At 72.9% G+C, this 112,501-nt stretch carries 112 protein-coding genes (1 of these 112 cut by a window edge); 45 read left to right on the top strand and 67 right to left on the bottom strand.

The features are described 5' to 3' along the window. The 35 genes from AMK27_RS31240 to AMK27_RS31065 all read right to left on the bottom strand — a co-directional run. Window positions 1–2,947, bottom strand: partial view of a phage tail tape measure protein gene (locus AMK27_RS31240; protein ID WP_073915817.1) — the 5' portion only. Its footprint begins 74 nt before the window's first position; the window shows 2,947 of its 3,021 coding nt (coding positions 1–2,947); its start codon is at window positions 2,945–2,947; the stop codon falls past the left edge of the window. A 155-nt stretch (window positions 2,948–3,102) separates the two neighbouring features. Next, window positions 3,103–3,513 (bottom strand): hypothetical protein, encoded by a 411-nt coding sequence (locus AMK27_RS31235; protein ID WP_073915813.1) that lies wholly within the window; start codon window positions 3,511–3,513, stop codon window positions 3,103–3,105. 13 nt (window positions 3,514–3,526) lie between these two features. After that, entirely contained in the window at window positions 3,527–4,039 is a 513-nt protein-coding gene (locus AMK27_RS31230) for a hypothetical protein (RefSeq protein ID WP_073915810.1), read from the bottom strand. Next, window positions 4,039–4,449: a hypothetical protein gene (locus AMK27_RS31225; RefSeq protein ID WP_073915807.1), complete on the bottom strand. Its 411-nt coding sequence runs from the start codon at window positions 4,447–4,449 to the stop codon at window positions 4,039–4,041. Before AMK27_RS31225 ends, AMK27_RS31230 begins: the two co-directional genes overlap by 1 nt. A gap of 6 nt (window positions 4,450–4,455) precedes the next feature. Further along, on the bottom strand, window positions 4,456–5,187 hold the full coding sequence (locus AMK27_RS31220; protein ID WP_073915804.1) for a hypothetical protein: 732 nt from the start codon (window positions 5,185–5,187) through the stop codon (window positions 4,456–4,458). Next, entirely contained in the window at window positions 5,184–5,636 is a 453-nt protein-coding gene (locus AMK27_RS31215; protein ID WP_073915802.1) for a hypothetical protein, read from the bottom strand. Before AMK27_RS31215 ends, AMK27_RS31220 begins: the two co-directional genes overlap by 4 nt. Before the next feature lie 9 nt (window positions 5,637–5,645). Beyond that, window positions 5,646–6,242, bottom strand: a complete 597-nt coding sequence (locus tag AMK27_RS31210) for a phage gp6-like head-tail connector protein (RefSeq protein ID WP_107425717.1) — start codon at window positions 6,240–6,242, stop codon at window positions 5,646–5,648. A gap of 3 nt (window positions 6,243–6,245) precedes the next feature. Beyond that, the gene (locus AMK27_RS31205; RefSeq protein ID WP_143204890.1) at window positions 6,246–6,530 is read right to left on the bottom strand and encodes a hypothetical protein; all 285 of its coding nucleotides are present in this window, start codon (window positions 6,528–6,530) and stop codon (window positions 6,246–6,248) included. Between the two features lie 64 nt (window positions 6,531–6,594). Continuing rightward, entirely contained in the window at window positions 6,595–7,836 is a 1,242-nt protein-coding gene (locus tag AMK27_RS31200) for a phage major capsid protein (protein ID WP_073915796.1), read from the bottom strand. Between the two features lie 92 nt (window positions 7,837–7,928). Then, the gene (locus AMK27_RS31195; protein WP_073915793.1) at window positions 7,929–8,609 is read right to left on the bottom strand and encodes an HK97 family phage prohead protease; all 681 of its coding nucleotides are present in this window, start codon (window positions 8,607–8,609) and stop codon (window positions 7,929–7,931) included. A gap of 2 nt (window positions 8,610–8,611) precedes the next feature. Then, window positions 8,612–9,784 (bottom strand): phage portal protein, encoded by a 1,173-nt coding sequence (locus tag AMK27_RS31190; protein ID WP_073915790.1) that lies wholly within the window; start codon window positions 9,782–9,784, stop codon window positions 8,612–8,614. Window positions 9,785–9,798: 14 nt separating this feature from the next. Then, window positions 9,799–11,403 (bottom strand): terminase large subunit domain-containing protein, encoded by a 1,605-nt coding sequence (locus AMK27_RS31185; RefSeq protein ID WP_241847654.1) that lies wholly within the window; start codon window positions 11,401–11,403, stop codon window positions 9,799–9,801. Further along, complete coding sequence (locus AMK27_RS42045) at window positions 11,360–11,962, bottom strand: helix-turn-helix domain-containing protein (protein WP_107425716.1); 603 nt, start codon at window positions 11,960–11,962, stop codon at window positions 11,360–11,362. The genes AMK27_RS31185 and AMK27_RS42045 overlap by 44 nt, the downstream gene beginning before the upstream one ends. Window positions 11,963–12,082: 120 nt before the next feature. Then, on the bottom strand, window positions 12,083–12,439 hold the full coding sequence (locus tag AMK27_RS31170; RefSeq protein ID WP_073915788.1) for a hypothetical protein: 357 nt from the start codon (window positions 12,437–12,439) through the stop codon (window positions 12,083–12,085). Between the two features lie 9 nt (window positions 12,440–12,448). Continuing rightward, window positions 12,449–12,739, bottom strand: a complete 291-nt coding sequence (locus AMK27_RS31165; RefSeq protein WP_073915785.1) for an HNH endonuclease — start codon at window positions 12,737–12,739, stop codon at window positions 12,449–12,451. A 3-nt stretch (window positions 12,740–12,742) separates the two neighbouring features. Beyond that, complete coding sequence (locus tag AMK27_RS31160) at window positions 12,743–12,934, bottom strand: hypothetical protein (RefSeq protein WP_073915782.1); 192 nt, start codon at window positions 12,932–12,934, stop codon at window positions 12,743–12,745. A 153-nt stretch (window positions 12,935–13,087) separates the two neighbouring features. Then, a complete protein-coding gene (locus AMK27_RS31155; RefSeq protein ID WP_073915779.1) occupies window positions 13,088–13,336 on the bottom strand; it encodes a MerR family transcriptional regulator in 249 nt (82 codons plus the stop codon). 100 nt (window positions 13,337–13,436) lie between these two features. Further along, window positions 13,437–13,799 carry a DUF6221 family protein gene (locus AMK27_RS31150; RefSeq protein WP_073915776.1) on the bottom strand — a complete coding sequence of 121 codons (363 nt, stop codon included), beginning with the start codon at window positions 13,797–13,799 and terminating at the stop codon, window positions 13,437–13,439. Further along, on the bottom strand, window positions 13,796–14,329 hold the full coding sequence (locus AMK27_RS31145) for an HTH domain-containing protein (protein WP_073915773.1): 534 nt from the start codon (window positions 14,327–14,329) through the stop codon (window positions 13,796–13,798). Before AMK27_RS31145 ends, AMK27_RS31150 begins: the two co-directional genes overlap by 4 nt. Then, window positions 14,326–15,018 carry a hypothetical protein gene (locus AMK27_RS31140; RefSeq protein ID WP_073915770.1) on the bottom strand — a complete coding sequence of 231 codons (693 nt, stop codon included), beginning with the start codon at window positions 15,016–15,018 and terminating at the stop codon, window positions 14,326–14,328. Before AMK27_RS31140 ends, AMK27_RS31145 begins: the two co-directional genes overlap by 4 nt. Continuing rightward, window positions 15,015–16,007, bottom strand: coding sequence for a hypothetical protein (locus tag AMK27_RS31135; protein WP_073915767.1), 993 nt, complete (start codon window positions 16,005–16,007; stop codon window positions 15,015–15,017). Before AMK27_RS31135 ends, AMK27_RS31140 begins: the two co-directional genes overlap by 4 nt. A 41-nt stretch (window positions 16,008–16,048) precedes the next feature. Beyond that, on the bottom strand, window positions 16,049–16,759 hold the full coding sequence (locus AMK27_RS31130; RefSeq protein ID WP_073915764.1) for a hypothetical protein: 711 nt from the start codon (window positions 16,757–16,759) through the stop codon (window positions 16,049–16,051). Continuing rightward, complete coding sequence (locus AMK27_RS31125; protein ID WP_274535754.1) at window positions 16,759–17,070, bottom strand: WhiB family transcriptional regulator; 312 nt, start codon at window positions 17,068–17,070, stop codon at window positions 16,759–16,761. The genes AMK27_RS31130 and AMK27_RS31125 overlap by 1 nt, the downstream gene beginning before the upstream one ends. A 10-nt stretch (window positions 17,071–17,080) precedes the next feature. Next, on the bottom strand, window positions 17,081–17,746 hold the full coding sequence (locus tag AMK27_RS31120; protein ID WP_073915761.1) for a LuxR C-terminal-related transcriptional regulator: 666 nt from the start codon (window positions 17,744–17,746) through the stop codon (window positions 17,081–17,083). Further along, window positions 17,743–18,054, bottom strand: coding sequence for a hypothetical protein (locus AMK27_RS31115; RefSeq protein WP_073915758.1), 312 nt, complete (start codon window positions 18,052–18,054; stop codon window positions 17,743–17,745). The genes AMK27_RS31120 and AMK27_RS31115 overlap by 4 nt, the downstream gene beginning before the upstream one ends. Before the next feature lie 40 nt (window positions 18,055–18,094). Beyond that, window positions 18,095–19,207, bottom strand: a complete 1,113-nt coding sequence (locus AMK27_RS31110) for a hypothetical protein (RefSeq protein WP_073915755.1) — start codon at window positions 19,205–19,207, stop codon at window positions 18,095–18,097. A gap of 68 nt (window positions 19,208–19,275) precedes the next feature. Continuing rightward, a complete protein-coding gene (locus AMK27_RS31105; protein ID WP_073915752.1) occupies window positions 19,276–19,683 on the bottom strand; it encodes a hypothetical protein in 408 nt (135 codons plus the stop codon). A gap of 3 nt (window positions 19,684–19,686) precedes the next feature. Further along, window positions 19,687–19,893, bottom strand: a complete 207-nt coding sequence (locus AMK27_RS31100; protein ID WP_073915749.1) for a hypothetical protein — start codon at window positions 19,891–19,893, stop codon at window positions 19,687–19,689. Further along, window positions 19,890–20,174, bottom strand: coding sequence for a hypothetical protein (locus AMK27_RS31095; RefSeq protein WP_073915746.1), 285 nt, complete (start codon window positions 20,172–20,174; stop codon window positions 19,890–19,892). Before AMK27_RS31095 ends, AMK27_RS31100 begins: the two co-directional genes overlap by 4 nt. Continuing rightward, window positions 20,167–20,787, bottom strand: a complete 621-nt coding sequence (locus AMK27_RS31090) for a zinc finger domain-containing protein (protein WP_073915743.1) — start codon at window positions 20,785–20,787, stop codon at window positions 20,167–20,169. Before AMK27_RS31090 ends, AMK27_RS31095 begins: the two co-directional genes overlap by 8 nt. Continuing rightward, complete coding sequence (locus tag AMK27_RS31085; protein ID WP_073915739.1) at window positions 20,787–21,224, bottom strand: hypothetical protein; 438 nt, start codon at window positions 21,222–21,224, stop codon at window positions 20,787–20,789. The genes AMK27_RS31090 and AMK27_RS31085 overlap by 1 nt, the downstream gene beginning before the upstream one ends. Continuing rightward, on the bottom strand, window positions 21,221–21,736 hold the full coding sequence (locus AMK27_RS31080) for a hypothetical protein (protein WP_073915735.1): 516 nt from the start codon (window positions 21,734–21,736) through the stop codon (window positions 21,221–21,223). Before AMK27_RS31080 ends, AMK27_RS31085 begins: the two co-directional genes overlap by 4 nt. A gap of 103 nt (window positions 21,737–21,839) precedes the next feature. Further along, window positions 21,840–22,070 (bottom strand): hypothetical protein, encoded by a 231-nt coding sequence (locus tag AMK27_RS31075; protein ID WP_073915732.1) that lies wholly within the window; start codon window positions 22,068–22,070, stop codon window positions 21,840–21,842. A 76-nt stretch (window positions 22,071–22,146) separates the two neighbouring features. After that, a complete protein-coding gene (locus tag AMK27_RS31070) occupies window positions 22,147–22,389 on the bottom strand; it encodes a hypothetical protein (protein ID WP_073915728.1) in 243 nt (80 codons plus the stop codon). Further along, complete coding sequence (locus AMK27_RS31065) at window positions 22,386–22,607, bottom strand: helix-turn-helix transcriptional regulator (RefSeq protein WP_073915724.1); 222 nt, start codon at window positions 22,605–22,607, stop codon at window positions 22,386–22,388. The genes AMK27_RS31070 and AMK27_RS31065 overlap by 4 nt, the downstream gene beginning before the upstream one ends. 194 nt (window positions 22,608–22,801) lie before the next feature. On the opposite strand from AMK27_RS31065, the gene AMK27_RS31060 reads away from it, so the two are divergent. Both AMK27_RS31060 and AMK27_RS31055 read left to right on the top strand, forming a co-directional pair. After that, window positions 22,802–23,212, top strand: a complete 411-nt coding sequence (locus AMK27_RS31060; protein ID WP_073915720.1) for a hypothetical protein — start codon at window positions 22,802–22,804, stop codon at window positions 23,210–23,212. A 401-nt stretch (window positions 23,213–23,613) separates the two neighbouring features. After that, window positions 23,614–24,516 (top strand): Bax inhibitor-1/YccA family protein, encoded by a 903-nt coding sequence (locus AMK27_RS31055; protein ID WP_073915716.1) that lies wholly within the window; start codon window positions 23,614–23,616, stop codon window positions 24,514–24,516. Between the two features lie 121 nt (window positions 24,517–24,637). Here the strand turns inward: AMK27_RS31055 and AMK27_RS31050 are convergent, their stop codons facing one another. Continuing rightward, complete coding sequence (locus AMK27_RS31050; RefSeq protein ID WP_030315254.1) at window positions 24,638–24,868, bottom strand: DUF4287 domain-containing protein; 231 nt, start codon at window positions 24,866–24,868, stop codon at window positions 24,638–24,640. A gap of 118 nt (window positions 24,869–24,986) precedes the next feature. Between AMK27_RS31050 and AMK27_RS31045 the strand changes: the two genes are divergently transcribed. Then, window positions 24,987–25,316, top strand: coding sequence for a hypothetical protein (locus AMK27_RS31045; protein ID WP_073915712.1), 330 nt, complete (start codon window positions 24,987–24,989; stop codon window positions 25,314–25,316). A gap of 105 nt (window positions 25,317–25,421) precedes the next feature. Here AMK27_RS31045 and AMK27_RS31040 read toward each other — a convergent pair whose 3' ends face one another. From AMK27_RS31040 to AMK27_RS31030, 3 genes are all read right to left on the bottom strand, one after another. Continuing rightward, window positions 25,422–26,264 (bottom strand): hypothetical protein, encoded by an 843-nt coding sequence (locus AMK27_RS31040; RefSeq protein ID WP_445194885.1) that lies wholly within the window; start codon window positions 26,262–26,264, stop codon window positions 25,422–25,424. A 299-nt stretch (window positions 26,265–26,563) separates the two neighbouring features. Next, window positions 26,564–27,784 carry an acetyl-CoA C-acetyltransferase gene (locus tag AMK27_RS31035; protein ID WP_073915705.1) on the bottom strand — a complete coding sequence of 407 codons (1,221 nt, stop codon included), beginning with the start codon at window positions 27,782–27,784 and terminating at the stop codon, window positions 26,564–26,566. A gap of 112 nt (window positions 27,785–27,896) precedes the next feature. Next, window positions 27,897–28,907, bottom strand: a complete 1,011-nt coding sequence (locus AMK27_RS31030; protein WP_073915701.1) for an SGNH/GDSL hydrolase family protein — start codon at window positions 28,905–28,907, stop codon at window positions 27,897–27,899. Window positions 28,908–29,025: 118 nt separating this feature from the next. Between AMK27_RS31030 and AMK27_RS31025 the strand changes: the two genes are divergently transcribed. Together AMK27_RS31025 and AMK27_RS31020 are read left to right on the top strand one after the other, a co-directional pair. Continuing rightward, window positions 29,026–30,417, top strand: coding sequence for a cystathionine beta-synthase (locus tag AMK27_RS31025; protein WP_073915697.1), 1,392 nt, complete (start codon window positions 29,026–29,028; stop codon window positions 30,415–30,417). 359 nt (window positions 30,418–30,776) lie between these two features. Beyond that, a complete protein-coding gene (locus AMK27_RS31020; RefSeq protein ID WP_073915693.1) occupies window positions 30,777–31,622 on the top strand; it encodes a MurR/RpiR family transcriptional regulator in 846 nt (281 codons plus the stop codon). Window positions 31,623–31,644: 22 nt separating this feature from the next. Here the strand turns inward: AMK27_RS31020 and AMK27_RS31015 are convergent, their stop codons facing one another. From AMK27_RS31015 to AMK27_RS30990, 6 genes are all read right to left on the bottom strand, one after another. Continuing rightward, complete coding sequence (locus AMK27_RS31015) at window positions 31,645–32,016, bottom strand: hypothetical protein (protein WP_073915689.1); 372 nt, start codon at window positions 32,014–32,016, stop codon at window positions 31,645–31,647. Window positions 32,017–32,127: 111 nt separating this feature from the next. Further along, window positions 32,128–32,520 (bottom strand): roadblock/LC7 domain-containing protein, encoded by a 393-nt coding sequence (locus AMK27_RS31010; protein WP_030315243.1) that lies wholly within the window; start codon window positions 32,518–32,520, stop codon window positions 32,128–32,130. A 41-nt stretch (window positions 32,521–32,561) separates the two neighbouring features. Then, window positions 32,562–33,356, bottom strand: a complete 795-nt coding sequence (locus tag AMK27_RS31005; RefSeq protein ID WP_073915682.1) for a hypothetical protein — start codon at window positions 33,354–33,356, stop codon at window positions 32,562–32,564. Next, on the bottom strand, window positions 33,353–33,745 hold the full coding sequence (locus tag AMK27_RS31000; protein ID WP_073915680.1) for a hypothetical protein: 393 nt from the start codon (window positions 33,743–33,745) through the stop codon (window positions 33,353–33,355). The genes AMK27_RS31005 and AMK27_RS31000 overlap by 4 nt, the downstream gene beginning before the upstream one ends. Before the next feature lie 151 nt (window positions 33,746–33,896). After that, entirely contained in the window at window positions 33,897–34,382 is a 486-nt protein-coding gene (locus AMK27_RS30995) for an SRPBCC family protein (protein WP_073915676.1), read from the bottom strand. A 32-nt stretch (window positions 34,383–34,414) separates the two neighbouring features. Further along, on the bottom strand, window positions 34,415–35,809 hold the full coding sequence (locus AMK27_RS30990; protein ID WP_073915673.1) for a diaminopimelate decarboxylase: 1,395 nt from the start codon (window positions 35,807–35,809) through the stop codon (window positions 34,415–34,417). A gap of 103 nt (window positions 35,810–35,912) precedes the next feature. Here AMK27_RS30990 and hutU point away from each other — a divergent pair, with 103 nt between their 5' ends. From hutU to AMK27_RS43805, 5 genes are all read left to right on the top strand, one after another. After that, window positions 35,913–37,595, top strand: a complete 1,683-nt coding sequence (gene hutU, locus AMK27_RS30985; RefSeq protein ID WP_073915670.1) for a urocanate hydratase — start codon at window positions 35,913–35,915, stop codon at window positions 37,593–37,595. Window positions 37,596–37,612: 17 nt separating this feature from the next. Next, window positions 37,613–38,809 (top strand): allantoate amidohydrolase, encoded by a 1,197-nt coding sequence (locus tag AMK27_RS30980; protein WP_107425722.1) that lies wholly within the window; start codon window positions 37,613–37,615, stop codon window positions 38,807–38,809. After that, window positions 38,800–40,140, top strand: coding sequence for a formimidoylglutamate deiminase (locus AMK27_RS30975; RefSeq protein ID WP_073915664.1), 1,341 nt, complete (start codon window positions 38,800–38,802; stop codon window positions 40,138–40,140). Before AMK27_RS30980 ends, AMK27_RS30975 begins: the two co-directional genes overlap by 10 nt. Before the next feature lie 59 nt (window positions 40,141–40,199). Next, window positions 40,200–41,414, top strand: a complete 1,215-nt coding sequence (gene hutI / locus AMK27_RS30970; protein ID WP_073916535.1) for an imidazolonepropionase — start codon at window positions 40,200–40,202, stop codon at window positions 41,412–41,414. Window positions 41,415–41,483: 69 nt separating this feature from the next. Next, on the top strand, window positions 41,484–42,239 hold the full coding sequence (locus tag AMK27_RS43805; RefSeq protein ID WP_241847653.1) for a hypothetical protein: 756 nt from the start codon (window positions 41,484–41,486) through the stop codon (window positions 42,237–42,239). A 49-nt stretch (window positions 42,240–42,288) separates the two neighbouring features. Here the strand turns inward: AMK27_RS43805 and AMK27_RS30960 are convergent, their stop codons facing one another. The 3 genes from AMK27_RS30960 to AMK27_RS30950 all read right to left on the bottom strand — a co-directional run bounded on the left by AMK27_RS30960 (window position 42,289) and on the right by AMK27_RS30950 (window position 43,978). Continuing rightward, on the bottom strand, window positions 42,289–42,642 hold the full coding sequence (locus AMK27_RS30960; protein ID WP_073915661.1) for a VOC family protein: 354 nt from the start codon (window positions 42,640–42,642) through the stop codon (window positions 42,289–42,291). A 95-nt stretch (window positions 42,643–42,737) separates the two neighbouring features. Continuing rightward, window positions 42,738–43,094, bottom strand: coding sequence for a hypothetical protein (locus AMK27_RS30955; RefSeq protein WP_073915658.1), 357 nt, complete (start codon window positions 43,092–43,094; stop codon window positions 42,738–42,740). A gap of 188 nt (window positions 43,095–43,282) precedes the next feature. Beyond that, window positions 43,283–43,978: a phosphotransferase gene (locus tag AMK27_RS30950; RefSeq protein WP_079188645.1), complete on the bottom strand. Its 696-nt coding sequence runs from the start codon at window positions 43,976–43,978 to the stop codon at window positions 43,283–43,285. A gap of 124 nt (window positions 43,979–44,102) precedes the next feature. Here AMK27_RS30950 and AMK27_RS30945 point away from each other — a divergent pair, with 124 nt between their 5' ends. The 6 genes from AMK27_RS30945 to AMK27_RS30920 all read left to right on the top strand — a co-directional run bounded on the left by AMK27_RS30945 (window position 44,103) and on the right by AMK27_RS30920 (window position 51,364). Beyond that, the gene (locus AMK27_RS30945; RefSeq protein ID WP_073915655.1) at window positions 44,103–45,185 is read left to right on the top strand and encodes a GNAT family N-acetyltransferase; all 1,083 of its coding nucleotides are present in this window, start codon (window positions 44,103–44,105) and stop codon (window positions 45,183–45,185) included. 187 nt (window positions 45,186–45,372) lie between these two features. Beyond that, window positions 45,373–46,749 (top strand): glycosyltransferase, encoded by a 1,377-nt coding sequence (locus AMK27_RS30940; protein ID WP_073915652.1) that lies wholly within the window; start codon window positions 45,373–45,375, stop codon window positions 46,747–46,749. Beyond that, complete coding sequence (locus AMK27_RS30935; protein ID WP_198955967.1) at window positions 46,746–47,555, top strand: polysaccharide deacetylase family protein; 810 nt, start codon at window positions 46,746–46,748, stop codon at window positions 47,553–47,555. The genes AMK27_RS30940 and AMK27_RS30935 overlap by 4 nt, the downstream gene beginning before the upstream one ends. Window positions 47,556–47,675: 120 nt before the next feature. Then, on the top strand, window positions 47,676–49,649 hold the full coding sequence (locus AMK27_RS30930; protein ID WP_338014357.1) for a hypothetical protein: 1,974 nt from the start codon (window positions 47,676–47,678) through the stop codon (window positions 49,647–49,649). Between the two features lie 192 nt (window positions 49,650–49,841). Continuing rightward, the gene (locus AMK27_RS30925; protein ID WP_073915646.1) at window positions 49,842–50,306 is read left to right on the top strand and encodes a hypothetical protein; all 465 of its coding nucleotides are present in this window, start codon (window positions 49,842–49,844) and stop codon (window positions 50,304–50,306) included. Further along, window positions 50,303–51,364, top strand: a complete 1,062-nt coding sequence (locus AMK27_RS30920; protein WP_073915643.1) for a glycosyl hydrolase — start codon at window positions 50,303–50,305, stop codon at window positions 51,362–51,364. The genes AMK27_RS30925 and AMK27_RS30920 overlap by 4 nt, the downstream gene beginning before the upstream one ends. 41 nt (window positions 51,365–51,405) lie before the next feature. Here the strand turns inward: AMK27_RS30920 and AMK27_RS30915 are convergent, their stop codons facing one another. The 3 genes from AMK27_RS30915 to AMK27_RS30905 all read right to left on the bottom strand — a co-directional run bounded on the left by AMK27_RS30915 (window position 51,406) and on the right by AMK27_RS30905 (window position 56,062). Then, on the bottom strand, window positions 51,406–53,628 hold the full coding sequence (locus AMK27_RS30915; protein ID WP_241847652.1) for a lipopolysaccharide biosynthesis protein: 2,223 nt from the start codon (window positions 53,626–53,628) through the stop codon (window positions 51,406–51,408). A gap of 65 nt (window positions 53,629–53,693) precedes the next feature. After that, window positions 53,694–54,920, bottom strand: coding sequence for a DegT/DnrJ/EryC1/StrS family aminotransferase (locus AMK27_RS30910; protein WP_073915640.1), 1,227 nt, complete (start codon window positions 54,918–54,920; stop codon window positions 53,694–53,696). Between the two features lie 203 nt (window positions 54,921–55,123). Next, window positions 55,124–56,062: an RNA polymerase sigma factor SigF gene (locus AMK27_RS30905; protein WP_073915637.1), complete on the bottom strand. Its 939-nt coding sequence runs from the start codon at window positions 56,060–56,062 to the stop codon at window positions 55,124–55,126. Between the two features lie 219 nt (window positions 56,063–56,281). Between AMK27_RS30905 and AMK27_RS30900 the strand changes: the two genes are divergently transcribed. The 6 genes from AMK27_RS30900 to AMK27_RS30875 all read left to right on the top strand — a co-directional run bounded on the left by AMK27_RS30900 (window position 56,282) and on the right by AMK27_RS30875 (window position 61,380). Next, complete coding sequence (locus AMK27_RS30900; RefSeq protein ID WP_073915634.1) at window positions 56,282–56,650, top strand: STAS domain-containing protein; 369 nt, start codon at window positions 56,282–56,284, stop codon at window positions 56,648–56,650. 88 nt (window positions 56,651–56,738) lie between these two features. Further along, entirely contained in the window at window positions 56,739–57,158 is a 420-nt protein-coding gene (locus AMK27_RS30895; protein WP_073915631.1) for an ATP-binding protein, read from the top strand. A gap of 100 nt (window positions 57,159–57,258) precedes the next feature. Further along, a complete protein-coding gene (locus AMK27_RS30890) occupies window positions 57,259–57,969 on the top strand; it encodes a peptidase (protein WP_073916516.1) in 711 nt (236 codons plus the stop codon). After that, window positions 57,969–58,844, top strand: a complete 876-nt coding sequence (locus AMK27_RS30885) for a hypothetical protein (protein WP_073915628.1) — start codon at window positions 57,969–57,971, stop codon at window positions 58,842–58,844. Before AMK27_RS30890 ends, AMK27_RS30885 begins: the two co-directional genes overlap by 1 nt. After that, window positions 58,841–59,911, top strand: coding sequence for a hypothetical protein (locus AMK27_RS30880; protein ID WP_073915625.1), 1,071 nt, complete (start codon window positions 58,841–58,843; stop codon window positions 59,909–59,911). Before AMK27_RS30885 ends, AMK27_RS30880 begins: the two co-directional genes overlap by 4 nt. A gap of 14 nt (window positions 59,912–59,925) precedes the next feature. Beyond that, entirely contained in the window at window positions 59,926–61,380 is a 1,455-nt protein-coding gene (locus tag AMK27_RS30875; RefSeq protein WP_073915622.1) for a hypothetical protein, read from the top strand. 72 nt (window positions 61,381–61,452) lie between these two features. On the opposite strand, the gene AMK27_RS30870 is transcribed toward AMK27_RS30875, so the two are convergent. Continuing rightward, the gene (locus tag AMK27_RS30870; protein WP_073915619.1) at window positions 61,453–62,973 is read right to left on the bottom strand and encodes a peptide MFS transporter; all 1,521 of its coding nucleotides are present in this window, start codon (window positions 62,971–62,973) and stop codon (window positions 61,453–61,455) included. 429 nt (window positions 62,974–63,402) lie between these two features. On the opposite strand from AMK27_RS30870, the gene AMK27_RS30865 reads away from it, so the two are divergent. Both AMK27_RS30865 and AMK27_RS30860 read left to right on the top strand, forming a co-directional pair. Then, window positions 63,403–64,080 carry a response regulator transcription factor gene (locus AMK27_RS30865; protein WP_030315177.1) on the top strand — a complete coding sequence of 226 codons (678 nt, stop codon included), beginning with the start codon at window positions 63,403–63,405 and terminating at the stop codon, window positions 64,078–64,080. 51 nt (window positions 64,081–64,131) lie between these two features. Beyond that, the gene (locus AMK27_RS30860; protein WP_073915616.1) at window positions 64,132–65,403 is read left to right on the top strand and encodes an ATP-binding protein; all 1,272 of its coding nucleotides are present in this window, start codon (window positions 64,132–64,134) and stop codon (window positions 65,401–65,403) included. An 84-nt stretch (window positions 65,404–65,487) separates the two neighbouring features. Here AMK27_RS30860 and AMK27_RS30855 read toward each other — a convergent pair whose 3' ends face one another. After that, entirely contained in the window at window positions 65,488–66,003 is a 516-nt protein-coding gene (locus tag AMK27_RS30855) for a GtrA family protein (protein WP_073915613.1), read from the bottom strand. A gap of 188 nt (window positions 66,004–66,191) precedes the next feature. On the opposite strand from AMK27_RS30855, the gene AMK27_RS30850 reads away from it, so the two are divergent. The 4 genes from AMK27_RS30850 to AMK27_RS30835 all read left to right on the top strand — a co-directional run bounded on the left by AMK27_RS30850 (window position 66,192) and on the right by AMK27_RS30835 (window position 70,193). Further along, window positions 66,192–67,331, top strand: a complete 1,140-nt coding sequence (locus AMK27_RS30850; RefSeq protein ID WP_073915610.1) for a 5-(carboxyamino)imidazole ribonucleotide synthase — start codon at window positions 66,192–66,194, stop codon at window positions 67,329–67,331. 59 nt (window positions 67,332–67,390) lie between these two features. Then, window positions 67,391–67,888 (top strand): 5-(carboxyamino)imidazole ribonucleotide mutase, encoded by a 498-nt coding sequence (gene purE, locus AMK27_RS30845; RefSeq protein WP_073916512.1) that lies wholly within the window; start codon window positions 67,391–67,393, stop codon window positions 67,886–67,888. Next, window positions 67,885–69,111 carry a dipeptidase gene (locus tag AMK27_RS30840; RefSeq protein WP_241847650.1) on the top strand — a complete coding sequence of 409 codons (1,227 nt, stop codon included), beginning with the start codon at window positions 67,885–67,887 and terminating at the stop codon, window positions 69,109–69,111. Before purE ends, AMK27_RS30840 begins: the two co-directional genes overlap by 4 nt. A 149-nt stretch (window positions 69,112–69,260) precedes the next feature. Next, window positions 69,261–70,193 carry a membrane dipeptidase gene (locus AMK27_RS30835; RefSeq protein WP_073915604.1) on the top strand — a complete coding sequence of 311 codons (933 nt, stop codon included), beginning with the start codon at window positions 69,261–69,263 and terminating at the stop codon, window positions 70,191–70,193. A 61-nt stretch (window positions 70,194–70,254) separates the two neighbouring features. Here AMK27_RS30835 and AMK27_RS30830 read toward each other — a convergent pair whose 3' ends face one another. Then, the gene (locus AMK27_RS30830; RefSeq protein WP_073915601.1) at window positions 70,255–71,580 is read right to left on the bottom strand and encodes a UDP-glucose dehydrogenase family protein; all 1,326 of its coding nucleotides are present in this window, start codon (window positions 71,578–71,580) and stop codon (window positions 70,255–70,257) included. A 124-nt stretch (window positions 71,581–71,704) separates the two neighbouring features. On the opposite strand from AMK27_RS30830, the gene AMK27_RS30825 reads away from it, so the two are divergent. Further along, complete coding sequence (locus AMK27_RS30825; RefSeq protein ID WP_073915598.1) at window positions 71,705–72,877, top strand: acyl-CoA dehydrogenase family protein; 1,173 nt, start codon at window positions 71,705–71,707, stop codon at window positions 72,875–72,877. Between the two features lie 61 nt (window positions 72,878–72,938). On the opposite strand, the gene AMK27_RS30820 is transcribed toward AMK27_RS30825, so the two are convergent. After that, a complete protein-coding gene (locus AMK27_RS30820; RefSeq protein WP_198955965.1) occupies window positions 72,939–74,246 on the bottom strand; it encodes an LCP family protein in 1,308 nt (435 codons plus the stop codon). Window positions 74,247–74,376: 130 nt separating this feature from the next. On the opposite strand from AMK27_RS30820, the gene AMK27_RS30815 reads away from it, so the two are divergent. Then, window positions 74,377–74,910 (top strand): acyl-CoA thioesterase, encoded by a 534-nt coding sequence (locus AMK27_RS30815; RefSeq protein ID WP_231074345.1) that lies wholly within the window; start codon window positions 74,377–74,379, stop codon window positions 74,908–74,910. Here AMK27_RS30815 and AMK27_RS30810 read toward each other — a convergent pair. The 6 genes from AMK27_RS30810 to AMK27_RS30785 all read right to left on the bottom strand — a co-directional run bounded on the left by AMK27_RS30810 (window position 74,898) and on the right by AMK27_RS30785 (window position 84,258). Next, window positions 74,898–76,394, bottom strand: coding sequence for an MFS transporter (locus AMK27_RS30810; RefSeq protein ID WP_073915589.1), 1,497 nt, complete (start codon window positions 76,392–76,394; stop codon window positions 74,898–74,900). The genes AMK27_RS30815 and AMK27_RS30810 overlap by 13 nt on opposite strands. Further along, entirely contained in the window at window positions 76,391–77,917 is a 1,527-nt protein-coding gene (locus tag AMK27_RS30805) for an LCP family protein (protein WP_445194884.1), read from the bottom strand. The genes AMK27_RS30810 and AMK27_RS30805 overlap by 4 nt, the downstream gene beginning before the upstream one ends. 218 nt (window positions 77,918–78,135) lie before the next feature. Then, window positions 78,136–79,929, bottom strand: coding sequence for an LCP family protein (locus tag AMK27_RS30800; RefSeq protein ID WP_079188644.1), 1,794 nt, complete (start codon window positions 79,927–79,929; stop codon window positions 78,136–78,138). 50 nt (window positions 79,930–79,979) lie between these two features. Further along, window positions 79,980–81,722, bottom strand: coding sequence for an LCP family protein (locus AMK27_RS30795; protein ID WP_073915583.1), 1,743 nt, complete (start codon window positions 81,720–81,722; stop codon window positions 79,980–79,982). 268 nt (window positions 81,723–81,990) lie between these two features. Continuing rightward, the gene (locus tag AMK27_RS30790; protein ID WP_073915580.1) at window positions 81,991–83,217 is read right to left on the bottom strand and encodes an LCP family protein; all 1,227 of its coding nucleotides are present in this window, start codon (window positions 83,215–83,217) and stop codon (window positions 81,991–81,993) included. Window positions 83,218–83,505: 288 nt separating this feature from the next. Continuing rightward, window positions 83,506–84,258: a TIGR03089 family protein gene (locus AMK27_RS30785; protein WP_073915577.1), complete on the bottom strand. Its 753-nt coding sequence runs from the start codon at window positions 84,256–84,258 to the stop codon at window positions 83,506–83,508. A 137-nt stretch (window positions 84,259–84,395) separates the two neighbouring features. Here AMK27_RS30785 and AMK27_RS30780 point away from each other — a divergent pair, with 137 nt between their 5' ends. The 3 genes from AMK27_RS30780 to AMK27_RS30770 all read left to right on the top strand — a co-directional run bounded on the left by AMK27_RS30780 (window position 84,396) and on the right by AMK27_RS30770 (window position 89,002). Further along, on the top strand, window positions 84,396–85,973 hold the full coding sequence (locus AMK27_RS30780) for a peptidoglycan recognition protein family protein (protein WP_073915574.1): 1,578 nt from the start codon (window positions 84,396–84,398) through the stop codon (window positions 85,971–85,973). A 104-nt stretch (window positions 85,974–86,077) separates the two neighbouring features. Then, on the top strand, window positions 86,078–87,160 hold the full coding sequence (locus tag AMK27_RS30775) for a nucleotidyltransferase family protein (RefSeq protein ID WP_073915571.1): 1,083 nt from the start codon (window positions 86,078–86,080) through the stop codon (window positions 87,158–87,160). An 810-nt stretch (window positions 87,161–87,970) separates the two neighbouring features. Beyond that, entirely contained in the window at window positions 87,971–89,002 is a 1,032-nt protein-coding gene (locus AMK27_RS30770; protein ID WP_073915568.1) for a DNA-3-methyladenine glycosylase family protein, read from the top strand. Between the two features lie 29 nt (window positions 89,003–89,031). Here AMK27_RS30770 and AMK27_RS30765 read toward each other — a convergent pair whose 3' ends face one another. From AMK27_RS30765 to AMK27_RS30750, 4 genes are all read right to left on the bottom strand, one after another. After that, the gene (locus AMK27_RS30765; protein ID WP_073915563.1) at window positions 89,032–89,526 is read right to left on the bottom strand and encodes a hypothetical protein; all 495 of its coding nucleotides are present in this window, start codon (window positions 89,524–89,526) and stop codon (window positions 89,032–89,034) included. A 92-nt stretch (window positions 89,527–89,618) separates the two neighbouring features. Next, a complete protein-coding gene (locus AMK27_RS30760; RefSeq protein WP_073915559.1) occupies window positions 89,619–91,043 on the bottom strand; it encodes a coenzyme F420-0:L-glutamate ligase in 1,425 nt (474 codons plus the stop codon). 41 nt (window positions 91,044–91,084) lie between these two features. Further along, window positions 91,085–92,038 (bottom strand): 2-phospho-L-lactate transferase, encoded by a 954-nt coding sequence (gene cofD / locus AMK27_RS30755; RefSeq protein WP_073915555.1) that lies wholly within the window; start codon window positions 92,036–92,038, stop codon window positions 91,085–91,087. A 62-nt stretch (window positions 92,039–92,100) separates the two neighbouring features. Next, window positions 92,101–92,610 (bottom strand): cysteine dioxygenase, encoded by a 510-nt coding sequence (locus AMK27_RS30750; protein ID WP_073915552.1) that lies wholly within the window; start codon window positions 92,608–92,610, stop codon window positions 92,101–92,103. A gap of 701 nt (window positions 92,611–93,311) precedes the next feature. Between AMK27_RS30750 and AMK27_RS30745 the strand changes: the two genes are divergently transcribed. From AMK27_RS30745 to AMK27_RS30735, 3 genes are all read left to right on the top strand, one after another. Next, window positions 93,312–93,575 (top strand): WhiB family transcriptional regulator, encoded by a 264-nt coding sequence (locus AMK27_RS30745; protein ID WP_015033978.1) that lies wholly within the window; start codon window positions 93,312–93,314, stop codon window positions 93,573–93,575. A gap of 520 nt (window positions 93,576–94,095) precedes the next feature. After that, window positions 94,096–97,836 (top strand): glycosyltransferase family 2 protein, encoded by a 3,741-nt coding sequence (locus tag AMK27_RS30740; protein WP_073915549.1) that lies wholly within the window; start codon window positions 94,096–94,098, stop codon window positions 97,834–97,836. Then, window positions 97,833–99,374, top strand: a complete 1,542-nt coding sequence (locus AMK27_RS30735) for a DUF5719 family protein (protein WP_073915546.1) — start codon at window positions 97,833–97,835, stop codon at window positions 99,372–99,374. The genes AMK27_RS30740 and AMK27_RS30735 overlap by 4 nt, the downstream gene beginning before the upstream one ends. 123 nt (window positions 99,375–99,497) lie before the next feature. Here the strand turns inward: AMK27_RS30735 and AMK27_RS30730 are convergent, their stop codons facing one another. Further along, complete coding sequence (locus tag AMK27_RS30730) at window positions 99,498–99,953, bottom strand: metallopeptidase family protein (protein ID WP_073915543.1); 456 nt, start codon at window positions 99,951–99,953, stop codon at window positions 99,498–99,500. 298 nt (window positions 99,954–100,251) lie between these two features. Here AMK27_RS30730 and AMK27_RS30725 point away from each other — a divergent pair, with 298 nt between their 5' ends. The 8 genes from AMK27_RS30725 to AMK27_RS30690 all read left to right on the top strand — a co-directional run bounded on the left by AMK27_RS30725 (window position 100,252) and on the right by AMK27_RS30690 (window position 109,772). Beyond that, window positions 100,252–100,686: a DUF3499 domain-containing protein gene (locus tag AMK27_RS30725; protein WP_073916504.1), complete on the top strand. Its 435-nt coding sequence runs from the start codon at window positions 100,252–100,254 to the stop codon at window positions 100,684–100,686. A gap of 103 nt (window positions 100,687–100,789) precedes the next feature. Beyond that, the gene (locus AMK27_RS30720; protein ID WP_073915540.1) at window positions 100,790–102,154 is read left to right on the top strand and encodes a phosphomannomutase/phosphoglucomutase; all 1,365 of its coding nucleotides are present in this window, start codon (window positions 100,790–100,792) and stop codon (window positions 102,152–102,154) included. Between the two features lie 101 nt (window positions 102,155–102,255). Continuing rightward, window positions 102,256–102,435: a Trm112 family protein gene (locus AMK27_RS30715; protein WP_073915537.1), complete on the top strand. Its 180-nt coding sequence runs from the start codon at window positions 102,256–102,258 to the stop codon at window positions 102,433–102,435. A gap of 1,072 nt (window positions 102,436–103,507) precedes the next feature. Next, window positions 103,508–104,656 carry an SIS domain-containing protein gene (locus AMK27_RS30710; RefSeq protein ID WP_073915534.1) on the top strand — a complete coding sequence of 383 codons (1,149 nt, stop codon included), beginning with the start codon at window positions 103,508–103,510 and terminating at the stop codon, window positions 104,654–104,656. A gap of 216 nt (window positions 104,657–104,872) precedes the next feature. Further along, window positions 104,873–106,024 carry a mannose-6-phosphate isomerase, class I gene (gene manA, locus AMK27_RS30705; RefSeq protein ID WP_073915531.1) on the top strand — a complete coding sequence of 384 codons (1,152 nt, stop codon included), beginning with the start codon at window positions 104,873–104,875 and terminating at the stop codon, window positions 106,022–106,024. Window positions 106,025–106,090: 66 nt separating this feature from the next. Beyond that, a complete protein-coding gene (locus AMK27_RS30700; RefSeq protein WP_073915528.1) occupies window positions 106,091–107,056 on the top strand; it encodes a cation diffusion facilitator family transporter in 966 nt (321 codons plus the stop codon). A 439-nt stretch (window positions 107,057–107,495) separates the two neighbouring features. Continuing rightward, on the top strand, window positions 107,496–108,950 hold the full coding sequence (ahcY, locus tag AMK27_RS30695; protein ID WP_073915525.1) for an adenosylhomocysteinase: 1,455 nt from the start codon (window positions 107,496–107,498) through the stop codon (window positions 108,948–108,950). A gap of 207 nt (window positions 108,951–109,157) precedes the next feature. Continuing rightward, complete coding sequence (locus AMK27_RS30690; RefSeq protein ID WP_073915522.1) at window positions 109,158–109,772, top strand: hypothetical protein; 615 nt, start codon at window positions 109,158–109,160, stop codon at window positions 109,770–109,772. A 3-nt stretch (window positions 109,773–109,775) separates the two neighbouring features. On the opposite strand, the gene AMK27_RS30685 is transcribed toward AMK27_RS30690, so the two are convergent. Beyond that, a complete protein-coding gene (locus AMK27_RS30685; protein ID WP_198955964.1) occupies window positions 109,776–110,753 on the bottom strand; it encodes an RDD family protein in 978 nt (325 codons plus the stop codon). Window positions 110,754–110,872: 119 nt separating this feature from the next. Between AMK27_RS30685 and AMK27_RS30680 the strand changes: the two genes are divergently transcribed. Beyond that, window positions 110,873–111,880: a stage II sporulation protein M gene (locus AMK27_RS30680; RefSeq protein ID WP_073915519.1), complete on the top strand. Its 1,008-nt coding sequence runs from the start codon at window positions 110,873–110,875 to the stop codon at window positions 111,878–111,880. The last annotated feature ends 621 nt before the right edge of the window (window positions 111,881–112,501 follow it).

Genomic DNA, 112,501 nt, shown 5'->3' with positions numbered 1-112,501 from the left:
CGGAGTCGCCGCCGGTGGTCTCCAGCCGCACGACGACGACCCCGCCGGCGCCCCCGCCCTGGCGCAGGAGCGGGGCGGCCGGGGCCATCTGCTGCCCGGTGAGCAGCCCCGCCGAGGACGGCGGGACCTGCGCGAGGGTGGCCATGGAGCGGGCGACCGCGGGGCGGCCGTCGTCGATGCCCTTGACGAGGCCGGCGGGGATCCACTGGCCGAGCATCGCCATGACCCGCGAGGGCGACCGGATGCCCAGCGCCCGCTTGATCGCTTTCTGCATGCTCGTCGCGATCTTGAGCATCTGCCGTTCGATCGCCGCCTGTTGCTTCTCCAGGCCCTTGACCAGTCCCTCCGCCGCCCTGATGCCCGTGCCGTACATGGCGTCTCCGGCGACGGTGCCGGCCCTGTTCGCCGCGGCGACGAGCTGCGCCTGGGTGGAGTTGATCTGGCTGATCTGCCCCGCGGACGCGGTGGCGAGGGCGGACGCCGCGGCGCCGCCCTGCTCGGCGCCGGCCTGCGCGATCTGCGCGATCAGGTCGGCGCGCACGCCCTTCTTGCGCAGGGTGGCGAGGTCCGCCGCGAACTTCTTGGCCTTGGCGAGCTGCTGGTTGAGGTTGGCCCAGATGCTCGTTGCGGTGGTCCCGCCGGCGTCGGCGTTCTGGGTGATGTTCGCGGCGTCGAGGATCCCGGACCGGACGTCGGCGATCAGGTCCCCACGGGCCTTGACGAGGTCTTTCAGGCGCCCGTTCGCGGTCTTGAGCTTGGCGGCGACGGATGCCTCGGCGCTGGCGAGCTTGAGCAGCTGGTTGGTGCCCGAGGTGAGGATCGCCGTGGCGGCGGATCGCTGTCGGTTCGCGGCGGCCAGCATCTGCCGGTTGCGGTCCTCGATCGCCTTGTTCTGGCGCCGCGTGCCGCCCTTGACCTTCGGGGTCAGCTTCACTGTGGTGGCGTCGGCGATGATGTCGGCCATCTTGGTTGCCGTCGACCTGATCTGGCTCATCTGGCCTGTCATGCCGACGATGAGGCCGCGGGCGATCCAGCGGCCCTGCGCGGTGGTCACGCGGGACGGGGACTGAATGCCGAGGGCGTCGGCGATCGGCCCGGGGATGGCGCTGCGGGCCCAGCCCATGATCTGGGACCGGAGCCAGCCGCCCATCGAGGAGATACCCCGCCACAGGCCCTGAACGACCGCTACGCCCTTGCTGTACAGCAGGGAGCCGAGGCTGCCGAGGGCGCTGGTGATGCGGCCTGGCAGGCCCTTGATCCAGGCGACGAGCCCGACGGCCTTGGTGACCACACCGGACTTGATGCGGTCCCAGTGGGCCAGGAAGTAGCTGACCAGCTTCCAGCCGAGGACGTAGTTGAGGATGTAGCCGCCGATCGCCTTGATCTTGGTCCAGAGCCAGTCCCAGACGAGTCCGGTGTAGCGCTTGATCCTGTCCCAGTTGGCGATGATCAGGACGACGAGGCCGATGACGGCGGCGATGGCCCAGCCGATCGGGCCCATCGCGATGAGCCACTGTGCGGCCATGACGGCCGCCCAGGCGACGGCGCGGGCGGCCATCATGACGAACTGGGCGCTGGCGGTGATCGCGGTGCGGACGACGGCGGCGATCCACGTGCCCATCGCGGTGAGCGCGGAGCCGACCCACGCGGCCGCCGTGGTCGCGGCGGAGGCGACGGCACCGGCCGCGATCTTGATGTAGACGCCGAGGCCGATGGCGTTCATGCGGAGCCAGTTGCCGATGACGGTCCAGCACGACGCGGAGATGATCGTGTGTGCGCCGGTGACGACGGCGGCGATCGCGGAGTAGGCCATCATGGCGCCCTTGACGGCGAGGACGGTGAGCGCGAGCCCGGTGAACGCCCAGCCGAGCGGGACGACGATGGCCTGGTTGTCCATGGCGAACTGGGCGATCTTCCCGCCTACTTCGCCGAGCTGTGCCATGGCGCCGCGCTTGAACTTCTCCAGGGCCCGGGTGGAGTTGTTCTCCAGGGTCTCGGCGAGGCGGTCGGTGGCTCCGGCGGCCTTGTCCATGCCGCCGGCGGCCGCCGCGGACGCCGGGTCCAGGGCGTACAACGCGTCACCCATAATGTTGGCGGGGTCGCCGAACAGGGCGGCCGCAGCGTTGAGCCTGACCGTCCGGTCCTCGGTGCCGCGCAGGGCGTCCATGGTCATCTGGAAGGCCTGTTGCGCGCTCGTCCCGCCCTCGCGCATCAGCCGGCCGACGGTCTTGCTCGACAGGCCGATGGACTTGTAGGCGTCGTCGACGGCCTTGCCGCCCTTGAGGGCGCTCTCGCCGAAGATGCCGATGGCGTCGGCGACTTGGTCGGCGTCGCGGGCGCCCGCTGCGAGGGCCTGGGTGAGGAGACCGGTGGCGGTCTTCCCGTCGAGGCCGATGCGCTGCCACTGGATGGAGTACTCGTTGAGGGTCTCCAGGTAGTCACCCGACTTGTCGGCGGCGCCCTGCATGCCGACGGTGATGATGTCGAGGGCCTCGTCGACGTCCTTCGCCAGGCCGGTACGGACGAGCTGTCCGGCCGCGGCGGTGGCCATGGCGAGGTCCTCGTCGAAAGCCTCGGCGATCGCGAGGACCTTGGTGGTGACGCCTTCCAGGCCGTTCTCCGCCTCGGAGGTGTCGCCGATGTTCTTGTAGACGCCGCGGATCGCCTCGTTCACGGTGGCCGTGGAGTCGCCCCAGGCCTCCTGGTAGACCTTGGCAGAGACCTGCGCGAGGGCGGCGGCCTCGGCCGGGCCCGCGCCGAGCTGGGCGGCGAGCTTGTCGCCGGCGGCCTCCATGTCCATCGCGGTGACGACGCTCGCGCCGAGCGCGGCCGCGAAACCTGCGCCGATTCCGGCCGCGGCCGCGTTGAACCGCTCGCCCATCGCCGAGACCTCGCCCGACGCGCGGTCCCGGGCGACGAGGTTGAACACGAGGGAGGTGTCCGACACGACGGATCACCCCCTTCGCATCTTCTCCTCGGCCTCGTCCATGGAGGCCTTGTACGTGTCCAGCCAGTCGAGGGCGGCGTCGGCCTGCTCGACGGTCATGAGGTCCCACTGCCAGGGGCGGATGCCCAGGAGGTGGGCGGCGTTGCCGAGCTGCCTCAGTCGGCGATCGGCAGACTCGCTTTTCCCTCTGCCTCGGTGTCGTCGAACGCGTCCTCGATGTCCGCGTCGATCTGCTCCAGGGCGGCCGCCCGCTCGGCGCCGTGGGTGCCCTCGGCGACCTTCTCCCGCATGTCGCGGAGCTCCTGCTTGGAGTACTCCAGCGTCAGCTCGTCCCACGCGAAGTCGACGTCGTCGAACTTGGTGCGCGGGTGGTCGCGGCGCAGGAAGGTGTAGAGCAGCGCGCGCCGGCACAGCGAGTTGCCCTGGAGGACGGCGGTGGTGAACTCGCTGAAGTTCTTGCCCGTACGGCGCTCCAGGTCCTCGCGCTCGACGGACATCAGCTTGCGCGGGTTGTAGCGCCAGCGAGTCGGCTCGGCCTGGCCCTCGGGCTTGTAGACGAGAAACATGCGGGTGGTGCTCCTATCCGATGCGGGATGCGAGGCGGCGGGCCATGTCGGACATGGCTTTCTCGACGGCCTCTTTGGCTTGGGGACCGACGCCCTGCATGGCGTGGTCGAACCAATCGACCTTGCCGTGCTGGGTGACCCAGGAGTCGGCGCGGCCGTAGACGAGGTGGCGCCAGCCGCTCGCCCGGTTGGTGCGCTTGGGGGCGTTGGGGAAGTGGCGAATGTTCTTGGTCTTGAACGCCTTGACGCGGGCGCCGGACCAGCGGCCGCCGAGCTTGACCTCGGGCCGGATCTTGCGGGCGACCGAGGAGCGCAGCCCGGGGGCGGTGCCGGGGCCGGCCGAGGCCATCGACATGATGCCGCTCTTGGCCTCGGCGGCCGCGGGCTTGAGGGCCTCGCGCATGTTCTTCGCGAGCTCCTTGCGGAGCTCCTTGCCGTCGGCCTCGGCCCGGATGGCCCGGGTGAGCGCGGCGAGGCCCTCCTGGGTGTCGATGTGGAGCTCGAACGGCAGGCCGTTCGCGGCCATCAGGCGGTGGCGCGCAGCACCGGGCCGGACGTCGGGAAGGACGCCGAGGAGGTGGCCTCGTCGCCCACGCTGCCCTCGATCGGCTTCCACTCCTTGATCAGGACGCTGCCGGTGTACTTGGGGTTCGACGTGCCGACCGCAGCGTTGGTGGGGCGGACCTCGAACGGGACGACGCTGCCGAGGAGTGGCCACATGATGCTGTCGATGCGGGTGTTGGCGAAGTCCTGGAGGAACTCGCAGCCCAGCTCACCGGACTTGAGGCCGCCGATGAGGACCTTCCATCCGGCGCTGGCATAGGTCGTGACGTCCTTCTCCTCGACCTCGACGCCGAGCTCCGCCTTGCGGGCGTACTCGGAGAGGTCGACGCCGTTGAGGCTGACGTACTCGGCCGTGAGGACCATGAACGGCATGGGTGATCACCTGATTCCCAGAGAGACAGCGAACATGAACGAGGGGGTCGTGCCGGAGACGCTCCAGGCGACCCGGTAGTGCGTGTCAGTGATGGCCGAGGCGTCGGTCCGCAGGGCCTGCCCGCCGGCGGCCGTGGCCGCGTCAAAACTCAGGCGGGTGGTGGGGGTGGCCATGCCGACGGCGTCGTCCGACTCGACGGAGACCGTGAGCGAGGGCGTCGTCCCGGCCACCGACAGGACGTGCAGCGCGGCGTAGAGCCGCTTCCCCGCGGGGATGGCGCCGAGGTTGAGGACGGTGCCGGAGCCGGTCGCGGTGCGGGCGGTACCGGGCGGGTGCCCGATCTGCCCGCGGACCAGCGGCCAGCACGACTTAGCGCTGCCGGTCCACGGGGCGACGTCGCCGACGGCGCCACCCAGCTGGTAGTTCGAGCGCAGCGCGCGGGTGAGGTAGGCGAGGGATCCGACCGCAGCGGTGTCCGGGCAGATCGTCCAGGGGCCGACGCCGCCGAGCTGGGCCCATGACGCGTCGTCGACGAGGCCGGGGTCACCGGCCTCCCAGAACCCTTCCCCGGCGATCTCGGCGGCGCCGAGGCCGCCGATGACGCCCTTCCAGCCGCTCGTTCCGTAGGTCGTGACGTCCTTCTCCTCGACCTCGCCGGAGAGCTCCACCTTGCTGCTGGAGCCGGTGAGGTCGGCGCCGATCGCGAAGGCGCGGACGTTGGTCAGGACGAGGCTCATGACGGGGCCCCCTTTCCGATGACGCGGATCATGAGTTCGGCGCCCACGTACTGGATTCCGGCGTGCTCGTACCAGCGGTAGCCCTGGATGCGGGTCACGCGGAGGTCGTCGGCCAGGCCGCCGAGGGCGTACTCGCCGGGGGCGCCGCGGGCGGCCTCGATGGCCTGTTTGAGGGAGGCGGGGCCGGAGCCGTCGAGGAGGTCGTCGAGGAGCTCCTGGCCCGCACGGTCGTCGGCCCGGCCGACGAGGACCCGGCACGTGAACTCCGCCTCGTCGAGGGCGCGGCCCATGGCCTTGTCGTACTCGACGGAGTACTCGCCGACGAAGAAGTGCGGGGCGCTGACGGAGTCCGGGACATACCCGGAGGACGTGAGGGCGGCGGTGCCGGCGGGCATGACGACCTGGCGGGCGGCGTCCGCGATCGCGGCGCGGACGGCGGACATGCGCATCGGGGCCTCCTATCCGAAGCCGGGGACGATGAAGTGCTCGATCAGGGCCCACACGTCGGGGTCCCGGCGGGAGAGCCGGACAACGCCCCACTCGGCCGACCCGGTGACGCCCTCGGGTGAGTCCTTGCGGCGGTAGAGGCGGGCGGCCTGGATGAGGGAGGCCTGCTCGATCTCTTCGGGGACGTCCGGCCATCCCCACTGGGCGGTGACCCGGACGCGTGTGGCGCCGGATCCCCAGCTCGCCGTGGTGAGCAGCGCGGTGACGGGGCGCCCGCGGGCTAGTGCGTTGTCGGGGCCGGTCTCGTAGCCGGTGACCGGCGTCCAGGCGCCGGCGGTGCCGGTCTCGACGACGAGGCCGGTGGCGCTGCCGATGTCGTCGACGACCAGGCGCTCGCCGTCGCTGCCGCACACGGTCCGTCCGGCCGGGCGGTAGAGGCGTGCGGTGGGGGTCTCGTCGAGGTAGAACCGGCGGCCGGTCGCCCGGTCGATCCCCCGGCACGCCGCCGTGAGCGCGGTGGTGAGGAGGTTGTCCCGGCTCGTGTCGTCGTCGGCGAGGTTCAGCATCGCGCGCAGATCGGCCAGGGCGGCGTACAGGGGGGCGACCACGGGTCAGGCCTTGCGGCGTGAGCGGGGCCGCGTCTCGGCCGTGTCCGGGGCGGTCGCGGTCTCCTCGTCCGGCTCCTGCGGCGCGGGCTCGGGGTCGGTCTCCTCCGCCTCCTGCTCGCCCTCGTCCTCGTCGGTGGTGTCCGGCTCGGGCTCGGTGACGGCCTCGGCGGCGTTGTAGCGGAGCAGCTGCTCGGCCTCGTCGTCGGGGAGGTCGATTTCGTCGCCGCGGTCGGGCCATTCCTGGCCGTCCCGGGTGCCACTGATCTTGATCTTCATGCGCACGCGCACGGTGGTGCTCCTCTCGGTGAAGGGGTCCAGGGGCGGGCCGGTTCGGGCCCGCCCCGAGGGGTGATCAGGCGGCGTTGCCGATGAAGTGCTTGATCGCGCCGGTGGTGTCGACCTGGTCGCCGTCGCCGCGCAGGATCGCGCGGTAGGTGATCAGGTCGGTGTTGAACGCGAAGTCGTCCGACCGCTCGAAGCGGAGCGACTCGACCTGGCGGACGAAGTAGGTGGAGAAGTCGCCGAAGAGGATCGACTTGGCGCCCAGCGCGACGGCCGGCATGTTCGGGTCGGTCCGGACCGGCTTGCCGAGGATGGTGTCCGGGCTGCCGGCCTGGAGGCCGGGCTGCCAGAGGTACTGGCCGGTGGTGTCCTTGAGCTTGCGGACCGCGGCGACGGTGGCGTCCCGCATGAGCCAGCCGCAGGAGCCGGACTGCCGGTAGGGGGCGATGACGCTGTAGAACATGTCGATCAGGTCGTCGCCGCCCGGGGCGCCGGCCACGGACGCGGCGCCGGTCTTGCCGAGCGTCGAGGCGGTCAGGACACCGTTGGGCTTGGACGAGCCGTCGCCGGTGACGAGGTGGACGCCGAAGCCGTTGCCGAGCGCGCGGCCGGCCTGCATGGCGAGGTAGCCCAGGAGGTCGACGGCGGTGTCGTTCGCCAGCTCGTGGGAGACCTGGAGCAGGAAGCCGTACTTGTACCCGTCGAGGCTGACCTGTCCGAACGTCGGCTCGTTCGCGGACAGGGTCCCCGCCTCGGCGACGATGGACGCGGACGAGGAGTGCGCGGTCGTCTTCGGGATCTGCATCTGCTCGCCGGTCGCGGTGCGCAGAACGGTGGGCCCGGCGGCCAGGACACCGGATGTCTCGATCATGTGGGCGACGAGCCGGTTGTAGAAGCTGATCGGGACCGTGTTCGCGCCGGCGGCCGCGGTGAGCTTGGACAGCGTGCGCTGGTCCAGCGGCAGTGTCTTGTCGGGAGCGATGTCCAGGGAGCGGCTGCCGGACGCGCCGGTGAGCCAGTCGCGGACCCGCTGGACCTCCTGGTCGGCGGCGCCGCCCCGGGCCTCGGGCGCGGGCTCCTTCTCCAGGAGCTGGCGGAACGTCTCGTCGGCGTCCTTGGTGCGCTGCTCGGCGGCGGCCAGGTCCTTCGCGCGGACGTCGATGGCGTCGATCTCGCCGTTGAGCCGCTGGTAGGTCTGGTCTTCCTCGGCCGTGAGGTCGCGCTTCTCGTCCTCGGCCTTGTCAAGCAGGGCCTTGACCTGCTCCCAGAGTCCGGCGCGCTGCTCCTGGAGTCGCTTGATGTACGCGGGCATGTGCCCTCCTTGGGCATGACGACGACGCCCGTGCGGCCGGTGGCCGGGGCGTCAGGTGTGGACGGGGTTGTCGAGGTGGGTGTCGCCCTGCCTCAGGGGGTGCGGCGCAGTTCGAGCTCGGCGCGCCGCCGCCGGATCGCGATGAGCGGGTGGGTGTCGCCCTGCCCGCTCGGCGCGAGGTCGAGGGTGGTCGGGGGCTTGGCCCCCAGGAAGCGGCCGAGTTCGCCGGTCTCGGCCGCCTTGCGGACCTCGGCGAGGTCGGCGCCAGCCTTCTCGGCGAGGGAGCGCAGACCGGTCGAGGTGTCCATGTACGCGGGGGTGTTGACGGGGGCGACGTCGACGAGCGCGCCGGAGAGCAGGGTTCGCAGGGGGAACCCGTCCTCGGTCTGCGACCAGTCGTCGGCGAACGTGCGGAACGCGAACGAGCTGCGGCGGACGTCGCCGCGCTGGACCAGTTCGTAGACGTCCTCGCGGGAGGCGGGGACGTCGACGCTGTAGTCGAGGCCGGTGCCGTCGACGAGGAGCCGGAGCGTCTCGGCCTCGGTGGTGCCCAGGAGCCGGTTGTCGTCGTGGTTGTAGCGGGCCATCACCTCGGGCCAGCCGTCGCCCTCGCTCTTGGCGAAGAACCCGGGGTCGAGGCGCTCGACGAACCCGCCCAGGTTCTGGCTGAGCTTGTTGAACTTCGCGGCGTAGCCGCCAATCTGGCGGGAGGTCCCGCCGGTGGCGCGGACCTCGACGAGGCCGCGGGTGAAGCGGCGCTCTGCGTCGCCCATGGTCATACCTCCTGGGTCGGGGTCCCTGCAGGAAGGGCGGGGAGCGGGCCGTAGATCTGGCCGGCCGGGCCGGGGATGGGGGCCTTGTTCTCGGTGGCGCGGACCTCGTCGCGGTTCTGCCAGCCGTCACGGATGGCCATTCCGTGCGCGTTGTAGCGGTCGAGGAGCGAGGTGCGGATCATCGCGTCGACGTTGAACCGCACGTACTCGCGGCCGGGCATGAGGCGGGAGAACACGTTCTCCAGGCGGACCATCCACGGCCGCAGGGTCATCGCGGCCAGGTCGTTGGCGTCGGCCTCGGTGCTGGAGTACGTCATCGACCCGCCGGCCTCGCCACCGACCTTCGTGGGCGGGACGCCGTAGATCGCGGCGATCTGCGTGGCGTTGAGCCGGAGCGACTCGATGAACTGCGACTCCTCCGGGCTCACCGACAGGGCGGTGAAGTCCCAGTCGGAGCCGATGACGAGCGGCTTACGGGCCCGGATCCGCGCGGACAGGCGGTCGGAGATCTCCTCGGAGTCAGCCGGGGAGATGATCCGCTGGGAGTTCTTCAGCACGGCCGGCGGGGTGCCGCCGTTGGCGAACCAGCTGCGCCCGTACTCGGTGATGGTCAGCCCGAACCCGATGGTCTGGGCGAACGCGGCGACCGGGGACAGGCCGACGACGTGTCCGGGCAGGACGATCCACGGGATATGGACGATGTCGCTGGTCTCGACGTGCCGGCCGCGCCAGTAGTAGACGGGCCGGACGGGGTTGAGCTCGTCCACCCACACGTCGTCGGGGTTCAGCCACTCGATCATCGTGGGGAATCCGAGGGTGTCCCGCTGGGTGATCAGGCCGTAGGCGTTGCCGCGGAGCAGCATGCTCGTGAGGCACTTCGTCAGCCACGTCACAAGGTCGCCCTGGGAGTCGGGGGCCCAGAAGAGCTGGGGGACGAAGTTCAGCGGCTCGCGGGTGGAGCCGTCCCGGCGGAACAGCTGCAGGGGCAGGGTGGCCACGGACTGGGAGATGATCCGCACGCACGCGAACACGGGGATCAGGCTGAGGGCCCGTTCGGCGGACATGGCCGTCGGCGACGGGCCTCCGGCGCCCCAGGGCAGCGAAGTGATCGCCCGCTTCGTGATCTGGCCGAGCCGCCGGAACGGCGCGGCGAGCGCCCTGGTCCAGCGCGGCATACCGCCACCTCCTGTCATCCGATGCTGCTGAGTACGTCGTAGTCGTCCAGGACCGCCGGCCCCTTGGTCAGCAGCGCCCAGCGGGCCTCGGTCACCGCGACGAGCGGGGCGACGTCGACGAGGGACGCGGTGCGGTCGATGACCCAGGCGTCACCGATGCGCCGGGTGCGGCCGCCGTTGACGGCGCCGGTGAGCGGGGCCTGGTCGATGTGCCGGACGGTGTCCTGCCGGATCGCGTCGGCGAGCTGGCCGCACGCCTCGGTCATGTCGCCGCCCCGCACGACGACGAGGTGTCCGCGGTGCGGCACCGGGTCACCCTTCTTGTTCTTCTTCGGGGCGGTGATTCCAGCGGTGACGAGGTCGTCGACGAGGGAGCCGGCCGGAGTGCCGGAGCCGGACACCGCGACGACGAGCGGCTGCCACAGAGCGGCGAGCCGGACGACGGCGGGCACCACCCAGGCGGTACCGGCGCGGCGGTCGATGAGCTCCAGGTGCACACGTCCGTCGGGCCGCTTGATCGCGGCGCCGATGCTGGCGTGCTTGCGGTCCTGCGAGACGTCGACCGCGAGCGCGAGCTCGACGGCCGCCGGCATCGAGGAGGCCTCGGCCAGCCCGGGCCACTCACCCTTGGGGATGTTCGGATCGTCGGGCGGCGTCGACTTCCTCGTCCGGTTGAGGTACGCCCGGTCGAACTCGGCGGCCTTCATCTTGTCCAGCTCGGCCCGGATGGTGTCCTCGGTGACGGTGTGGCCGAGGGCGGGCAGCGTGGCGTACCACGTGGCCGGGTCGTCCCGGGCCATCGTGTCCGGGGCGAACCATTCGAAGTACGCCGAGCGCGGTCGAAGCGCCGCCGGGTCCTCCTCGAGCGCGGCCCAGAGAGCCTCGATCAACTCGCGGCCCTTGGCCCGCTTGCCGTTGAGCCAGACCGACTTTTCCGTCCCGCCCGCGCTCGCCCACCACAGCTGCGCCATGGGGCGCGTGAGCATCGCGGGGGAGAACGCTTGCTCCAGGCGGTCGTCCTCGTGGGCGAAGGCCTCGTCGATGAACCCGAGGTCGAGCGGCGGCCCGTGCCCGGCCTTCTCCGTGTTGGCGGTGATGCCCATGCGGCTGCGGGTCTTGGGCCACAGAATCGCCTCGTTGCCGTTGGACTTGCGGATGCGGGCACGCGGGGCGATCGGGGAGGCGGCGATCTTCTCCCAGAACTCATCCTCCCAGCGCTCGCGCGCCATGCCCCGGGTCTGGGCGGCGTAGACGATCCGCTGGCGCTTCCACGCGAGCGCGCGGTGGACCTGGGCAGCGAGGGTGAGCTCGGTCTTGCCCTGCTGCCGGGAGACCGACAGGCCGACCTCGCGGTGCACGAACAGGCCGGTGGCCGGGTTGATCTCCAGGGCGACGTCGCTGACGTACTTCTGCCACGGCATCGGCGGGGCGCCGAGGCGCTCCATGACCTTCCACAGCTTGGGGCCGAGGCTGGGGAAAGCCGGGTTGCGGGGGGTGCCCCAGAGTGGCGGGCACGTGAGCCCGTACCGGTCGAGGAGGTCGGCGGCGAACGAGGCCGGCGGCGCCCAGGTCTTCTCAGATGTCGCCGAGGTCGCCGAGGTCGTCATCGTCGTCGTCATCCACGGTCCGCCCCTCCAGCAGCGCGGCTACGGTCGCCCGCAGCTCGCGCGTCAGCTGGGGGAGAGTCCGGGCGTCGGCCAGTCCGCGTACGAGGTGCCCGCACTCGTCGCACGGGACGGGCTGCCCGCCGTCGACGAGCTCGGCGAGCCGTACGGCGGTGGCGGCGAGGGTGGGCTCCATACCTGTGAGGTCGCCGAGCTCGTCGAGGTCCTCGGCGAGCGCGGTGCTCACCGCGCCGAGCTCGTCGACGACGACGAGACCGGCGGACACGCCCCGCATGCCGCCCGGGCCGGACGGTGCCGCATCGGTGACGACTGGGGGCAGGAGGGCGACGGGCGCGACGCCGAGCGCGACGGCCAGGGCGAGGAGCTCGTCGACGTCCACGCGGCGGGTGCCGGCCTCAACGCGGGACAGGATCGGCTGGGAGATGGCCAGGCCCTCGGTGGCGAGGCGGGCGACGAGCGCGGCCTGATCCCAGGAGCGGGCCTCGCGGAGCCTGGCCACGGCCTGGGCGACGTGCTGCCCGGCCGGGCCGATCGAGGTGGCGCGTGCCGCCATGCTCCGCCTCCCCTCAAGTCAGGCCCAGGAGTCGCATACGGGCTGGTCAGGGCCGGGGGGAGAAAAATGAAAGCTGGGCGCGGGGCTGGGAAGAGGCCCCGGCCAAAAACTCCGGCGCGCTCAGCCGGAGTCGAGCCCGGGCGCAGGGTCAGGTGTCGTACCAGTGACCCGGTCGTTGAGCCATAGGCGGGGCGCGCTGCTGTCCTGCGTGCGCTGGGAGTCGGGGTGCCCGACGGGCGGGTCCCAGCCGAGGGCGATGAGCGCGGCCTCCGTCTCCTCCGGGATGTAGACCTTGGCGACCTCGGCATGGGTGGCGACGTCGAACACGAGGAGCTCCAGCTCGATCCTCGGGAGCTCGTCGACCTCCGCGCGGAGGGTCAGCCCGCGGACGGAACGGCTGATGTCCACGTGGTTGACCTTGACGGTGCCGCGTCCGGCTCCGTCGAGGGCGATCTGTACCGAACGGGGTTCGGGCATGGGGCGCTCCTAGGGTCCGGCGTACCAGTCGCGTGAGGTGTTGAGGGGAGCAGCGGCGGTGAGGGGCTTGTCGCTCTTCTCGCCGTTGCAGTTCCGTCCGCAGGTGGGGCAGCGGTTGACGCCGTGCGCGGGGGCCCAGTTGTCGGGGTCGCGGGGGTCGCCGCCCTTGCTGACGGGGGTGATGTGGTCGACCACGTCGGCGCCAGCGTGGCCGCAGAGGTGGCACACGTCCTGCTCGGCGAGGAAGTGGGCGCGGGCCTTGCGGTAGCCGTACGCGGTGAGGTCGCTGCGGTCCGCCATGCCCTACCCCGCCATCGTCAGGCGGTGTGCCCGCGCTGCCTCGGTGGCCTCGGCGATGGCCACCCAGCCGGTGTCGAACCCGCAGCCGCACCATGCGTGTGAGGAGCCGTCGTGCTCGTACTGGATCCATCCGGGGACGCTCGGCTCAGCCACCTGCCGTACGCCGTACTCGATCTCTACGAGGTGCTGGGCCATCGGGTACCTCCTGGGGAAGCTGAGCGGCGCCCAGTGACCTAGGACTGGGCGCCGTCACGGTCCTTGCGGATACCGCATCCAGGCGGTGGCCAGGGGTGCACTCGTGTCGAGGAGAGCCTGACTCCGTCCCTGGACCTCTGTTGGCCGTACGGGCTACGGCCGGGTCTGTGGGATGCCGACGAGACGTAGGGCGCGGCTGCGGGTGGCGGCCTCGGCGCGGGCGACGTCCACGTGCGCGTAGAGGGGGTGGCCACGGCCGTTGAGGCCGACTGCCTTGAGGTGGCCGCGCCGGGCCCAGGAACGGATGGTGATCGGGGTGACGGCGGCGGCGCCGGCAGAGAGGAGGCGGCGCCACTGGGTGGCGTGCTCGGCGGCCTCGGCGGCGGTGTAGAGGGTGGCCACGACTCACCTCCGGGAACGGCGACGGCCCCCTCGTCGAGGGGGCCGTGGTGGTGTGCGGGCGCACGTGTGGCGCTGGCATCAGTGTTGCGCTAAGTGGCGATCATGTCCAGCCGGTTACGTGCGGTCGCCACTCAGGCCGGTAGTCGGGGTGGTCGGCGTACGGGAGGGCGAGGAGGCGCAGCGTGGTGCAGGGAGCAATCCCGGCTGCGCCGCCGCGCTGGCATTCCTGGCAGAACCCGATCGTCGGGTCATCGTCGTACGGCTCGATCGGGTGGGCGCTGAGGATGCGCCGCTTGGCTTCGGTCTCGGCGTGGAACCGCCAGGCGGACATGAGGACGGTGGTGCCTCCCATGGTGCCGACCACGTGCCGAGGAAGCGCGGAGCTGACGGTCTGAGCGTCACCGATGCTGCGCTCGTCGTCGGTGATGCGGGCGTCGAGGAAGGCGAGGAGCTCGGTTGTCATAGCGTCTGTCTCTTCGGCGTGTCCGGGAGCACGGTCTCAGGGGTGGTCGGCTGGTAGGCGTTGACCCGGGGGTGGCTGAGGACCGGGTCGACGGTGACGGGGTAGAGGCCGATGCCCCACGCGAGCCGGTAGCCCTTGGCGACGTGCGCGAGGGCGTGGCGGATGGCCTCCTCGGGCGAGGTGCCGTTGGCGGTGAGGGTGGCGAGGTCGGCCAGGAGCGCCGCGTCGAGGGGCAGGGCGAGGCAGGGCGCGGCCGGTGTCGCGGTGTCGCGCGACGCCGTCGCGGTGGCCTCGGGGGGCGTCGCGGCGGGGAGCGCGACGTCGAGGATCTCCGTCGCGCCTGGTGCGCGAGTGTCCTGGTCGGGGGGCGTCGCGGCGGCGCGCGTCAGGGCCTGGACGTCGCGATAGATGGTGTCTTTGCTGACGCCGAGGTTGTCGGCGATCGCGCGTTGGGTCCATCTGTCGCGGAGCAGTTGCGCGACTTTCTCGCGCCGCGTCGCGACGGCGGCCTCGTCTGTCGCGGTGGTCATGAGGCCTCCTGGGCGAGGTGGTCGTGGGCGGCGATGAGGATGCCGATGCGGGCGAGCGGGGGCATGACGAGGGCGCGGTGGGCGTCGTACTCCTCGCGGGTGAGCAGCTGGCCGCAGGCGGCGCAGTCGATGTAGGTCTCCCAGTCGACGCGGCCGAGCGCGAATGCCTGGCAGGCCGGGCAAGGGGCCTGGAGGGTGTCGCGACGGGGCTCGGTGGTGGTGACGGCCCGGATGCGGCGGATGAGGTCGTCGAGCTCGGCGTGCATGAGCGCGATCCAGCGGGCGCGGACGGCGTGGCCGAGGTGGCGGGCGAGGTAGTCGGCGTACGGGGCGCTGGGGTTGATGGGCGGGAGCATGTGGCCGAGGTCGTCGGCGAGTTGGTCGGCCCAGGCGTGCAGGACGGCGTGGACGGGCTGGCGGTCGCTCTGGTCGCCGGCGGTGTCGCGGACGGGCCCGGGCGCGGCCGGGCCGAGGAGGTTGAGGACGTCGGCGCGTACGGGGAGCGGGGAGTGCGCGCGGCCGGCGCCGCCGAACCCTTGGGCGGGGCGGGTGCCGAGTTCGAGGGAGGCGGTGAGCAGCACGAGTTGGCGGGGGATCTCTGCGAGCCAGCCGCGGATGCGGTGCTCGCACCGGGCGCATGCCGTACGGGGGGGCTCGGCGGTGTGGGTGCAGATCAGGCAGAGGCTCACGGGCTCTCCTGCGGGTCGATGATGAGGCGGAGGGCGACGGCGTGGGGGTGCTCGGCGTGCGGGTCGCCGTGCTGCAGGCGGGCCGAGGCGTCGAGGTCGTCGCACCACGCGAGCACGCGGGCGGTGGCGCTCGACTCGGGCCACTCGACGCGGGCGTCCGGGTAGCCGCGGACGAGGTCGTCGATGGACAGGGCGGCGGTGATCAGGCCGCCGGCGCCGTCCTCGACGACGAGGCAGCGGCCGGAGGGAAACAGGGCGCCGTCGAGGGCCCTGCCCTGGCGGAGATGGAGCCGGAAGCCGACCACGAACGGATCGTTGCTCGGCGGCCTGCGCAGGGCGGTCATGGCGGCGTAGGCGTCCCCGGTGTAGCAGATGCGGTCGTGGGGGTGCGCCAGGACCCATGGGCGGTCGGGGTTGTTCCACTCGTAGATCGCTGCGGCCACGGAGTTGAGCCGGAGCTGCTCCTGCGCGGTGAGGTTCTCGGTGAGGCTGGCGATGGTGGTGTGGGCGGTCTCGGCGTCGCTGGGGTGGGCGGTGTCGTCCTGGCCGAGGGCGGCGGCGTAAGTGGCGCTGGCCTGCTGCTCGGCGGGGCTGCCGGGGGCAAGGATCGCGCGCAGCTTCACGGTGGCCACCGCAACGGCCTCGGCCTCCGAGGTGCCGGCCGTGCGCTGGTCGATGTCGTTGACCCAGGCGGCGCAGACGGCGGCGACCTGGACGAGCTCCGCGCGCAGCCGGGCCGGGTCGGACTCGGCGAGGGCCTCGTAGACCTCCTCGAGGAGGATCAGCGACCAGCGGGGGCCGCCCTCGACGATCGCGGCGTCGAACTGGCAAGCGTCCCGGGCCGTGTTGGCCTTCTCGACGTATCCGGCGCGGCCGGTGCCGTCGGGATGGCGCTGCTCCCCGAACCGGGCGAGCTGCAGCTGGCGTTCGGCGTCGAGGTCGTAGGCGAACCGGCGGAGGCCGGGGGTGTGGATGAGAGTCGGGAACATGGTGCGGTCTCCTGGGGTGGGCGTGGGCGCGCCGTCGCGGGTCACTGGCTGTTCTGCGGAGCGAGGGCCTTGCGGAGGGCCGCCTCGGCCCGCGCGGTACGGCCGGCGGGCGTGGCGAGGTCCGCCCGCAGCGCCCTGGCGCGGTCGGGGGTGAGCTCCAGGGCGTACGGCTCGCGGTCGGGCCCGGAGAGGCAGACGGTGACGGTGTCGTCGTCGCCGTGGAGGACGTCGCCGAGGCCCCAGCGCAGCGGGGTCGGGTCGTCGGCGGTGGTCGGGTCCTGCTCGGTAGCCGATGCGTGGTCGGCGCAGAGGACTCCGGTGAAGACCCCTTCCAGGCAGACCTCGCGGTCGCACTCCTGGTCGCCGAGGATCTGGGCGATGCTGCGCAAGACGGCGGCCGCGGCGGGCCGGGGCAGGTTGCTGCGCGTCTGACCGCCTCCGTCGTTGTCGACGACGAGGATCAGCCGGTGGGTGCGCAGGGACGCGACGGTGATGGCGCTGGGGACGTGGTCCATGGGTGACTCCTGGGGGTGCTGAGCGGTACGGGCGAGGCGGCGGCGGCGCATCCGGGCGGTGCCGAACGGCACGCCCCAGACGGAGCAGCTGGGCGAGCGCAGGAGGCCGGCGCGGTGCGCCCAGTAGCGCCAGCGCTGTCGGGGGATGAGCGAGCGGTGGGCGATGTGGCCGAGGGGGACAGCGGCGGCCAGGACGACGAGGGCGGTGAACGCGGCGGCGAGCACCAGGGCGGCCATCACGCCGTACGGGCGCGGCGCAGGGCGCGGCGTTCCCGCTCGTCCAGGCCGCCCCAGACGCCGTACTCCTCGCCGTTGTCGAGGGCCCAGTTCATGCAGGCCTGCCGGACCGGGCAGCCCGCGCAGGTGGCCTTGGCGTCGTGGGTGGACACCGAGTTGACGCGCTCGGGGAAGAACAGTTCCGGGTCCAACTCGGCGCAGTGGCCGAGGCCGTTAAAGCCGGGGCCGGGGGCGTCGACCTGCTCGTAGCCGTGGGCCAGGGCAGCCAGGGCCATGGTCACGATGAGGGGCAGGACCGGGGAGGTGTGCATGCGGGCGCTCCTAGGCGGCGGGCGTGGCGGGGCGGGCGGGGAAGGGGAGGAGCCCGTGCTGGTAGGCGAGGGCGACGGCGAGGCAGCGGGAGGAGTGGTTGCGCTGACCCGGGCGGGTGGCGTCCAGGGCGGCGTACACGCGGCGCATGTGGCCGATGGCGGTGTTGAGCGGCATGCCGAGGACGTCGGCGATGGCCGTGTTGTCGAGGCCGTCGGCGATGAGGGCGAGGATCTGCAGCTGCTGCTGTGTAAGCGTGATGGGCCCGCGGGGCTCGGGGGCCAGGGCGGCCATCCATCCGGACTGGTATGCGATGGCAAGCAGTTCGGCGGAGTTCGCGGCGCCAGTGCGCCCCAGGAGGCGGGCGATGCGCTGGCGGACGGTGGGCTCGGGGGTGTCCATCTCGGTGGCGATCTCCCGGGCGGTGCGGCCGCGGGCGAGGCCGGCCAGGACGGGCAGATCGTGTTCCCACAGGGCCGGGGACACCTGCGAGAGGCGGCGTACGCCGGCGGGCGTGGGGGCGATGGTCCAGCCGTCGGCGGCCAGGGCCTCGACGGTGGCGCGCCCCAGGATGCTGGCCTCCTCGGTGGTGATGCGGTGGCCGAGGCGGGTGAGGGCCTGGGTGGCGACGACGGCGGCCACGGCGGCCGGGACGCGGGGAGGTTGCTGGGCGGTCACCGTGCCCACCTCTGCCACGGGGCGGGGCGTACGCCGTTGCGCTGCCGGGGGATGCTGCGGCGGGGCTTGGGGCGGGGGCAGGTGGCGTGATGGGGCATGGCGCGCCACTCGGCTCCCTCGAGGGAGGGGCGCTCGGCGGTGAGGACGCGGACGCGGAGGCGGCCGGTGCCGTCGGTGTAGGCGCCGAGGTTGCCCTTGGGGTCGGTGGCGGGGTTGATGGCCTGGCGGGCGCCGGTGGCGGCGGTGGTGGCCCATCGGATGGGCTGGCTGCAGCTGGGGCACGGCGTCGAGCCGTGAGGCGTGGACATCGAGGTCTCCAGGGTCGTGAGTCGGGCGGGGAGCAGCGGGTCAGCCGGTGCCGGCGGTGTGCTCGCGGTCGGCGGCGTCGAGGCAGTCGGGGCAGCCACCGCCGGGGGTGGTGGCGCGGTAGGCGCGGCCGCACTCGCAGGTCCGCAGCGGCGCGAACGGGTCGACCTGGGGCCAGGAGCCCTGAGCGGCCCGTGGGGCGCTGCGGGGGGCCGGAGGGGTCCCGGAGGGCAGCGAGATCATGAACGCGCCTTGCACGGGCACGGAGGGCTGCTCGCGGGCCTGTTGTGCGCGGCGCTCGCATCCGGTGCACACCATCCGGTCGGACCGGATGACGGGCTGGCCGCAGCCGCCCGCGCAGCGGCGGTGCTTCTCGGGCTGCTGCGGGATCTTCGTCTCGCTCGCGGGCCCGCGCACGTCCTGTAGCTGAGGTACAACCCCAGCCATCTCATGGGGTAGTACATGGGTACTTCCTGGGTGGTGGGGGGACTGTGCCCCTACCTCCTCGGGGGACTGTCCCCCTACCTGGGTAGGGGCACTGTCCCCCCACCCCTCCTCGCCGGACCTAGGGGGACAGTCCCCCGAGGTAGGCGCCTGAGAGGTAGGGGGACAGTCCCCCGAGGTAGGCGCCTGAGAGGTAGGGGGACAGTCCCCCGAGGTGTCGGTGTCGGGGGTAGGGGCACTGTCCCCCGACCCTCCGTCCGCCCGGGCGGCCTTGCGGGCGGCGGCGGCCGCACGCTTCTCCTTCTTCTCCTGCTGCGCGATCCACACGAGGCCGGCGGCGCGCTCCCAGTCCGGCGTGGGGCACAGCAGCAGCGCGTACATCACGGCGCGCCCCCGGGTGCGGCCCTGGCCGTGGCCGTCCTCGACGATGGCCAGGACGCCGGCGGCGACGGCCGCGGCGAGGTAGGTGCGGGTGTCCTTGAGATCGCAGCGGGACGCGGCGGAGATCTGGGCGAGGGTGATGGCGGCGCCGTCCCGCTCGTAGCGCAGGCGGCCGTCGGCGGAGGCGAGTTGGCGCACCGCGTACAGGGTGGTGAGGAACCCTCCGGTGAGGGGGCGGGGCAGCTGTGCGGCCCACTGTCGGGCGAGCGCGTTGCCGAAGGCGTGCGCGACGCTGTTGCCGCTCGGCCTGCGCTGCTGCTCGTCGTCCACGGGGTGCCTCTCAGGTTGGTGCGGGTGTGGCAGGGCTGGGCCGGGGCGCGGAGCCCCGGCCGGAGCCCTCAGGAGGCGGTGCGGGAGGCCTTCTTGAGGCGGCGCATGATCGGGCCGGGGATGGCGAGCTGTACGGACGCGACGCTCCAGCGGCGGCGCCGGTCGTCCCGGACGATCCAGCCGCGCGCCTCAAGGAAGGCCAGGGAGCTGCACACCTGCCAGGAGGGCAGCGCGGTGCAGTCGACGAGGCGGCCCAGGCGCGGCTGTGCCTCCTCGGGGATCCGGCCGGTGGCCCACTCGGCATGCGTGGCCAGCGCCAGGGCGACGAGCGTGGTCTGGCTCAGCAGCTCGGAGCCGGTGATCCCGCGCTCCCACAGAGCCCGGTACGGCTCGTCGACGGTCGGGTTGTGGAGGCCGGGCGCGATGAGTGGGTGCTGCGCACGGCGCATGACGTCGGCAGGGGTCGGGATGCTCACGGGCTACTCCTGGGGGTGCGGCTGTGGTTCGTCGGTGCGGGCGTTGAGGTAGTTGCCGGGTGGCCAGCCGGGCCCGGGTGGGGACTCGGGGCGTCCGGCGAGGGCGGCGGGGGTGTGGCGGTCGCAGCGCCAGCCGGTGACGTACAGGCGGGGCCGGCCGAGGCCGTGCGGGCCGGGGAGCTCACACGGCCGGAACGGGCGGCGGGTCATGGCCGGGGGCGGATCGCGCTGCAGTGGTTGCACTGCACCTGGCCGGGACCGGCCGGGTAGTGCGGCGTCTGCAGGTGCCCGCAGCGCGGGGTGTCGCAGGCCACCCACACGTACCGGCGGGGGGTCGGGACTACGCGGTGCAGCCGTACCCGGGGGCGAGGGAAGAAGAGCCGGTGCAGGGCCCGGGCACTGGCCACCGTGAGGCATCCGACGCCGACGGCGGCGGTTGCCGCGCCCAGGAGCAGCAGCACGAGGACGGCCAGGGGGAGCGCGTCACGCATCGCGGCCTCCGATCGCCCGGATCTCGGCCAGCGCCAGCCCGTACGCCTGGCAGGCGCCGGGGCAGTACCAGCGGCCGGGCTCACGGGAGTCGGGCCAGGAGACGCGGACCATGCGGGCCCTCGGCCGCGGGGCGGTGGCGAGCTCGCCGCACCCCGAGACCGGGCAGTCCCGACCGGTCGGCACCGGGGCCGGAGCCGTCGGCGTACCGACGTGGCCGCGGTTCCACGTCTGCTGCGCCGCCGAGGCCCCCGCGCGTTCGGCCCGGCGGGCGCGGTTCTGCGCGTTGAGCGCGTCACGGCACGGCTGGCAGAACGGAACCTTGCGGGTGCGGTGCTGGTTGTAGCCGCGGGGCGTGCCGTGCTCGATCGTGTCGACGGGCGGCGCCTCGACGGGCGTCTCGACGACGATCGGCGCGGCCGCTCCGGCCACGTGGGCGGCGCGGGCTTTCGCCCTCGACGTCTGCAGCGCGGCCCAGGCGGCGCGGCGCTCACGGTGGACGTCGTTACGGCGGTAGCGGCTCCCTTCGTGGCTGGTGCACAGCCGTCCGGCGGCCGACCCGCAGGCCGGACAGGCGACGGAGACCTGCGGGAGGGTGAGGGCGGGGGCTTGCATCACGCGTCGGCCTCCGGGTCGTAGGAGGCCTCGGCGACGACGGCCGTGACGGTGTAGCCGGTGGACGTCCGCTGGTCGCCGATCCGCACGTCCAGCTCGCACACCTCGGGCTCGTCCTCGTCGACCGCCCACTCGAAGAACAGGGCGACGGCCGCCGGGTGCTCGTCGCTGACGAGGTCCTCACAGTGCGCCCGGGCGGCCTCGGGGGTGACGTACAGGCCGACCGGGAACGGCGAGTGCTCGTACGCGGCCCGGTAGACCGTGACGGCACCGGCGGGCACGGCGGACACCGACTCGACGGCGACGAGGGCGAGCGTGGCGTGGACCTGCGCCTCGGCGAGGATGGCCTCGCGCACCCCACCGCCGGTTCCTCCAGCCATGCGGGTCAGGTCCTGCAGGAGGCGCTCGGCCTCGTGGTAGTGCTCGGGGCCGGTCATCCGTGCAGCTCCATCTCAGTGCGGCGGGTGGTGGTCGGGCGCTCGCGGCGCCACTGGACGGTCATGTAGCGCGAGCCGTCGCGAGACGCCCGCGTCTGGACCTGAACGTTGATGTCGGCCGGCATCACCAGGCCCGGCACGTGCGCGAACTCCATGCGCTCGGTTCCGCGCAGGTGCTCGCCGCTCCAGGTGTCGGGGAGCCAGCCGCCGAGCTGGCGGTAGACGTGCCCGTAGTAGTCCGGCTCCAGGTCCTCCACGACCGGACCGATCAGCGGAACCAGTCCGTACGCGGTGAACCGGACCTCGGCCCGGGTGGCGCGGTGCGGTGCGGCTGCGTGGGTGGACCCGCGGGCGTTACCCGTGTCCTTCCCTCGGGTCGCCGCGTCGGCGAGCAGCTGCTCGCGCTCGGCCAGGAGGTCCCGGATGTCCCGGTCCAACTGGCCGATGGTGCGGTACGTGTTCTGGCCCGCGAGGATCTCGGCGAGTCGCTCGGGCGTGATGAGGTTCGTCACCGGTGCTTCCCCTTCGGCTTCGCTGAGCGGCGGACATCGGCGGTGAGGGCGGCCCGGACGGCGAGGACGCCGAGGACCCAGACGAGGGCTGCGGCGGCGGCGATCACGCGGCGGCCTCCTCGTCCACGGCCGTGAGCGGGCCGCCGGTGGCCTCGACGAGCCCGGTCTCCTCCGCACGCACCCACATCGGGCACGTGTCGACGTCGACGGCCTCCGGGACGTAGAGCTGCTCACCGGCGGCGTTCCGGCCGGCGGTGAGCCAGCGCGAGCCGTCGGCGGCCTGGACGAGGCGGGAGGGTTCGGTCTCGGGCGGGAGTTGGGTACGGTGTGCCACGGTTCCTCGATTCGTGGTTGAGGTGCCGAAGACGGGGCGCCGAGGCCATGGCCCGGCCTCGGACGACCCCGGTGGATCAGGAAGCGCGCGCGCCCTTGGGGCGGATCTGCGCGAGGGACCGGGGCGCTGCGTCGGCGGCGGCGGCGCGAGGCCGACGCCGGTGCAGTTCCTTGATCTCGGTCAGGTCCGCATCGTCGAAGACGACGGCGGCGCCGATCTTCTGGTGGGGCAGCCGAGCCAGGTTGTCTGTGAGGTACCGCTCCGCGCAGCCGAGGAGCTCGGCCGCCTCGGGGACCCTGTAGTTCCGGGGGAAGCTCATCGGCCGGTCCTCTTCTTCATCGAGAGGTCCCTGTCCGTCGCTCGCAGCTCGCTCTTGAGGGCGGCGTACAGCCGGGCCGAGGGCTGGTTCCGCCCGCGTTCCACGTTGTAGATCGCCCACTTCGTGCAGCCCGCGGCCTCCGCGATAGCGACAACGGACTTGCCACGCTTCTCGCGGAGGCGGCGGACCTTTCGGCCGTCAACCTGGAGGCTCAACATGACTCCAACATACTCCAACGTTGGAGTTGGTCAAGCTCATATCGTTGCGACCTTGTCCAAGGTTGGCGAATCTGGGGTCCAACGTGGCACCAGGTTGCGGAATCGCGTCAACCAGTCGCGGTGGTGTCGTGAAATCCGGCCACGTGGCCGGGACGCCATTGGAGGACTTTGGAGTCTGGCTGTAGCTTGGCCGCATGACGGAGGCTGGGTACGGAGCCAAGGAGCTCGCAACACTCGGCGGCACGGTGGAGCGCTTCATTGCCGAGCATGCGCTGCAGTTCACCGAGGTCGCGGAGCGCGGTGGCTTTTCCATTGAGACCCTGGCCAAGATCCGCAGGGGGGTGCGCGTCAGTTCCGTCACGTATCGGAAGCTGGAGCGCGCTCTCGGCTGGGCCGCGGGAAGTGTGGCGGCAGCGGCCGCCGGCGGTGAGCCGACCGTTGAGACTGCCCCGCCGTCACCGGCGTCGGTGCCGGCCGAGGAGCCGCTCGACCCTCAGGCAGCCGCGATTCTCACGATCCTGGACGGCCTGCCCGTGCGCGTTCAGGCCGAAGTCCTCCGCCGGTTGGGCGATCGCATCCCGCCCGAAGCTCGACGCACAGCCTGACCGTCCCTATCTGGCCCTTGCGGCCGCTTGTGGTGCCCGACCTGCGGTGTTCTCCTCCGTGTTCCCGCGGGAACACGGAGGAGAGTCCAGACGGGCCCGGACGGGTGCGAACGGGCGAGGACGGGTTAGAACGTAGAGGTCAGCGCATCGCCGCAGGTCAGATAGGTTCTCGGAACAGGTTCGAGTCCGGTTCCGGGCACCACCCGGGCCCCAGGTGTCACGCCTGTGGCCCGGCGGAGCCCCTCACTCACCGAGTGGCCCCCCTCGCACCCCGCGACGACCCGCTCGAAGATCGAAAACGTACGGGAAAAGATCCTCCCCGAGCACTAGAGAGTTTCTTTTGCCTACGCATTACTCTTGACGCGAGGCCGCGCGCATGCGGCACGCCATGGAGGAGTGAGATGAGGAGCAGCAACCCGGTCTTCTCGCGACGGGGGTTCAGCCGCGACAACGGCACCGCGGGCTTCAACGGCCAGCAGCCGCAGGCCGGGGGCCCCGCCGTCGGGACCAACCCGTACGCCGCCGGCAACCCGTACGCCGAGGGCGCGACGAACCCGTACGCCACCAACCCGTACGCCCCGCAGGACACGCAGCTCGGCGCCCCGCAGCAGGCCCGCGGCAACGTGATGACGATCGACGACGTCGTGAGCCGCACGGCCATGACGCTCGGTACGGTCGTGCTCACCGCCGTCCTGTCCTGGCTGCTCCTGCCGGTCGACTCCGCCAACCTGGGCAAGTCCTACGGCATCGCCATCGGCGCCGCCCTGGTCGCCCTGGTGCTGTCGCTCGTGCAGTCCTTCAAGCGCAAGCCGTCGCCGGCGCTCATCCTGGGCTACGCGGCCTTCGAGGGCGTCTTCCTCGGTGTCATCTCGGCCGCCGTCTCGACGTACATCGCCGACGGCGTGGTCATCCAGGCGGTCCTCGGCACGATGGCGGTCTTCGCCGGCGTGCTGGTCGCCTACAAGATGGGCTGGATCCGGGTCAACCGGCGCTTCTACGGCTTCGTGATGGCCGCCGCGATGGGCTTCATGCTCCTCATGGTGACCAACCTGCTGTTCGCCGTGTTCGCCGGCGGTGACGGCCTCGGCTTCCGCAGCGGTGGCCTCGGCATCCTCTTCGGTGTCATCGGCATCATCCTGGGTGCCTGCTTCCTCGCCCTCGACTTCAAGCAGGTCGAGGACGGCATCACCTACGGTGCCCCGCGCGAGGAGGCCTGGCTGGCCGCCTTCGGCCTCACCATGACCCTGGTGTGGATCTACCTGGAGATGCTGCGTCTGCTGTCGATCCTGCAGGGCGACGACTGACGCGTCCCGACTCGGGGGGAAGGGCCCGTCCGGCTTCGTGCCGGGCGGGCCCTTCCGCGTTCCCGGTCGGGACGGGGGCGGTGCGCGGACCCTCCCCGTCGGACGAGGTGGTGCTCGGACCTCAGAGCAGTCTCCGGGCGGCCCGCCGCAGGTCGTACTCGTGCAGGATCGCCTTCGCGTGGCCGTACGCCAGCTCGTGCGCTCCGCGGAGCCAGCTGACCCGCTCCTCGAATCGGAGGAGGGAGGGCCCCTCCTCGACGGTGCGCATCCAGTCGGCGATCTCACGACCGGTACGGCCCGGGATGCGGGCCAGCATGTTGCGGTGGGTCTCTTCGGAGAATGTGTGGGACATCGGCGCCTCCGGACGCGTCGTACCGTGTGCTCCTCGTACTCCTGGCACTTCTTCACGTCACCGTGCCCAAGTGTTCGCCCGTTGGCAAGAGGCCCGGGGCGGCGCGTAGGGTCGCGGGGTGCGCGATACGAGTGAACTGACCGCCGCCGTCGAACGCCTCGCCGACCGGCTGCGGGCGGCCCCGCAGAGCCGCCTCCAGCGCGGTGCGGCGGCCGAGGGACTTGCCCTCGCCCGCGAGCTCGCGGTGCGCGCCCAGCGCGCCGAGGATCCGGAGGCGGAGCCGAGGCAGATGCCGGACGCGGGGGTCTTCACCGTGGCCGACCAGCTGGTCGTCGCCGGGAACGATCTGGCCGAGATCCTGCGAACGGCCCCGGCCGACTCCCGCGAGGGGGAACTGGCAGAGGCCGTGGAAATGGTCCGTGGGGCGGCGGAGCGCTCGGGGCTGTAGCGCCGGCGGAGCGCTCGGGCCGGGGCGCGCCCGGTACGGGGGCGCGGTGCCGGTCGGGCGGTGGAACCCGCCCCGTGCGTTCAGAGCGCCGCGAGGGGCGCGAAATCAAAGGGACGCGATGACGCGGTCCGCCAGGATGTAGACGTTCTCGTCGTCCGCCTCGCCGTACGAGAAGGTGAGGGCGAAGGCGCCGGAGACGCCCGAGCCGCCGAGCAGCACCGGCGTGCGGCCGGAGCGCAGGGCCTCCGCGAGGCGCTCCGCGGTCTCCCGGTGCCCCGGGGTCATACAGAGCGTCGTGCCGTCCGCGAAGACGTACACGTCGAGCGTGCCCAGCGGGCCCGGACGCACGTCGGTCAGGGCGGTGGCGGTGTCGGCCAGCTCCTCGAGGCGGGCCACCGTCCGCTCGTGGTCGGTGACCACGGGGGTCTGCACCGGCACGAAGTCCGGGTGCGAGGGGTGCCGGCGGCGGGCCGCGGCCAGCTCGGCCGAGTCCTCCGGGTACTCCTCGAAGGCGTCGATCGCGTCGAGCGCGTCCAGGGCGTCGGGGCCGTCGAGCGCGGCGGCCTCCGCCTCCATGGCCTCCAGGGCCATCGCCTCCAGGCCCACGAAGTCGGCCTGGCGCGGGACGAAGAACGTGCCGTCGTCGACCGGGCCGCCGAGGCCGCCCAGCAGGGACGGGGCGTCGGCCGCGTCCCGGGCCTCCTGCGCGGCCCAGAAGGCCCGCGCCTCGGCGAGCTCGCGCTCGCGCTCCTCGGCCAGCGCCTCCGCGACCGCGGCCCGTATCTCGGCGGCGGGCGTGGCACGGGCCGCGGGAACGGTGACGCCGTGCCCGGCGGCCAGTTCGCTCCGCAGGGCCGTGACCTGCTTGCGGAGACCGTGGACGGCGTGCAGGGCGGCAGCGCCCACGGCCGTGGCAGCGGCCGTGGTCAGCAGCAGGGCAAGAGGCATGGCGCTCACTGACGTACTCCCGATTCCGAGTCGATCCCCCGACTTCCTACATCAGCTTGTCCTGGGGTGGGGCTCGCTGTCAGTGCATTACGTCACGAATTGGACAGGTATTTCTGCCAGGTGTTTAGTCCCGAAACCGCTCTGACCTGGGAAAACGAACTCCCCCGGGACGTAGGTCACATCCTGGGGGAGATTCGGTCACGGCTCGGACGCGGAGCGGTTGGAGTCCTCGGTAAGGGGAGACGCGCCCCGGCGCACTCCCCATCCCGCGGCAGGCGCCCGGCCCCGGGGGTCCGGTCCTACGACAGGCGCTCGATCACCATGGCCATGCCCTGGCCGCCGCCGACGCACATGGTCTCCAGGCCGAACTGCTTGTCGTGGAACTGGAGGCTGTTGATCAGCGTGCCGGTGATCCGGGCGCCGGTCATGCCGAAGGGGTGGCCGACGGCGATGGCGCCACCGTTGACGTTCACCTTGTCCAGGTCCAGGCCCAGGTCCTGGTAGGACGGGATGACCTGGGCCGCGAAGGCCTCGTTGATCTCGGCCAGGTCGATGTCGCCGATGGTCAGACCGGCACGCTTGAGGGCCTGCTTCGACGCCTCGACCGGGCCGAGGCCCATGATCTCGGGGGAGAGGCCGGAGACGCCGGTGGAGACGATGCGGGCGAGCGGGGTCAGGCCGAGCTCGCGGGCCTTCGTGTCCGACATGATGACGAGCGCGGCGGCGCCGTCGTTCAGCGGGCAGCAGTTGGCGGCGGTGACCAGGCCGTCGGGGCGGAAGACCGGCTTGAGGCCCTGGACGCCCTCCAGGGTGACGCCGGCGCGCGGGCCGTCGTCCGCGGAGACCACGGTGCCGTCCGGGAGCGTCACCGGGGTGATCTCGCGCTCCCAGAAGCCGTTCTTGATGGCCTGCTCGGCGAGGTTCTGCGAGCGGACGCCGAACTCGTCCATCTCCTGGCGGCTGATGCCCTTGAGGCGGGCCAGGTTCTCCGCGGTCTGGCCCATGGCGATGTACGCGTCCGGGATGACGCCGTCCTCGCGCGGGTCGTGCCACGTGGAGCCCTCGGAGGCGGCGACCTCTGCGGTACGGGCCTCGGCCTCGGCGAAGAAGGGGTTGTGCGTGTCGGGCAGGGAGTCCGAGTTGCCCTTCACGAAGCGGGACACCATCTCGACACCGGCCGAGATGAAGACGTCGCCCTCGCCGGCCTTGATCGCGTGCAGCGCCATGCGGGAGGTCTGCAGCGAGGAGGAGCAGTAGCGGGTGATCGTGCAGCCCGGCAGGTGGTCCATGCCCATCTGCACGGCCACGATGCGGCCCAGGTTGTTGCCCTGCTCGCCGCCGGGCAGGCCGCAGCCCAGCATCAGGTCGTCGATGTCGCGCGGGTCGAGTTCCGGCACCTTGGCCAGGGCGGCCTTGACGATGGTCGCGGTGAGGTCGTCCGGCCGCAGGTCCTTGAGGGAGCCCTTGAAGGCCCGGCCGATGGGCGAGCGGGCGGTCGAGACGATCACGGCTTCGGGCATCACGGCTCCATGAGGGTGCGGAGTGGGCGGACTGAAAGGGAAGTTACCCGTACGTACCGCATGGGGTCACCGGGCTGGGCATGTGATGCGGACCTCTTTTCTAAGCGAGCGCTCAGTTGGTGGGGGCGGGTGTCTCCGCGGCCCCCTCCCCGCGCGCCTCGGGCGACGCCTCCGCCGCGACCGGCAGGCGCCGCCTGCGGCGGTGCTTCAGCAGGGCCCAGGGCGCGCGGGCTCCCGTGACCTCCGTGCCCGCCTCCTTCGCCGCCTCCGCCGCCGCCTTCGCGACCGGCAGCATGTTCTCCCGCCGCGCCGGTTCGAGGCGGTCCGTCTCCGGCCACACCCCCAGGACCGCGCACATCGTCGGCAGCACGGCCATCGCCGCCGTCGCGTACCCCTCCGCGGAGGGGTGGAAGTTGTCCACGCCGAACATCTCGCGCGGGTTCGCCGCGAACTCGGGCCCGAGCAGGTCGCCCAGCGACACCGTCCGGCCGCCCTGCTCGACCACCACGATCGTCTGCGCCGCCGCCAGCTGCCGGGAGGCGCGTCGGGCCAGCCAGCGCAGCGGCTGGTAGACCGGCTCGATCGTCCCGAGGTCCGGGCAGGTCCCGACGACCACCTCCGCGCCGGCCGTCCGCAGCCGCCGGACCGCCGACGCCAGGAGCCGTACCGACTCCGTCGGCGACATCCGGTGCGTCACGTCGTTGGCGCCGATCATGATCACGCAGACGTCCGGCGGCCCGAGCGGCTGGGCCAGCAGCAGCGACACCTGGCGCTCCAGGTCGTCCGAGCGGGCGCCGGAGAGCGCCACGTTCCGCAGCACCACCGGCCGCTCCGCCACCGCCGCGAGCCCCGAGGCGAGCAGCGCGCCCGGCGTCTGGCCGGAGCGGCGCACCCCCTGCCCCGCCGCCGTGGAATCACCCAGAAGGGCCAGTCGCAGGGGGTCGTCCGTGCCGAACGCGCGGCCGTAGAGGCCGTCCGCCCCCGGTGGCAGGGGGGCCGCTCCGCCGCCCACCGTCCGCTTCGCGATCTGCATCTCGGCCAGCAGGACGCCCACCGCCGCCACACCCAGCAGTCCGATGCTCCCGCCGCCGTACGCCGCACCCGCCGCGATCCGCCGCGCCACCCTCGCCCTCGACATGGGGCCGTCACCTCCTTCAAGCCGTTCAGGGTCTAACTGCCCCGTAACCCGCTCCGACTACGCATACGCTGGCCACACCATTACGGAGACCCCGGAGATTACGGTGCAATTCCACGACTCGATGATCAGCCTCGTCGGCAACACCCCGCTGGTGAAGCTCAACAGCGTCACAGCGGGCATTCAGGCGACCGTTCTGGCCAAGGTCGAGTACTTCAACCCCGGAGGCTCGGTCAAGGACCGGATCGCCCTGCGGATGATCGAGGCCGCCGAGCAGAGCGGCGAGCTCAAGCCCGGCGGAACCATCGTCGAGCCCACGTCCGGCAACACCGGCGTCGGCCTGGCGATCGTGGCGCAGACGAAGGGCTACAAGTGCATCTTCGTCTGCCCCGACAAGGTGTCCCTCGACAAGATCAACGTACTGCGGGCGTACGGCGCCGAGGTCGTCGTCTGCCCCACCGCGGTCGACCCGGAGCACCCCGACTCGTACTACAACGTCTCGGACCGCCTGGTCCGTGAGACGCCCGGTGCCTGGAAGCCCGACCAGTACTCCAACCCGAACAACCCGCGCTCCCACTACGAGACCACCGGTCCCGAGCTCTGGGAGCAGACGGAGGGGAAGATCACCCACTTCGTCGCGGGCGTCGGCACCGGCGGCACGATCTCCGGCACCGGCAACTACCTCAAGGAGGCCAGCGGCGGCTCCGTGCAGGTCATCGGCGCCGACCCGGAGGGCTCGGTCTACTCGGGCGGCTCGGGCCGCCCCTACCTGGTCGAGGGCGTCGGCGAGGACTTCTGGCCGACCGCGTACGACCGGAACGTCACGGACCGGATCGTCGCCGTGTCCGACAAGGACTCGTTCCAGATGACCCGCCGCCTCGCCAAGGAGGAGGGCCTCCTCGTCGGCGGTTCCTGCGGCATGGCCGTCGTGGCCGCGCTCGAGGTCGCCAAGGAGCTCGGCCCGGACGACGTCGTCGTCGTCCTGCTGCCGGACTCCGGCCGCGGCTACATGTCGAAGATCTTCAGCGACGAGTGGATGGCCGACTACGGCTTCCTGGAGGACACCTCCACGGCCACCGTCGCCGACGTCCTGCGCCACAAGGAGGGCGGCACCATGCCCTCCCTCGTCCACATGCACCCGGACGAGACCGTCGGCCAGGCCATCGAGGTGCTCCGCGAGTACGGCGTCTCCCAGATGCCCATCGTGAAGCCCGGCGCCGGCCACCCCGACGTGATGGCCGCCGAGGTCGTCGGCTCGGTCGTCGAGCGCGAGCTGCTCGACGCGCTGTTCAAGCAGAGCGCCTCCCTGGAGGACCCGCTGGAGCGCCACATGAGCGCGCCGCTGCCGCAGGTCGGCTCCGGCGAGCCGGTCGCCGACCTGATGTCCGTCCTCGGCGAGGCCGCCGACGCGGCGATCGTCCTGGTCGAGGGCAAGCCGACCGGCGTCGTCAGCCGCCAGGACCTGCTGGCCTTCCTGGCCAACGGCGGCGCGAAGTAGTTCCCGGGGCCGGGGCCCGCGGGTGCTGCGGGCGCGTTCGCGCAATCGGTACGAGCGCGACACGTACGCGCAGCACCCGCTTAACACGCGTCCGGCACATTGGTGGTTGTCGGCGTCACGGACTTCCGGAGCGGCTCCCGGACTCCTGACGACGCCGCGGACGCGGAGGCCGGCCCTGACCCGGGCCCGTGTCCTCGCGGGGACCGCCGTCGTCCCGCCCCCCGTTTCGGGGGTGCGGCGGTCCCCGCGCCGACTTCTCCCAGCGGCTTCTCCTTCGCGCTTCTCTCCTGAGCACCCCTCTGCATATCCTTATGCAGAGCCCTTGGCGGGTGAATGGGCGAGAGAGAGGGGGCGGCGGCATGAGCGACAGCCCGGCCGGTCGGCTGCAGGCGCTCTTCGAGGGGCACCGGCTGACGCCGACGCAGCGGCGGATCGCGCACTGCATGGTGCGGCGCGCCGGTGACGTGCCCTTCCTGTCCAGCGTCGAGCTCGCCGAGCTCGCCGGGGTCAGCCAGCCCTCCGTCACCCGCTTCGCCGTCGCCCTCGGATTCGACGGGTACCCGGCGCTCCGCCGCCATCTGCGCGAGGTCGCACCCCCCGAGCCCGACGCGGCCGAGAAGGAGGGCGAGGCGCTCAACGAGTACCAGCAGGCCGTCCTCGCCGAGATCGAGAACCTCAGGCACCTCGCAGGACTCCTCGCCGACCCGGCGCCCGTCGAGCGGGCCGGCCGGCTGCTCGCCCGCTCCCGCCCGCTGCCGGTGCTCGGTCTGCGGGCCGCCTCCTCGCAGGCGCGCGGCTTCGCCTACTTCGCCGCCAAGGTGCACCCGGACGTCCGGCTCCTGGACGAGGCCGGCTCCATGCTCACGGACCGCGTCGACGCCGCCGTACGCGCCGGTGCCACGGCCCTGCTGTGCTTCGCGCTGCCCCGGCACCCGCGGGAGGTCGTCGAGGCCCTGGAGTACGCGCGGGCGGCCGGGCTCGCGGTCGTGACCGTCGCCGAGTCGGCGTTCGCGCCCGTCGCCGCCCACAGCGACCTGCTCATCCCGGCCGCCGTCGGCACCGGGCTCGCCTTCGACACCGCCTGTGCGCCGATGATGCTCGGCCGGGTCCTCCTGGAGGCCATGGCCGACGAGCTCCCGGACGCGCAGGCGCGCCTGGAGGAGTTCGACACGAAGGCGGCCGCGCGGGGCCTGTTCGTCGAATAGGCCCCGCGCCCGCGAAGCCGGGTCAGACGTCCAGCTCGGCCTCGATCTTCTTCAGCTGGTGGCGGGCCATCGCCAGGTTCGCCCGCTCCTTGTCGAGCGCGAGGTACAGGAACAGGCCGCTCTTGCCCTGCCCCTTGAGCAGCCGGATCATGTGGTACTGCCGGCCGAGGGTGATCAGGATGTCCTCGATCTCCTCGCCGAGGCCGAGCATCTCCATCGTCCGGACCTTGGCCCGGACGACGTCGGTGTTGCCGGCCGCCGCCATGTTGAGGTCGAGCTCCTTGCCGCCGCCGATCGTGCCGAGTGCCATGCCGCTCGTGTAGTCGACGAGGGCCGCGCCGATGGCGCCTTCGATGGAGGCCGCTTCCTTGAGTGAGGTCTCGGTGTTCGCCATGGGTGTCGCACTTCCTTCTCGTGTACGTGCTTCTCGTGTACGTGTCTTCTCAGCGGTGTTCGTGGTCCGTGGTGCGCGTTGCGTGGTGCCTGTCGTGCGTGGTGCGGTGCGTCAGTTCAGGTCTCTGCGCTCCAGCGCGCCGTCGACGAGTTCGCCGATGCGGACGCTGGATCTGCGGGCCTCCAGGTGGAGCCGTCCGACGTTGATCCGGGGCTCGGCGAGCAGCGTCAGGACGGCCGAGCCGCCCGCCGCGTACGTCGCCACGTAGCCGTTCTCGCCGCGCACCAGCAGCTCCCGGAACCGGCCCTGGCCGGTGCTGTCGGTCAGCCGCTGGCCGACGCCGAGCGCCGCCGCGGTCAGCGCGGCCACGCTCTCCGCCTCGCCGTCCACGGTGTCGTGGGCCAGGACGAGCCCGTCGGCACTGGCCGCGAGCGCTCCGGTCAGCTGGGGCAGCCGGGCCCGCAGCCGTCTGAGCTCGCCGAGTACCTCGGCTTCTGCCGTCATGAGCTGTTTCCTTTCGGCGCGCAGGCGCAGGGCACGCCTCATCACAGGTGTGCCTCCAGGGCGTCACGGAGCCGGCGCAGCAGGGCGATGTCGGGATCGGCCACCGGCAGGGCCGGTAAGAGGACGGGCAAGGGCGGTGGCGGTGGTGCGGGGGCGGGGTCGAGCGGCGTCTCGACGAGGCCGGCGGCCGCGAGCCGCCGGATGTCGAGGAGGGTGTGGAAGGCGGGGCGGCCGAGCGCCAGGGCCAGTTCGGCCGGGGTCAGCCGCCCGTCGGCGGCGGCGAGCAGGGCCCGCTGGCGCGCCCCCACGGTCTGGCCGGGGGCGGCGCGGCGCGGCACGACCGGGGAGGTGTCCACGGCGGCGTACGGCCAGACGGCGTCGAGCAGTTCGCGGCGGCGCACCGTCTCGCGCTCCACGGCCTCGGCGGACACCGGCCGCACCGTTCCGAACCAGTGCCCGACCCCGTACCGGAAGCGGGTCGGGCCGCTGGTGGGGGAGAGGGCGAAGAAGGCCGCGTCGAAGACGGCGCCGAGGTGGCAGATCTCCAGCTCGCCGTCGTGGAGCCGGCCGCTGTCGACGAGGAAGCGGCCCACGGCGCGGTGGGCGCCGGCCCGGTCGACGGCCTCGTCCCAACCCTCGCGGGGCAGCCGTCCGCCGGTGGTGAGGAGGACGTCGACGCCGGGGGCGGCGGGGCTCTCGGCGTGCACGACGCGGCCGTCGACGAGGTAGAGCGTGCCGTGGTCGCGGAGCAGGGCGCCGGTGGCCTTCTCCGCGGCCAGCCGGACCAGCATCGGGGAGACGGGGGTGGCGACGGCGGTCGCTCCGGGCGCGCTCATCCCAGGACCAGCCGCTCGGCGAGGTCGCGGAGGCGTATTCGCGCGAGGGCGAGGTTGCCGGCGTCGCGGTCGAGCCAGAGGTGGAGGAAGACGCTGCTGTCGAAGGTCGTCTCGACGAAGCGCAGGACGTGGAAGCCGGCGCGGGTGGTGACGATCAGGTCCTCGACGGGCGGTTCGTCGCCGGGGTCCTCGCCCGCGGCTGCGAACGAGTCGAACTCGGCGGCGGCGCGGGCGAGTTCGGCGGTCTCGGCGGCGGTCGTCTCATGGTCGCCGACCGGTGACTCGCCCGCCGTCCCGAGGGCGAGCCCGCTGGTCCAGTCGACCAGGGAGGCTCCGCGAGCGCCCGGCAGGGCCATGGCCTCCAGAAGGCACTCGTCGATTCCGGGCACGCGGATTCCCCTCCCGATGCAGCGTGCGGACGTGCGGCAGTGACGGTGACGTTACTGAACGCAGCGGCCTCAGGGAGGTGTTCTGGCATTTTCCATCGGAACATGCCAGGACTCGGCGACAATGGGGTCCGGATGTGTGTCAGGTCGACCGTCAGGTCTTCGATTCCACCGCGTTCGCGATCTCGGACAGGTCCTTCGTGAGCGCCTTGGCGACCGCCTTCGCGCCGAAGCGGGCCATCAGCCGCCCCAGGAAGCCCTGTCGGCGGCCGCGGGAGGGGCGGGCGGAGAAGGTCATCCGCAGGGTGGTCGCCCCGGTCCCGTCGGGCGTGAGGGTGATCTCGGAGACGTAGTGCATGCCGTGCGAGTCGGCGACCGTGACGTACCGGTCGGGCGGCTCGCACTCCGTCACCAGCATCTCCTCGGTGGCCTCCTTGCCGAGCATCCGCCGGGTCTCGCGCCAGCGGGTGCCCACGGCGAAGCCGCCCTCGGTGAGCACCTCGACCCGTTCGACGCCCGAGAGGACGCGGGGCATGTCCGGGAGGTCGGTGATCGACTCCCAGACCCGCCCGGGGGAGGCGTCGACCCGCCGCTCGACGACGACGGTCGTGGTGTTCGCGCCGGTTCCCGTTCCAGTCATGGCTTCATCGAAACCGCGACGCACGGCCCGCGCTACCCGACGAGGGCGTCGGCGAGCGCCCCGCCCGACTCGGCGACGATCTCCGCGAGCGTCTGGGGCTTCCGCACGGTCGTGAAGGCGACCACCCCGGCGCCGCCCGCGTCGTCGCTCCCGCTCCCGGCGCCGCCCGCGTCGCCGCCCGCGCCGCCGTTCCCGCTCCCGGCGCCGCCCCCGGTCACCGTGAAGCCGTGGATGCCCGGCCGGGGCAGGCTGTTGTACGCGTAGTGGTGGGCGAAGTAGTACGCGCCGGTGTCCGGCACGGCGACCACGTCGCCCTGGTGCAGCAGCGGCAGCGCCCGGCCGGTGGCGAGCAGGTCCCCGGCGAAGCAGGCGGGGCCCGCCACGTCCTGGACGGTGACCTCCCCGGTGCGGGGCCGGCCCTCGGAGTCGTAGGCGAGGACGCGCAGCGGCCAGGCGTCGGGGGCGTAGACCGTCCGGGTGGCCAGCTGCACGCCCGCGTGGGTGACGGCGATGGGGCGGCCGCCGGAGGTCTTCGTGTACTCCACCCGGGCGAGGACCGTGCCGTGCTTGGCGAGCAGTGAGCGGCCGAACTCGGTCACCAGGCCGTAGCGGCCGTCGAAGAGCCCGGGGACGGTGTCGGCGAGCAGCCGGGCGTACTCCGCGTACGTCGGCGTCTCCTCGTCGGAGTGGAAGTCGACCGGCAGGCCGCCCCCGATGTCGAGGGTGTCGATCTGCTGACGGCCGGCCGCGTGGTTGATGTCCTCGGCCAGCGCGTACGCCTCGCCGACGCCTTCGGCCATCAGGGCGAGCGGGACGCCCTGGGAGCCGGTGTGGGTGTGCAGCCGGGTCAGCCAGGGGCGCTCCAGGCAGGCCTGGACGACGGCCTTGCGGGCGCCCTCGTCGCGGAGCGCCACGCCGAACTTGGAGGTGGCGGTCGCGGTCGAGAGGGCACCGATGGAACCGGCTCCGACCTGCGGGTTCACCCGGATGCCGAGCGGTGAGGCGGTGGGTGCGGAGGCGACGAGCGCGTCGAGCCTGGCCAGCTCCTGGAGGTTGTCGGCGTTGACGGCGATGCCGAGCGCGAGGGCCTGGCGCAGCTCGGCGGGGGTCTTGGCGGGGGAGTCGAGCACCGTGTCGGCGGGCGGGACCCCGGCGGCGCGCGCGAGGGCCAGCTCGCCGGGGCTCGCGACCTCGACACCGAGTCCGGCCTCGCGCAGGAGGCGCAGCACCGGGACGAGCGGGCAGGCCTTGACGGCGAAGGCGTGCAGGACGGGCGCGTCGGTGACGGCGGCGAACGCGCTGGTCAGGGCGGCGGCGGAGGCGCGGATGCCGGCGGTGTCGAGGAGGGCGACGACCGGTTCGGCGGCGGAGAGGAGTCCTTGGTCGACGGCGGCGCGGACGGCGAGATCGCGGCGGGAGGAGGCCATGGATCCATCCCATCACCGGGACGTGCCGCCCCGCAGCTGTTGACTACAACTATTCAAGACGCCAGGATGTGAATATCTGAACGACATTCGAGGAGGCACCGCCATGTCAGGACCCCGCCCCGTACGGGCCCCGCGCGGTACGGAACTGAGCGCCCTGGGATGGCAGCAGGAAGCCGCCCTCCGGATGCTCCAGAACAACCTCGACCCCGAGGTCGCCGAGCACCCCGACAAGCTCGTCGTCTACGGCGGCACCGGCAAGGCCGCCCGCGACTGGCGCTCCTTCGACGCCATGGTCCGCACGCTCCGGACGCTGAAGCAGGACGAGACGATGCTCGTCCAGTCCGGCCGCCCCGTCGGCGTCATGCAGACCCACGAGTGGGCCCCGCGCGTCCTCATCGCCAACTCCAACCTGGTCGGCGACTGGGCCAACTGGGAGGAGTTCCGGCGCCTGGAGCAGCTCGGCCTCACCATGTACGGCCAGATGACCGCCGGGTCCTGGATCTACATCGGCACCCAGGGCATCCTCCAGGGCACGTACGAGACCTTCGCCGCCGTCGCCGCGAAGAAGTTCGGCGGCACCCTGGCCGGCACGATCACCCTCACCGCCGGCCTCGGCGGCATGGGCGGCGCCCAGCCCCTCGCCGTGACGATGAACGACGGCGTCGCGATCTGTATCGACGTCGACCCGCGCGCCATCGAGCGCCGCATCGAGCACCGCTACCTGGACGTGAAGGCCGACAACCTCGCCCACGCGCTCCAGCTGGCCACGGAGGCCCGCGACGCCCGCCGCCCGCTCTCCATCGGCCTCCTCGGCAACGCCGCCGAGCTGCTCCCGCAGATGCTCGCCGAGGGCGCCCCGATCGACATCGTGACGGACCAGACCTCCGCCCACGACCCGCTGTCCTACCTCCCGGTCGGCGTGGCCTTCGACGACATGGCCGACGCCGCCGCCAAGGACCCGGCCGGGTTCACGGTGCGCGCCCGCGAGTCGATGGCCCGCCACGTCGAGGCCATGGTCGGCTTCATGGACGCCGGCGCCGAGGTCTTCGACTACGGCAACTCGATCCGCGGCGAGGCCCAGCTGGCCGGCTACGACCGCGCGTTCGCCTTCCCCGGCTTCGTCCCGGCCTACATCCGCCCGCTGTTCTGCGAGGGCAAGGGCCCGTTCCGCTGGGCCGCCCTGTCCGGCGAGGCCTCCGACATCCACAAGACGGACAAGGCGATCCTCGACCTCTTCCCGGAGAACGAGTCCCTGCACCGCTGGATCAAGATGGCCGGCGAGCGCGTCCACTTCCAGGGCCTGCCCGCCCGCATCTGCTGGCTCGGCCAGGGCGAGCGCGACAAGGCCGGCGACATGTTCAACGACATGGTCGGCAACGGCACCCTCGCCGCGCCCCTCGCGATCGGCCGCGACCACCTCGACTGCGGCTCGGTGGCCTCCCCGTACCGCGAGACCGAGGCCATGCTCGACGGCTCCGACGCCATCGCCGACTGGCCGCTCCTCAACGCCATGGTGAACGTCGCCTCCGGCGCCTCCTGGGTCTCGATCCACCACGGCGGCGGCGTCGGCATGGGCCGCTCCATCCACGCCGGCCAGGTCTCGGTGGCCGACGGCACGAAGCTCGCGGGCGAGAAGATCCGCCGCGTCCTGACGAACGACCCCGGCATGGGCGTCATCCGCCACGTCGACGCGGGCTACGACATCGCGGAGCGGGTCGCCGACGAGAAGGGCGTCCGCGTCCCGATGCGCGAGGGCGACCAGGACGCCGAGGGTGACTCCGCGTGAGCGCGAGCTTCGACGCCATGTGGCGGTCGCTGCGGCCCATCGGCCGCAGCGCCGCCTCCGGTGGCTACCGGCGCTACGCCTGGACCGAGGCCGACGCCGACTGCCGGCTCTGGTTCCGCATGCAGGCCGAGGCCCGCCGCATGGACGTCGAGACCGACCGCAACGGCAACCAGTGGGCCTGGCTCGGCGACCCCACCGCGGGGAACGCCGTCGTCACCGGCTCCCACCTGGACTCCGTCCCGGACGGCGGCGCGTTCGACGGCCCCCTGGGCGTCGTGTCCGCCTTCGCCGCCCTCGACGAACTCCGCTCCCGCGGCGTCTCGTTCAAGCGCCCGCTCGCCATCACCAACTTCGGCGACGAGGAGGGCGCCCGCTTCGGCCTGGCCTGCGTCGGCTCCCGCCTCACCGCCGGTCGGCTGACGAAGGAGCAGGCGTACGAGCTCCGCGACGCCTCCGGGACCAGCCTCCCGCAGGCCATGGAGGCGGCCGGGTACGACCCCTCCACCATCGGCCCCGACCCCGAACGGCTCGCCCGCGTCGGCGCGTTCGTCGAACTCCACGTCGAGCAGGGCCGCGCCCTCGACCTGTCCGGGGACTCCGTCGGCATCGCCTCCTCCATCTGGCCGCACGGCCGCTGGCGGTACGACTTCGCCGGCGAGGCCAACCACGCGGGCACCACCCGGCTGGTCGACCGCAGGGACCCGATGCTCACCTACGCGGAGACGGTTCTCGCCGCCCGCCGCGAGGCGGAGCTCGCGGGCGCCGTCGCCACCTTCGGCAAGATCGCCGTCGAGCCCAACGGCGTCAACGCCATCCCGTCCCTGGTCCGCGGCTGGCTCGACGCCCGCGCCGCCGACCAGGACGCGCTCGACACGGTCGTGGCGGGCGTCGAGACGGCGGCCCGCGACTACGCCGGGAAGCACGGCATCGACCTCACCGTCGTCCGGGAGTCCTTCACCCCGGTCGTGGACTTCTCGCACGCCCTGCGCGACGAGCTGTCCCGGATCCTCGGCGGGTCGGGCAAGGTCCCGGTCCTCGGCACCGGCGCCGGACACGACGCCGGAATCCTCTCCGAATCGATTCCGACCGCCATGCTGTTCGTACGGAACCCCACCGGCGTCTCGCACTCCCCGGCCGAGTTCGCGGCCGAGGACGACTGCGTGGCCGGGGTCCTCGCACTCGCCGACGTACTGGAGGAGCTGGCGTGCCGCTGACGACGTACTGGCTGGAACACGCCTGGCTCGACACCAACGTCGAGCCGGGCGTGGCCCTGGACGTGGACGCCGACGGCCGGATCACGGCCGTCCGCACGGGGGTGGACGCCCCGCCCCCGGGCGCCGTCGCCCTCCGCGGCCTCACGCTCCCCGGCCTCGCCAACGCCCACTCGCACGCCTTCCACCGCGCCCTGCGCGGCACGGTCCAGGTCGGCTCCGGCACGTTCTGGACCTGGCGCGAGGTCATGTACAACGTCGCCCAGCGCCTCACCCCCGACAGCTACTTCGCCCTCGCCCGCGCCGTGTACGCGGAGATGGCGCTGGCGGGCATCACGGCCGTCGGAGAGTTCCACTACCTCCACCACGCGCCCGGCGGCACCCCGTACGCCGACCCCAACGCCATGGGCGAGGCCCTGATCGCCGCCGCGGGCGAGGCGGGCATCCGCATCACCCTCCTCGACACGGCCTACCTCTCCGCCGGCTTCGGCGCCGCCCCCGACCGGCACCAGCTCCGCTTCTCCGACGGCACAGCGGACGCCTGGGCCGAGCGGGTCGGCGGCCTCAAGGAACGCGACGGCGTACGGATCGGGGCCGCGATCCACTCCGTGCGCGCGGTCCCCGCGGACCAGCTGTCCACGGTGGCCCGCTGGGCCCAGGACCGGCAGGCCCCGCTCCACGTCCACCTCTCGGAGCAGACCGCCGAGAACGACGCCTGCCTCGCCGCCCACGGCCGCACGCCCACCCAGCTCCTGGCCGACCACGGCGTGCTCGGCGCCCGGACCACCGGCGTCCACAACACCCACATGACCGACGCCGACATCGCCCTGATCGGCTCGACGTCCACCGGCACCTGCATGTGCCCCACGACGGAACGGGACCTCGCCGACGGCATCGGCCCGGCCGTCGCCCTCCAGCGGGCCGGCTCCCCGCTGTCCCTGGGCAGCGACAGCCACGCGGTGATCGACCTCCTGGAGGAGGCGCGCGCGATGGAGCTGAACGAACGCCTCCGCACCCGCACCCGCGGCCACTGGACGGCGGCCGCCCTCCTGCGCGCGGCCACGGCGGACGGCCACGCGGCCCTCGGCTGGAAGGACGCCGGAACCCTGGAGGCCGGCGGGCTCGCCGACTTCACGACGCTCGCGCTCGACTCGGTCAGGACAGCGGGACCGGTGCCGCGTCTGGCAGCCGAGACGGCGGTATTCGCAGCGTCGGCAGCGGACGTCCGGCACACGGTCGTGGGCGGACGCCACGTCGTACGGGACGGTGTCCACCAGACCGTGCAGGACGTCCCCCGTGCCCTCGCGGACTCGATCGCCGCACTGCGCGGCTGAAGCGCCTGAAGGAGACACCCCCCACCATGAACACGGGCCCCGCGGCGACGAACAACCCGATGGCGAGCTCCGCCCCCACGAGCGCGAACAGCGCCGTGGCGGCGACCGCCACCGCCGTCGTCAACATCGCCAGCCTCGTCACGAACGATCCCTCCCTCGGTGATGGCAGTGCCCTGGGGCTGATCCAGGACGCGGCCGTCGTCATCGACGGCGACCGCGTCGTCTGGGTCGGTGAATCCAGCAAAGCACCGGCCACTGACAACCGGGTCGACGCCGGCGGCCGCGCGGTCGTCCCCGGCTTCGTGGACTCCCACTCGCACCTGGTCTTCGCGGGCGACCGCACCGCCGAGTTCAACGCCCGCATGTCCGGCCAGCCCTACAAGGCCGGCGGCATCCGCACCACCGTCGCGGCGACCCGCGCGGCCACCGACGCCGAGCTCTCGGCGAACGTCGCCCGCTACCTCCGCGAGGCCCTCCGCCAGGGCACGACGACCTTCGAGACCAAGTCGGGCTACGGCCTCACGGTCGAGGACGAGGCCCGTGCTCTGCGCATCGCGGCCGAGCACACCGACGAGGTCACGTACCTCGGCGCGCACATCGTCTCCCCCGACTACGCCGACGACCCGGCCGCGTACGTGGACCTCGTGACGGGCGAGATGCTCGACGCGTGCGCCCCGTACGCCCGCTGGGTGGACGTCTTCTGCGAGAAGGGCGCCTTCGACGGCGACCAGGCGCGGGCGATCCTGACCGCGGGCAAGGCGAAGGGCCTGCACCCCCGGGTGCACGCCAACCAGCTCACGTACGGCCCCGGCGTCCAGCTCGCGGTGGAGCTGGACGCGGCGAGCGCGGACCACTGCACCCACCTCACGGACGCCGACGTGGACGCGCTGGCGAGCGGCTCGACGGTCGCGACCCTCCTCCCGGGCGCGGAGTTCTCCACCCGCGCGCAGTGGCCGAACGCGCGCCGCCTCCTGGACGCGGGCGTGACGGTCGCCCTGTCCACGGACTGCAACCCGGGCTCGTCCTTCACGTCCTCGGTCCCCTTCTGCGTCGCGCTCGCCGTACGGGACATGGGCATGACCCCGGACGAGGCGGTCTGGTCGGCCACGGCGGGCGGCGCGGCGGCCCTGCGCCGCACGGACGTCGGCCGGCTGGCGCCCGGAGCGCGCGCGGACCTCGTGTTCCTCGACGCCCCCTCCCACGTGCACCTGGCGTACCGCCCGGGCGTCCCGCTGGTGACGGAGGTCTGGCGGGCGGGCGTACGCGTGGTCTGAGCACGCGGGCGCGGCGGTTGAGTAGCCCTACTCAGGTGCGGCCCGGCCCGCCGCGCACAGACTGCCGGCATGACTTCGACGAACTCGACCACCCGGCGGAACAAGCGAGTCGGCGGCGCGCTCGCGGCTGCGCTGTGCGCCCTCGCGCTCACGGCCTGCGGCACGGAGGGAGCGGGGGGCCAGGTGACGGCGGGAGCGGCCATGGCCGCGCGGCCGACCGCCACGCCCACCCCCACGGAGGCGAGACCCGACCCCATGGACGACCCCGCCCTCACCCTCGAGGACCAGCAGGCCGCGGTCGCGTTCATGGCTCTCGTGACCGAGGTCGCCGCGCCGTGCGAGGAGGACGCCGAGGACCTCCCCACCGTGCCGTCGAGCCTCCCGCCGCAGCGGCCGGTGCCGGGGCCGGACGAGCCCGGCGCCCCGCGGCCCCGGCCCGCCGTCTCTGAGGTCCCCGTTCCCGTCGAGGACCTGCCCGGGCCCGCCGACACCGCCTGGAACTTCGACCGCGTGCGCCAGGAGGTCGAGTTGGGCGAGGTCGAGAAGTGCGCCGCCCTCCGCCATGGCAGCCGGATCGCGAAGGCCCTGGACGGATCGGGCGACCCGACCGCGGCCCATGTCGAGAAGGCCCTCGGCGAGATCGGCTACAACCTCCCCTACCGACTCCACGGCCCCGTGGAAGCCGACGGAAAGGTCGAGTTCACCCTGGACCTCCGAGGCGGCGAGCTGTGCCTCGACGGCACCTACGACGGGACCCGCACGACCTTCGACCCGTACGGCGTCCACCCGGCGGTGTACTGCACGGACGTGAAGCGGCGCGGCTGAGGCCGGCCAGGCCAGGACCTGGGACCGGTGACTCAGGACGACCGGTGACTCAGGAGGACCGGTGACTCAGGACGTTGACCACCCGGCCGTCCGGGTCGCGGGTGAAGAACCGGCGCACGCCCCAGGGCTCGTCGGTCAGGGGGTGGACGATCTCGGCGCCGGACGCGCGGACCGCCGCGTACGCCGCGTCCACGTCGTCGACCTCCACGCTCAGGTCCGGGGTGACCGGGGCGGTCAGGTCGTGGGTCATCAGACTGATCTGGGCCGTGGGGGCCGACGGGGAGGCGAGGGTGGCGATCCAGCCGTGGTCCATCACCGCCTCGAACCCGAGCAGCGTGTAGAAGTCGCGGTTCTCCCCGGGGGCGGCGGTCCTGAGGTTGGGGACCGCGCGGCGGACCGTCATCGACGGCCCCCTTCCGGCGGGCGCGGCGCGCAGGACTCGTTCCCGGGTTCGACGGTCGTCAGTGCTCCCATGGACGCACCCTAGCGAGCCGACGCTCAGCGGAAGGTGTGAACCAGCTCGATGCGGCCCACGATGTGCGCGTTGAACGCGTCGAGCTCCTCGGCCGGCACCCACAGCTCCAGAATCGTCCGGCCGCCCGCCTGCCGGACCGGGTACCTGCGCAGGAACTCCGTGTCGACCTCGAAGCGCGTGACGAAACCGGCGCCGGAGTGCTTGACGTTCCAGTCGCGCGCGATCATCACCGCGTACTCCTCGTCGAGGACCGGGTAGAAGATCGGCTGCTCCGGCAGCCGCGGCGGCCAGGCCCGCCACTCCAGCTCCCGCACGAGGTCCAGCTCGGTCGGGCCGGTGGGGCGCCACAGAGTCGTCGTCGGGCGGTGGGCGGCGGTCACGGAACTCACTTCTCTCTCGCGGGGCGCACGGGCGCACGGGCGCACGGGCGCACGGGCGCGCGGACGCGCATGAGGCACAGGCGCGCAGGGCACAGCCGCGGGGCGCGGTCTGCGGTGCCCCGACGCTACCGACGGGGCCGGGCGTCGGGCCACCGGGTTTCGGCGGCCCGGGAGGAGGACCGTGCCGCTCACGCCTCCCGGGGCGCCGCCAGCTCCGTCACCAGGTCCGCCGCCGCGCCCACCGCGGCCGCCTCCTCGCCCGTGAGGCACGGGTTCACCGCGCGGCGGGCCCGTGCCTCGCCGACGTGCGGCAGGACCGGGGCCTTCGCGGCCGACAGGAGCGCGGCCAGGCCGGCCCGGGCCCCCGGGGCGTACGGGGCCGGTGAGACCGCCACCTCCGCGAGGAGCAGCGCCGACATCGCGTGGTCGAGGCCCGGCGGGTGCCCCTCCTCGGCCGTCTCCCAGTCGATGACGACGGGCCCCCGGCCCGCCGTCAGGAGGACGTTCCCGGGGTGCAGGTCCAGGTGCGACACAGACGACCCCGGCAGCGCGTGCAGCCCCGCCAGGAGTTCCGCGATCAGCAGGCCCGCCGGTTCCGGTTCGTACGCGCCGGCCAGCAGGGCGTCCAGCAGCGACGGCCCCGCGAGGCGCTCCATCACCAGATCGGGCCCCTCGGCGCGCAGCACCGCGGGGACCGGGTAGCCCTGGCGCGCCAGCCGCGCCATGACCTCGGCCTCCCGGGCGGTGCCGCCGCCGTCCCGGTTGCGCCGCAGCACCCACGGGTCGTCCCCCGGCAGCGCGTACACGTCCGCGGTCCTGCCCCACCCGATGATCTCCAACTCGTCCACCCCGAGCGCCTCTTGATCACCACGGATCCCCGGCATGTCCCCTCCTTCACGGGTTGGTCACGGAAAGGCCCAGTATCCCTGCCACGGGTGACCGCGGACGGGTACCGTCCTGTCCTGGTTGTGCTCAGGGGGTAGACCGGGGGGTCGGCAGGTGAGTGCTGTGAACGTGCGCGTCGTGCGGCCGGGGGAGCTGAGCGAGCGCGAGACCGAGGCGTGGCGGGAGCTGCGCGCCAAGGCCGGCGGGCCCGCGAACCCCTTCATGGAGCCGGAGTTCACCCGCGCGGTCGCCGAGGTCCGCCCGCGCGCGCGGGTCGCCGTCTGGTGGGAGGACGGCGAGCCGGTCGGCTTCTTCCCGTACGAGAAGGGCCTCCTCGGCGGGGGCCGGGCCATCGGCTTCGGGGTCTCCGACAGCCAGGGGGCCGTCCTGCGCTCCGGACTGCGGCCGGGCGCACGGGTGTTGCTGCGCGCCTGCGGTCTCGCCGTCTGGCGGTTCGACAACCTGGAGGACGGCCAGCCGGTCTTCGAGGGCGCCGCCACCGAGTCCTTCGCCTCGCCCGTGATCGACGTCGGCGAGGGGTACGCGGCCTACGAGGCCCTGCTCCGCGTCCAGTCGCCCAAGTTCCTCAGGACCACCCTCGCCAAGGAGCGCAAGCTCGGCCGGCAGGCGGACGGAGAGCTGCGCTTCGTCTTCGACGAGCGCGATCCGGCGGCCCTGCGCACGCTCATGGCGTGGAAGTCCGCCCAGTACCGCAGGACGGGCCGCGGCGACCGGTTCGCCCAGGAGTGGATCAGCGCGCTCGTCCGCCGCCTCCACACGCTCCGTACGCCCGGCTGCTCCGGTGTCCTGTCCGTGCTGTACGCGGGGGAGCGCCCGGTCGCCGCCCACTTCGGGCTGCGGTCCCGGACCGTGCTGTCCTGCTGGTTCCCGGCGTACGACCCCGAGTTCGCGAAGTACTCGCCGGGCCTCGTCCTCCATCTGCGGATGGCCGAGGCCGCGGCCGCCGCCGGGATCGGGATGCTGGACCTGGGCCGTGGCGCCGCCGAGTACAAGGACGCCCTGAAGACGGGGGAGTTGACGGTGCACGAAGGCGCCGTCGTCCGGCCGGGGCTGCTGGGCGCGGTGCACTGGCTGCGCCGGGAGCCCCCGCTGCGCGTGCACCGCTTCGTCCGCACCCGGCCCGCCCTCGCGGCCCGCGGGCGCGCCGCCCTCAACGGTCTCGCCCGTCTGCGGGGCCACCGTTAGCCCCATCACGGCGCCGCCGTCCGCTTCGGCGGCCGGACCAGCCCCACCAGCCCCACTCACATCGCCCGCACCAGCCCCACCAACGCCACCAGCCCCACTCGCATCGCCCGTACCCGCCCCGCCGGCCCCGCCCACACGGCCCGGCCCCACCCGCACCCGCCTCCGTACGTCTCTGGGGAGACCCCCGATGAGCAGCACCCCCGCCCCCCGGCCCCTCTCGGTCGCCGAGCTCGATCTCGACGCGCCCGACGGGCCCGTCCTCGGCTTCCGACCCGCGCCCGGCGCGCCGGCCGTCGTGCCCGGTGACGTCTACGCGCTCGTACGGCTCAGGGGCCGGCCCGCCGCCACCGTCGTCGGGACCGTCCGCGCCGGCGAGGACCCCGCGGAGGTGCTCGCCGCACTCGCCCGGCCGCGGCTCGCCGCGGCGGGGAGGCCCGGGACCGACGCGGAACGCCTCGCCGCCGCCCGGCCCCCCGCCCCCGCCCCCGCCCCCGCCGCGCCCGCGCCGCCGCGCGCCTCCGTCGTCGTCGCCACCCGCGAGCGCCCCGAGTCCCTCGCCCGCGCCCTCGACTCGCTGCTCGCCCAGGACCACCCGGACTTCGAACTGGTCGTCGTCGACAACGCGCCCCGCACCGCAGCCACCCACGAGCTCGTCACCCGCACGTACGCCGACCACACCGACCGCGTCCGGTACGTGCGCGAGGACACCCCCGGTCTCGCCACCGCCCACAACACCGGACTCGCGGCCGCCGAGGGGACCGTCGTCGCCTTCACCGACGACGACGTGATCGCCGACCCGCGCTGGCTGAGCTCCCTCACCGCGCCGTTCGCCACCGATCCCGGCCTCGGCTGCACCACCGGTCTGATCCTGCCCGCCCGCCTCGGCACCCCCGCCCAGATCCTCCTCGAATCCCACGGCGGCTTCGCCAAGGGCTTCGCGCCCCGGCTCTACGATCCGGCGCACCCGCCCGCCGACGAGCCGCTCTTCCCCTTCACCGCGGGGAGCTTCGGCTCCGGCGCCAACATGGCCTTCCGGGTCGACGCGCTGCGCCGGGCGGGCGGTTTCGACCCGGCCACCGGCACCGGCACCGCCGCACGCGGCGGCGACGACCTGTACGCCTTCGTCGCCGTGCTGTCCGCCGGCTTCCGCCTCCGCTACACCTCCGAGGCCCTCGTCTGGCACCACCACCGCGACACCTGGCAGGACCTGCGGAACCAGGCGTACGGCTACGGCGCCGGGCTCACCGCGTACCTCACTGCCACCCTGGTACGCAGCCCCCGCCTGCTGCCCGCCCTGCTCGCCCGGCTGCCGCGCGGCCTCGCGCACGCCCGGACCATGACCGCCCAGCGCGGGGAGACCTCCGAGGGCGGCGTCCCCGGCGAGCACGGCACCCAGCACCACCCGTGGCCCGCCTCCCTCTCCCGGCTGGAGCGGCGCGGCATGCTCTACGGACCGATCGGATACGCCAAGGCCCGCGCCCAGTCCCGTACGCGGGCCCGCGCCACGGACAGCGCGCGGGTCCGTCCGCAGGCACCGCGCGGTGGTTCGGCGGTGGCCCGATGACCGGCACCGCCGCGCGCCTGCGCATACCCGTGCTCCTCTACCACGCCGTGATGGAGGAACCCCCGGACTGGATAGCCGAGTTCACCGTCTCGCCGAAGGACTTCGCCGCCCAGCTCGACGCGATCGTCGCGAGCGGCCGGACCGCCGTCACCGTCGGCGCGCTCGCCGCGCACGTCGCCACCGGTGCCCCGCTGCCGCCCCGGCCCGTCGTCCTCACCTTCGACGACGGCTTCGCCGATCTGGTGGGGCCGACCGCCGAGGCCCTCGCCGCCCGCGGCCTGCCGTCCACCGCGTACCTCACCACCGGGGCCATCACCCGCGGCCGGCCCTGTCTGCTGCCGCCCGCGCCGATGATGACCCTCGCCCAGGCGCCGCTCCTGGAGCAGTACGGGATGGAGGTCGGCGCGCACACCGCCACCCACCCGCAGCTGGACACCCTGGCCCCGACCGCCCTCCGGCGGGAACTGCGGGAGTCCAAGGCGGTCCTGGAGGACGTCCTCGGGCACGAGGTCCGCCATCTCGCCTACCCGCACGGCTACAACAGCCCGGCCGTCCGGCGGGCCGCCGCGGCCGCCGGGTACACCTCGGCCGTCGCCGTCCGCCACGCGCTCAGCTCGGGGACCGACGAGATCTACCGCATCGCCCGGCTGATCCTGCGCCGCGGTCACACCGTCGCCGACGTCGAGCGGTGGATGGAGGGACGGGGCGCGAAGGCCGCGCCGTACCCCGACTCGCTGCCCACGGTCGGCTGGCGGATGTACCGCAGGGCCCGTGCCCTGGTGAAGGGGCCCGAGTTCGCCGGCTGAGTGCCGATGTGTCCCGAGATCGACAACTCCGGCGATCCGTCCGGTGGTTGAATGCCCGAACAGAACCGAACCGGTTCTCCTGTACTTCGTCGAAAAGGACAGTTCGTGGGGGGAGAGGCCGTGCAGCGTCAGGGGCCCGCACCGGTGACCGGGAGCGGTGTGCCACCGCAGCCCTCCGCCGCGGACGGGGAGGCGGAGGCCCGCGGAGCGGGGGAGCGGACGGCCGGGGCCCCGGCGGCACCGGCGGGGGAGCCGGCGGAGCGGACGGCGGGGGAGCGGTCCGCCGCTCCCCGGGGCCGGTTCGCCGCCTTCCTCCGGTCCCCCGACGCCCTCAACCTGCTCCCGCTGCTCGTCGCCGGCGCCCTCTGGCTCTGGGCGCTGCCCGGCATCGACTTCCGGAGCATGGACGAGTTCGGTCTCCTCGACCGCTTCCCGCTCGCCTTCTACGCCGCCCTCGTGGTCCTCACCTGCGGGTTCGTCATCACCCTGCGTCGCGCCGGCACCGCGCCCCTCTGGCCGGCGACCTACTGCGCGGCGATGCTCGTCGCCCTGAAGGCGCCGCCCGCGATCCTCTACGACACCGTCCGCTACGCCTGGGCGTCCAAGCACGACGCGATCATCAGCAGACTGCTCGACCAGGGCACCGTCCACCCCGGGACCGAGCTCTCCGGCGGCATGTCCGCCTACGACCAGTGGCCCGGCTTCTTCTCACTGGACGCCGCCCTCGTCCGCGCCTTCGGGGTGGACGCCGCCGCCTCGTTCATCAACTGGGCGCCGGTCGCGCTCGGTCTGCTGACCGTCCCCGTCCTGATACTCGTCTACCGCACGTTCAGCGACGACTGGCGCCTCGTGTGGACCGGGGTGTGGATCTTCCAGCTCGCGAACTGGGTGGGCCAGGACTACCTCTCCCCGCAGGGCTTCTCGTACCTGCTCTACCTCACCGTCTTCGCCGTCGTCGTCCGGCACTTCGTCCTGCCCGGCTCGGCGGGGGCGCTCCGTGACCGCGCCACGCTCGACCCGGCTGCCGCCGCCGTGCCGCCGCCCACGACCACCCGGCAGCGGGCCGTCGCGGTCCTCTTCCTCGTCCCGATCATCGCCACCATCAACGCCTCGCACCAGCTCACCCCGATCATGCTGTGCGCGAGCCTCTTCGCCCTCTGCCTCACCCGGCGCTACCGCAACCTCGGGCTCCTTGCCGTCACCGGCCTGATCATGCTGGCCTGGAACCTGACCATGGGCCGGGAGCTGTTCCTGGAGACCCTCGGCACCCTGCGCGAGAAGGCCGGCGACCTGCTCGGCAACTCGCGCCCCGGCTTCGCGGGCGACCCCACCGGGCCGGGCCCGGAACTCGTCGGCAGCGCCAACATCCTGATGGTGCTCGCCCTCGGCGGTCTCGCCGCCGCCGCCGTGCTCCTGCGCCGCAGGCTGGTCCGCAGCGCGCTGCCGCTGCTGCTCACCGCCGCCGCGCCGCTGCCGATGTTCGCCGTGAACGACTACGGCGGCGAGATGATCTTCCGGGTCTACCTCTTCGGCCTTCCCGGCGCCGCGTTCTTCGCGGCCGCCGCGCTCGTCCCCGCCGCCGGGGCCGCGAGCCGCGCCGCCACGCTCGCCCGCCGCACGGCCACCGTCGCGCTGCCCCTCACCCTCGTCGCCATGCTCGCCGGATTCCTGCCCTCGTACTACGGCAAGGAGGGCATGCACTACGCGCCGCCCGGCGAGACCGCGCTCACCCGCCGCGCCTTCGACCGGGCACCCGAGGGGGCGCTGATCCTCGCCGCGACCGGTGCGTTCGCCGACTCGTACTACCGCTACGACCGGTACGAGCGCTGGTTCTTCACCGAGCAGGAGGTCGACGAGAACCTCCGCATGCTGAAGGACCCGGCCGGCTACCTCGCGGGCGGCATCCCCGCGGGCCGCCCGGCCTATGTGATCCTCACCCCCACCCAGGGCGAGGCGGTCATCGGAGAGGGCTACCTCCCGGCGGGCGGCTTCGACCGCCTCGGCGCGGCGCTCAGGGCGTCGCCGCTGTTCGCGGTCGTGGAGGAGAGCCGGTACGGGCTCGTCCTGCGCTACCGGCCCACCACCACCGGCTGAGCACGACCGCCCGCACCCCCCCGGCCGCACGCCGGCCGCACCCCGCCACCGGCCGCCACCCGCCGCACCGCCCGCATCCCGCCACCCCCGCCACCCGCCGCAACGCCCGACACCGCCCGCACCCCCGCCACCGGCCGCACACCCCGCCGACGACCCGACCGTCGGCCCACCCGTACGAGGAGCAGGTACGCCATGGCCCACCCACGCCTGACCCCGCGCGTCCAGCGCAGAGCCGCGCTCGCGGCCTCCGGATGGGTCGCCCTCGCGGCGACCGCGCTGCCCGGCGGCTCCCCGGCCCGCTGGATCCCCGTCCTCGCCTTCGTCGTCCTCGCGCCCGGCCTGGCCCTGCTGCTCCCGCAGCCGCTCGGACTGCGCCCCGGCGCCCGGCTGGAGGCGCTGGCACTTGCCGCGCCGGTCAGCCTGTCGGTGGCCACCCTCGTCGCGACCACCCTGTTCCTGGCGAAGGCCTTCTCGCTCACCGTCTTCCTCGTCGTCCTCGCCCTCTTCGTGAGCGTCGTCGCCGCCCTGCCCGGGGTCCCGCTGCCGGCCGCCACGCGCGGGGCCGTCGAGCGCGACGGCGCCCGACCCTCCCGGACCCGCCCGCTCCGTCTCCGTGCGCCGCAGTTCCGGAAACGAGGGACCGGTGGGGGCGGATGACCGGCCGGCAGGCCCGGGGCAACCGCCGGACCCGCCTCGCGGTCGCGCTGGCCGCCGTCGGCGTGCTGACCGCCGGCGCGGTGGTCCGGTCGACCCTCGCCGAGGGCGACGACCGCTGCACCCCGGACGCCGTGCTCGTCGCCCCGTGCGGGGCCTGGTGGGGCGCCTACATCCCGTACGACGAGGACAGCTCGCTCACCCGGCCCGTGTACGCCTTCGAGAAGAAGATCGGCCGCAAGCTCGACCTCGTGTACACGTACCACGACATGTCGGGGAGCGCGGCGGACGGCGAACTCCTCACCGCCGACGAGCGGGAACTCGGCCGCGAGCGGCTCCTCATGCTGGCCTGGGAGTCCACCGTGTGGACCGAGAAGCACCACGCCGGCTGGACCGAGCGGCAGCTCGGCTGGAAGAACATCGCCTCCGGGCGGTACGACGCCTCCGTCATCGACCCGCAGGCCCGGCGGATCAAGGAGTACGGCAAGCGGGTCTTCTTCTCCTTCGACCAGGAGGCCGACTTCCGCATCCCCGAGGGCGCGGGGACCCCCGAGGAGTACGTCGCCGCCTACCGCCACCTCCACGACCGCTTCGAGAAGCTGGGCGTCACCAACGTGGTGTGGGTGTGGACGGTCTCCGGCTGGCTCGGCAACGCCGCGACGATGAAGGCGCTCTACCCGGGCGACGACTACGTCGACTGGATCGGCATGGACCAGTACAACTACTACCTCTGCCACAAGTCGCCGGACTGGCTCGACTTCGACCGGAGCCAGCGGCCCGGCTACGACTGGCTCCGGAAGAACATCTCCGACGACAAGCCGATCATGTTCTCCGAATTCTCCACCGCCCCCGACCCCGAGCGGCCCGAGCGGCAGCGCGACTGGTACGCCGCGATCCCGGGGACGGCGCCGACCCTGCCGGAGGCACGGGCGTACGTGCACTGGAACCGGGCCGTGCCCGGGCCCGGCTGCGACTTGACCGTCGACTCCGGTCCCGCCCTGGAGGGCTACCGGATCGCCGGGCGGGACCCGTACTTCCGGCAGGACGTGCCGGACCGCTGACCCGCGCCCGGGGGCCGCGCCCGGGGGCCGCGCCCGGGGGCTCAGCGGCGTCCCGACGTCAGCCCCCGGAAGGCGCACACCGCCATCGTGCCGCCGGCCAGCCCCAGGAAGAGCGGGAGCGGAGCCGTGGCGAAGGCCTGCTGGCCCGCCCAGCCCGCCCAGACCAGGACCCACACCACACCGGCGGTGACCCGCGCGCCCACCCCGACCACCCGCAGCAGCACGGCCGTCAGGAGCAGGCTCAGGGCCTGCAGCGCGATCGGGACGACCGCCCGCTCGACGCCTTCGCCCAGGAGCGCCGCCCCGGGACCCGCCGCGTCGGCGGGCCGCAGGCCGAGCAGCGGCGGGGCCGTGTGCAGGGCCAGGAAGGTGGCGAGCAGGACCGCCGCGGCGAACGCGGGGCGGAAGAGGCGGAGTCCGACGGCGGCGCCCTGGAGGGCGACCAGGAGCAGCCCGGCGAGGAGGGTGACCGCGGGCAGGGCGGTGAGCAGTCCGGTCCCGGACAGCGTCGCCACGTCGAGCTCGCCGGACCGGGCGAGCGGGAACCAGAAGAGACCGGCCGCCAGGCCGAGCGCCGGCCACAGCCAGGTCCCCCACCGGTCGGGCGCGTCCGGTGCCTCCGGCCGGGACGCCGGGGGCGGCAGGGGCCGGGCGAGCGGGCCCGCGGGCGCCTCGTCGCGCTGCCGCGGTACGTACACGGGGATGCCGAAGGCCGGCGTCACCGACTCGTGCGCACCGCGCAGATAGGCGCTCTCCCGCGCCCAGTTGGTGCCGTACCCGTCCTCCTCGCGCTCCTTCACCCGGGCCGCGGCCCGGGGGCGTTCGGCCGGGGTCCGCCCCTTCAGGGTGGCCCGCAGGCCCGGCACGCAGGCCACCGCCATCAGGGTCATCGCGCCGAGGACGGCGATACCGGCCCCGCTGATGCCGTACGGGCCGAGCAGCACGGCCGCGCTGCCGAGCACGAGGACGCACATCGCGCCCTGGAGGACGGCGAGCATGCCCGTACGGCCCTGGACCCGCAGCACGCCGATGTAGAGCTCCACGGCGACCCGGGGCAGCGCCGCGGCGGCGAGGAGCCGCAGCACGGTGGAGCCGTTGTCCTGGTAGCCCTGGCCGAAGGGGGCCAGGATCAGCGGCGCGAAGACGACGAGGACGAGCACGACGGGGACGAGCAGCAGCACCATGCGGCGCAGCGCGCCCCGCACGCCCTCGGCGAGGGACTCGGGGCTGTGCGAGGCGTGCGCGGTGAGCGAGGAGGCCATGTTGATGGCCATGAACTCCATGGTGCCGCCGACGGTGTACGCCGTGTAGAAGAAGGCGTTGTGGGCGGCGTCGAAGCGGACGGCGACCATCACCGGCAGCAGGCTGATCATGATGAGGCTGAAGAACGCCCCGACGGAGTCACCGGCGATGAACCGGCCGATCTCCCGCATGCCCGGCGGTTCGCGGTCCCGGTCGGCGCGGGCCTGCTGGGGGATGAGCCGGCGGAACACCAGCCAGCCCAGCGGCAGGACGGAGAGCACGATCGCCGCCGCCCAGGAGACGAAGACGCCGAGGACCGGCACGGAGGCCGCGAGCAGGACGAGCAGGACGAGCTTGCCCAGCGAGAAGACGGCGTTGCCGACGGGGACCCAGAAGGCCCGTCTCAGGCCGGTGAGCACCCCGTCCTGGAGGGTGAGCAGGGCCCAGCCGACGGCGGACGCGGTGAAGAAGATCCCGGCGGACAGGGTGCCGAGCGGGGCGTACGAGGGTCCCCACAGGTCGATGGTGAGCAGGAAGATCCCGCAGGCCACGGTGACGACGACCGTGCTGAACAGGTACAGGCGCACGACCAGAGGGCCGGTGGCGCGGCCGGCCCGGGGGACGTAGCGGACGACCGCGCCGGACAGGGTGGTCGCCGTGATCGAGGCGAGCATCCGCTGCGCGGCGATGGCTGCGGAGCCCTGGCCGACGGCCTCCTCCGAGTAGTAGCGGGCGGCGATCAGCCAGAAGCCGAGGCCGAGGGCCGCCGAGACGCCGGTGGAGAGCATCAGTGCGTAGGCGTTGCGGAACATGGAGTTCTCGGCGGAGCCGGACTCGGAGTGCGGGTCGGAGCCGGAGCCGGAGTGCGGGTCGATGCCCGAGCCCGAGCCCGAGCCCGAGCCGGAGCCCGAGTGCGGGTTGAAGCCGGAGCCCGAGCCCGAGCCCGGGTGCGGGTCGGAGTCCGGCCCCTTCCCGCCGCCCGCCCCGGCCGACGCCGGTCCGTACCCCGTCGTGCCCGCCATGCCTGTCGTTCCTGTCGTTCCTGTCGCGTCGTCCCGGTCGGACCCCCGCAGCCGTACCGTCTCCGTCACCGTGACCCGCCGGGGACCATCGACGGGCGGGCCGGGCGGATTCCGGCGCCGCGCAGGACCGCGACCGCCTCGGCCGCGCGGCGCGGGTCCACCGGCAGCGCGTGCCGGGCGAACCAGGCGGCCGGTTCCGGCGCGGGCGAGGGGTCCGTGAAGGACTCTCCCGCGTAGCTGTCGAGCGGCGGGTCGTAGAGGTAGCCGGTGGTGATCCGGCGCCGGGCGAGGGCGACGACGGCCGCGTCCCGGTCGTCGACGAGCAGCGGCACCCGGTAGAGCGGCTGCGCCGGCGTCCCGGCCTCGGGTTCCTCGGGCATCCCGCCCGGGAACGCCTCCGCCGTGCCGTACTCGCCCGCCAGCAGCAGGGCGGTGCCCGCCCGGTGGGCGTCGAGGACGTCGTCGAGCCGGCCGAACCTGCGGGTGGTGCGGCGGAGCCGGCCAGCTCCGGGCCGCAGCCGGTAGTCGTGCATGTCGACCCGGACCCAGGAGTGGAAGGGTTCGAGCGCGGGCGCCGCCGTGAGGGCCCGGGTCAGCTCCTCGGCGCGGAGCGGCATCCGGATCTCCTCCCGTTCCTCCAGGCCGAGCCGCCGGACGGCCGCCCGCGCGGCTCCGACCAGGCGCAGTCCGCGCAGCGCGGACTCGGCGTACGGCCGTACGAGGTGGGCGAGTTCGGCGGTGGGGCGGGTCGGGTGCAGCAACGCGTCGCGGGCGGAAGCGAGTTCCTCGCGCAGGGCCGGGTCGGCGAGGGCCAGGAAGCCGCCGGTCTTGGCGCCGGTGTGCTTGGAGAGGCTGAAGACGGACGCCTCGCCGTACGTGCCGACCGGGCGCCCGCCGACGGTGGAGCCGATCGCGTGGGCCGCGTCCTCGATCAGCGGGATGCCGAGCCGGTCGCAGTGGCCCCGCAGCTCCGGAGCCGGGTCGGGGTTCCCGTACAGATTGGTGGTGAGGACGGCGGAGAGGTCCCGCCAGACGGGCTCGGGCACGGCGGCGGTGTCGATCGAGCCGTCCCGGGGGTCGAGCGGTGCCTGGACGGGGCGGAGCCCGGCGGCCAGGACGACGAAGAAGATGACGTCGTCGTTGACCGGTGACATCAGGACCTTGCCGCCGGGCCGGCACCAGTGCCGCAGCGCGAGGTAGAGCCCGAAGCGGCACGACGGCACGTAGAGGCACTCCCTGCCCCCGAGCCGGCCGCGCATGCGTTCTTCCAGTTCCGCGTACGCAGAAAACATGTGATTCCCCCCTGAACCCCCGGGCTCAATGTGGCCCATTCCGGATGCCGCGTCAACAAGACGCCCCCGTCGCGCGGTTGGTCGCGCGAGCTGCCGCGGGAGTGGCTCGGGGCGCGGCATGCGGAAGGGCCCGTCACGGGTCGGAAGACCGTGGACGGGCCCTTTCCGCAGCCATTTTGGCGGCTCGGGGAAGCCGGTGGAGGTCATTCCTCCAGAGTGAGGCCGCGGCGCAGGGTGGCGAGGGTGCGGGAGAGCAGCCGGGACACGTGCATCTGGGAGATGCCGAGCTCCGTGCCGATCTCCGACTGGGTCATGCCGGAGACGAAGCGGAGCGAGAGGATCTGCCGGTCGCGGGCGGGCAGCGAGGCGATCATCGGCTTCAGGGAGGCGATGTACTCGATCCCGGTGAGGCCGTGGTCCTCGTAGCCCAGCCGGTCGGCGAGCGTGGCCTCGCCGCCGGGGCCCTCCTCCTCGTCGGGCTGCGCGTCGAGCGAGCTCGCGGTGTACGCGTTGCTCGCGGCCATGCCCTCGACGACCTCCTCCGGCGGGATGCCGAGCTCCTCGGCGAGTTCGGCGACGGTCGGCGCGCGGTCGAGGCGCTGGGAGAGGGCGTCGCCCGCCTTGGCGAGCTCGAGCCGCAGCTCCTGGAGCCTGCGCGGCACGTGCACGGACCACGAGGTGTCGCGGAAGAAGCGCTTGATCTCGCCGATGATCGTGGGCATCGCGAAGGTGGGGAACTCCACGCCGCGGGTGAGCTCGAAGCGGTCGATCGCCTTGATGAGGCCGATGGTGCCGACCTGGACGATGTCCTCCATCGGCTCGCTGCGGGTGCCGAAGCGGGCGGCGGCGAACCTGACGAGGGCCAGATTGAGTTCGACGAGGGTGTTGCGGACGTACGCGTGGTCGTGGGTGCCCTCTTCGAGCTCGGCGAGCCGGGCGAAGAGCTGCTTCGACAGGGAGCGCGCGTCGACGGGGCCGATGCCGTCGAGCGGCCGGTCGATCGGGAGCGCGAGCGCCAGGTCGTGCGGGAGTGCGTGCGCGGGCTCGTGGGAGAGCGCGGCATGGTGGTCGAGCGAGTGGTCCGGGGGGACTTCTGCCGACGGCGCGTCGGGGGTACGCGGGGCGTCGAGCCGGGGTGACATGGGTCTCCTTCGTGGGTTCTTGCTGCGGTTTGCGGCGCCTCCGAGGCCGGTCGTGTCGGGTGTTCCCTCCTAGCCCTACCTGCTCGGCGGTGAAGGTCGCAAGTATCGATAATCCGGTTTGTCCCTTATGTGGTGGACCTCGTGTGCATCGGAGGGCGTCCCGCTTGTAGGGTTCGAGGCACGTCAGTCGGCATCCGCGAGAGCGAAAGAGGCACGGCCATGGACCGCGAGAACATCGGCAGCGCACCGCCCGCGCGGTTGCGGGTCGAAGTCCGGACCGTGGACCGGACCGAGATCCTCGCCCCGGTGGGTGAGCTCGATCACTACACCGCCGAACTGCTGCGCTCCCCCCTGGACCAGGCGCTGGACGAGGGCCGCTCGCGACTCGTCGTCGACTGCTCGGGTCTGGAGTTCTGCGACTCGACCGGGCTCAACGTGCTCCTCGGCGCCCGGCTGAGGGCGGACGCCGCCGGTGGCGGCGTCCATCTCGTCGGGATGCGGCCCGCGGTGGCCCGGGTGTTCCACATCACGGGCGCGGAGGTCGTCTTCACCGTGCACGAGACGCTCGCCACGGCCCTGCCCGGCTGACCCCCGGCCGGGCCCGCCCCCACGTCCCGGCTCCGCACCGCCCGCACGTCCTGCCCTCTGTCCCGTCGATCGGTGAGGTGAAGCGCTGATGGACCAAGCTTCCGACGTCCGTACGCTCGCCCTCGGCGAGACGAGCGGCACGGTGCCGCTCGCCCGTGACTTCACGCGGTCCGCGCTCCAGGAGTGGGGCTGGCTGCCGGCCGCCACCGCCGACCGCAGGGCCGCCGCCGAGGACGTCCTGCTCGTCGTCTCCGAGCTCGTCACCAACGCCTGCCTGCACGCCGAGGGCCCCGAGCGCCTCCGCGTCCTGCGGCTGCCCAAGGCCCTGCGCCTCGAAGTCACCGACCGGGGCGCCGGAACTCCCGCGCCCCGCACCCCGCACCGGGCCGGGCGCCCCGGCGGCCACGGCATGTTCATCGTCCAGCGGCTCTGCCTCGACTGGGGCATCGAGCGCACCCCCGGCGCCCCCGGAAAGACCGTCTGGGCCGAACTCTCCGCACCCGCCTAGGACTTTCACCGTCTCTCTTCTTCCCTCCGCAAGGCCCCGGGCGTACCTTGACGCCCAATCTGAAAGACCGTCAGTTCCATTGCGGTGAGGGGTGCTCGGGGTGTCCAAGGAGCCGAACCGGAGGAGAACGACCGCCGCGCTCGCGGCGGCGGTCGCGGTGGCGGGCGCGACCGTGCTCGCCGGCGCGCCGACCGCCCAGGCGGCCGTCGTCGACGTCGACTACGCCTGCGAGACGAAGATCGGGCCCAAGGGCGCCGTCTCGCCCGTCGACATCAAGGCCGTCAAGAACGGCAGCGCGTACACGATCACGATGGCGTTCGAGAAGGGCGTCTCCGACAGCCCGGTCGAGCTGCCCAAGGGCGTCATGACCCCGCGCGCCGACCTCGTCCTCGGCGGCGCGGACTCCGGCACCGTCAAGGTCAAGGGAACGCCGAACACCGCCGCCATCCCGCCCGACACCCCGATCAGGATCGGCACGCTGACGGGCACGTACACCCCGAAGAAGAACGGCAAGGTGACCTTCACGGCCGGAACCCTGACCGTCCACGCGCTCGGCATGGACGCGGCCGTCTGCACCCCGAAGAACAACCCGAAGCCCGCCCTCGAACTGGAGGTGACGGGACTCTCCGGCGGCTCCGACACCCCGCCGCCCGCCGACACGGGCGACGAAGGCGACGGCGGGAACACGGGCGCCGAACTGCCCAGGACCGGCCCGCTCGACTCCGCCATGGCCCTCGGCACCCTCGGCGGCACCGTCCTCCTCACCGGCGCGGCCGGAGTCCTCTGGCTCACGCGGCGCACGGCTCGCTGATGCGGACGGCGGCGCGCACCGGACTCGTGGCCGCCGCGACCGCCCTCGTCGGCGCGGTCGCGGCGGTGCCCGCGGGCGCCCGGACCGCGGCCCCCGTCCCCCTCCGGGCCGCGGCCTCCGCCGACGCCCCGGCCTCCTGGACGGCGGCGCCCGCCGCCGGGCGGCCGTACGCCTATCTGGAGGGCCCCGCGGGCAGCGTCCTCCAGGACACCCTGTCGCTGACCAACCCGGGCGCCCGGCCGCTCACGGTCCGGCTCAGCGGGCAGGGCGCACCGGTGTCCTTCGCCGCCCGGACGGTGACCGTGCCCGCCAGGACCCGGGCGGACGTGCCCTTCGCGGTGACCGTCACCGCGGACACCCCGCCCGGTGAGCACCGGGGGACGGTACGGGCCTCGGCGGCCGGCCGGGAGGCACGCGTCGACCTGCGGCTGCGGGTCAGCGGACCGCGGCTCGCCGCGCTGACCGTCGAGGACGTCCACGTCGACACCACGACCGGCGCCCTCCGCTACACCCTGGTCAACCGGGGCACCACCGTCCTCGCCCCGCACCTCGCGGTGCGCGCCGAAGGCGTCCTCGGCACCGTCCTCGACCGGCCGGGCCGGCCCCTGCCGCTCACCCTGAGGCCCGGTCAGCGGGCCACCCGTACCGAAGCCTGGCCCGACCCGCCGGCCCTCGACTCCGTCACCGTCCGGCTGACCGCCACCGCCGAGGGCGCGGCCCCGGCCACCGCCCGCGCAGAGGCCTCGTTCGCCTCCGGCCCGGCGCTCGCGGGGGCGGCAGGACTGCTGCTGCTCGCGGCGGGCGGCGGCGGATACGCGGTACGGCGGCGCGGCAGGTCCCGTACCCAGCGAGCCCCGGCGGGAGTGCGCACATGAGGTGGATACGTACAGCGGCGGCGCTCGTGACCGTGCTCGCCCTCGGCCTCCTCCCGGCCGCCCCCGCCCTCGCGGCCCCCGGTCCCGCCGTCGAGCTCTCCCAGGCGGAGGGCGGCAAGGGCGGCGAGGTCACCGTCAGCGGCAGCGGCTGGAAGCCGGGCGCGCTGCTCATGCTGCTGATCTGCGGCCAGGCCGCGCCCGGCAAGGGCGTCATCGGCGGCACCAACTCCTGCGCCAACACCGACGGCCGGGCCGCCACCGTCGACGCCCGCGGCGCCTTCAGCGTGAAGCTCCCGGTCGCCGAACCGCCCAAGCCCTGCCCCTGCGTGGTGCACGTCGCCGGGGTGACCGGACAGCAGGACGCCGTCGACCGGGAGTTCACCGTCGCCGGGCACCCCGTGGCGCCGCTCCCCGAGGCCTCCGGCGACGGGCGGCTCGCCGTCCTCGCCGCCGTACGCCTCGACGGCTCCAGCGGCCTCCTCACCTGGTTCGGGGCGCCGCCGAGCCGCGAGATCGTCTTCACCGTCGGCAACCTCGGCTCCGCCCCCGTGAAGGACCCGGTCTTCCAGGTCGGCTCCAGCCACGGCGTGTTCGCCCCGCAGTACGAGGAGCGGCAGTGGCGCGGCACGATCGCCCCCGGAAAGAAGGCCCTGGTCCGGCTCCCCGTCGAACTGACGGCGGGCGCCCACGGCGACTACCAGGTCTCCGTGCGGTACGCGGGCAAGGTCCTGGTCGAGCAGCCGTGGGGGGTCGGCAGGCCCTGGGGCGTGACGCTCTTCTGGCTGCTGCTCGCCGTGGTCGTCCCGGCGGCGCTGTTCCGGATCGGGATGGCCGTGGTGGACCGCGTCCGCCCGGCGACGGCCCCCGCCCGGCTCCGGCCCCGGCCGCGCGCCCGGCCCCGGACCACGCCCCTGGCCCGGCTCCGCACCCGTGCCCCCGGCCCCGCGCGCGACACCGCGCCCCGGGGCCCGGGGGACGACGAACCGACCGCGGCCCTGCCGTGGTTCAGTCCTGACTCCGCACCGTCAGCCCCAGAGAGCAGCCCGACGACGAAGGGACATGCGTGAGTACGCAACGGAGGATGAGCGCGGCCGGAGTCGCGCTGATGCTCGGCGGCGCGGGGATCATGATTTCCGCCGGCCCCGCCCAGGCCGCCGAGGTCTCGTACAAGACGGAGTGCATCCCGCCGTCCATCTCCGGGCTTCCGCCCGTGCAGGGCACGACGAAGGTGCTGATCACGGCACCGGCGGAGGCCAAGGTCGGCGACGAGGTCGAGATCGTCTGGAAGACGGTCCAGGCCGCCTCGAAGAACCCCGACGTGCTCGACCTCGGCGCGGACACGGTGAGGCCGACCGGCGTCCTCACCGTGGGCGGCGCGGGGACCGGCACCGTCGCGATGGAGGGGCCCCGGCAGAACCCGCCGATCCCCAAGAACAGCCCGATGGTGCTGCCCGAGATGAAGGGGAAGCTGAAGCTGACGAAGGCGGGCGAGATCACGCTCACGCCCGACAAGTACACGATCAACGTGTCCAAGCCGCTGTCGACGGACACGAAGTGCGCCCCGAAGGAGACGGTGCCGGTCGCGGCCACGATCAAGGTCACGGCCGGCGGCGGCGGGACGACGACGGGCGGCAGCACCACGGGCGGTTCGACCACGACCGGCGGTTCGACCACCACGGGCGGCTCGACCACGACCGGCGGTTCGACCACGACCACCGGCGGTTCGACCACGACCGGCGGCTCCTCGACCTCGTCCTCCGGCGGCTCCGGCTCCGGCTCGGCCTCCGGCGGATCCTCCGGCTCCGGCTCCGGGTCGGCCTCCGGCGGATCCTCCAGCGGCGGCGCGAGCGGCGGGGGCGGCGGTGAGACGTCCTTCCCCGGCAAGGAGGTCGCCGTCACGTTCGGCTGCACGGCACCCGGCCCCGACTCCATCAACGGCAAGGTGACGATCGACGCCAAGAAGAACGGCGGTGTGTACGACCTCACGGTCAGGACGGCCAAGGGCGTCATGAACAGCCCCGCGGCCCTCCCCGCGGGCGCCCTGAAGGGCTCCATGGCGGTCAGGATCGGCGGCGCCGACAGCGGCACCGTGAACGTCTCCGGGCCCCCGAACCCCACCGCGCTGAAGCTGGGCGACCCGGTGAACCTGCCGGACATGAAGGGCGTGTACAAGCCCGGAGCGACCGGGAAGTCCACGCTCAGCCCCGGCACGCTGACCATCAAGGTCACCCTCGGCAGCTCGAACCTGGAGATCCCGTGCCAGGTGAAGGGCGCCGTCAAGGCCTCCCTCGAACTGGACACGAGCAAGCAGGCGGGCGGCGCGTCGGGCGGCGGCGACGGCAGCGGCTCGGGCTCGGGCAGCGGGTCGGGATCCGGCAGCGGCTCCGGATCCGGCGGCTCCGACGGCGGGAACCTCGCCGAGACCGGCGCCGAGAGCGACGGCGCCCTGCGCGCCCTCGCCCTCGTCGCCGGCACGGTGATCCTGCTCGGCGGCGCCGTGTTCACCTTCACCCCGTGGGCGCGCCTCAGGCGCTGACGCGGGGCCGGAAACGGCGGAGGGCCGCCGCACCGATCCGGTGCGGCGGCCCTCACGGCCGTACGGGGGAGGTCAGTGGACGCTGCCCATGAGCCCCTGGACCTTCTTGCGGTACATGTAGATCGCGAAGCCCGCGAGGACCGCGAGGCTCGCTTCCATCGCGATGATCCCTGTGCCGTTGAGGTCCACGCCGGCCAGCGAGAGCAGACCCGTGGTGCAGTCGCCCGCGGTGACGGCGAGGAACCACACGCCCATCATCTGGGAGGCGTACTTCTGCGGCGCCATCTTCGTCGTGACGGAGAGGCCGACCGGGGAGAGGCACAGCTCACCGATGGTCTGGATCATGTAGATCGAGACCAGCCACATCGGGGAGACCTTGTCGCCGCCACCGGCCATGTTCATCGGGACGATGAAGACGAAGAAGGACGCGCCGACCAGGACCAGGCCCATCGCGAACTTCACGATGGTGTTCGGCTCCTGGTTCTTGCGGGCCAGCCACAGCCACAGCCAGGCGAAGACCGGGGCCAGCGCCATGACGAACAGCGGGTTCAGCGACTGGTACCAGGTGGCCGGGAAGCCCAGGCCGAAGACGGTGTCGGCGGTCTTGTCGTCCGCGAACAGCGACAGCGTCGAGCCACCCTGGTCGTAGATCATCCAGAAGACGGCGGCGGCGACGAAGAACCAGATGTAGCCGGTCATCTTCGACTGCTCGGTCTTGTCGAGGTCCTTGTCGCGCTTGATGCGGACCAGGACGGCGACCGGGATGATCAGACCGGCGAGGGTGATCGGGACCAGGGCCCAGTTCAGGGTGTACACGCCCAGGGCGACGACGACGCCGTAGAACGCGGCGGCGAGGACGACGACCAGGGAGACCTTGACCAGGATGCTCTTGCGCTCGGCCGGGGAGAGCGGGTTCGGGACGACGTTGCTCTTCGGGCTCAGGCTCTTCGTGCCGACGAGGAACTGGATCAGGCCCAGACCCATGCCGAGCGCGGCGAGCGCGAAGCCGAGGTGCCAGTTGACCTTCTCGCCGACGGTGCCGACCACGAACGGCGCCACGAAGGCACCGAGGTTGATGCCGACGTAGAACAGCGTGAAGCCGCCGTCGCGGCGCGGGTCGTCCGGGCCGTCGTAGAGGTGGCCGACCATCGTGGAGATGTTGGCCTTGAGCAGACCCGAGCCGGCCGCGACGAGCGCCAGGCCGACGAAGAACATCGCCTGACCGGGGATCGCGAGCGAGGCGTGGCCCGCCATGATCACGAAGGCGGCGATGGTGACGGTCTTGCGGGCGCCCCAGACGCGGTCACCGAACCAGCCGCCGGGCATGGCCATCAGGTAGACCATCGAGACGTAGACGGAGTAGATCGCCGTCGCCGTCGCCGCGGTCATGGCGAGGCCGCCACCCTGGCTGCCGGTCGCGGCGTCCGCGCCGCCGGAGACCAGGTACAGAACGAGAAGTGCCCGCATGCCGTAGTAGGAGAAGCGCTCCCACATCTCGGTCATGAAGAGGGTGGCCAGGCCGCGGGGGTGGCCGAAGAACGTCTTCTCGGAACCGGGGGTTCCGGCCGAAGCCGTCGTCAGGCTGGACGCCATGTCGATCCTTGCTCTGTCGGGACGCGCGCCTTGTGAGCGTGGTGCGCCCGGTGGGGGAGGCCGGCACCGGCGGAGTCGGAGTGGACTCCACCGGGATCCACGCCCCGGGAGATGCGTCTTCGCGTCCCGGGACCCGGCCCACAGGTCATTCACTGTCCTCAAGGTTCGGCTGAGCCGACCTCACGCAGAAAGAGGACCTTGGCGCGCGAAGCTGGCCAAAGGTCCCCGATTACCGCTACAGACGTCGAGCCACCATACGACACGACAGTGCCGGATATGGAAGGACTTGAGAGATGGATCACAGGTGACACCGCAACCGCGCGGGGTCATTCGAAGGTCATGTGCAAGATACCCACAAGATCCCCAGGGTTCCTCCGCTCCCCGTGGATCACGCCCCGGGCGCCCGCCCGTGCGGACTACCATCACCCCATGACCCGTGTACTGCTCGCCGAGGACGACGCATCCATCTCGGAGCCGCTGGCCCGCGCCCTGCGGAGAGAGGGGTACGAGGTCGAGGTCCGCGAGGACGGCCCGACCGCCCTCGACGCCGGCCTGCAGGGCGGCGTGGACCTGGTCGTGCTCGACCTGGGCCTGCCCGGCATGGACGGCCTGGAGGTCGCCAGGCGGCTGCGCGCCGAGGGCCACACGGTCCCGATCCTGGTGCTCACCGCCCGCGCCGACGAGGTCGACACGGTCGTGGGGCTCGACGCGGGCGCCGACGACTACGTCACCAAGCCGTTCCGGCTCGCCGAACTCCTCGCCCGCGTCCGGGCGCTGCTCCGGCGCGGCTCCACCGAGCCGGTCGTCGCCCCCTCCACCCACGGCGTACGGATCGACGTCGAGTCGCACCGGGCGTGGATGGGCGACGAGGAGCTCCAGCTCACGGCCAAGGAGTTCGACCTGCTGCGGGTCCTGGTCCGCGACGCGGGCCGGGTCGTCACCCGCGACCAGCTGATGCGCGAGGTCTGGGACACCACCTGGTGGTCCTCCACGAAGACCCTGGACATGCACATCTCCTGGCTCCGCAAGAAGCTCGGCGACGACGCGGCGAACCCCCGCTACATCGCCACGGTCCGGGGTGTCGGCTTCCGTTTCGAGAAGAGCTAGGGACGGCCCGTAAGGTCGGGAGCGTCTCCCGTTCCCGCCCGGAGGGCAACCGTGCGTCGCCGTCTCATCAACTCCACCCTCGCCGTCGTCCTTGTCGTCATCGCCGTCTTCGGCGTCTCCCTGGTCATCGTGGAGACCCGCACCATCTCCAGCAGCGCCCAGGAGAGCGTGGACCTGGAAGCCCTCCGCATCGTCTCGATCGTCGACAGCCGCCTCATCGGCGGCGAGCCGGTGAACCCGGACATCCTGGCCGAGCAGGGCGGCGTCAAGCGGTACGCCCAGATCCACATCCCCGGCCGCGACACCATCGAGATCGGCACCCGCCCGGAGGGCGACGTCACCCGCGGCGTCGCCGAGGGCGAGCGGGGCGAGACCGTGGTCGTCGAGGAGTCCCGCTCGGCGGTCACCGCCGAGGTCGGCCGCACCCTCATGATCATCGGCGCGGTCGCGCTGCTCGCCGTCATCGCCGCCGTCCTCCTCGCCGTACGGCAGGCCAACAAGCTCACGTCCCCGCTCACCGACCTCGCGGAGACCGCCGAGCGCCTCGGCTCCGGCGACCCGCGGCCCCGGCACAAGCGGTACGGGGTGCCCGAGCTGGACCGCGTCGCGGACGTCCTGGACGCCTCCGCCGAGCGCATCGCCCGGATGCTGACCGCCGAGCGCCGGCTGGCCGCGGACGCCTCGCACCAGCTCCGCACGCCCCTCACCGCCCTCTCCATGCGCCTGGAGGAGGTCGCGCTCGCCGACGACCTGGACACGGTCAAGGAGGAGGCGACGATCGCGCTCACCCAGGTCGAGCGGCTCACCGACGTCGTCGAGCGGCTGCTCACGAACTCCCGCGACCCGCGCACCGGCTCCGCCGTCGCCTTCGACCTCGACGAGGTCGTCAAGCAGCAGATCGAGGAGTGGCGGCCGGCCTACCGCAGCGCGGGGCGGGCCATCGTCCACTCCGGCAAGCAGGGCATGCGGGCCGTCGGCACCCCGGGCGCGGTCGCCCAGGTCCTCGCCGCCCTGATCGAGAACTCGCTCATGCACGGCGGCGGCACGGTCGCCCTGCGGACCCGCGTCACCGGCAACCAGTCGGTGATCGAGGTCACCGACGAGGGGCCGGGCGTCCCGGCGGACCTCGGCGCCCGGATCTTCGAGCGCGCGGTCAGCGGACGCAGCTCCACCGGCATCGGCCTGGCGGTCGCCAGGGACCTCGCGGAGGCGGACGGCGGCCGCCTGGAGCTCCTCCAGCAGCAGCCGCCGGTCTTCGCGCTGTTCCTCAGCCGGGAGGTCCGCAGCGTCTCGGACCCGCAGCGGGAGCGCCCCGTCCGGTAGGGGCGACCGCTCGCCCACGGGCACGAGGAAACCCCTGGCCGGTCCCGCCGGCCAGGGGTTTCGGGGTGCTGGGGGAGCAGCGGCTCAGACGCGGTCGGGCTGCCGCTGGGGCGTCTGCCGCGGCGCCTGCTCCAGGAACGATTCGGCGGTCTGCACCGCCTCCTTCGCCGGCAGCGCGCGGAACACCCAGGTGCGGTACGACCAGAAGCGGAACAGCGTCCCGATCCCGATGCCGAAGAACTTGAAGAAGTTGCTCGCGAGCGGGCCGTCCCAGCCGAAGCCGTACGTCGCCGCGTAGAGCACACCGTTCTCGATGACCATGCCGACGACGCTGAACAGCAGGAACAGCGACATCTCCTTGGTGCGCCCGGACTTGTCCCGGTCACGGTAGGTGAAGTAGCGGAACCCCACGTAGTTGAAGACGATCGCGACCACGGTGGCGATCAGGCTGGCCCGGACCATCGGGATGTCCGTGGCGCCCCGGACGATGTTGAAGACGCCGAGGTTCACCAGGACGCCGAGACCGCCCACCACCCCGAACTTGGCGACTTCCCGGGCGAGCCGGTCGAGTCGCGTGCGCAGCGCGCCGGGTTCACTCATGGTGATGGCTCTGTCCCGTCCGTCCGGATGACGTCCGGGTGACGTCAACCCAACCATGCTAACCAGCGCTCCTGTCACCCGCCCGTGTACCTCGGAAACCGCTTCCGAACCGGCTCCCCACCAGCGTCGTTCTTGTGCCAAACCACAGCCGGACGAGTGTTCACCGATGGTGCGGATACCCTAAGAGGGTGACGTTCCCGGTAGTCGGCATGGTCGGTGGCGGTCAGCTCGCCCGAATGACCCACGAGGCGGGCATCCCCCTCGGCATCAAGTTCAAGCTCCTCAGCGACACCCCGCAGGACTCTGCGGCGCAGGTGGTGAGCGAGGTCGTCATCGGCGACTATCGCGACCTGGCTACGCTGCGTGACTTCGCGCGCGGATGTGACGTGATCACCTTCGATCACGAGCACGTCCCCACGGAGCACCTGCGGGCCCTGGAGGCGGACGGCATCCCCGTCCGCCCCGGGCCCGACGCGCTGGTGCACGCCCAGGACAAGGGGGTGATGCGCGCGAAGCTCGACGAGATCGGCGTACCCAGCCCCCGGCACCGCATCGTGGCGGACCCCGGGGACGCGGAGGCCTTCGCCGCCGAGGTCGGGGGCTTCCCGATCATCCTCAAGACGGTCCGCGGCGGCTACGACGGCAAGGGCGTCTGGTTCGTCCGGAAGCCCGAGGACGCCCGCGATCCCTTCCTGGCGGGTGTCCCGGTCCTCGCCGAGGAGAAGGTCGACTTCGCGCGCGAGCTCGCCGCGAACATCGTCCGCTCCCCGCACGGCCAGGCCGTCGCCTACCCGGTCGTCGAGTCCCGGCAGGTCGACGGCGTCTGCGACACGGTGATCGCACCCGCGCCCGACCTCGACGGCGAGCTCGCGGGGCAGGCGCAGGAGCTGGCCCTCCGCATCGCGAAGGAGCTCGGCGTCGTCGGCCACCTGGCCGTCGAGCTGTTCGAGACCACGGACGGCCGCATCCTCGTCAACGAACTGGCGATGCGCCCGCACAACTCCGGCCACTGGACCCAGGACGGCGCGATCACCTCGCAGTTCGCCAACCACGTCCGGGCGGTCCTCGACCTGCCCCTCGGCGATCCGCGCCCGCGCGCGACGTGGACCGTGATGTGCAATGTCCTGGGCGGCGACTACCCGGACATGTACTCCGCGTACCTGCACTGCATGGCCAGGGACCCGCAGCTCAAGATCCACATGTATGGCAAGGACGTGAAGCCCGGCCGCAAGGTGGGTCACGTCAACACCTACGGCGACGACCTGGACGACGTGCTGGAGCGCGCGCGTCACGCCGCCGGCTACCTGCGAGGAACGATCACCGAGTGACCAGCACGAGCCCCGCCGCAGCGCCCGACACCTCCACCGCCCCCGTGATCGGCATCGTCATGGGATCCGACTCCGACTGGCCCGTCATGGAGGCCGCGGCGCAGGCCCTCGACGAGTTCGAGATCCCCTACGAGGTCGACGTCGTCTCCGCGCACCGGATGCCGCGCGAGATGATCGCGTACGGCGAGGAGGCCGCGGGCCGCGGCATCAAGGCGATCATCGCGGGCGCGGGCGGCGCCGCCCACCTGCCCGGCATGCTCGCCTCCGTCACCCCGCTGCCGGTCATCGGCGTCCCGGTGCCGCTGAAGTACCTCGACGGCATGGACTCGCTGCTCTCCATCGTGCAGATGCCGGCCGGCGTGCCGGTCGCCACGGTCTCCGTCGGCGGCGCCCGGAACGCGGGCCTGCTCGCGGCCCGTGTCCTCGCCGCGCACGACCCCGCACTGCTCGCCCGGATGCGGGAGTTCCAGCAGGAGCTGAACGACCAGGCGACGGAGAAGGGCAAGCGCCTGCGGGCCAGGGTCGAGGGCGCGGACTCGTTCGGCTTCGCCAAGTGAGCGCCGTGGACGGGGCCTCCGGCGGAGCGGCCGGCCGCCTCGCCGAGGCCCGCGAGCTGCTGGCCGGCCACCCCGTCGTCGACGGCCACAACGACCTGCCGTGGGCGCTGAGGGAGCACGTCCGGTACGACCTGGACCGGATGGACATCGGGGCGGACCAGACCGGCGCCCTGCACACCGACCTCGGGCGGCTGCGGGCCGGCGGGGTCGGCGCCCAGTTCTGGTCGGTGTACGTGCCCTGCCGGCTGGCCGGCGACGACGCGGTCAGCGCGACCCTGGAGCAGATCGACATCGTCGACCAGCTCCTGGAGCGGTACGCGGGCGACCTCGCCCCGGCGCTGACGGCCGACGACATGGAGGCGGCCCGCGAGCAGGGCCGCATCGCCTCCCTCAAGGGGGCCGAGGGCGGCCACTCGATCAACAACTCCCTCGCCACCCTGCGCGCCCTGCACACCCTCGGCGTGCGCTACATGACGCTCACCCACAACGACAACAACGACTGGGCGGACTCCGCGACCGACGCGCCCGGCGTCGGCGGGCTCTCCGCCTTCGGCCGTACGGTCGTCCGCGAGATGAACCGCTCGGGCATGCTCGTCGACCTGTCGCACGTCGCCGCGACGACCATGCGGGACGCGCTGGACGCCTCGGCCGCGCCGGTGATCTTCTCGCACTCCTCGGCGCTGGCCGTCTGCGACCACCCGAGGAACGTCCCGGACGACGTCCTGGAGCGGCTGCCCGCCAACGGCGGCGTCGCGATGGCCACGTTCGTGCCCAAGTTCATCCTCCCCGCGGCCGTCGAGTGGACCGCGCGGGCCGACGAGAACCTCCGGGCGCACGGCTTCGACCACCTCGACACGACCGCGGAGGCGATGAAGCTGCACCGCGCCTTCGAGGAGGCGAACCCGCGTCCGATCGCCACCGCCGCCACGGTCGCCGACCACCTCGACCACATGCGCGAGGCCGCCGGCATCGACCACATCGGCATCGGCGGGGACTACGACGGCACGGCCTTCACCCCGGCCGGCCTGGACGACGTCGCCGGCTACCCGAACCTGGTCGCCGAGCTGCTGCACCGCGGCTGGTCGCACCCGGACCTGGCGAAGCTGACCTGGTCCAACGCCGTCCGCGTCCTGCGCGACGCGGAGGCGGTCTCGCGCGACCTGCGGAGCCGTACGGCACCGTCGAACGCGACGATCGACTCCCTGGACACGCCGGTCGCCTGACGAGGTGTGAACGGCCCGGCCCCGGGTCGCGCCGTTCACCCGGACGGCTCAGCCCACCGAGCCCCCGCGCGGGGCCGGTGGCACGGTGGACGGTACTGCCCCGCCCAATTCGGCGGGGCGGTACTGCATCACCGAGCTGGAGTCAGACCATGGCGGAACTGCTAGACGACCATCCCACCCTCTCCACCGTCCCTGCCGCCGCCGGGGAGCCCGCACCCCCCGAACCACCCCCACCGCTCGACGAGACGTCCCGGGCCCGCGCCATCCTGGCGGCGCAGCCCGTCGTCGAGGGACACACCGAACTGCCCCCGAGCCTCGACCCCGAGGACCTTCCGCCCGCCCGCGCGGCGGAGGCCGGAGCCCAGTTCTGGTCGCTGCGCGTCGGACCCGGTGAGGACGCTGCGGGCGTCATCGGGACCCTGCGGCGCATCGACGCCATCCGCGCGCTCGTCGCCGCCTGCCCCGAGGACCTGCGCCTCGCCCACACGACCTCCGAGATGGCCCACGCCCGCAACTGCGGCCGCGTCGCCGCCCTGCTCGGTCCGGTCAGCTGGACGGCGCTCGGTGCCTCCGCCGCGACCCTGCGGGCCTACCACGCCCTGGGCGTACGGGCCGTGAACCTCACCCGCTTCGACCGCTTCGCCCGCGACGCGGTACGGGAGATGAACCGCATCGGCCTGGCCGTGGACCTCTCGGACGCCGACCAGGACACGGTCCGCCGCGCCCTCGCGGTCACCCGCGCCCCCGCCCTGCTCACCAGGGCGGCCCCGGAAGGCCTGCCGGACGACGTCCTGGGCCTGCTCGGCGAGAACGGCGCCGTCTGCATGGTGACCGTGACCGAGGACCCGGCCGCGGTCGCCGACGTCCTGGACCGGGTGCGCGCGGAGGCGGGCGCGCACTGCGTGGGCGTCTCCCACGCCACCGCCCCGGCCGTCGGCTACGTCCCGCTCTTCGCGGAGCTCCTCCGCCGGGACTGGACCGCCCAGGAACTGGTCGGCCTCGCGCACGGCAACGTGACGCGGGCGCTGCGCGAGGCGGAGTTCCTGGCGCGGACGAACCGCATCAGGCCGGCGGCGGCCTGACCGTGTGAACGGAGGAGGGGGCGCCGAAGCCGGCGCCCCCTCCTCCCGTACCGCGGCGTCCTCAGGCGCGCGGGCGACCCATCGCCCGGTACGTCCAGCCGGCCGACCGCCAGCGCGCGGAGTCCAGCGCGTTGCGGCCGTCCAGGATCACCCGCGAGGCGGCGACCTCGGCGAGCGCCGCCGGGTCGAGCTCGCGGAACTCGCGCCACTCCGTCAGGTGCAGCACCACGTCCGCCCCGCGCACCGCTTCGAGGGCGGAATCGGCGTATCCGAGGGTCGGGAAGAGGCGGCGGGCGTTGTCCATGCCCTTGGGGTCGTAGACGGTGACCTGGCCGCCCTGGAGGTGTATCTGACCGGCCACGTTCAGCGCGGGGGAGTCGCGGACGTCGTCCGAGTCCGGCTTGAAGGCGGCGCCGAGGACGGCGACCCGGCGGCCCAGGAAGGTGCTGCCGCCGAGGGCCTCGCGCGCCATCTCGACCATCTGGCCGCGGCGCCGCATGTTGATGGAGTCGATCTCGCGGAGGAAGGTCAGCGCCTGGTCGGCGCCCAGCTCTCCCGCGCGGGCCATGAAGGCCCGGATGTCCTTGGGCAGGCAGCCGCCGCCGAAGCCGATGCCGGCGCGCAGGAACTTGGCGCCGATCCGGTCGTCGTGCCCGATCGCCTCGGCCAGCTTCGCGACGTCGCCGCCGGCGGCCTCGCAGACCTCGGCCATCGCGTTGATGAAGGAGATCTTGGTCGCGAGGAAGGAGTTCGCGGAGGTCTTCACCAGCTCGGCGGTGGGGAAGTCGGTCACCACGAACGGCGAACCGTCGCCGACCGGCCCCGCGTACACCTCGCGCAGCAGCTTCTCGGCCCGCTCGCCCTGGACGCCGACGACGATCCGGTCCGGGTGCAGGGTGTCCTGGACGGCGAAGCCCTCGCGCAGGAACTCCGGGTTCCAGGCCAGCTCCACGCCCTCCGGGAGCACGCCCGCGAGCCGCTCGGCCGAGCCGACGGGCACGGTCGACTTGCCGACGACCAGGGCCCCTTCGCGTACGACCGCGGCGAGGGAGGCGAAGGCGGCGTCCACGTAGCTCATGTCGCAGGCGTACTCGCCGTGCTTCTGCGGGGTGTTCACACAGACGAAGTGCACGTCGCCGAAGGCGCCGACCTCCTCCCAGGAGGTGGTGAAGCGCAGCCGGCCGCTCGAACCCTCGATGCCCGCGACGTGCTTCGCGAGGAGTTCCTCCAGGCCCGGCTCGTACATCGGGACCCGGCCGGAGGACAGCAGCTCGATCTTCTCGGGCACGACGTCGAGCCCCAGGACCTCGAAGCCCAGTTCCGCCATGGCCGCGGCGTGGGTGGCGCCGAGGTAGCCGGTGCCGATCACGGTGATCTTGAGGGCCATGCGGGTCTCCAGTGACGTCGGGCGGAATGCCTGCCCGAGCATAGTCGTGCTCTGGTCCGGGGCCGGGGCACGCCCTACGCTTTGGGTTACTTAACGGTAGTTAGCAACGTGGGAGTGAGTGAGAGTGTCAGGTTCGTCTGATTTCGACCTGTATCGGCCCTCCGAGGAGCACGACATGCTCCGGGAGTCGGTGCGTGCGCTCGCGGAGGCGAAGATCGTGCCGTTCGCCGCGGCGGTGGACGAGGAGGGCCGGTTCCCGCAGGAGGCCCTGGACGCGCTGGTCGCCAACGACCTGCACGCGGTGCACGTGCCGGAGGCCTACGGCGGCGCGGGCGCGGACGCGCTCGCCACGGTGATCGTGATCGAGGAGGTCGCCCGTGCGTGCGGTTCGTCCTCGCTGATCCCGGCGGTCAACAAGCTGGGCTCGCTGCCGGTGATCCTGTCCGGCTCCGAGGAACTCAAGCACCGGTACCTCGGCCCGCTGGCCAAGGGCGACGCGATGTTCTCCTACGCCCTCTCCGAGCCCGACGCGGGCTCGGACGCGGCCGGGATGAAGACCCGCGCCGTGCGCGACGGGGACTTCTGGGTCCTCAACGGCGTCAAGCGGTGGATCACCAACGCCGGCGTCTCCGAGTACTACACCGTGATGGCCGTCACCGACCCCGACAAGCGCTCCAAGGGCATCTCCGCCTTCGTCGTGGAGAAGTCCGACGAGGGCGTGTCCTTCGGGGCCCCGGAGAAGAAGCTCGGCATCAAGGGCTCCCCGACCCGCGAGGTCTACCTCGACAACGTCCGCATCCCCGCGAGCCGCATGATCGGCGCCGAGGGCACCGGCTTCGCCACCGCGATGAAGACCCTCGACCACACCCGCATCACCATCGCCGCCCAGGCCATCGGCATCGCCCAGGGCGCCCTGGACTACGCCAAGGGCTACGTCACCGAGCGCAAGCAGTTCGGCAAGCCCATCGCCGACTTCCAGGGCGTCCAGTTCATGCTCGCCGACATGGCCATGAAGCTCGAAGCGGCCCGCCAGCTCACCTACGCCGCCGCCGCGAAGTCCGAGCGCGTCTCCGCCGGGGGCGACAAGGAGGACCTCACCTTCTTCGGCGCCGCCGCCAAGTGCTTCGCCTCCGACGTCGCCATGGAGGTCACCACCGACGCCGTCCAGCTCCTCGGCGGCTACGGCTACACCCGCGACTACCCCGTCGAGCGCATGATGCGCGACGCCAAGATCACCCAGATCTACGAGGGCACCAACCAGGTCCAGCGCATCGTCATGGCCCGCAACCTCCCGTAGGCACGCGGAAGGGCGCTCCCGCCACCGGGCGGGAGCGCCCCCTGCCGTCCGTCCGACGGGGTCAGCGGTTCGACTCGACCGTGACCTTCTCGTCGTTCTGGATCTGCTGCACGAGCTGCTTCACCTTGGGCATGTCCCACTTCAGGGAGCCCTGCGGCGCGCTGCCCGAGATCGGCATGTTCATGGACTTGCCGTCACCGCTGTTGATGCCCTTCATGGCGAAGAACATCTTCCCGAGGTCGTACAGCGACATGTCCTTGTCCACGATCAGCGTGTCCAGACCGGCGCCCAGCGTCGGGTACAGCGCGAACGGGTTGAGGATCGTGCCCGGCGTCGCCGCCTGGTTGGCCAGGGCGGAGAGGAACTTCTGCTGGTTCTTCGTCCGCTGCAGGTCCGACTCGGCGAAGGCGTACCGGGTGCGGACGAAGGCCAGGGCCTGCTCGCCGTTGAGGGTCTGCGTACCGGCCTGGAAGTTCGCGCCGGACTTCTTGTCCTTGAAGCCCTTCTCGATGTTCAGCTCGACACCGCCGAGCGCGTCGACGATGTTCGCGAAGCCGGCGAAGCCGATCTCGGCGTAGTGGTCGATGCGCAGACCGGTGTTGTACTCGACGGTGCGGACGAGCAGCTCGGGGCCGTCCATCGCGTACGCGGCGTTCAGCTTGGAGCCGCCCCGCGCCGGATACGTCTTGCCCGACTCGGAGCCCACGAAGCTGGGGATCGTCACCCAGGAGTCACGGGGGAGCGAGACCATCGTGTTCCCGCTGGAGCAGGACGCGAGGATCATCATCGAGTCGGTCCGCTTGCCCTCGGCGGAACCGGTGTGGAGCTTCTTCTTCTCCTCGGCCGACATGCCCTCACGGCTGTCGGAGCCGACGATCAGGTACGTCGTGCAGTCGCCCTCGGACGGACGCTCGATGACCTTGGAGAGGTCGACCTCGTTGCGCATCTGCGAGCTGGCCCACGCGTAGGTGCCGATGCCCCAGGCGGTGACGGCGACGACCAGGACGATCGAGCCGACCTTGATGCGCTTGCGCCAGTCCGGGGCGGGACGCCCGGGACCGCCCGCGCCGGGGCCCGGAGCGTACTGCGGAGGCACGGTGCCGCGCCCGCCGCCCTGGGGTGCGCCGCCCTGCTGGGCGCCGCCGTAGACCTGGCCCGAGCTGTAACCGGAGTCGTAGCCCGAGCCCTGCGCCTGGGTGAAGTTCGGGTTGTAGCCCTGGTTGCCGCTGCCCTGCTGGTAGCCCTGGTCGTGCCGAGGCGGCTGCTGCGGAACCTGCGGACGCTGCACATGGCTCATCCGGCGAGGTCCCTCGGGCTGGGAGTTCGCGCTGCCACGGCCGTAGCCGCCGTCTTCGGGCCAGTCATTCATGCGGACCAGTGTGCCGGGCATGCCTTTACGCGCGACAGGGCGGGTGGAGGATCGGACCGGTGCTGTTGCCAAGCTGATGCAAAGGGGACCGAACGGCGACGGCCGCGGGACCCGGCATATGGTGGAGGGCATGACAGATCAGGGCGATATTCCGGGCAAGCCCACCTCGGCCTCCCGCACCACCCTCAGCCACATCATGACCAGCCACGACACCAACCTCCTCGGTACGGTGCACGGCGGCGTGATCATGAAGCTGGTGGACGACGCGGCGGGCGCCGTCGCGGGCCGGCACTCGGGCGGCCCGGCGGTCACCGCCTCGATGGACGAGATGGTCTTCCTTGAGCCGGTGCGCGTCGGTGACCTGCTGCACGTGAAGGCCCAGGTGAACTGGACGGGCCGGTCGTCGATGGAGGTCGGCGTACGGGTCCTCGCGGAGCGCTGGAACGAGTCCACGCCCGCGACCCAGGTCGGCTCCGCCTACCTGGTCTTCGCCGCGGTCGACGCCGACGGCAAGCCGCGCCCGGTCCCCCAGGTCGTCCCCGAGACGGAGCGGGACAAGCGCCGCAACCAGGAGGCGCAGATCCGCCGCACCCACCGGCTGGCCCGCCGCCAGGCGATCAAGGAACTCCGCGAACGCCGCGCGGCCGAGGGCTACGAGGACTGAGGCACGACGGGCACGGTGTGCGCGTGCGAGGCCGCCGCCGCACCGTAGGCCCCCGGGCCCGCCCGGCGGCGGCGCGCCCGTACCGCGAGGACGGACAGCAGCATGCCCGCGCCCGACGCCACCGTGAGCAGCAGGCACGCACCGGACAGGCCCGCCGCCAGCGCGTCGGCCGCCGCGTCCCCGTCCTCGGTCCGTGACGCTCCCACCGTCGCGTTGACCGTCGCGACGGCCGCGGTGAACGCGGCCGCCCCGATGTACCGCGCCATGTTCGAGATGCCGGAGGCGGCGCCGACCGCGTCGGCGGACACCGACGACGTGGACGCCGAACTCGCCGGTCCGTTGACCAGGCCCAGGCCGACGGCCAGCAGCACCAGCGGCAGGACGAACGCCGCGTACCGCCAGTCGCCCTCCACGAACACCAGCAGCGCGCAGCCGGCCGTCGCCGCCGCGAAGCCCAGCGCGATCACCGGGCCGATCCCCAGGTGCTGGACCGCCCGGGGCACGAGGGGCGTGACCGCGATCAGCCCCACCGTCGCGGGCAGGGTGGCCAGGCCGGCCTCGAACGGGCTCAGCCCGAGCGTGGCGGGGTTCTGGAAGTAGAGGCTGACCAGGTACATCAGCCCGTTGATCACGCCCGCGCTCAGCAGGATCGCGACCGTCGCCCCGATCAGCACCCGGTCGCGCAGCAGCCGGAGGTCCACCAGCGGCGCCTCGACCCGGCGCTCCACCGCCACGAACCCCACGGCCGACGCCGCGGCCACCGCGAAGCAGCCGAGCACCCCGGCCGAGGTCCAGCCCCAGTCCGAGCCCTCGCTCAGCGCGAGCAGCGCCGGGGCCAGCACGGCGGCGATCAGCAGCGTCCCCGCGAAGTCGATCGAGCGGCTCCGCTCGGGATCACGGGACTCGGCGACGCCCTTCAGGGTGACCGGGACACAGGCGAGCGCGATCGCCGCGTCGATCCAGAACAGCCCCTGCCAGCCCGTACCGTCCACCAGCACACCGCCGACCAGCGGCCCCGCCGCGGCCCCCACCGCCGACGCGCCGCCCCACAGCGTCACCGCCCGCACCTGCCCGGCACCGGACGTGGCCACGGACAGCAGGCTCATCCCGCAGGCCAGGATCGTGGCCCCCGCCGCCCCCTGGATCGCCCGCCCCACGATCACGCCCACGCCGCCGCCGGACAGCGCGATGAGCACGCACGAGCCGATGAACAGCGCCAGCCCGCCCAGGAACACCAGCCGGCGTCCGAACACGTCGCCGAGAGCCCCCGAGGTGACGATCACCGCCGCGCCCACCAGCGAGTACCCGGTGACGGCCCACTGCAGGGTGTCCAGCGACATCCCGGTGTCCTCGCTGATCGCCGGCAGCAGGATGCTCACCGCCGACGTGTTGGCGTTGACGATCAGCGTCGAGACGCAGGTCACGATCAGCACGGCCGCCGACGCGGCCCGCCCGGCGTCCGCCGTCGCGGCCTCCGTCGTCACGGGCACACCACCCGGTCGCCCGTCACCGCTTCGAACGGCCCGCCCCGTGCGGTGTCCTCGCTCCGGACCGCCGTCACCCCCTTGTAGTCGGCCCCCACCGTCACCCGCAGCGTGCCGCCCCGCCCCTGCACGGCCCGCAGTTCCGCCCCCGGCAGCGCCGCCGCGAGGGACTTCGCCGAGCGGTCCCAGCGGGGGTCGTACTCCACGAGGGTCCGCGCCCGCTCCTTCCCCGTCCCGGTCTTCGGGGCCCGGGTGGTGTCGAAGCCGGTCCCGCGCAGCGCGTCGTCGACCTTCCGGCCGAGCCCGTCCGTCCTGGTCCCGTTGTAGACCTGCACCCGCACGGTCCGCGGCGCCACGTCGACCACCACGGCCTTCGGCGCCTTCGCGGAGGACGCGGAACCCGGCTTCGACGCGGCCAGGGGCCGGTCCTCCCGCAGCGCCTGGAACAGCCGCCGCGCCTTCGCCGCGTCCCACTTCACCGTCGACCCGATCCCCTTCACGGGAAAGCTCATGTCGCCGATCGGCACGGACACGAACTCCGACGACGCCGGCGTGAAGCCCCGCATCGCCTTGGACAGGGCGAGCAGCTGATCCGTACCGAAGTCCTGGTCGGCCCGGACGGAGCTCAGCATCGTCGTGGCGACCTCGCGGAACCGCACCGGGTTGAACAGCACCCCGCCGCTCGTGATCCGCTCGACGAGTGCCGCCAGGAACCGCTGCTGTCGCTGCATCCGGCCGATGTCCGCGGCCCCGTCGATGTGCCGGGAGCGCACGTACTGCAGGGCCTGCCCGCCGTCCAGCTCGTGGGTGCCGGCCGGCAGGTCGAGCCCGGTGTACGCGTCCTTGACCGGCCGGGTCGTACAGATCTGCACCCCGCCGACCGCGTCCACCGTCCGCATGAAGCTGGTGAAGTCGACCTCCAGATAGTGGTCGATCTTGACCCCGGTCATCGACTCGACGGTCCGCACGGTCAGCGAGGGCCCGCCCTCCGCGTACGCCGCGTTCAGTTTCACCGGGTGCGCGTGGTGCTTCTTCCCGCTGGTGAGGTCGGTGTGCTCGGGCATCTCGGCGTACGAGTCACGGGGCAGGCTCACCACGCTCGCCCGCTCCCGGTCCTCCGAGATGTGGACCAGCATCACCGTGTCGGTGCAGCGGCAGGGCGCGCCGCCGAGCCGGTACTTCGCCTTCTCCTCGGGGGTGATCCGGTCCCGTCCGTCGGTGCCGACGACGAGGACGTTCATCCCGTTCCCTGCCTGCGGCCGGTTCTTCATGTCCTTGAAGGGGTCGACCCGGGTGATCCCGGTGTCGAGCCCGGTGACCAGCGCGTGCCCGATCCCGCCCGCCGCGAGCACCGTCACGGAGAGCGCCGTCGCCATCCGCATCCCCCACCGGGGGCGCCTCCGCCGTCGGCGGACCGGCGCGGAGCGGGCGGCGGGCCGGGGACGGGGCGTGCGGGGCGGTGTGGGCACGGACGGACACCTCCGCGGGTGTGACAAAGGGAACCGTGAGCACGGTAGGCCCATACGATCAGCGCAAGGCAGAACCACCCGTGCGGCACGCCCGCTGTCCCCCGTTCGCGGTAACGAGGCGGCCCTGATCCGCTGTCCTCCGGGAGGTGGACCCGCGTCCCCGGGAGCCGTGCCGCGCCGTCTCCGCGATCATGCCTCGCGACGGCCGACGGCCGGGACCCTCACGGGTCCCGGCCGTCGGCCGTACGGGGTCGTGCGCACGCGGGGGAGGGTCAGCTCTTCCCGTCCCACTTGTAGACCGAGTAGATGTCCATGCAGGTCGCCTTGTCGTCGGCGCCCTCGGGCAGGTCGCCCGCCTCCGCCGCCGGCTTCTTGTAGGCGGTGCCCTCGCGCCAGTCGGCCCCGACGATCAGCGTGATGCCCTCCGCCGCGGCGTCGGCCCTGACCTTGGTCTCCGGCAGCCCGAGGGCCTTCGCCACCGACACGGCGTTCGCCCGGCCCTGGTCCCCGGCGTCCTTCGGGTAGAGGACGACCGTGTCCTGGCGGGGCTGCGGCTCCTTGGAGGAGCCGGCCTGCGTGAAGCCCTTCTCCGTGAGCGCCGCGGTGATCGCCTTCGCGCGGCCCTCGACGGGCGCCTGGTCGGTGCCCGCGGTGCCGTTGGCGACGGTGACCGGGAAGGAGTCCGGGGACTCGGCGGCCGTCTTCGGCTTCGCGGACGCGCCCGGCTTCGGCTTGGCCGTGGCCGGCTTGCCGTTCTTGTCGAAGGCGATGTCGTCGCGGAGCATCGCCCACATCTTGTCGGCGGACGACTGGACCATCTGGAGCTTGTTCCTGTCCTGCGACCACTCGGTGGTCGGGACGGTCGCCGTCGTGAGGCGGTTCATCTTCACGTTCTTGAGCTGCATCGACAGGTCGAAGAGCTTCTTCACGGACTTCAGTTCGTCGGAGACCTGGAGCGCTTTGGTGGCCGTCTCGGCGAGCCCCATCAGCTGACCGGTGTCGCTCCAGGCGTCCTGCTTCTGGAGCTTCTCGACCATGCCGTTGAGGTACATGTGCTGGGCCTTGGCCCGGCCCTGGTCGTTGCCGAAGGCGTGCCGGGTACGCAGCCACTGGAGGGCCTGCTTGCCCTGGATCTCGTGGGTGCCCTCGGGCAGCTTCAGGCCCGAGCCGCCCTTCACCAGCCGGGTCGGCTTGTCCCAGACGCCGGTCTTCACGCAGACGGGGACGCCGCCGACCTCGTCGGCCATCGCCACCACACCCGAGAAGTCGATCATCATCCAGTGGTCGATGTAGACCCCGGTGAGGCTCTCCCAGGTGGTCAGCGTGCAGCCGGGACCCCCGCGTCCCAGCGTCTCGTTGATGGGAGAGGTGGTCGTCGCCCCGTAGGTGGCGCCGTCCTTGCCGGTGCACTTCGGGATGGGCACGATCGTGTCGCGCGGGATGGAGACGATGGAGGCGTTCTGCCGGTCGGCGGAGACGTGGAGCAGCATCTGCACGTCCGCGAGCGGCTTCGCGTCACGGAGGTTCTTGCCGCCGCCGAGCGCCACGTTCTTGGCGTCGGCCCGGCTGTCGGAGCCGATCAGGAGGATGTTGAGCGGGGTGTCGCCGAGGGCGTTCGGCGCGGCCTTCTTGACGCCGCTGTCGCCGCCCGCGCGCGAGCCGCCGCGGATGTTGCCGTTGAGGTGCTCGTAGTACAGGTATCCGGCGCCGGCCGTGCCGAGTATCAGCACCGCGAGCGTGATCGCGACCCAGCGCAGCGCCTTGCGCTTGCCGGCCTTCTTGGAGCGCCGGCGGGAGCCGCCGCGCCGGTGGCCCGACCGTCCGTCGGTACCGCCTCCGCCGTTCGCTGCGCCCTTCCCGGCGCCACGGCGGCGCTCGGCACGGGTCGTCGTGTCGGAGGCGGCCCCCGTGTCGGATGCGGCCCCCGTGTCCTTCTCCTCGGGAGCGTCGGCCGCATCGGCGCCGGTGGCCGCACCGGCGTCGTACAGCTCGTCGTCCCAGCCCAGTTCTCGGGCGCGCGGAACGCGTCCGCGCGTTCCCTCCCCACGCACGCTGTTCTGTCCCACCCCAGGTCCCCTCGTCAGTCAGGAGCGCGCCAAGTGCCGGTGTTTCCGGACTACTTGGCGCACACCTGCTTGTCAGCTTGTACCTTCTCGACGTCCGGCGCCTTTACCGGACCGTTGATGGGCACCCCCGCGCCCTTGAAGTCGGCACCGAGAACGAGCGTCATGGGCTCGCGTTCCGCGGCGTCCTGTGTGCCCGGCTTGAGCGCCGTGGCGGCCAGCCCCATCATGTCCGCGAGCTTGCGGGCCTGATCGGCCTGGTTCGGTGCATAGGTGAGCGTCGTCTTCGCCGCCTTCTCAGGGGCGTTGCTCTTGTTGGTGGAGCGGGTGACGCCCTCTTCGTTCTGCAGCCAGTTGATGGTCGACTGGGCCGCGCCCGTGATGCCGCTGCCGTTGAAGACGTCGACGCGTACGTCGACGGCCTCGGCCCGCGCACCCTGGAGGAGCTTCGCCTGGGCCTGCGCCTGGGCGTTCTTGGCGTCCTGCTGCTTCTTCTTCACCTCGGTGAGCGAGGTGTCGGCCTGCATCGCGGCGAAGAGCTGCGGTGCCTGCGTCGGGTGCGGCACCACGGTGATCGGCTTGGGCTCGTCCGGGTTGTCGATGACCGGGAGGGTCGCGAACGCGATGTTCTTCGTGTCGATCCCGGAGAGTTCCCCCGCCAGGTCCTGGAGCTTGCCGAGGGACCCTATGCCCTTGTCGACGGTGAGCGCGTCCGTCGCCGCCTGGGCGAGGTCGTACAGCTTCGTCGGGCTGGTGAGCGTCTCGTTCGACTTCATCTGCCGGATCATCGAACCGAGGAACTGCTGCTGGACCTTGATCCGGTCCAGGTCGCTCTTGTTGCCGAAGCTGGAGCGGGTACGGACGAAGGCGAGCGCCTTCTCCCCCTCGATGACCGACTCGCCGGCCGGCAGCTTGAGGTGCGACTTGGGGTCGTCGACGGCCTTCTCGACGCAGACCTTCACACCGCCGACGGCCGAGGTCAGCTCCTTGACGGCGTTGAAGTCGACCATCATGAAGTGGTCGACGGTCAGGCCGGTCAGCTCCTTGACCGTGCGCATGGTGCAGCCGGGGTCGCGGCCGTCCTGGCCGAGGCTCACGTTGAAGCGGGCCTGCCGCTGGCCGGGGATCGTGAGGATCTGGCCGTCGGGCTGCCGCGTCTGGCACTCGGGGATCGTCGTCATCAGGTCGCGCGGGATGGAGAGCGCCGTGGCGTTCGTCCGGTCCTTGGAGACGTGGAAGAGGATCGTGGTGTCCGCGTGGCCGGGGCTGTTGTTGTCGCCGTAGCCCGAGTTGCCCTCGCCGGTCCGCTTGTCGGTGCCGATGATCAGGACGTTGAAGGCCTCGCCCTTGCGGAAGCCCTTGCTCTCGACGCCCACCGGGTCGACGACGTCGATGTTCCCGTCGAGCTTGTTGTAGAGCACGTACGCGCCGGTCGCGCCGCCGACGAGGACCAGCGCCATCGTGCCGCCGGTCCACAGCAGGACCTTCTTCTTGCGGGACGCGCCCTGCTTGCGCTTGCGGCGGCTCGCGGACGACTCCTTGCCCCGGCCGCCTTCGGGCTCGGAGACCCGTCGGCGGCGCTGGCCGGGCACGGGCGCGTCCACGGACGGCTCGGCGGAGGTGTCGCGCGACGCGGGAGCGGGAACGGTGGATCTACGGGCCCCGGACGCCGCCTGCGGCTGCGACTGCTCAGCGGAGTGGTCCAGTCGCAGTTCGTAGTTGCCCGTCTGCGGGTTGAGCACCCACTGGTCGGCGGGGTCGATCTCGTCCGCCCGTCCACGGCTGTGCGCGTCCACGGTTACTCGAGTCCTCCGTCGGTGCCACGCGAGGCGCCTCCCCCACAGGGCGCCGCTCTCTCGGTCGTTCGATCCTTGGTGAGTGCGACCACGCGGTCGGGGTGCACCGGATCGCGTCACACTATCCGCCCAGTTCAGCGTGGGGCGACGCGCGTGACAAATTCCACGACCCTTACAACCGGGCAATTTGCTCAAACCTCATCCCTCCCCACCCTCCCCTTGGTTCGCCCTTTACTCACCGCTCCCGCGGCCCCCTCCGGCCGCCGCGCTAGGAGCACACGCCTTCCGCCGCGGTCCGCCCCGTGAAGGTCGGCGTCACGGAGGGGGCGGGGGTGTCCGCGTCGTCGGGCTTCCCGTCCGCCCCGTTCCCGGGCGTTCCCGTCCCGTCCTTCTTCCCGTCGTCCGGGGTCACCACGACGGGCCGGTCCTCCCGCAGCTGCTTGAAGAGTTGACTCGCCGCCGGCTGCACCAGTTCGTCCCGGTTCGCGTCGTACGTGTAGGGGCGCCGGGGGACCGTGAGGAACAGCACCTTCTCGGTCGGGATGGCCCGCATCGAACGCGCCAGGTCGTACAGGTCCCGCAGCGAGTCGAGCCCCTGGTCGGTGGTGATCGCCTTGGTGGCCGCGTCCAGGACCGGATAGAGCTTGGTCGGGTTCAGCAGCACCCCGTTGCTCTGCACCTTGTTGACCAGGGCGCCGAGGAACTGCTGCTGGCGGTCCATGCGGTCGGTGTCGCTGCCGTTGCCGATCGACTTCCGGGCCCGTACGAAGCCGAGGGCCTGCTCCCCGTGGAGCGTCTGGCGTCCCGCGGGCAGCTTCAGCTTCGCGTCCGGGTCGTTCACCGGCTCCTTGAGGCAGACCTCCACACCGTCGACGGCGTCCACCATCTTCTTGAAGCCCCGGAAGTCGATCACCATGTGGTGGTCCACCCGGATCCCGGTCAGCTTCTCGACGGTACGGATCGTGCACGCCGTACCGCCGAACTCGAAGGCCCAGTTGAACTGCGCGAACTGCTCACGGGTCCGCGTCCCGTCCGTCCTGCGGCAGCTCGGGATCGTCACCATCAGGTCGCGGGGGACCGAGACGGCCGTCGCGCTCTTCTTCCCCGCCGACAGGTGCAGCAGGATCGTCGTGTCCGAACGCTGGGTGCCCTTGTCCCTGCCGTACTTCCGGTTCCCCTCGCCCGACCGGGTGTCCGAACCGATGAGCAGGATGTTCCGGGCGGCGGACACGACCGCCGGCGGGCGCTCCTTCTCGTACCTCCGGAGCTCGGCGGCGGCGGTGGTGTCCGTGGTGATGTTGCCGTCGAGCTTCCGGTAGAACCACCAGCCGACCCCGGCCGCGGCCAGCACCACCAGCGAGACGCCGAGCGCCGTCCACCGCAGCCAGTGGCGTCGGCGGCGCGGCTCCGGAGCCCCGGGAGCCGTGCCCTCCGCCGCGGTTCCCTCCGCTGCCGGGGGATCCGGTTCGTCGGGCGTACCAGCACGGTCCGTCACGTCTCAGTCCGTCCTTCATGGCGTCGGCGGCGCGCCGGGCGGCCGCCGGTCGTAGGAGGAGACGGCCGAACCCCGCGCATGGTTGTGCGGAAGGAGTCGCCTCCCCCGGCCGATCATGTACCGGACGGGGCGCGGTGACGCGTGGACTCGGCGCGGTGCTAGGCCGAACGAGGACGTACGGGGGTCATCCGGCGCGGTACGGGCGGCCGTACGCCCCCGGCACGGGCGCTGATCCGGTGCCGGGGGCGTAGGGGAGGGAAGGGCCGGAGACGGGTTCGGCGGTGCCGGTCAGACCTCGGTGACCGTGACGCGCTCGCTCTCCGCGCGCTTCGCCAGGGACTCGGGCGACAGCTGGTCCAGGTTCCGGCAGAGGACCACGGAGCCGCCCGCCGCGAGCGGGGCGTACAGGCCCGTGGAGAGGCCCTTCCAGTCGCCGTACCCGAGTCCGGAGAGCAGCCGCGCCCCGGGGGCGATGCCGAGGGCCTCGGCGTCCGCGCGGGCCTCCTCGACGAGGCGCGCCCCACTGCGCTCCGTCCCGTCGACGACGAGCGCGGGAGCACCCGGGTCGACCGGTGCGAAGGGGGCGAACCGGTCGCCCTGGCTCGGCACCTCCACCGCGTAGTCCGCGTACCCGGCGGGCGCCGTGGGGAAGCGGCGGCCCAGCGGGGCGAGGGAGAGCGCGATCCGCTCCCCGGAGCAGGCGAGCCCCGCCTCCAGCGTGTCCGGTCCCGCGACCACCAGGTCCGCGCCGGCCGGGTCGCCGCCCACCTCCGCGGTCACACCGACGGACGAGCAGGCGAGCAGCCAGACGGCCGTCTGCCAGTGCGCGGGCAGCAGCAGCGCGAGCCGGTCGCCGGGCTCGGCGGACAGCTCTCCCTGGAGCAGGTTCGCCGTCTTGGCCACCCAATTGGCGAAGGTGGCGACGGACAATTCCACCCGCTCACCGGTGGCGTCGTCGTAGAAGGTGACCAAGGGGCGGGCGGGGTCCGCGGCGAGCGCGGATCGCAGCAGGTCGGCGGGGGTGCGGTCGCTGGCGTTCACGCCGGACAGCGTACGCGCGCCGCCCCGCCGGGGTCCGCCGTACCGGTGACGCCGTCCACCGGTCGGCCCGACGGGACGCGGGTTTCCCGGCGGGTTCCCGACGCGCGGAACGGCCCCGGGCTACGCACGATCGGCCCATGCGTTGCTCACTCGCCTCCTCGATCGCCGTGACCTGCGCGACGGTCCTCGCCCTGCCGGTCTCTCTCGCCGCTCCCGCGGCGGCCGCGGTGCCATCGGCGCTGGGGCTGCCACCGGCGGCCACCGCGCAGCCACCCGCGCCCGAACTGCCCGGCGCCACGCAGTCCCTGCCCCTGGAGCCGCTCGACGCCGGCGACCGCTCGCTGGGCGGCGGGGCGGACGACGCCGACGTCCAGGGACTCACCCGACGCGACGTCAGACCCTTCTCGCTCGTCGGCGTCGTCTGGGACGACCCGGCGGCCGCCCTGCACGGCGTCGTGCAGGTCCGCACCCGGGCCACCGGCGGCGGCGCCTGGTCGGAGTGGCAGGACGTGGAGACCCACAACGAGGAACACGGCGCCGACCCCGACACCGCCGAAGGCCACGGGCGGGCGCTCAAGGGCTCCACCGCCCCGCTGTGGGTGGGCGACTCGGACGGCGTCGAGATCCGGGTACGGGGGGACGAGCCGCTCCCCGAGGGCCTGCGCCTGGAACTGGTCGACCCGGGCGAGGCCCCGGGCGGAACCCCGGCCCAGGACCCCGCCCAGGAGCCGGAGACGACGGCGACCCCCGCGACCGCGGCCACGGCGGCCGCGGAGGCCGCGGCGGTGACGGCCGTGACGAAGGCCTCGTGGTCCCGCACGACGGCCGGCTCGCTGGCCCTGGCCGGCCTCAGCGCGGCGCAGGCGGCGGTGAGCGGCGTGAACACCCAGCTCGCCCCGTTCGGCTCGGCCTGGATCCCTGCCCTGTCGAAGGAGGCCACGGAGCTCACGCTTCCGTTCGCGCCGGCCCCCGGCGAGGCCCAGGCTCCGCACGTCGCTCCCCACGTCCTCCCGGACGAGGCGCAGGCCCCGGACGAGGCCCAGGCCGCCGAGGCCCAGGCCCCCGCCGAGGCCCAGGCGTCCGAGCAGTTGGCCGCCGCGAAGCCGTACATCGGACCGCGACCCAAGATCATCACCCGTGCGGGCTGGGGCGCCGACGAGCGGATCCGAGAGAAGGGCTTCGTCTACACGAAGACCATCAAGGCCGCCTTCGTGCACCACAGCGCCACCGGCAACAACTACACCTGCGCCCAGGCCCCCTCCGTTCTGCGCAGTATCTACCGCTACCACGTACAGAGCAGTGGATGGCGCGACTTCGGCTACAACTTCGCCGTCGACAAGTGCGGAAACATCTACGAAGGCCGGGCCGGCGGAGTGGCCAAGCCGGTCCTCGGCGCGCACACCCTCGGGTTCAACACCAACAGCATGGGCATCGCCGTCCTCGGCACCTTCACCAAGAGCAACCCGCCGGCCGCCGTCGTGACCGCCGTCGCCCGTCTGACGGCCTGGAAGCTCGGGCTCCACGGGGTGAATCCGAAGGGCTCCGCGTACCTCGTCTCCGGTGGCGGAAACCTGTACAAGAAGGGCAGCACGGTCAAGCTCAACGCCATCGCCGGACACCGCGACGGATTCGCGACGGAGTGCCCCGGAGCCCGCCTGTACGGCAAGCTCGGAACGGCCCGCACCAGCTCCGCGAAATACCAGGGAAGGAGCTGATGGGGTCATCGGGGCAACCATCTGCCTAAACTGACCGGTCATATCGCACGGACGACCGAGACGGGCGAGCCGACGGGCCCCGAACAGGAAGCAGAGACGACAAGGTGACAGAAGCGATCCTCCTGGTCGGTGGCAAGGGAACGAGGCTGCGACCGCTCACGGTCAACACGCCCAAGCCCATGGTTCCGGCGGCCGGCGTCCCCTTCCTGACGCACCAGCTGGCCCGCGCCCGCGCCGCCGGCGTCGAGCACATCGTGCTCGCCACCTCCTACCTGGCCGAGGTCTTCGAGCCGCACTTCGGTGACGGCTCGGCGCTCGGCCTGAGCCTGGAGTACGTCACCGAGGAGGAGCCGCTCGGCACCGGCGGCGCGATACGCAACGTCGCCTCGCGACTCCACTCGGGCCCCGACGACCCGGTCCTGATCTTCAACGGGGACATCCTCACGGGCCTCGACATCCAGGCCCTCGTCGCCACCCACTCCTCCTCCGGCGCGGACGTCTCGCTGCACCTCACCCGGGTCGACGACCCGCGCGCCTTCGGCCTGGTCCCCACGGACGAGACCGGCCGGGTCACGGCCTTCCTGGAGAAGCCGCAGACCCCCGAGGAGATCGTCACCGACCAGATCAACGCCGGCGCGTACGTGTTCCGGCGCTCGGTCATCGACCGCATCCCCGCCGGCCGCCCCGTCTCGGTCGAACGCGAGACCTTCCCGGAACTCCTCTCCGCCGGAGCCCACCTCCAGGGCATGGTCGACTCCACCTACTGGCTCGACCTCGGCACCCCGCAGGCCTTCGTCCGCGGCTCCGCCGACCTGGTCCTGGGCCGCGCCCCCTCCCCGGCCGTCCCGGGCCGCTGCGGCGACCGCCTGGTCCTGCCGTCGGCCCGCGTCGCCCCCGACGCCAAGCTGACCGGCGGCACGGTCGTCGGCGCGGACGCGGTCGTCGGCGAAGGCGCCCGCATCACGGGCTCCACGCTGCTGGCCGGCGCGGTCGTCGAACCGGGCGCGGTGGTCACCGACTCCCTGATCGGTGCGGGCGCCCGCATCGGCGCCCGCACGGTCCTGGCGGGCGCGGTGATCGGCGACGGCGCGCAGGTGGGCCCGGACAACGAACTCCGCGACGGCACGAGGGTCTGGTGCAACGCCACCCTCCCCGCCGCCACCATCCGCTTCTCCTCAGACCAGTAACCCCCGGGTCGGGGCCCCACCCGCCGGCCTGGGCCGGGCAACCCTGCCCAGGCCCAGGGGCGGCCGCCCACCGGCCTGGCCGGGGCTCCAGAGGGCGGCCCACCGGCCTGGCCCGGGCTCCAGAGGGCCGCCCACCGCCCTGGACCGGGCTCCAGAGGGCGGCCACCCGCCTGGCTGCTCCGCCGAGCGCCCACCTGGCACGGGCCACGCCCGCCCCCGCTGGGCTGGGGCGATGCCCACCCCGCCCACCCCCGTTGTGGGACCCGCGGGCCGGACGGAGCCTGCTCTGCTGCGGCGGTGCCCGCCCCCCCCGCCACCCCCGTTGTGGGCAACTGTTCCGCTGGGGCGGAACGGGTGGGCACAACGGAACGGCGCCCGTTGCCGGGCCTAGGCTTCCGCGCCTGGACCCGCACCACAGGTGCGGCGCTGTGGGGGGTGCGGGCCAGGGCGCAAGGGGCGGAGGCGCCGCCAGGGCGCCGTCCCGTGTGCCCACCCGTCCCGCCCTGCGGGACGATTGCCCACACGGCGGGGCGGCGGGCGCAGCCGACGCGACACAGCGCGCGGCGGGCGGAGCACGCGTGGATGTGGCACACGGTGCGTGCCCGCACGACGCAGCGCCAGCCCGCGGCTCACGCGACGCAGCGCGGGCCCAACAGCTCACCCGGCGGCGCCAAGGTCACATCGGCCCGCCCCCCCCGGCACCAAGCCCCCGCCCCCACGGCGGCGCCAAGCCGACCGCCCCACGGCACCAGGCCCGGCCGCACACGGCACCAAGCCCCCACCCCCACCCACAGGGCTACGCTCGTACCCATGGCCGGCCGCTTCAGACCCCCCACCCCCACCACCCGCACCACGTTCCGAGGCGGCCACACCCCCGTACCCCCACCCCCCAACGCCCCCCTCGACCCGGGCTCCGACCCCGACCCCGCCCTCAGCCCCGCTTCCGCCCCCATCCCCGGCCCCGCCCCGGACCTCGGTCTCACCCTCGGCCCCCTCCGCCGCGGCCCCGCCGACCCCACCTTCCGGGTGACCCCCGACGGCTCCGTCTGGCGGGCGAGCCGCACCCCCGAAGGCCCCGGCACGATCCGACTGGCGGCGGTCCGCGACGGGGCGCCCAAGGCTGACGCCTGGGGCCCGGGCGCGACCTGGCTCCTGGACAACGCCCCCGCGCTGCTCGGCTCCGAGGACGACCCCGCCGCCTTCGTCCCCCGCCACAAGCTGGTCCTGGCGTCCCTCCGCCGCCGCCCCGGCCTCCGGCTGACCCGTACGGGCCTGGTCCTGGAGTCGCTGATCCCGACGATCCTGGAGCAGAAGGTCACGGCGACGGAGGCGTACGCCTCCTGGCGGCAGCTCGTACGGACGTTCGGCGAGCCCGCTCCCGGCCCGGCCCCCGAGGGCATGTACGTGATGCCGGACGCGCGGACGTGGACGCGGATCCCGTCATGGGAGTGGCACCGCGCGAACGTCGACGGCAAGCGCTCGGCGACGATCGTCCGCGCGGCCCGGGTCGCGGCCCGTCTGGAGGAGGCCGTCCTCATGGACCCGCCGGCGGCCCGCAGGCGCCTGGAACTGATCCCGGGCATCGGCCCGTGGACGAGCGCGGAGACGATCCAGCGGAGCAACGGCGCCCCGGACGAGGTCACCACCGGCGACCTCCACCTGCCCGGGATCGTCGGCTGGGCCCTGGCGGGCGACCGGGCGGCCGACGACGAGGCGATGCTCGACCTCCTGGCCCCGTACGCGGGCCAACGCCACCGCGCGGTCCGCCTGATCCTCCTCAGCGGCCGGGTCCCGCCCCGCCGGGCCCCCCGCATGGCGCCGGGAGACATCACGCGGATCTAGGGGGTGCCCCGGGGGCGTCCGCCCGCGCGCTACTCGGAGTCCGGGTGCATCTGCACCCACCGACCGCCGACGGACTTCATCTCGACGCCGTAGTACGGCTGAGGGCCGGCCTCCCCGGAGCCGCCCACCCTCGGCCCGGGAACGTTCTTCACGGACTTCGCGGGCTTCGCCACACCCCGACCCCCGCCCGCGGACTTCGCGGACTTCGCGGACTTCGCCCCCCGGCCCCCGCCCACCGCCCCGGCCTTCCCGCGCCCCTGCTCCGCCGCCTTCCGCGCGTCCCGTCTGCGCAGTTCGTCGATGCGGCGGAGCATCTCGGTCCGGCTCATGGGCTTCGGCGGCTTCGGCTTCCGGGCGGCGGCCGCGGCCGCCGCCTCGGCCGCGACCCGGACGGGCACGCCCGTCACCGGCCGGCAGGCGCGGTGCGCCGGCCGGTCGTCTCGGACGAGGACGAGCTTCTTCGGGCTGACCGGCTGCGCGCAGACGACGCACCGCCTCAGCCCCGCAGCACTGGATGTGGACACGGCCCCCCTTGTCGCACGCGGCAGGAGGCGAGAGTAGCGACCCGACCCGTCCCGGGTCAGGTCCTTTCCACTCCACACTCAGGAGAGCCGCCCTACCTCACCTCGACGAACTCCGCAGCCACCCGCGCCTCCCGCTCCCGCGGTTCCCCCGCCGCCCGTCCGATCGCCACCGCGCCCAGGGGGTCCCAGTGGGCCGGCAGGTCGAGGACCTCGCGGACGACGTCCCGGCAGAACATCGTCGAGGACACCCACGCCGAGCCGAGCCGCTCGCCGGCCAGTGCCACCAGGAAGTTCTGGACGCCCGCGCCGGCCGCCACCACGAACATCTCGCGTTCGGCCGTGTCCCGGCGCGGGTCGCCGTAGTGGTGGGAGCCGTCCATGACGAGACAGGGCACCGCCAGGTACGGGGCGTTGCGCAGCACGTCCCCGCGCCGTACCCGCTTCGCGATGGCCTCCTCGGACCGGCCGTCCTGCCGCAGGTCCGCGATCCACGCGTCCCGCATCGCGTCGAGCAGCCGTACCCGCGACTCCGCCGATTCCAGGAGCACGAAGCGCCACGGCGTCGTGTGGTGCGGGGCCGGCGCCGTCAGGGCCGCGGCGACCGCGCGCCGTACCGCTCCCGGGTCGACCGGCTCGTCGGTGAACTCCCGTACGGTCCGCCGCTGCGTCACCGCCTCCCGTACGGCCTCCGACGTGCCCAGCCGGAACATGTCGTCGGCGGCGCCGCGCACCAGCGCCCGCGCCCCCGGCTCCTCGTCCCCGGCCACCACGTGCGGGAGGCCCCGGACGACGGCGACCGGAAGTCCGGTCGCCTTGCCCTTCACCAGGTCGCCCGCGGCGGCGAGTTCGTCCGCCGTGGCGACCACCGTCGCGCTCAGCGGATTGCCGTGCGCGTCGGTTCCGCCGCGCAGGTCGTCGAGGACCCGCACTCCGGCCGCGCCGATCGCCACGTCGGTGAGTCCGCCGCGCCAGGGCCGCCCGAAGGTGTCCGTGACGACGACGCCCACGTCGACGCCGAGCGCGTCGCGCAGCCCCGAACGGATGCGCCGCGCCGAGGCGTCGGGGTCCTCGGGCAGCAACAGGACGGTCCCGGCGGGGGTGTTGGACGCGTCGACGCCGGCGGCGGCCATGACGAGCCCCTGCCGGTTCTCCACGATCCGCAGGGTGCCGCGCCGTGCCACCACCCGTACCGTCTCGGCGTCGATCGCCGCCTCGCGGTCGTCGGCGGCGATCACCCGCCCCTCGGCCTTGCTCACGATCTTGGAGGTGACGAGGAGGACGTCCCCGTCGACGAGCGCGGGCGAGACGGAGGCGATCAGCTTGGCCAGGTCGTCCCCGGCCGTCACCTCGGGCAGTCCGGGCAGTGCCCAGACCCGGTACGAGGGAGCCTCCCGCTCCGGCCCCGCGGCGACCTCGCCAAGGACGACCTCGCCAAGGACGACCGCGTCAGCGGCGGCCCCGTCCGTAGCGGCGGCCCCGTCACCGGCCACCCAGCCCGTAGCGGCCGCCCCGTCCATACCGGCAGCCCCGTCAGCGGCCGCCCCGTCCGTCACATCCGTCACCGCAGCTCCTCCGCGAGCGCCAGCGCCTCCCGTGCCATCGCCGCCGTCGCGTCGACGTCGGTCATCATCAGCGGGACCGCCCGGCAGCGGATGCCCGCCGCCTCGACGTCCTCCACCGCGCCCGCGTCGACGGTGTCGACGAGCCAGCCGCCGAGGAGCTCGGAGCCGTAGTTCCGGGCGACCGCCGCCGCCGTCGCCTCCACGCCGACCGCCGCGAGCACCTTGTCGGCCATCCCGCGCACGGGCGCGTCACCGACGATGGGGGAGAGGCCCACGACGGGCGCTCCGGCCGCGACGATCGCCTCGCGGATCCCGGGAACGGCCAGGATCGTCCCGACGCTGACCACGGGGTTCGACGGCGGGAAGAGGATGACGTCCGCCTCGGCGATGGCGTCCAGGACGCCCGGCGCGGGCTTGGCGGCCTCCGCGCCGACCGGCACGACGGCCTTGGCGTCGACGGAGGCCCGCAGCTTCACCCAGTACTCCTGGAAGTGCACCGCGCGCTGCTCGCCGTCGACCTCGATCGCCACATGCGTCTCGACCCGGTCGTCGGACATGGGGAGGAGGCGTACGCCGGGCTGCCAGCGGGCGCAGAGCGCCTCGGTGACGGCGCTCAGCGGGTAGCCCGCGCCGAGCATCTGGGTCCGGACGATGTGGGTCGCGAAGTCCCGGTCGCCGAGGCCGAACCACTCGGGTCCGACGCCGTACGCCGCGAGTTCCTCCTTGACGGTGAAGGACTCGTCCGTGCGTCCCCAGCCCTGTTCCTCGTTGATGCCACCGCCGAGGGTGTACATCACCGTGTCCAGGTCGGGGCAGACCTTGAGCCCGAAGAGATGGATGTCGTCACCGGTGTTGCCGACGACCGTGATCTCCGCGTCCGGTGCGGCCTGCTTGAGGCCGCGAAGGAAACGGGCACCACCGATACCGCCGGCCAGAACCACAATGCGCATGCGAACAGTCTGTCAGCCGAGGACTGATCGTATGAGGGGTGGTGGCCGGGAACGGGCGCGCGTCAGGCGACGACGGCGTCCGCGGTGAGGGGAGCGCACTGCGCCTGGAGCGACTCGTGCATCGGCATCTCGGTGAGGCCGGGGAAGTAGACGTGCAGGCTGACGGCGGGTTCCAGGGAGTCGTTGACGACCTCGTGGACGTACCCCGGCGCGAACACCCGCTCCGCGCCCGGCGCGAGCACCCGGGTGCCCCGCTCCGTACGCTCCGTCAGTTCGCCCTGCAGGACGGTCAGTACGCCGGAGGAGACGCCGTGGTCGTGGAGCCCGCTGCCCTGGCCGGGAACCCAGGAGAGCAGCCACACCTCGTAGCCCGGGCCGGTGCGCAGCCGGTGGTACCAGCGGGTCGTGGCGTCGTACTCGACGTACGGGGCCCACTGGGCGCGGTCGTCGGCGATCGAGCGCGCCAGGCCGGCGAACTCGGCCACCGTCACGGGGTGGGCGCGCTCGGGCTGGAGGAGGTGCGGGACCTCGAGGATGTCGCCGGCGATCTGAAGGTCGCTGTCCATGTTCATGGGTGGGGTGGTTCCTCAGCAGAAACAGAAGCGGTGGGGGTCACGGAGAGAAGGTGACGCGAGTGACGCAGGGTGACGCTGGGAGAAGAAGCTGGAGCTCTACGGCATCAACAGCTGGGACAGCAACAGCAACAGCGCGCCTGGACAGCGCTGCGGAACCCACGGTCGTGGGTCGCGGAGAGCGCTGCGGTCGCTGGCATGCCACCAAAGGTGGCCGGAACAACACCCGACTGTCAACCCAATGCCCGATTTGGGGGTAATGTTTCACCTCATCCGGTTACAGTGCGCGGAGAAAGGTTTGTTCAGCCGCGGACCAGGACAGATGGCGCTTCAACCGTGCCCGTAAACATGGCGGCGTCCACGTGATGACCACGCTCGGTCACCACGCGGATTCCGGCCGGTCCGTGATCGGACTGTGATCCGGATCGCTTCCATGGCTGGATCGCAACAAGATCCAAGTCTCGGACGTCCTCCCTTGTGAAGGGTCGCGCACGGTGCACCCAGGGCGGTGGCTTGTGTCTCGTTTTTTGGTGATTTGAACACTTTCCGCATACGCTTGGTTCCGCAGAGTGAATACGAGGCCCAATAGCAGATCTCGGCTTGACTCGCGCAGAGCACAAACTTGTAATTTCACTCGTGTCGTTCGGCCGGGTTCGCAACGGCAAGACCACGGGGACGCACAGAACAGACGAGGGGCGCACATGACCGAGTTGTTCCAGGAACTGCTGGTCGAGGACGCGGACGAAGAACTCGGCTGGCAGGAGCGCGCGCTGTGCGCCCAGACCGATCCCGAGTCCTTCTTCCCCGAGAAGGGCGGCTCGACCCGAGAGGCCAAGAAGGTCTGCCTCGCCTGCGAGGTCCGCTCCGAATGCCTCGAATACGCCCTGCAGAACGACGAGCGGTTCGGCATCTGGGGCGGCCTCTCCGAGCGTGAGCGGCGCCGCCTGAAGAAGGCCGCGGTCTGAGTCGCCTCCCGAACCGCTCGAACCGCCCGAACCGCGCGCAGCGCCCCGGGCCCTGCACGAGGCCTCCCCGGCCCGCGCGACACCTCCCGGGCCTCCGCGCTCCGCGGCGCGCACACCGGCATCGCGCGGCGCACCGGGAACGCCCGGTCCACCGGGAGCACGAGGCGCACCGGCACCGCGCGGCGCACCAGGAGCCCCCGGTCCACCGGGACCGCGCGGCGCACCCAGACCGCGCCGCGCGCCAAGAGAACGCGGTCCACCGAGAACGGTCCGCCACCTGTGGTTCACCCCCAGGAGGCGGACCGTTCCGCATGTCAGCGGACGGACGCTCCGCTGCCGGAAGCCGCGCCGTTCCCCCCCGTACCGAGGGAAACTCCGCACGCATCGCAAGAAACCCTTCCTCCCGCTCTGTCCACAGCGGCGGCGGACCGCTCCGCGTGCAGCCGTTAGTGTGGGCCTCCGTCCGAGACGCTTCCCACGCCCCCCGCGGGGCGACCCCGGCCGGAGGGCCCGTAGCTCGATGTCCTCAACTCCTGAGTTTCCGCGACACGTCGTCACCGCCGTGCTCGTCACCCACGACGGCGCCCGCTGGCTGCCGGACGCCCTCGCCGGGCTGCTCGCCCAGGAACGCCCCGTGCAGAACGTGGTCGCCGCCGACACCGGCAGCGCCGACGACTCGGCGCAGCTCCTCGCCGACGGCATCGGCGCCGACCGCGTCCTCCACCTCGCCCGCCGCACCGGCTTCGGTGCCGCCGTCGAGGAGGCCGCCCGCACGGCGCCCGTGCTCGGACCCGAGGACCTCCCCTACCTGAAGCGCCCCAGCGGCTGGGACCCGGTCAGCCGGAGCTGGAACGACGAGGCGTACGACCTCCCCGAACTCCCGCACGGCGAACCGGTCCAGTGGCTCTGGCTGCTCCACGACGACTGCGCCCCCGAGCCCGGCGCCCTCGCCGAACTCCTGCGCGTCGCCGACTCCGACGCGGACGCCGCCGTCATCGGCCCCAAACTGCGCGGCTGGTACGACCGGAAGCAGCTGCTCGAGACCGGCGTCTCCATCGCCCGCAGCGGCCGCCGCTGGACCGGACTCGACCGCCGCGAGCAGGACCAGGGCCAGCACGACCAGGTCCGCTCCGTCCTCTCCGTCTCCACCGCCGGCATGCTCGTCCGCCGCGACGTCTTCGAGGAGCTCGGCGGCTTCGACCGCCGCCTGCCCCTCATGCGCGACGACGTCGACCTGTGCTGGCGCGCCCACTCCGCGGGCCATCGCGTCCTGATCGCCCCCGACGCCGTCCTCCGGCACGCCGAGGCCTCCGCCCGCGAGCGCCGCACCGTCGACTGCGCGGGACGCACCGCGGCCAACCCGCACCGCGTCGACAAGGCCGGCGCCGTCTACACCCTCCTCGCCAACAGCCGCGGCGCCGCCCTCCCGTACGTCTTCGTCCGGCTGATCGTCAGCACCCTGCTCCGTACCCTCGCCTACCTCGTCGGCAAGGTCCCCGGGCAGGCCGTCGACGAGGTCATGGGCCTCCTCGCCACCCTGCTGCGCCCCGAGAAGATCCTCGCCGCCCGCAGGCGCCGCAAGAACCCCGCCGTCCCGGCGAACGAACTCCGCCCGCTGTTCCCGCCGCCCGGCGCCACCGTCCGCGCAGCCGTCGAGCAGTTCACCGCCAACTTCGGCGGCTCCGAGGCCGATTCCGGCGGCTCCCGCCACGGAGTCGTCGAGTCAGGACCCGGCGGAGACGACGCCGACTACCTGGAAGTCGAGCAGTTCGCCCGGCTCAAGAAGGTCGCCCGCAAGCCCGGCCCGCTCCTCTTCGCCCTCCTGCTGCTCATCTCCCTGGTCGCCTCCCGCAACCTCTTCGCCGGCGGCTCGCTGGCCGGCGGCGCCCTGCTGCCCGCGCCCGACACCGTCTCCGAACTGTGGTCGCGGTACGCCGACGGCTGGCACGCCCTCGGCACCGGCGGCACCCAGACCGCCCCGCCGTACCTCGCCGTCCTGGCCGCGCTCTCCGCGCTCTTCCTCGGCTCCACCTCCACCGCGCTGACCCTGCTGCTCGTCTGCTCGGTCCCGCTCGCCGGCTTCACCGCGTACTTCGCGGCCCGCGGCATCGTCGAGTCCCGGCTCCTGCGCGCCTGGGGCGCCATCGCCTACGCGTTCCTGCCCGCCGCCACCGGGGCCCTCGCCACCGGCCGGCTCGGCACCGCGGTCCTCGCGATCCTGCTGCCGCTCATGGCCCGCGCCGCCGTCGCCGCCCACGGCTTCAACCGGCCGGACCGGGGCAGCTGGCGCGCCACCTGGGCGTACACCTTCCTGCTGACCTTCGCCACCGCGTTCACCCCGGTCGTCTGGCCGCTCGCGGTCCTCCTCGGCCTCGGCGTGCTCGTCGTCCGGCGCTCCGACATCACCGCCTACGGGCTGCGCTTCCTGGCCGCCGTCGGCACCCCGCTCCTCGTCCTCGCGCCCTGGTCGCTGACCCTGCTCACCGAGCCGGCGGCGTTCCTGCGCGAGGCGGGACTCGACATCCGTACGGGCACGGCCACCGCGCTCGACCTGCTCGGCACCAGCCCCGGCGGCCCCGGCACCACCGGCGGCCTCCTGCTGGCCGGCCTCGTCCTCGCCGGCCTGGCCGGGCTGCTGCGCGAGGAGCGGCAGCTCGCCGTCCGCGCCGCCTGGGCCGCCGGCCTCGCCGGCCTCCTCTTCGCCGCCCTGTCCAACGGCGCGGGCGGCACCGGCTGGGCCGGCCCCGCCACCCTCGTCTACGGCGCCGCCCTCATCGCCGCCGGCATGATCGGCGCCGAGGGCGGCCGCACCCGCGTCGCCGCCCACGGCTTCGGCTGGCGCCAGCCCGTCGCCGCCCTGATCGCCCTCGCCTGCGCCGTCGGCCCCGCCGTCGCCGCCGCCGGCTGGATGATCGCCGGCGCCGACGGCCCGCTGACCCGGCGCGACCCGGTCCAGGTCCCGGCCTTCGTCGCCGAGGAGTCCGGCACCCGCGACCAGCCCCGCACCCTGGTCCTCGGCGGCACCTCGCCCGGCGAGGTCACGTACACCCTGGTCCGCGGCTCCGGCGCCCGCCTCGGCGACGCCGAACTCAACGCGGCCGCCGAGGACGACCCCCGTCTCGACGACGTCGTCGCCCACCTGGTCGCCGGCTCAGGCGCCGACCAGACCGAGCAGCTCAGCGGCTACGCGATCCGCTACGTCCTGGTACGCGACGGGGCACCGCGCCAGATGAGCCGCGTCCTCGACTCCACCCCCGGACTCAGCCGGCTCAGCCAGCTCGACGGCAGCGCGCTCTGGCGCGTGGACCGCGACATCGCCCGCGTCATGATCGTCCCGCCCGCGGCGAAGACCGCGGACGGCGCGACCCAGGGGACCGCCGACTCCGCGAAGCCGCCGACCGCGCCGGTCGCCGTCGCCGCCGGCCCCGTCGAGGCGCACACCGAGATCCCGGCCGGCCCCGCCGGCCGCGTCCTGCGCCTCGCCGACCGCGCCGACGAGGGCTGGACCGCCACCCTCGACGGCAAGGAGCTGACGCCCACCACCGTCGACGGCTGGGCCCAGGGCTTCGAACTCCCCGCCCAGGCCGGCCGCCTCGACCTCACACACGACCAGCCCCTCACCCACACCGCGTGGATCTGGGCCCAGGTCGGCCTCGCCGTCGTCCTCCTCGTCCTCGCCCTGCCCGGCCGGCGCCGCGAGATCGACGACGACCTGCCCGAGGAGGAGCTCGCGATCCCCGCCCAGGCGACCGAGGGCGACGGCCGCCGCGCCCGCCGGCTGCGCGCCGCCGCGGAGGCCGAGTCGGAGGGCGAGACCGTCGAGGGCGGCCAGGACCCGGCGCCCGAGACCACCGCGATCCCGGAGCAGCAGTCCCAGGAGCCCCAGGAGTGGGACGGCTACGACCCGGCGTACGCCCAGGCCCAGGAACAGCCGCAGGGCGGCCACCAGGAGCCCCAGCCCCAGGCGTACGCCGAGCAGGGCTACTACCAGGAGTACGCGGCCGACCCGTACCAGCAGCAGCCGTACGCGTACCCCCAGCAGGGCTACGACCAGCAGCCTCCGCCGTACGACCCGCAGCAGCCGTACGCCGACCAGGGCTACGAGCAGCAGCCGTACGACCCCCAGCAGGCGCAGTACGGCGGCCAGGGCTACGAGCAGCAGCCGTACGACCCGCAGCAGTACGACCCGTACACCTACGGCTACGGGCACCCCCAGGGCCACGAGACCGAGCAGCGTCCCGACGGGAGCAGCAACCAGTGAAGCGCACGACCCTCTCCCTGATCGCGGGCGCCACGGCGCTCGCCGCCGTCACCGGCTTCGCGTCGCTCTCCGCCCCGGACGGCGCCGCCGCCCCCCGGGCCGCGGCGCCCACCCGGCTGCCGGTCGAGCGCGCGGGCCTGGCCTGCCCGGTGCCCAGCACCTCCGAGGTGGCCGAGACCCTCTACACCTCGTACACCCCGCTCAGCGGCGGCGGTACGGCCCCGGCGAAGGGCGGCACGGGCGGTGCCGACAAGCCCGCCGCCACCGCCCAGCTGCGGCCCGCCGCGAGCACGTCGACCTCCGGCGGCACCGCCAAGGGCGGCAAGAAGGCGAAGCCCCCGAAGGCCCCCGCCACCGTCACCGCCCCCGGCAAGCCCGTCACGGCCGAGGCGAACGGCCCCGCGGCCCCCGCCCTCGCGGGTGCGGCGAGCGGCATCCTCGCCCCCGGCTGGACCGTCCAGCAGACCACCGTCGTCCCGGCGGGCGGCGCCCGCGGCCTCCTCGGCCTCAGCTGCGGCGCACCCGACACCGACTTCTGGTTCCCCGCGGCCTCCACCGCCAAGGAACGCCAGGACTACGTCCACCTCACCAACCCGGACGACACGGCCGCCGTCGCCGACATCGAGCTGTACGGCCCCGAGGGCGTCCTCAAGTCCCAGTTCACCGAGGGCATCCCGGTCCCGGCCCGGTCCACGGTCCCCGTCCTGCTCTCCACCCTCACGGGCGAGGCCGCGCAGCAGTCCGTCACCGTCCACGTCACCACCCGCAGCGGCCGGGTCGGCGCGGCCATCGCCTCCGCCGACGAGAAGCTCGGCAGCGACTGGATCGCGCCCTCGGCCGACCCGGCGAGCACGGCCGTGCTCCCCGGCATCCCGGCCGACGCCACCTCCGTACGCCTGGTGGCGTTCGTCCCGGGCGAGGACGACGCCGACCTGAAGATCCAGCTGGTCACCCAGAGCGGCACGATCGTCCCGGCGAGCGCCCGCTCCCTGCACGTGAAGTCGGGGATGACGGCCGCCGTCGACCTGCCGGACCTCACCCGCGGCGAGGTGGGCTCGCTGATGCTGAGCCCGAGCGACCCGAAGAAGGCCGCCCCGGTCGTGGCCGCCCTCCGGGTGGTCCGCGGCAAGGGCGACGACACCGAGGTCGCCTTCGTACCGGCGACCGGGGCGGTCTCCGCCCGCGCGACGGTCGCCGACAACCGGGCCAAGGGGACGACGCTGGCCCTGACCGCCGTCGGCGCGGCGGCGCAGGTGAAGGTCACCGCCTCGGCGGGCTCCGGCGGGGGGACGCCCGTGACGAAGACGGTCACGGTCAAGGAAGGCACGACGACGGCCGTGCCGGACCTGGTCCCCGAGGGCCTGAAGGGCTCCTACGCGCTGACCGTCGAACCGGTCTCGGGCGGCAAGGTGTACGCGGCGAGGACGCTGGCGGTGCCGCTGGACGGCACGCCGATGTTCACGGTCCAGACCTTCGTCGACGACCGGGGCACGGTCGAGGTCCCGTCGGCCCGCCAGGACCTGGGGGTCCTGGACTAAGGGCGGGGCGGGGCGAGCGGCGCGGGCGTTACGGGCGGGGGCCACGGCCACCGGCCGGCCCGCCCCCCGCTGTCTCGCCGCCCGTACGGGGAAGCGCGGCGCGCGGAGGAGCCGGGGTCGGGGTCAGTCCTGCCCGTACCGCGGATCGACCGACTCGGGGGAGAGCCCGAGCAGCTCGGCGACCTGCTCCACGACGACCTCGTGGACGAGGAGCGCCCGCTCGTCCCGGTTCTTGGAGCGGATCTCGACCGGCCGCCGGTAGACGACCACCCGGGCGGGATCGTTCTTCTCGGCGGCAGCCGAGCCGCCCAGCGGCACCGTCTCGCCCGGCACCGTCGGCGGCACCTCCATCACGAGGAACTCGACGTCGGCGAGCTGCGGCCAGCGCCGCTCCAGACGCTCCACCGAGTCGAGGACGAGATCGCGGAAGGTGTCGGCCCGGCTCGCGGAGAGCGGCACCTGGGGCGGCGCGACCGGTCCCCGCATCCCGCGGCCGTGCCGGTCGCGGCGACGGACCCGGGGCTCCGCCGGGGGCTCCGTGGAGGGGTGCGGGGGGCTCGGCGGCACAGGACTGTCCATCACTGACGCAGCGTAACCCCCATCGGTGCCCGCGCACCGTGGCGCGTCCTCGCCACTTCCCGGGGGTCCGGGCGGCACCACCCCACGCCCTGTCGAAACCTGAACGTTCCGGCCATCCGGCCGAGCGATTCGGGGTCCGACCGCGATCGGCCATCTGGCCGTGGTTGACCGGATCCAGACTCCGGAGTGTCCGGATCGGCTCCCGGCGCCACCCCCTTGTGCCCCCTCCCACGCAGGTCGGAGCGGTCGCCGTACGGAGGGTGGTGGCGGAGGTCACAGTGCGACACGGTGGAGTGACCTGAGGGAGAGTCGTCGCGGCCCGCTCAAGAGTGCGGTACCGTCCAACGTCGTGAGCCCTGTACGTCGCTGTTCGCGCACCGCGTGCGGCCGCCCTGCCGTCGCGACACTGACGTACGTCTATGCCGACTCGACTGCGGTCCTCGGCCCGCTCGCCACCTACGCCGAGCCCCACTGCTACGACCTGTGCGCCCCGCACAGCGAGCGCCTGACCGCCCCCCGCGGGTGGGAGGTCGTGCGGCTGACCGACGGTTCCGCCCCGCCCCGCCCCAGCGGCGACGACCTCGAAGCCCTGGCCAACGCGGTACGCGAGGCGGCCCGCCCCCAGGAACGCGCGGCCGAGTCCGGCGGCAAGGGCGGCGGAGGGCGCGGCGGAGACCCCATGGAGGTCGGCCGCAGAGGGCACCTGAGGGTGCTCCGTTCCCCGGACAACTGAGCGCAACCGGCCACCGTCCGCCTACCCCCTCCCCACTCCGGGTAGTTTTGGCGTTCCGTACACGCGCCGCACACGCGTGCCGAGAACTCAGGAGGGTGGATCCGTGACTGCCGATCTGTCGCAGATCGTGAAGGCGTACGACGTCCGCGGAGTGGTACCCGACCAGTGGGACGAGTCGCTCGCCGAGCTCTTCGGCGCCGCCTTCGTACGGGTGACGGACGCGAACGCGATCGTCATCGGCCATGACATGCGCCCCTCGTCGCCCGGCCTGGCGGACGCCTTCGCGCGCGGCGCGGCCCGCCTCGGCGCCGACGTCACCCTGATCGGACTCTGCTCCACCGATCAGCTGTACTTCGCCTCCGGCAGCTTCGACCTGCCCGGCGCGATGTTCACCGCCTCGCACAACCCGGCCCAGTACAACGGCATCAAGATGTGCCGCGCGGGCGCCGCCCCGGTGGGCCAGGACACGGGCCTGGCGGAGATCAGGGAACTCGCGGAGGACTGGTCGGAGAACGGCGCGCCGGAAGCGGCGGCGACCCCGGGCTCCGTCACCCACCGCGACACGCTCAAGGACTACGCGGAGTACCTGAAGTCCCTGGTGGACCTCACGGCGATCCGCCCCCTCAAGGTCGTGGTGGACGCGGGCAACGGCATGGGCGGCCACACGGTCCCCACCGTCTTCGAGGGCCTGCCGCTGGACGTGGTCCCGATGTACTTCGAGCTGGACGGCACGTTCCCGAACCACGAGGCGAACCCGCTGGACCCGAAGAACATCGTCGACCTCCAGGCCCGCGTCCTGGCCGAGGGCGCCGACCTCGGGCTCGCCTTCGACGGCGACGCCGACCGCTGCTTCGTCGTGGACGAGCGCGGCGAGCCGGTCTCGCCGTCGGCGATCACGGCCCTCGTGGCGGCCCGCGAGCTCGCGAAGCACCCCGGCGGAACGATCATCCACAACCTGATCACCTCGTGGTCGGTGCCTGAGGTCGTCCGCGAGCAGGGCGGCGAACCGGTCCGCACCCGGGTCGGCCACTCCTTCATCAAGGAGGAGATGGCGAAGACCGGCGCGATCTTCGGCGGCGAGCACTCGGCGCACTACTACTTCAAGGACTTCTGGAACGCGGACACGGGCATGCTGGCCGCCCTCCACGTCCTGGCGGCCCTGGGCGGCCAGGAGGGCACCCTGTCGGCCCTGGTGGCCGCGTACGACCGCTACGCCTCCTCGGGCGAGATCAACTCGACGGTGGCGGACCAGAAGGCGAGCGCGGCCAAGGTCAAGGCCGCGTACGAGAACGAGGACGTCACGCTCGACACCCTGGACGGCCTGACCGTGACGGCGCGGGACTGGTGGTTCAACCTCCGCGCCTCCAACACCGAGCCGCTGCTGCGCCTCAACGTCGAGGCCCGCGACGTGGCGACCATGACGAGGATCCGCGACGAGGTCCTGAACCTGGTCCGCACCAGCGCCTGACCTCCCCGCACCCACCGCCGGGGAGCGGGGCGCCCCTGTTCCCCGGCGGTAGGCTGACCTGGCCCCACCCTGCTTGCTCGAACTGTTCGAAGGGACACCCCATGCCGCTCGAAGCCGGCCTCCTGGAGATCCTGGCCTGCCCCGCGTGCCACGCTCCACTGAACGACCGCACGGCGGACGAGACCCCCGAACTCATCTGCACGAGCCCCGACTGCGGCCTCGCCTACCCGGTCCGCGACAACATCCCGGTCCTCCTGACGGACGAGGCCCGCCGCCCGTAAGCGGCCAGGGCGACACGCCCCCGGGCCGCCGCACGACCACGCGGCAGGCCCCGGGGTCCGGCGCATCCGACGGGAAGGCGACAGCACGGCGCACCACGAACCGCGCCACGCCGCTCCGGGTCCGTACGACAGGCCCGGCCGCGCCTCCCGGCACGAACGTGGCCAGGCCCGCTCCACAGGGCAGGGGGCCTTCGGTTCAGGCCGGTTCGGCGGGCTGATCGCTACGGCGCGGGTCTTCGCTTCACGCCGGGCCGGTGGGCTGATCGCTAGGGCACGGGGTCTCGGCTGACGTCGAGTCGGCCGGCCGAGCGAGGAGGCAGGGGCTCTGGCCCACGCCAGCTCCGTCGGCCGAGCGATCCGGCGCGGGTCCCGACCACGCCAAGGCGACCGACCGAGCGACACGGCACGGGGCGCCCGCCGCCCACGCGGCATCGGACTCCCGACCGAGTGGCCGACGGGCGGGCGGACGGACTGGCTGACTGGCCGACGGACTGGCCGACCGACCGACCGACCGACCGACGGACGGACGGAATGGCCGACGGACCGGCGGACGACTGGCCGACGGTCGCACGGGCGGACCGACCAACCAACCAACCAACCAACCGGTCGACGGACGGGCGGACCAACCAACCGGCCGATCTGCCCGCTCCCGCCCCGCCTCCACCACCGCCGCCCCAGCCCGCCTCCCACGGGCCCCCGAACGGCCCCCGCTCCATCCCCCCCCCGCACTCCGGGAGGGGCCCGTTTCCCTCTCCCCGGAAGGGTCCACCACCCCGGAGGGTCCGCCGCCGACGGCGAGCACCCCCCACGGGAAGGCCCGCACCTCTGCCCTCCCAGCTGTACGGGTGGTGCGGGTGGGAACCGAAAAGCCCGGCCGAAGGCAGGGCGCACCACAAACACCCGCACGCACCCGCACCAAAGACGCCCGCACCAAAGACGCCCGCACAACCCCGCACCAGCCTCGCAAACCCCGCACCATAGAAGGTGCACGCACCACAAGGCACGCCAGCAGCCCGCCCGAGGGCCCCGCCGAGGGCCCCGCGACGACGACGCGACCGGAGGCACCCGCCCCATGCTCGACGAGACCCTCCTCGACGCCCCGGACGACCTCGCCCTGGCGGACCGCCGCGGCCTCCTCCGCGGCGCCGCCGAAGCCGGCGCCCGGGTTCGGACGGCGGCGAGGCACGCCGCCGAGGCCGGCATCGCGGACCTCCACCCCGAGGGCCGCCCCCGTGCGGTACTCGTCGCCGGCCCGGGCACCGCCGCCGCGGCCGTCGCCGACCTGATCGGCGCCCTGGCGGGAGCCTCGGCACCCGTCGTACGCCTCCAGCCGACCGGCGTCGCCCCCGCGGCGGGCGCCCTGCGCTGGGCGCTGCCCGGCTGGGCGGGCAGCGTGGACCTCCTGCTGCTGCCGACGACGGACGGTTCCGAACCGGGCCTGGCGCTCCTCGCGGAGCAGGCGTACCGCCGCGGGATCACGGTCGTCGCCGTGGCGCCCAAGGCCTCGCCCCTCACCGAGACGGTCAGCGGCTCGCGCGGCCTGTTCGTGCCGATGGCGATCGCCCCGAACGAGGCCCCGAACGAGTACGCGGAGAACATCGCGGCGAGCCCCGGCACCCTGTGGGCCCTGTTCACCCCGCTGCTCATGCTGCTCGACCGGGTCGGTCTCCTGGAGGCCCCGCCGGAGGCCCTGGAGAAGGTCGCGGACCGGCTGGACCGTACGGCGGAGCGGTGCGGGCCGGCCATCGCCACGTACAGCAACCCGGCCAAGACGCTCGCCGCCGAGCTCGCGGACTCGCTGCCGCTGATCTGGACGGAGGGCGCGGCCGCGGGCCCGGCGGGCCGCAGGTTCGCCGCGGTCCTGGCGGAGCTGGCGGGTCTGCCGGCGCTGGCGGCGGAACTCCCGGAGGCCCTCCCGGCCCATGGCGTCCTCCTCGCGGGCGACTACGCGGCGGGCGCGGACCCCGAGGACTTCTTCCGCGACCGGGTGGAGGAGCCGCAGGCGCTCCGCGCCCGGGTGGTCCTGCTGAGGGACCGGCCGTCGGACGGTCTGACGGCCGCCCACGCGGCGCGCGAGCTGGCGCTGAGCCACGAGACGGCGATCAGCGAGCTGGAACCGGAGGAGGGTGGTGACCTGGAGACCCTGGCGGAACTTCTCGCGGTGACCGACTTCGCGGCGGTGTACCTCTGCCTGGCGACCCCGGGCCGTACGGCGCTCTGAGCGCGCCCCGCGACCCAGCCCGCCCCACCATCGAACACACCCCGCAAGCAAGCGCCGGCGACCGTCCACATCCCCAACCGCCCCCCCGGACGAACAAAACCCCCGTCCACCGACCCGCCCACCACTCGTAACCCACCCGTCATCCGCCCCCTGTCACCTGTCACCCGACACCCCTCACTCACCATCCGTCACCACCCCGAGGAGCTGGCAGGCACCATGGACCGCCTCGTCAACACCGTTCGCCCCTACGCCTGGGGATCCACGACGGCCATCCCGGAGCTGCTCGGCACCGCCCCGACCGGCGAGCCCCAGGCCGAGATGTGGATGGGCGCCCACCCCGGCGCCCCCTCCCGCACCGATCGCGGCTCACTGAACGCGCTGATCGACGCCGATCCCGTGGGCGAACTGGGGGAGCGTTCCGTCGACAAGTTCGGCCCGCGCCTTCCGTTCCTGCTGAAGGTGCTCGCCGCCGGCGCCCCGCTCTCCCTCCAGGCCCACCCCGACCTGGCCCAGGCGCGGGCCGGTCACGCGGCCGAGGAAGCCCTGGGCATCCCGGTCGACGCCCCGCACCGCACGTACAAGGACGCCAACCACAAGCCCGAGCTGATCTGCGCGCTCACCCCCTTCGAGGGGCTGTGCGGATTCCGCGCGCCGGCCGAGACCGCGGACCTGATCGCCGCGCTCGGCGTCGACTCGCTCAAGCCGTACGTCGACCTCCTGTACGCCCACCCCGAAGAGGCGGCGCTCCGCGAGGTCCTGACGGCGCTGCTGACCGCCGACCCGGCGGAGATGGCGAACACCGTGGCGGAGGCGGCCGCGGCCGCGGACCGCCTCGGCGGCGAGCACGCCCCGTACGCGAGCCTCGCCCACCACTACCCGAGCGACCCCGGCGTCATCGCCGCGATGCTCCTCAACCGGATCACGCTCCAGCCGGGCGAGGCCCTCTACCTGGGCGCGGGCGTCCCGCACGCCTACCTCTCGGGCCTCGGCGTCGAGATCATGGCCAACTCCGACAACGTGCTGCGCTGTGGACTCACCCCCAAGCACATCGACGTCCCCGAACTCCTGCGCGTGGTCCGTTTCGAGCCGACCGACCCGGCCGTCCTGCGCCCCGAGGCCTCGCCGTCGGGGGAGGAGGTCTACGACACCCCGATCGACGAGTTCCGCCTCTCCCGTTTCGTACGGCCGGAGGGCGCGGCCCCGACCGACCTGACGAGCCCCACCTCGCAGATCCTGCTCGCCGTCGCGGGCAGCCCGAAGGCGGGGGACGAGACCCTCGCCGCCGGCGAATCCGTCTTCGTGCCCGCGGGCGAGAAGGCCGAACTGTCCGGTGCGGGGACGGTCTTTCGCGCCACCGTCGTGGCCTGATGCAACAATGACCGGCCGAACCGCGGCGACAGAGCCGGTGCATCGACGAAGGGACCACGTACACCCATGAGCGCGTCAGGCGGAACCAAGGCGATCGTGGCGGCACTCGCAGCCAACCTGGCGATCGCCGTAGCCAAGTTCGTGGCGTTCCTCTTCAGTGGTTCGTCGTCGATGCTCGCGGAGAGCGTCCACTCCCTCGCCGACTCCGGCAACCAGGGCCTGCTGCTGCTCGGCGGCAAGAAGGCGCAGCGCGAGGCGACTCCGCAGCACCCCTTCGGCTACGGCCGCGAGCGCTACATCTACGCCTTCCTCGTCTCGATCGTGCTCTTCTCCGTCGGTGGCATGTTCGCCATCTACGAGGGCTACGAGAAGATCAAGCACCCGCACCCGATCGAGGCCTGGTACTGGCCGGTCGGCGTCCTCGTCTTCGCGATCATCGCCGAGTCGTTCTCCTTCCGGACCGCCATCAAGGAGTCGAACCTGATCCGCGGCGGTCTCACCTGGACGCAGTTCGTCCGCCGCGCCAAGGCCCCCGAGCTGCCCGTCGTCCTCCTGGAGGACCTGGGCGCGCTCGTCGGCCTCATCCTCGCGCTCGGCGGCGTCGGACTGGCGCTGCTGACCGGCGACGGCGTCTGGGACGGCATCGGCACCCTCTGCATCGGTGTCCTGCTGATCGCCATCGCGATCGTGCTGGCCGCCGAGACCAAGTCGCTGCTGCTCGGCGAGTCCGCGGGCACCGAGGAGGTCAAGCGGATCGAGGCCGCGGTCGTGGACGGCGAGACCGTCACCCGCCTCATCCACATGCGGACGCTGCACCTCGGCCCGGAGGAGCTCCTCGTCGCCGCCAAGATCGCCGTCCAGCACGACGACTCGGCCGCCGAGGTCGCGAACGCCATCAACGCCGCCGAGGAGCGCATCCGCGCGGCCGTCCCGATCGCCCGTGTCATCTACCTGGAGCCGGACATCTACAGGGAGACGGCCACGTCGACGGCCACCGACCTGACGAAGACCCCGGACACCGACGACCACTGAGTCGGCCGACGCCCACGGCCGTCCGCCGACGCCCACGGTTGTCCGGCAACGCCCACGGTTGTCCGGCAACGCCCCACTGACGTCCGGCAACGACCGAGGCCCGTCGTGCGACGGCCACTGATGGACCCCCTTCGCACGACCCCCGGGACCCCGCGGTCCCGGGGGTCTCGTGCGTATGTACGCCCCTTGTACGGCCCTCCGATCGCGCCCCACCGCCCGACGCGGACTGTGGCCCGGCCCGCCGTCCGGTGTAGATTCGTGACCAGCCAGACGTCGCTGCTGATGGCGGTCGGGCGGTCCTCGCGGACCGGCCGAGGGAGAGAGGGCCTCCGACGACGGCACCGTGGAAAGCCCGGGCATTCGTGTGTCCGGGGAGCCTCCGTGGTGCCCGGCGCCCCAACCGACCCTCGCACGCGAACACACGAGGAGCAGCTCAGTCATGACGACTGCCGCCCATCAGGACTTCAAGGTCGCCGACCTCTCCCTGGCCGCGTTCGGCCGCAAGGAGATCACCCTCGCCGAGCACGAGATGCCCGGCCTGATGTCGATCCGCCGCGAGTACGCCGAGCAGCAGCCCCTCGCCGGCGCCCGTGTCACCGGCTCCCTGCACATGACCGTGCAGACCGCCGTCCTCATCGAGACCCTGGTCGCCCTCGGCGCCGAGGTCCGCTGGGCCTCCTGCAACATCTTCTCCACCCAGGACCACGCCGCCGCGGCCATCGCCGTCGGCCCGAACGGCACCCCGGAGAACCCGCAGGGCGTCCCGGTCTTCGCCTGGAAGGGCGAGACCCTCGAGGAGTACTGGTGGTGCACCGAGCAGGCCCTCACCTGGCCGAACACGCCCACCGGCGGTCCGAACATGATCCTCGACGACGGTGGTGACGCCACCCTCCTCGTCCACAAGGGCGTCGAGTTCGAGAAGGCCGGCTCGGCCCCGGACCCGTCCACCGCGGACAGTGAGGAGTACGGCCACATCCTCACGCTCCTCAACCGCACCCTCGGCGAGAACCCGCAGAAGTGGACCCAGCTGGCGTCCGAGATCCGCGGCGTCACCGAGGAGACCACCACCGGTGTCCACCGCCTGTACGAGATGCACCAGGCCGGCGAGCTCCTCTTCCCGGCGATCAACGTGAACGACGCCGTGACGAAGTCGAAGTTCGACAACAAGTACGGCTGCCGCCACTCCCTCATCGACGGCATCAACCGCGCCACCGACGTCCTCATCGGCGGCAAGACCGTCGTCGTCTGCGGCTACGGCGACGTCGGCAAGGGCTGCGCCGAGTCCCTGCGCGGCCAGGGCGCCCGCGTCATCGTCACCGAGATCGACCCGATCTGCGCGCTCCAGGCGGCGATGGACGGCTACCAGGTCACGACCCTGGACGACGTCGTGGAGAAGGCCGACATCTTCATCACCACGACCGGCAACAAGGACATCATCATGGCCACGGACATGGCCAAGATGAAGCACCAGGCCATCGTCGGCAACATCGGCCACTTCGACAACGAGATCGACATGGCCGGCCTCGCCAAGGTCCCCGGCATCGTCAAGGACGAGGTCAAGCCGCAGGTCCACACCTGGACGTACCCCGACGGCAGGGTCCTGATCGTGCTGTCCGAGGGCCGCCTCCTCAACCTGGGCAACGCGACCGGCCACCCCTCCTTCGTCATGTCGAACTCGTTCGCGGACCAGACCCTGGCCCAGATCGAGCTCTACACGAAGCCGCAGGAGTACCCGACCGACGTGTACGTGCTGCCCAAGCACCTGGACGAGAAGGTCGCCCGTCTCCACCTCGACGCCCTCGGCGTCAAGCTGACGACCCTCCGCCCCGAGCAGGCCGCGTACATCGGCGTCGAGGTCGAGGGCCCGTTCAAGCCGGACCACTACCGCTACTGATGCTCCGGCCGGCGGCGCCCGCGCGCTGACGCGACGCCGTCCCGGACACCTGTGGAGGAACAGACAGGCCCCCCGCACCCCCGTGCCGGGGGGCCTGCCTCGTCCCCAGGGTCCTGTCCGGCCGAGATCAGGGCCCTGCAGCCCCACCCCAGAGCCGGATCAGCCCTGCTCCCACGCCCGGAAGCCCCCGTCCCGAGGACCCGACCCATGCCCCGCGGCCGATATTCGCTCCATGACCCGCACGACCACACCCCCCTCGGTGACGAACACTTCCACTGCGCGCCCGGCCCCTCCGGCTGGCGCTACGTCTCACAGGTCACCACCCCCTCGGGCGACCACCAGGGCTCCGTCGACCTGGCCGTCGACGAACTCGGCCGCCCCATCCGCCTCGAACTCCACGCCGCCGGCTGGCAGGTCCGCGGCGCGGCCCTCGACGGCGTCACCTGGGTCCGCACGGACCCCGCCGGAACCCACGCCACCGAAGGCAATGTGCGCGCCCACGCCTTCACCGGCACGTCCCCGGCGTTCCTCGTCGCGCTCACGCGACTCCTGCGTCTCACCCCCGATTCCCCCGAGACCCGCGTCAGGCTCGTCGCCTTCACGGACCCGGTGCTCGCCCCCCTCACGGTCGACCAGTCCTGGGCCCTGCTGAAGAGTGAAGCGCACGCCACTGACAACGGCCCCCTGATGGTGGACGAATACCAGGTCAGCGCCTTGGACACCGGGGAACAGCACACCGTCCACATCGCCGGCGACGTCGTCCTCGCAGCACCCGGCATCGAACTCGAGGCCCTGGAGACCCCGCCGTCGGTCTTCCCCTGACGATCAGGCGGGCGGAGCGAACCCGGTAGCGGGCGCCGTGGGCTCCTGAGCGTCGGCCACGGGGGAGACGACGACCGGCGCGACAGCCGGCGCGGCCACCGGTGAAGGCGCGACGGGAGGACCGAAGCCCGGCGCCGTCATCCCCGAGGTCCCGACCGCCCCACTCACCACCGCCCCCGCGCCCCCGACCGGCCCAGGCACCCCGGCCGCCCCCGGCGCCCCGGCCACTGCCGCGGAGCCGAAGGCCCGCCGAGCCTCCCGGGTCTGCCGCTCGGCCACCACCCCCGCCAGATACGCGTCGGCCGGCACTCCGGGCGGCGGAGGCGTCCCGGTCCGCGCCACCAGCTCGTCGGCCAGCCGCTCCGCGAGCCGCCGCCCCACCACGGGGTCGAGCTCACGGGCCCGCGTGAGGTACTGCCGTATCTCCAGCCACAGCGGCTCGGGCACCGCCGAAAGGTCCAGCCCGGCGAAACGCCCCACCAGCCACGGCGGCGGCGGGGGCACGGCGAGCGCCCGCGCCGCGGGTATCCGCTCACGTACGACCAGCGTCCCCGCGAAGACGTCCCCGAGCCGTCGCCCCCGCTCCGACACGAGCGACGCGACACAGGCGACGACCCCGAAGGTCATCAGGATCTCCACGACCCCCATCGCCCCCCGGACGAGCGCGTGCCGGAACCGGATCGGCCCCCCGTCGTCCCGCACCACACGGAGTCCGCAGGCCAGCTTCCCCAGCGACCGCCCGTGCGACAGCGTCTCCACCGCGATCGGCGCCCCCACCAGGATCAGCAGGAAGGAGGCGATCGACACCGCCGTCACCGCCGCCTCGTCGAGCGACGCGGTGGCGACCGCGAGCCCGAGCGTGACCAGCAGGTACACGGCCCAGACCACCACCAGGTCGATGAGCACCGCCAAGGCCCGGCTCGGGAGCCGTGCGGGCTGCAACCCCAGTACGACGGCATCCCCGGTCACCACGTCACTCACGGCACCCACCCTTCTCCGCCCTTCCCGACCCCTCCGAACGCCAGTCTGCCAAGCTGACCCGCAGCGCGCCGCAGCAGTACGGAACCGTCCGCAGCCGATGCCTGGAGCAGCAGCCGATCATGGACCTCGACGTCTACGTCACCGCCCACCGCTCCGAGTGGGAGCGCCTCGACCACCTCCTGCGCCGGGGCGGCAAGCTCACCGGAGCCGAGGCCGACGAACTCGTGTCCCTGTACCAGCGCACGGCCACCCATCTCTCGATCGTGCAGTCGAGCGCCCCGGACCCCGTGCTCACGGCCCGGCTCACCCAGCTCGTGGCCCGCGCCCGCGCCACGGTCACCGGCACCCGCCGCGCCTCGTGGCGTGACGCGGCCCGCTTCCTCACCGCCGGTTTCCCCGCGGCCGTCTACCGCTCCCGCCACTGGTGGGTGCCCACCGCCGTCCTCTCGACCCTGCTCGCCGTCCTCATCGGCTGGTGGATCGGCACGCACCCCGAGGTCCAGGCGGCGATCGGCGCTCCCGCCGACCTCCGCGAGATGACCCGCCCCGGCGGCCAGTACGAGACGTACTACTCCAGCAACCCGGCGGCGTCCTTCGCCGCCCAGGTCTGGACGAACAACGCCCAGGCCGCCGCCATGTGCCTGGTCCTGGGCGCCTTCCTGGGCATCCCGGTGCTGTGGATCCTCTTCCTGAACATGCTGAACGTCGGCGTCGGCATCGGCCTGATGGCGTCCGCGGGCCGCCTCGACGTGTTCCTGGGCCTGATCCTTCCCCATGGCCTGCTCGAACTGACCGCCGTCTTCGTCGCCGCCGGCACGGGCCTCCGCCTCGGCTGGACGGTCATCGACCCCGGCCCCACCACCCGCCGCGCGGCCCTCGCGGAACGCGGCCGCGCCGCCGTCGGCATGGCCATCGGCCTGGCCCTGGTCCTCTTCGTCTCGGGCCTGATCGAAGGCTTCGTCACCCCGTCCGGCCTGCCCTCCTGGGCCCGCATCACCATCGGCATCGCCGCTGAGCTGCTCTTCCTCGCCTACGTCTACGTCCTCGGCGGCCGCGCCGCCCGCGCCGGCGACGAGGGCGACCTGGAGGAGCCCGACCGCAGCGCGCAGCTCCCCACCGCCGCCTGATGTGCGTACGACCCCGCTGACCTGCTAGTGTCCTCCGGTGCCCACAAAAGCCATTGACATGGCGGACGTGGCGAGGTAGGTTTGAACGGTTGCCTGGAACTGGACAGTTCGGCAGCAATCAAGTAGAGTCTCACTCGCTCCGGTCGGGAATTCGATTCCACGGAGCCACCCCGATTCCTATCCGAATCAAGAAAGCCACCGATTAGGTCGGCCCAAATGATTCTGATAAAGTCGGAACCGCCGAAAGGCCCCCGGAGTGAAAACAAAAGGGACCGGAAAGCACCGAGGAAATCGGATCGGAAAGATCTGATAGAGTCGGAAACGCAAGAACGAAGGGAAGCCCGGAGGAAAGCCCGAGAGGGTGAGTACAAAGGAAGCGTCCGTTCCTTGAGAACTCAACAGCGTGCCAAAAATCAACGCCAGATTAGTTGATACCCCGTCCATCTTCGGATGGCGAGGTTCCTTTGAAAGTCCTGCCGGCCCTTGTGGTCTGCAGGCAACATACACAGCGAGGACGCTGTGGACAGTCGGCCTTATTCCGGTCTGACTGTCCCGCTCAACGCGAGTGTCACCCGATTACGGGTAAACATTCACGGAGAGTTTGATCCTGGCTCAGGACGA

It is taken from the genome of Streptomyces sp. CB02009 (assembly GCF_001905825.1).
Lineage (GTDB): Bacteria > Actinomycetota > Actinomycetes > Streptomycetales > Streptomycetaceae > Streptomyces.
The sequence above is the reverse complement of the archived record's forward strand: the minus strand, read 5'-3'. Positions and strand labels throughout refer to the sequence as shown.

Coding starts and splice junctions, on each gene's coding strand:
- AMK27_RS30700 (WP_073915528.1), top strand. CDS start 106,091: ATGAGCGCGTCAGGCGGAACCAAGGCGATCGTGGCGGCACTCGCAGCC.
- AMK27_RS31085 (WP_073915739.1), bottom strand. CDS start 21,224: ATGACCGGCCCCGAGCACTACCACGAGGCCGAGCGCCTCCTGCAGGAC.
- AMK27_RS30865 (WP_030315177.1), top strand. CDS start 63,403: ATGACCCGTGTACTGCTCGCCGAGGACGACGCATCCATCTCGGAGCCG.
- AMK27_RS31215 (WP_073915802.1), bottom strand. CDS start 5,636: ATGCGCATGTCCGCCGTCCGCGCCGCGATCGCGGACGCCGCCCGCCAG.
- AMK27_RS31005 (WP_073915682.1), bottom strand. CDS start 33,356: ATGAGCGCGCCCGGAGCGACCGCCGTCGCCACCCCCGTCTCCCCGATG.
- AMK27_RS31145 (WP_073915773.1), bottom strand. CDS start 14,329: ATGACCACCGCGACAGACGAGGCCGCCGTCGCGACGCGGCGCGAGAAA.
- AMK27_RS31200 (WP_073915796.1), bottom strand. CDS start 7,836: ATGCCCGCGTACATCAAGCGACTCCAGGAGCAGCGCGCCGGACTCTGG.
- AMK27_RS30895 (WP_073915631.1), top strand. CDS start 56,739: ATGGACCAAGCTTCCGACGTCCGTACGCTCGCCCTCGGCGAGACGAGC.
- AMK27_RS31015 (WP_073915689.1), bottom strand. CDS start 32,016: ATGGCGAACACCGAGACCTCACTCAAGGAAGCGGCCTCCATCGAAGGC.
- purE (WP_073916512.1), top strand. CDS start 67,391: ATGGGATCCGACTCCGACTGGCCCGTCATGGAGGCCGCGGCGCAGGCC.
- AMK27_RS30740 (WP_073915549.1), top strand. CDS start 94,096: ATGTCCTCAACTCCTGAGTTTCCGCGACACGTCGTCACCGCCGTGCTC.
- AMK27_RS31020 (WP_073915693.1), top strand. CDS start 30,777: ATGAGCGACAGCCCGGCCGGTCGGCTGCAGGCGCTCTTCGAGGGGCAC.
- AMK27_RS30960 (WP_073915661.1), bottom strand. CDS start 42,642: ATGACGGTCCGCCGCGCGGTCCCCAACCTCAGGACCGCCGCCCCCGGG.
- AMK27_RS31185 (WP_241847654.1), bottom strand. CDS start 11,403: ATGACGACGACGATGACGACCTCGGCGACCTCGGCGACATCTGAGAAG.
- ahcY (WP_073915525.1), top strand. CDS start 107,496: ATGACGACTGCCGCCCATCAGGACTTCAAGGTCGCCGACCTCTCCCTG.
- AMK27_RS30920 (WP_073915643.1), top strand. CDS start 50,303: ATGACCGGCCGGCAGGCCCGGGGCAACCGCCGGACCCGCCTCGCGGTC.
- AMK27_RS30995 (WP_073915676.1), bottom strand. CDS start 34,382: ATGACTGGAACGGGAACCGGCGCGAACACCACGACCGTCGTCGTCGAG.
- AMK27_RS31095 (WP_073915746.1), bottom strand. CDS start 20,174: ATGCGTGACGCGCTCCCCCTGGCCGTCCTCGTGCTGCTGCTCCTGGGC.
- AMK27_RS30855 (WP_073915613.1), bottom strand. CDS start 66,003: ATGAGTGAACCCGGCGCGCTGCGCACGCGACTCGACCGGCTCGCCCGG.
- AMK27_RS31230 (WP_073915810.1), bottom strand. CDS start 4,039: ATGGCCGCGAACGGCCTGCCGTTCGAGCTCCACATCGACACCCAGGAG.
- AMK27_RS30830 (WP_073915601.1), bottom strand. CDS start 71,580: ATGGCCCTCAAGATCACCGTGATCGGCACCGGCTACCTCGGCGCCACC.
- AMK27_RS30820 (WP_198955965.1), bottom strand. CDS start 74,246: ATGAATGACTGGCCCGAAGACGGCGGCTACGGCCGTGGCAGCGCGAAC.
- AMK27_RS31130 (WP_073915764.1), bottom strand. CDS start 16,759: ATGGCCGCCCTGGTGCTCGCCGCCGCGTTCACCGCCCTCGTCGTCCTG.
- AMK27_RS31010 (WP_030315243.1), bottom strand. CDS start 32,520: ATGACGGCAGAAGCCGAGGTACTCGGCGAGCTCAGACGGCTGCGGGCC.
- AMK27_RS31040 (WP_445194885.1), bottom strand. CDS start 26,264: ATGCCTCTTGCCCTGCTGCTGACCACGGCCGCTGCCACGGCCGTGGGC.
- AMK27_RS30880 (WP_073915625.1), top strand. CDS start 58,841: ATGAGGTGGATACGTACAGCGGCGGCGCTCGTGACCGTGCTCGCCCTC.
- AMK27_RS31125 (WP_274535754.1), bottom strand. CDS start 17,070: ATGCACACCTCCCCGGTCCTGCCCCTCATCGTGACCATGGCCCTGGCT.
- AMK27_RS31050 (WP_030315254.1), bottom strand. CDS start 24,868: ATGTCCCACACATTCTCCGAAGAGACCCACCGCAACATGCTGGCCCGC.
- AMK27_RS30935 (WP_198955967.1), top strand. CDS start 46,746: ATGACCGGCACCGCCGCGCGCCTGCGCATACCCGTGCTCCTCTACCAC.
- AMK27_RS30875 (WP_073915622.1), top strand. CDS start 59,926: ATGAGCGCGGCCGGAGTCGCGCTGATGCTCGGCGGCGCGGGGATCATG.
- AMK27_RS30760 (WP_073915559.1), bottom strand. CDS start 91,043: ATGGACGGGGCGGCCGCTACGGGCTGGGTGGCCGGTGACGGGGCCGCC.
- AMK27_RS31115 (WP_073915758.1), bottom strand. CDS start 18,054: ATGTCCACGCCTCACGGCTCGACGCCGTGCCCCAGCTGCAGCCAGCCC.
- AMK27_RS31070 (WP_073915728.1), bottom strand. CDS start 22,389: ATGAGCTTCCCCCGGAACTACAGGGTCCCCGAGGCGGCCGAGCTCCTC.
- AMK27_RS30770 (WP_073915568.1), top strand. CDS start 87,971: ATGGCCGGCCGCTTCAGACCCCCCACCCCCACCACCCGCACCACGTTC.
- AMK27_RS30750 (WP_073915552.1), bottom strand. CDS start 92,610: ATGAACATGGACAGCGACCTTCAGATCGCCGGCGACATCCTCGAGGTC.
- AMK27_RS31160 (WP_073915782.1), bottom strand. CDS start 12,934: ATGGCCCAGCACCTCGTAGAGATCGAGTACGGCGTACGGCAGGTGGCT.
- AMK27_RS43805 (WP_241847653.1), top strand. CDS start 41,484: ATGACTTCGACGAACTCGACCACCCGGCGGAACAAGCGAGTCGGCGGC.
- AMK27_RS30690 (WP_073915522.1), top strand. CDS start 109,158: ATGCCCCGCGGCCGATATTCGCTCCATGACCCGCACGACCACACCCCC.
- AMK27_RS30980 (WP_107425722.1), top strand. CDS start 37,613: ATGTGGCGGTCGCTGCGGCCCATCGGCCGCAGCGCCGCCTCCGGTGGC.
- AMK27_RS30745 (WP_015033978.1), top strand. CDS start 93,312: ATGACCGAGTTGTTCCAGGAACTGCTGGTCGAGGACGCGGACGAAGAA.
- AMK27_RS31100 (WP_073915749.1), bottom strand. CDS start 19,893: ATGACCCGCCGCCCGTTCCGGCCGTGTGAGCTCCCCGGCCCGCACGGC.
- cofD (WP_073915555.1), bottom strand. CDS start 92,038: ATGCGCATTGTGGTTCTGGCCGGCGGTATCGGTGGTGCCCGTTTCCTT.
- AMK27_RS30925 (WP_073915646.1), top strand. CDS start 49,842: ATGGCCCACCCACGCCTGACCCCGCGCGTCCAGCGCAGAGCCGCGCTC.
- AMK27_RS30680 (WP_073915519.1), top strand. CDS start 110,873: ATGGACCTCGACGTCTACGTCACCGCCCACCGCTCCGAGTGGGAGCGC.
- AMK27_RS31165 (WP_073915785.1), bottom strand. CDS start 12,739: ATGGCGGACCGCAGCGACCTCACCGCGTACGGCTACCGCAAGGCCCGC.
- AMK27_RS31190 (WP_073915790.1), bottom strand. CDS start 9,784: ATGCCGCGCTGGACCAGGGCGCTCGCCGCGCCGTTCCGGCGGCTCGGC.
- AMK27_RS31150 (WP_073915776.1), bottom strand. CDS start 13,799: ATGACAACCGAGCTCCTCGCCTTCCTCGACGCCCGCATCACCGACGAC.
- hutU (WP_073915670.1), top strand. CDS start 35,913: ATGTCAGGACCCCGCCCCGTACGGGCCCCGCGCGGTACGGAACTGAGC.
- AMK27_RS30870 (WP_073915619.1), bottom strand. CDS start 62,973: ATGGCGTCCAGCCTGACGACGGCTTCGGCCGGAACCCCCGGTTCCGAG.
- AMK27_RS30730 (WP_073915543.1), bottom strand. CDS start 99,953: ATGGACAGTCCTGTGCCGCCGAGCCCCCCGCACCCCTCCACGGAGCCC.
- AMK27_RS31225 (WP_073915807.1), bottom strand. CDS start 4,449: ATGCCGTTCATGGTCCTCACGGCCGAGTACGTCAGCCTCAACGGCGTC.
- AMK27_RS30950 (WP_079188645.1), bottom strand. CDS start 43,978: ATGCCGGGGATCCGTGGTGATCAAGAGGCGCTCGGGGTGGACGAGTTG.
- AMK27_RS30815 (WP_231074345.1), top strand. CDS start 74,377: ATGACAGATCAGGGCGATATTCCGGGCAAGCCCACCTCGGCCTCCCGC.
- AMK27_RS30990 (WP_073915673.1), bottom strand. CDS start 35,809: ATGGCCTCCTCCCGCCGCGATCTCGCCGTCCGCGCCGCCGTCGACCAA.
- AMK27_RS31090 (WP_073915743.1), bottom strand. CDS start 20,787: ATGCAAGCCCCCGCCCTCACCCTCCCGCAGGTCTCCGTCGCCTGTCCG.
- AMK27_RS31135 (WP_073915767.1), bottom strand. CDS start 16,007: ATGTTCCCGACTCTCATCCACACCCCCGGCCTCCGCCGGTTCGCCTAC.
- AMK27_RS31195 (WP_073915793.1), bottom strand. CDS start 8,609: ATGGGCGACGCAGAGCGCCGCTTCACCCGCGGCCTCGTCGAGGTCCGC.
- manA (WP_073915531.1), top strand. CDS start 104,873: ATGGACCGCCTCGTCAACACCGTTCGCCCCTACGCCTGGGGATCCACG.
- hutI (WP_073916535.1), top strand. CDS start 40,200: ATGGCGAGCTCCGCCCCCACGAGCGCGAACAGCGCCGTGGCGGCGACC.
- AMK27_RS30915 (WP_241847652.1), bottom strand. CDS start 53,628: ATGGCGGGCACGACGGGGTACGGACCGGCGTCGGCCGGGGCGGGCGGC.
- AMK27_RS31065 (WP_073915724.1), bottom strand. CDS start 22,607: ATGTTGAGCCTCCAGGTTGACGGCCGAAAGGTCCGCCGCCTCCGCGAG.
- AMK27_RS31235 (WP_073915813.1), bottom strand. CDS start 3,513: ATGTTTCTCGTCTACAAGCCCGAGGGCCAGGCCGAGCCGACTCGCTGG.
- AMK27_RS30900 (WP_073915634.1), top strand. CDS start 56,282: ATGGACCGCGAGAACATCGGCAGCGCACCGCCCGCGCGGTTGCGGGTC.
- AMK27_RS42045 (WP_107425716.1), bottom strand. CDS start 11,962: ATGGCGGCACGCGCCACCTCGATCGGCCCGGCCGGGCAGCACGTCGCC.
- AMK27_RS31035 (WP_073915705.1), bottom strand. CDS start 27,784: ATGCCCGAAGCCGTGATCGTCTCGACCGCCCGCTCGCCCATCGGCCGG.
- AMK27_RS31055 (WP_073915716.1), top strand. CDS start 23,614: ATGAGGAGCAGCAACCCGGTCTTCTCGCGACGGGGGTTCAGCCGCGAC.
- AMK27_RS30715 (WP_073915537.1), top strand. CDS start 102,256: ATGCCGCTCGAAGCCGGCCTCCTGGAGATCCTGGCCTGCCCCGCGTGC.
- AMK27_RS30940 (WP_073915652.1), top strand. CDS start 45,373: ATGAGCAGCACCCCCGCCCCCCGGCCCCTCTCGGTCGCCGAGCTCGAT.
- AMK27_RS30780 (WP_073915574.1), top strand. CDS start 84,396: ATGCGTTGCTCACTCGCCTCCTCGATCGCCGTGACCTGCGCGACGGTC.
- AMK27_RS30835 (WP_073915604.1), top strand. CDS start 69,261: ATGGCGGAACTGCTAGACGACCATCCCACCCTCTCCACCGTCCCTGCC.
- AMK27_RS30905 (WP_073915637.1), bottom strand. CDS start 56,062: ATGTCACCCCGGCTCGACGCCCCGCGTACCCCCGACGCGCCGTCGGCA.
- AMK27_RS30910 (WP_073915640.1), bottom strand. CDS start 54,920: ATGTTTTCTGCGTACGCGGAACTGGAAGAACGCATGCGCGGCCGGCTC.
- AMK27_RS30885 (WP_073915628.1), top strand. CDS start 57,969: ATGCGGACGGCGGCGCGCACCGGACTCGTGGCCGCCGCGACCGCCCTC.
- AMK27_RS30805 (WP_445194884.1), bottom strand. CDS start 77,917: ATGGGCCTACCGTGCTCACGGTTCCCTTTGTCACACCCGCGGAGGTGT.
- AMK27_RS31220 (WP_073915804.1), bottom strand. CDS start 5,187: ATGAGCCTCGTCCTGACCAACGTCCGCGCCTTCGCGATCGGCGCCGAC.
- AMK27_RS31060 (WP_073915720.1), top strand. CDS start 22,802: ATGACGGAGGCTGGGTACGGAGCCAAGGAGCTCGCAACACTCGGCGGC.
- AMK27_RS31170 (WP_073915788.1), bottom strand. CDS start 12,439: ATGCCCGAACCCCGTTCGGTACAGATCGCCCTCGACGGAGCCGGACGC.
- AMK27_RS30710 (WP_073915534.1), top strand. CDS start 103,508: ATGCTCGACGAGACCCTCCTCGACGCCCCGGACGACCTCGCCCTGGCG.